Below are 115,343 nucleotides of genomic sequence, written 5' to 3' on the forward strand. Positions count from 1 at the left end.
CGTGCGTCACTTAGAGCCGCTGTCAGAGGCTGATATAGACAAATTAAAAGCATTCTTTGCAGCGCGCAATTGGCAGCTATATCTACAGTCAAAAGGTGCTGATAGTATTGAACGTATCGCTTTGACAGAGGCAGATGATCTAAGCGAGCAGTTTGGTCGCCTATATTATCAACTGCCAGAATATGATTTGACCTTTGAATTTATTCCTACTGACTTTACCCAAGTCAATTTATCTGTCAATCGCCAAATGACCAAGCTGGCTTGCGACTTATTAGATTTAAAAGCAGGTGAGCGAGTACTGGATCTGTTTAGTGGTTTGGGTAATTTTAGCCTGCCGCTAGCACGTCTCGTTGGTGAAACAGGTTCTGTGGTGGGTGTCGAAGGTAGTGAGGCCATGACCAAGCGTGCGGCTGACAATGCTCGTCGTAACGGTATCAGCAATACTGAATTTTATAGTCAAGATTTGACAAAAGATTGCACTGACAAACCTTGGGCCAATCAGGGTTTTGACGCCTTACTCATCGACCCCCCGCGCTCTGGTGCTTGGGAGATTATGCAGTATTTGCCAAAATTCAACGCTGAGCGTATCGTCTACGTTTCTTGTAATCCAGCAACCCTCGCCCGCGATACCAAAGCATTACTAGAGCAAGGGTATCGCTTGACGCATGCGGGTGTCATGGATATGTTCTGCCATACTGGACACGTCGAGTCTATCGCTCGTTTTGAAAAAGTAGACAGCTGATTTTTATACGTATCTTATGATTCGTAATAACCTCTTAAGTAGCCGTATTATGACCGCAACACTGAATCCAAGCTTGGATAATATTTTGCCCATAGCTCACGACTATTTCACATAATTAACCAAAGTCATTACAGAGCCTAGCTTGATTTGTCCTTTCAAAGTGAGATAATAGTAAACAATCTTCTTATACTGTATATCGCCGTATAAGCAGCACTTGTACTCGTAGCTTTATATATTTTACGCGCATTTTATGGCTGCTAAAAATCAGATTTTTAGCAGTTGTATTGGTTTATAGCTGGCACTTTATGAATCGTTCATTCGGAGTGTGTGCATAGTAGATGAGGTTATAATCAATTCAAAATAGCTAAGAGGAGTCGGCTATGGTAAAAATTCGTGAGGGGTTGCCGTTGGTGGATGGACAAACCACGCAGGCCGACAGTGCCACACTGGCGGCGCAATTGGTAGCGAGCCAACGCTCTCACCAATCTGCCAACAGCTACGCCCAGATTCCTCTCGATATCAAATACCAGCTGTCAACTCACAAGCTACATACTACTTTTGATCGATCAGCGGCACATACTTATGATGGCCTCGACCCCGCGCTTGAAAACGAGTATCTGGACAACACCTATACGCTCTCAGATGAAGAGCTCGAATCCATTGATTTAGATCAAGCCAATATCGATGTACCCACTTGGCTCGACAATGTGGCGAAGCGTATCGGACAAGAGTCTGTACCTCATCTGAGTGCTGCTTGTGAGTTTATCCGCAGTCACATGAATACTAGCGAATCTGAGCGCTCAGGTGCTTACGTCACTGGTATTGGCATGACAGACATATTGACCTATCTCTATCAAGATGAAGACGCGCTTGTTGCTGCCATGCTATATCGCAGTGCCCGCAAATCCATCATTAGTCTTGCTGAAGTTGAGAAAAATTTTGGTGCGGATATCCTAGCCCTTGTTAAAGACACTTTAGCAATGGGGAAACTCTCAGAGATTATTGAGAGCAATAAACGCTTAGAAGATCATTTCGTCAATAATCAGCGTGACCAGCTATCAAATATTTATAGCATGCTCATTTCTGTCACCAACGACGTGCGTGTGGTACTCATTAAGTTGGCAGAGCGTACCTTTGCCATGCGTGAGTTGACGTTTTCTAGGCCAGAGCGTCAAACTCGTGTCGCGCGCGAGGTCATGACTATTTATGCGCCATTGGCCCATCGCTTAGGTATTGCACAGCTCAAGTGGGAGCTTGAGGATCTGGCGTTTCGCTACCTTGCGCCCGATAGGTACAAAGAGATTGCCAAGCTACTGTCCGAAAAGCGAAGCGAACGCGAGTCTTATATTCAGCGTGTAGAAGAGAAGCTCAATGAGGCATTAGCGAATGCTGGCATTGAGGGCGAAGTATCCGGACGCGTCAAGCATATCTATTCTATTTACCGCAAAATGAAACTCAAAGGTTTATCCTTTGACCAGCTGTATGACATCCGAGCATTGCGAGTATTGGTCAATAATCCTTCAGACTGTTATCACGTCTTAGGCTTGGTACATGGTTTGTGGCGTTATATTCCTGAGCAATTTGACGATTATATTACCAACCCAAAGTCAAACGGCTACCGCTCACTACATACCGCCGTCATTGCCGAAAACAAATCGCTTGAAGTGCAGATTCGTACTCAGGAGATGCATTTTGAGGCGGAGCTTGGCATGTGCGCACATGTCAATTACAAAGAAGGCCTGAAGAATAAAAAAGACAATTACTTAAATCAAAGAATCAGCTCGCTACGTCAGCTACTGTCTATTAACAACGAGACCCGTAACCAGCCGCGCTCATCTGTCATGACAGGCGAAGAGCTAGATGACATGGAGCTTGACGAAGAAGAACAACTCGTTGATTTTGATGAGCTCGAGCGTATCTATATTTTCAGCCGTGACGGCGACATCACCGAGCTACCAAAAGGTGCAACCGTTCTCGATTTTGCCTATTATGTGCATACCCAAGTTGGTAACCGTGCACAGGCAGCCCGAGTTAATCAGCGCTATGTGCCATTGACTTATCAGCTAAAAACAGGGGAACAAGTTGAGATCATCACTAAGGCATCGCGTGAGCCCAATCGTGATTGGCTAGTCGCCTCACTGGGCTATATTCATACCAATCGCGCACGCTCAAAACTGCGTCAATGGTTCAACAAACAAGACCGTGATAAGAATATTGAAATAGGTCGTCAGATGCTTAGCAAAGAGCTTGAGCGCCTATCTGTGCATCCCAATAGCATTGACTTAAATGACTATATCCAGCATTTCCACGTCAATACGACCGATGATATTATCGTGGGGCTCGTCACAGGTGATATCGGTCTCAATCAGCTAACCAGCCATATTTCTCGGCAGCTGCATTTAGAACCCGAGATACCACCAGAGAACTTTGCACCGCACGTCGATACTAGAGATGCGAGCAAGCTCGATGCCTACAAAATCCGTATCGACGGTCTGGATAATATTGAAATCAATTTAGCAGGCTGCTGCCATCCTGTACATGGTGAGCCAATTGCCGGATACATTACCTTATCGCGAGGTGTCAGCGTTCATAACCGCGGTTGCCCTGAGTATCTGCGTTTGGTCGAGCGTGATCCTGAGCGCAAAATAGAGGCAGCTTGGCAAGTACAATCTGGTCGCTATCAGCCAGTTGATATCCACGTAGAGGCGTATGACAGACGCGGCCTGTTGCGTGATTTGACACAGATTATTGATAAAGAGAACGTCAATATCCGCAAAGTTGAAACGCTTAGTAACGATGACAATATCGCCTTTTTGAAATTTCATATCGAAGTTTCAGGGCTAGCGCATCTATCTAAGTTACTGGCGAAACTAGAGCAACAGCACGGTGTCTTACATGCTCGTCGCGCTGTGGCTTAGTTGACATGCTAAGCTACCAATTATTCACTCAAAAATAGAGTTGTCATAAAACATCATGCCCGAATTGCCAGAAGTAGAAACCACCAAGACTAGCCTTGCACCATTATTAGGACAACAGGTGATTGACATAAAGGTCTTTCAACCCAAACTACGTTGGGCGATGCCAGATGACTTAAGTAGTCTGGCTGACTACACGTTAGATAGCGTTGAACGCCGAGCAAAATATCTTGTTCTTAAATTTTTGCCCACAGTGCTTAATGATAATGATGCCATGGTAGCACCACTTAAGCTTTTGATTCATTTAGGCATGTCAGGTAGTTTACAGCAGCACAGTTATGGCACTGACAAACGTAAACATGATCATCTAATAGTAGTATTTAGGGATTCTGAAAATGCAAAGTCTCAGCTACATTATTACGATCCAAGACGATTTGGCTCAGTATTATGGTATGAAGATTACGGTAGCAAATTACTGGACCACTTGGGCCCTGAGCCACTCTCGGAAGATTTTACCGCAGAATATCTTTATAACGTTATTCAACGTAATAACTTATCCGATAAAGATCATAACAATACAGGCTCTAACAAAAAACCATCGACCAAACGAACACAGTCCATCGCACGAGCTATCAAATCTGTCATTATGGAACAAAAAGTCGTGGTAGGTGTCGGTAATATCTATGCGACGGAAAGCCTCTACCTATCAGGTATTCACCCTGCTACCCCAGCCAATCAACTGTCACTTGAGCAGCTGATAATTTTAGTTGACAATATTAAAGATATATTAAAAAAGGCTATCAAACTTGGCGGCTCAACGCTACGAGATTTTACAGTCGCGAGTGGTCAAACGGGTTATTTTCAGCAGACTTTAAATGTTTATGGTAGGCAAGGAGAGCATTGCCTAAAATGCGATACCATTCTAGAAAATGTTAAGCTCAATGGTAGAGCCAGCGTTTATTGTCCAAATTGTCAGCCGTTAGCTTAAGCTTAATTAGTGCTCATATGATTTCTTACCTTGACTAAAGACAAATCTGCTACTATTTTCAAAATAAATACAATCTAGTTTGATATATTTTTTTACTCACATAAGAATATCCCATGTATTCTTGTTGCTTATTGGCGTACATCTTGCTTTAATAGTGCTAGCGCTTACAAAAATAGTGCGCACTATTTATTCTTCTGTAATACTTACCCTACCTGTCGTTGCCGCGATATTCCTATATGGAGACAGCAGCAGCCATTAATCATACTAATTGTAAATTTTAGGATATCGTTATGACGGTTAAAGCCACAAACAAACGCGCAGTTAAGCAAAAGTTGTTTCCTGTCTTTACTTCCTTAGCGTTAATGGCTGCTAGTATGCAACCTACTCTTGCAGCCATAGAAATAGACGAAACTGACTTTGGCCCTTCGTATGAGACGATGGTAGTAGATACGATTGTTGGTAAACCATTACAACTGGTCAATGCTGTGGCTGGTACCGCCGCCTATATCGTGAGCCTACCCTTCTCTCTTATCGGTGGAAATGCCGATCAAGCGCAGCAAAAATTATTTGTTGAGCCTTGGGATGCTATGGGAAGATGTTTAGGCTGTACAGTTGCTGAAGACAACTATTATAAATCACAAGTTATTGACAATAATACTGTGCGTATTGTCGTTGACCAACCATCAGAGATTTTGATTAATACTAACGATTACGTGGTTGTCACGCCATAAGCTACTGTGTTTGATCGTTTTTAGCATAAATCAAAAAATATGACTTTATGAATAGACAATAGAAAAGGCTAACATAAAGTTAGCCTTTTTTGTTACCACTAAACCGTACGTTATTATTTTACAATATGAGTATTACTTAATTTAGCACTGATTTCACGCAGTAACTGTACTTCTTCTGATGGCTCTACTACAGCTTCCTCTACAGCTTCCGTACGACGCATTTTATTTACTACTCTCACCATCATAAAAATAATAAAAGCTAAAATTAGAAAATTAATGAGTACAGTGATGAAGCTACCATATGCTAATACAGGAACGCCAGCTTCTTTGAGTGCATCGTAGGTCATAGCAACCCCATTAGGCACATCACCCAATACCAAAAGCATATTTTTAAAGTTAATCTCGCCCCCTACAATGAAAGCGACAATTGGCATAATGATATCATCTACCAATGATTTAGTGATGGTAGCAAAAGCCCCACCAATGATAACACCAACTGCTAAGTCCATCACATTGCCTTTTAGAGCAAATTCTTTAAATTCTGAAACCATACTCATTGTATTCTCCTCAAAAATTATCTATAGGCGTATAGATATTTTATATAATCAGTATCATACTTCACTCTAACGTTAATCATTGAACACATCAAAACTAATGTTCATTTTGTATTTATTTCTTCAAAATTACAACAAAAAAAAGCAGTATAAAGTGAACCACTATAGCTCACCCTATACTGCTAATTCTTTAACTACTCCGATGTCTAAAAGACATTAAATTTTGGTGTTGAAAATCAACGCTCTAAAAGATTGAATAGTTTATACTGTCGATATTATGCATTTTTCTTACTACGGCTGTGACGCTTACGCTCACTTTCAGTCAAATAACGTTTACGTAGACGAATCGCTTTTGGCGTGACTTCAACCAACTCATCATCTTGAATGAACTCAAGCGCTTGCTCAAGCGTGAACTTAACTGCTGGCGTCAACGTCAACGCTTCATCAGTACCACTAGCACGTACGTTGGTTAACTGCTTACCGGTTGTTGGGTTAACCGTCATATCATCGTTACGAGAGTTAAGACCAATAATCATACCTTCATAAACTTCAAGCTGTGGCTCAGCAAATAACTTACCACGTTTTTGTAGGTTAAACAGTGCAAAGCCTAGGCAAGTACCGTTTGCCATAGAAACCAATACGCCGTTTGAACGACCACCCACATCACCGATTTTTTGTGGACCGTAATGCGAGAAGCTTGACGTCATGATACCACTACCTGAAGTCAATGTTAAAAACTCAGAACGGAAACCGATCAAACCACGAGCTGGTACTGTCGCTTCAATACGCATACGACCTTTACCATCAAGCTCCATATTGGTCATCTCGCCTTTGCGTAGACCAACCTGCTCCATAATAGAACCCTGATGCTCTTCTTCGATATCGAAGACAACGTTTTCATACGGCTCTTGTAGCTCACCATCAACTTCTTTTACGATAACCTCTGGGCCTGAAACACCCATCTCAAAGCCTTCACGGCGCATGTTCTCGATAAGTACAGATAGATGAAGCTCACCACGACCAGAGACTTTAAATTTATCTGGAGATTCAGTGTCTTCTACACGTAGTGCAACGTTATGAATCAATTCACGCTCAAGACGCTCACGAATATTACGTGAAGTGACAAACTTACCCTCACGACCAGCAAATGGTGAGTTATTTACTTGGAAATTCATTGATACGGTAGGCTGATCAACTGTTAATGCTGGTAATGCTTCAACTTTATTAGGATCACAAATCGTATCTGAGATATTAAGCGCATCGATACCTGTGATACAAACGATATCACCAGCCTGTGCCTCTTCAACATCAATACGATCAAGGCCATGGTAGCCCATAATTTTTAAGATACGGCCGTTACGTGTCTTACCATGTTTATCAATGACAGTAACTGGTGTATTGGTTTTAACCTTACCACGCTGGATACGACCAATACCAATCACACCAACGAAGCTATTGTAATCAAGGCTTGAGATCTGCATACGGAATGGTGCGTCTGCATCAACTTGCGGCGCCTGTACAACATCAACAATAGTTTTAAATAGTGGCGTCATGTCATCAGCTAAATCATCTGCTTCCAAACCTGCAATACCATTTAACGCTGATGCATAAACCACTGGAAAATCAAGCTGCTCATCAGTTGCACCTAGATTATCGAACAAATCAAAAATTTGATCCATTACCCAATCAGGGCGTGAGCCAGGACGGTCAATTTTATTGATAACAACAATCGGCTTTAGACCTTGTTCAAATGCTTTTTGCGTTACAAAACGAGTCTGAGGCATCGGACCATCGACAGCATCAACAACCAAAAGTACGCAATCAACCATTGACATCACACGCTCAACTTCACCACCGAAATCGGCGTGACCTGGGGTATCAACGATATTAATACGGTATTCAGTTCCTGAAGTCTGATCTGTCCAACGAATGGCTGTATTTTTAGCCAAAATAGTAATACCACGTTCTTGCTCAATATCACCTGAATCCATTGCACGTTCAGCAATATTTGCACGATCGCCAAAAGTACCAGATTGATGTAATAATTTATCAACCAAAGTTGTTTTACCGTGGTCAACGTGGGCAATAATTGCAATGTTACGCAGGTGTTTGATATCGTTCGCCATATAAAATGCTCGTGTCGTCTTAAAAAAATGCAGTAGCAATAAGCGCCGCTGGATAAACTTTTATCATCAATAAGATAAATATTGAATTTTAGATGATACACAATAAATGCTATCACTCAGAAAATCTCAATATAATCAAATATCTATGCCGATAAATTCATCGTACAGATAGCTATGCTAATGTACATTCTGTCAATTTACAGAATGTTTGGGTGGCTAGTATAACATTATTGATTCATAAATTTATGAAATAACTTACTTTTCTCAATACATAAATAAAAAAAGCCACCCGATTGGGTGGCTTTTTTTGTAACCATATATCTAACTATACGATTATTTATCTAATACTTACTGAACAACCATATCTTTAGTTTGTTCAACAGTCATAGTTTTGTCACCAGTGATGATGGCATAAACACGACGGTTCATAGCACGACCTTCTTCAGTATCGTTTGATGCGATTGGTTGGTCATAACCATAACCAACAGTTGATAGACGGTTTGGAGCAATACCGAATTCGTTAGTTAGCATAGATTTAACAGCAACGGCACGAGCTTCAGATAGACGTTGGTTATAACGTGCTGAAGGACCAGTTTTAGATGCATGACCTTCTACACGAGCTGTAGAGTTTGGATACTCACGCATTTTTTCTGCTACTTTAGCGATTTCTGGCTTGTATTGGTTTTTGATAGCTGATTTATCGTTATCAAAGAATACACGTAGTTCCATTTTTAGCTCATCAGTAATATCTACTGGTACTGGGCAACCACGCTCATCAACCACCACATTCATTGGAGTGCCTGGGCATGCATCCATGCTATCAGGTACGCCATCACCGTCAGAATCAAGGTCAGCTTCAACAACAACTACTGGAGTGTTGTCAACCATTGGCTCTTCCATTGGTGGTACTGCTACTGTAGGTGCTAGATGGCCACCAAGTACAACTTCTAGACCGGCCAAGGCCATGCCTTCCCACCAGTTGTTATCAAAGTTATGAATCGCACGAGCTTCACCACGTAGGCTTAGTGCATCGTTGATACGATACATAGCACCTAGACCTAGGTTACCGATAGTATCTTTAGTGCCTGAAACTTTGTCACCTGAAGAGTCTTTAATCTCAAGTTTAGATTGGCCAGCACCAACTAACACATATGGCTTAAGAGCGCTATCAGTATAACCAGTGAACTCTTCGGTACCAACTAAGAAGTTACCAGAGATCATTTCTTGCTCTGCATCGAAGTTATCAGAACCGTCTTGGCGGATAGCATCAGTATCTGATACACCATACTCTACTTGGAACTGAGTAGAAGGAGTAAGTTCGATACCTAAAGCGGCACCAGTATATAGACCGTCTTCTTTATAGTAGCTATCACCACTACCACTATAGTCGCCTAGTAATTCAGCTTGATCATCATCAGCGCCTTCGCTGTAGTGATAACCTAATAATAGTGGGCTAATAGTAACACCAGCATTAGCTGCTAGAGGTGCAGCTGTTACAGCGAACAGTGCTAAAGCAATTTTATTCAGTTTCATGGACTTCCTCCAAAGGATAATTTTAGTGATGCATTAAGCAAAACCGATTTTCAAGACGCTCTAAATTAGACATCTTTTACGCATTTTAGGTACAAAGCAAAACCAATTAAGAAGTAGCTTAGCGATTATCCATTCAGTTTACAACTTTTTTCGTTAACGAGCTACACATTATTACACGATAATGTTGTAACTAAAACACAATAGCCATTCTAAGTTACTTAGAACTAACACACCTTACGCTTTTTATCTTTTGTATGTCAGTTCACGATAGATGCTAAATCAACTAGCACCTATCGTTTGAACATATTTTATTACAATTAATAATTTTTCTCTATTCCTAATGCACATTATTCACTAATTGAAACATTTTTTGACAATAGACATATATTCTGTTTATATTAAAATAGTCGACTTTATTTGATATTCGAAGTAACTTATAAAAAAGTAATAATTTTGTATACTGCCAACAAACCAAAATACTAGGGCGTGTTGAACATTTGCAAATAGGCACTGCTGATCGCTAAAATGGTTCCAGACAAGGCACAAAGCGACGATAATGCAGATGCCTTAGCGAGATTTGTAACGCAGTATGGGGTAATTTTAGCATCAGCCCCAACGATAAAAGCAGGGGACAGGACTCTTTTTTGCCGCTTCATCGTTAAAAATAAGCGCTTAGAGTGACTAAACTTATTATTTTTAACATCGAATCGCCTAAAAAATAGTCGCTGTCAGTGCCATGGTCGAATGTTCAACACGCCCTAATCTTCATCAAGTATTTTTTCTACATAATGGATTAGCTAGATGTTGCAAATAGGCGCGATTATTCTATTTGGAAAGTCTGAAGCCATAGGATGTAGCAATCTATGAAATCGCTTTATAAAACATCATCAAATTATCGCAGATTACTGATAGTGGTTTTACCTGTATCTACTTTGATGAAGGGAATGCTTAGTCATGATAGGCTAATATTTCGAATAAATCAGTTGTACGCTCCACTACACCAGTTAACTATATGTAATAAACGTTCTGCAATGCATTTGCAAGCTTTAAGAGCTAAAGGTAGGAATGGCTTCACTCTTGTCGAGCTGATTGTTACTGTAACGGTGCTTGCTATCATAGTAGCGATTGCAACGCCAAGCATATTGACGCAATTAACGCGTATGGAAGCCAAACGCGTCAAAACCCAATTAGAGAACGCCCTCGCTTTGGCAAAAGCTGAAAGCTATATCACTAGACAAGATGTATTGGTTTGTTTATCGAATGACGGTATACAATGCGACCGCAATAGTGACAACATGCTTATATTATTCGTAGACAAAAACGGTAACAAAAACTTCGATACAAATGCTGATACTCTAGTACTCAATCAATATTTTAATTTAAAATATAGTACACTGAAACTCAGAGTCGGAGCGGGTCGCCATTACATCAAATTTTGGGGTGATAGTGGCAAACCTCGGGGGCATTTTGGCCATATCAAGTACTGCCCCACATCTACCTATAATGATGCAATGTACCAAATTTCTTTCAATCAAAACGGTCGAGTCAGTCAGAAGCTTAATCAAGACCACCCTACCGATTGTGATGGGTAATTGAATGCGGACAAAGTAGCAAGTACATTACCTTTAAGCATTTTAATACATCGCATTTTTTACCATAACAACAGCTTGCTATAATCCTAAATCATAGCGTGTTCTATATTTAACTCATCAACACCATCGGCCTAGGCAACAGTATCGATATTCCCACAAGTCAAGCCATGGCCTAAACTCAATAGATTTAAAAATGATAATCTCTTTATTGATAACGTTGTTGCTGTTGCCATAGCAGCCGACTTTGTAATGGTTGATAATCAAGTAGATGATCTATCAGATGCCGATGTAGCTTTGACCAATTATTCAGCGTTGCTTTAGTGATACCTAGGTAGGCCATCTCGATAATATCGATACCCTTAAATATAGTCTGTCCGGTACTACTCTCTAAATGCTCGGACTCTATAGCATTCTGCATGATTGGCAGTAACCCCACATCAGGTAAAAAGCGATATACACAATTAGGTTCGATAGTATGTTCGATGTTATCATGCGTTAGCGTTAAGGTGAAACCTAACTCATTGAATAGGTGCTGCTCAAATTGGCGCAAACATAAACGAAGCTCAGTGTTATCTAAAGGTTGCTTCAGCTGCTGTAAACTGTCCTGATAATGTTGCCACAATACCGGCATTGGATCTTCGGTCGGTAACAATCGCCACAGTATCTCATTAAGGTACAACGCCGCATATTGGTGCTGTCCATTGATATTACTATAAGGTACAGTAGATAGTGTGGCAGAGGTACCTTCTTTTTGCTCGTTACTTGTTTGGAGAGTGGTTTGCGAAGTAATCTGGATTTGAGTGAATGTCTTTAAGTCGCGTTTGCCAGTGGCAAATAGCTGTAAAGGCATAAATAACGGTGCACCTTTTTTCCCAACACCATGTATCACACCATGCTGCTGAGAAAAAAGATAATACAACGCACGCTTTTCTTGATAAGGACGCTGATGTAATAAATAGCCAATTAACGCTTCGTTACGCATCGTTTATTACCTCAGCATTTAACATATGGATAGCAATATTACCGTACTATGCGTGATTGCTATCAATATCCCAAACTGGTTAATGCACGTTCGTCATCAGACCAGCCACGTTTGACTTTGACCCATAGCGTTAGCATAATCTTTTTGTCAAACAGTTGCTCCATGTCTTTACGAGCATCCATACCGACTTGCTTGATGCGCTGGCCTTTATCACCAATAACAATGGCTTTTTGACCACTGCGCTCAACATAGATAGTTGCATCAATAAAGGTACAGGCTTTACGTGGACGCCCTGTCTTTGGATCTGTATGCGCAGGCTCGTCTTTAAACGCGTCGATCTGTACAGTCAAGTCGTATGGCACTTCATCACCAGCACTACGCATGATTTTTTCACGAATGATTTCGCTCGCTAAGAATCGCTCTGAACGGTCAGTGATTTGCTCTGTATCATAAATAGGTGCAGCAACTGGTAAATGTGAGGCAATCACTTCTTGCAAACGATCTAAGTTTTGGTTCTTGAGCGCCGATACTGGCACGATATCAGCAAAGTCAAAACTTTCATTAAAGGTTTCAATAAGCGGCAATACGCTGCCTTTATCTTTTAAAGTATCTGATTTATTAATGACCAGTACGATCGTTAAATCGGTCTCACCAAGCTTTTGCAGCGTCAATAGATCATCATCACGCCATTGATCTGAGTCAACAACGAACAATACCAGATCAACATCTACTAGAGCGGATACTGCCGCTTTATTCATACGCTCATTAATAGCCCGTACTTCATTGCGATGGATGCCTGGCGTATCGACAAACACCGCCTGCATCTCGTGATTGGACAAAATGCCATGAATACGGTGGCGCGTCGTTTGCGGCTTACGTGAGGTAATTGATAATTTTTGACCCAATAAGTGGTTCATCAACGTTGACTTACCGACGTTTGGGCGTCCAACGATAGCCACATAGCCTGATCTAAAATCATCAGCCAACTGGGCACTACCACTTGGTGCAAAAAACTCTTCAATCGCCAGATCGTTTTCTAGTGTGATATCTTCTACGCTATCTGCATTCGTATCGACATCTGTATTTTCAATCATATTTTGAGTACTATCTTCATTATTCGATGGCACATCAGGGTGATTGCTCATAAGTTGATCCTATAGGGTTTATATCCAGCCAAATATGACTTAATAGTTTGTCGGTGTAGTTACTATTGGATATCAGCTGGTAATATTTGAAATAAGTAGTATACAAGGTAAATTAGGTCTATGCCGCTTCAGGTCTTATCACGCAAAAGCGGCATTGTTGACTCAGAAATATGCCTATAATCACCTGCGAATATTCGCTAAGAGCGTTTTTTAGCGGATCCTGGAAGTTTGTGCAGCTGATTAATCATAAGTTCTGCTGCTTTTTGCTCAGCGATGCGGCGACTTTCACCAGATTCAGTAATATCAGAGCAGTTTTGAATATTCACGTGACAGCGTACTACGAAAATTTGATGGGGAGCGTTGCCACGTGTTTCCATAAGCTCGTAGCTTGGCAAATCAAATTGCTTAGACTGTAACCACTCTTGCAAACGGCTCTTCGCATCTTTTAGTGCTTTTTGGTCATTGACGTTGTCAATCAAGTCTCCATACCAAGAGAGTACGCAATGACGAGTAATCTCCATATCTTGACTGTCTAAATAGATGGCTCCAATCAAAGACTCTACCGCATCCGCCAATATAGAAGCACGATTACGGCCGCCACCCTTACGCTCACCCACGCCTAATATCAGATGGTTAGACAGCTCTAGATTTTGCGCGATAATAACCAATGATTCTTGGCGGACCAAAGTTGCACGCATACGGGTTAGACGCCCTTCGTTTTGATTAGGATAACGATGGTATAAAGCCTCACCCACAATCATGCCCAAAAGCGCATCACCCAAAAACTCTAGACGCTCATAGTTTTTTTTGCTGTCAAATGAGCGGTGCGTCAATGCAAGCTTTGGCAGGCTCAAATCATTAAATACATAGCCTAACTTGCGCGTTAAGACTGCTAAGCGCTGAGTAAATTCTGAGCTAACAACAAGCGTGTCGACAGACGTGCTATTTTTTTTGGAAGTAAGAACCGCTTGGGAATGTTGCGAAGTTGGTTTCATGCGTGGCTTGTGGTTATCCCTTCTGTTTTACAGATTCAGTTTAATAAGAGTCTATATTGGATTTTGTTGAGGACACTAAAGCGCTGTCCTATCTTATAATTATTTATTCTGCTGTAGCCATATCGATGTCTCCTTCGAAACGATTCACAATATCGACATTGCTAAAGAACGTATTGGTTACTGCATATTCTTTATGAATGGCCAATTGGCCCGTTTTTTTATTGGTAAAAGTGAATACATCTTCTGCCTTGGTGTCATAGTCAGCATTGATGGATAGCTGTTTATTAACACGCTCAACGAATTGCTTGGCTGTCTCGTTATTGTCATTGGCTACTTTAAGCTCTGCACTCAAAAGTTTCGTGAGCTGATAGTCACCAATTTGAGCAGGCACAATGGCCACTAGGAGTTTAACCGCGATCCCCAACATCATAATAATGAGAACGATGTTTGTCACACTAGCACCGCGCTGCGTGGCAAGACCAGATAACTGCTGCATTATGATATCCCTCTACAGATAGATGACTATTTTTAATAGCGTTCTATACCTATGACTTAGATAGTAAAACGCTATTTATTGAATAGTAACGATATTAGCATAAAACTATTATCGATAACTCAATCAATAGAGTACTCATGGTATTAATCAATGGTACCATTACGCTCGAAAGTTGGTAAGTTTAATCCTGGTGGTTTATGCATCCAAATATAGACCGCTTTACCCGCTAAATTTTCATCAGGAACAAATCCCCAGAACCTGCCATCTGCACTGCGATCACGGTTGTCACCCATCACAAAATAATGACCTTCTGGTACTTTAATGCGCCACTCTGTCCCCTCTGAGCTTACCACTTCTGGCGACTCTTGCTGTAAAAAAGGCGCATATTGGGCACTGTTCATCCCTTTTAGATAGCGAACCAAGTGCTGGTTCTCACCCTGCGTTTCTTGGAAGTACTGCGCGGCGCCTTCTTCTTGCTGACCCATCGCAGCCGCGCTTTCTTCTGTCAGCACCTCGCCTGGACCCATCTGTCCTGGCAGATAAAGCTGTGATGTCAATTCAGCATTGGCTGAAAAATCGATAGGCGTTGTTTTTACGGGTACATCGTTAATAGAGAGCTTGCCTTGACTGTAGCTCACCGTATCGCCTGGCAAGCCAATCAAGCGTTTAATATAGTAAATGCTTGGGTTTTCAGGATAGCGAAATACCACCACATCACCAGGCTCAGGTGATCCTGTATCCAACACCTTATTGTAAGTCAGCGGTAAGCGGACGCCATAAGCATATTTATTGACTGCAATGAAATCGCCCGTATATAGCGTTGGCACCATGGAAGAAGATGGAATATTGAAAGGCTCAATCAAAAACGAGCGTACGATCAATACGACAGCCAACACAGGAAAAAAATCATAGGCCCATCGCACTAGCAGACTTTCTTGACCTCGGCCGCGAGTTTTGCGCTGCTTGAGTGCCAGCTTATCTAGCAGCCAGACAATTCCTAAGCCTATGGTCAACGGCACTAAAATTAAATTGAAATCAAAATCCATACCAAATTGCCTATTAACGTGCTGTTTGTCTAGTTGCTTTAATCAAAAAACTGACGATATTCAACTGTTATGTACCAGAACTTTCTCAGATAAAGCGATGTATTAACTGTCCACTTGTAAAACAGCCAAGAAGGCTTCTTGTGGAATCTCCACACTACCCACTTGTTTCATACGTTTTTTACCTGCTTTTTGCTTAGACAAGAGCTTTTTCTTACGCGATACGTCACCGCCATAGCATTTGGCCAAGACATCTTTACGCATGGCTTTTACCGTACTACGTCCAATGATCTGACTACCAATTGCGGCTTGAATCGCCACATCGAACATTTGACGTGGAATCAGCTCTTTCATCTTGGTCACTAGCTGATTACCGCGGAAACGTGCTTGGTCTTGATGCACAATCATTGCCAAGGCATCCACCTTTTCACCGTTGATTAGCACGTCGACTTTAACCAATTTGTCCACTTGATAACGATCAAAATTATAGTCCAGTGATGCAAAACCACGCGAGACTGATTTTAGACGGTCAAAGAAATCCATGACCACCTCACCCATCGGAATATCAAAGATAACCTGAACTTGCTTACCCATAAAGCGCATATCAACCTGCACACCGCGGCGCTCAATACATAGGGTCATGACGTTACCCAAGTAATCTTGCGGTACTAAAATCTGACAGCGGGCAATTGGCTCACGGAACTCTTCAATATTGTTAGGCTCAGGCAGTCTTGATGGATTATCAACATAGATGACTTCACCGCCTTTCTTTTCAATCTCATAGATAACTGAAGGCGCAGTGGTGATCAAATCCAAGTCATACTCACGCTCTAAGCGCTCTTGGATAATCTCCATGTGTAGCATGCCTAAGAAGCCACAACGAAAGCCAAAGCCTAACGCGTCTGAAGTATCAGGCTCAAAAAATAATGACGCATCGTTGATTTGCAATTTCTGCAGCGCTTCACGGAATTTTTCAAAATCACTCGAATCGACTGGGAACATTCCTGCATATACTTGTGGCGTGATCTGTTTAAAACCTGGAATACGTTCAACATCAGGCGTACTGGCATGCGTAATCGTATCGCCAACTGGCGCGCCTGCAATATCTTTGATACCAGCGATAACAAAGCCTACTTCACCCGCTTCTAAAATACCCGTATCGACAGGTTTTGGCGTGAATACACCGATAGAGCTTACTGGATGAGCATCGCCCGTTGATTTGATATAGATCTTATCGCCTTTTTTTACCGTCCCTTCACGTACGCGAACCAGTGAGACCACACCCAGATAACTGTCAAACCATGAATCAATGATAAGTGCTTGTAAGGGTGCTTCACGGTCGCCAGTCGGTGCTGGAATGAATTCAACCAACGCTTCCAACAATTTATCGACACCCAGACCAGATTTCGCTGAAACACGAGGGGCATCAATGGCTTCTATTCCGATAATATCTTCAATCTCTTGAATGACGCGCTCAGGCTCCACTTGCGGTAGATCAATCTTGTTAAGGACAGCCATGACTTCTAGGCCCTGATCGACTGCGGTATAACAGTTGGCAACCGACTGTGCTTCTACGCCTTGCGCGGCATCGACCACCAATAGCGCGCCTTCGCAAGCGGCCAATGAGCGTGACACCTCATACGAGAAATCAACGTGACCTGGCGTATCAATAAAGTTAAGCTGATAGCGCTCACCATTAGGATGGTCATAATATAGCGTGACCGACTGCGCTTTAATAGTGATACCGCGCTCACGCTCAATATCCATCGAGTCGAGCACCTGCGCCTGCATCTCGCGATCTTGCAAGGCACCGCACATCTGAATAAAACGATCGGCAAGGGTCGACTTACCATGATCAATGTGGGCAATGATTGAAAAGTTACGAATATTGGCTAATGCAGTCACAAAGCGCCTACTAAATTAAAGGTGATAGAATAAAGATAAGAGATAAATATGGTCAAGTACACTTGATAAGATAGGTATGCTTCGTTAAAACGTATGCTACAGGTCAGCTGTTGTGTCGATCGTAATCCTTAGAATGGATAACCTCGCCTAAAGCCCAGTACTTAGTACGGTAACTCTGCTGCGCTTTTGTACGCACATACCAAAGAGTATTCTAGCAGTTTTCTACTGCAAAGTAAGGCGATTTTAGTAGCAGAGAAAGTATTTATCAAGTAAGCGAGACTGACAGACATCTAACAAGGAGTATTTGACTAAGCAATAGCACATACAAACCTTGTAAATGAAAGATTATTTCAGGCAAAAAAAAGCCAATCCCAGAGAGATTGGCTTTTTAATACTGCTATATATGGTGGCGATGGAGAGACTTGAACTCTCGACCTCACGATTATGAGTCGTGCGCTCTAACCAGCTGAGCTACATCGCCGTTTTAGGCTGCACATTATGCCCAAGCTGCTGACCGCCGTCAACCCCTAATGGGCATTTTTTGCAAAAAAATGAATGTCATTCAAATTAACTGCACTTACTTACTACAACAAATGATAAAAAAGGTTTGGTAAACCGATAAGCCGGGTTCTGTCGTGGACGATCATTCCTCTAGGCGTATCATCGCTGATACGCTCAAGCAACCTACCCGCATCGAACGCGGGCCGCGCCATGCCGATGCCTATTTGGTCTTGCTACGCGTGGAGTTTACCATGCCGTGAGATGTTGCCATTCACGCGGTGCGCTCTTACCGCACCCTTTCACCCTTACCGATGACATTGGTGTCTTGCGACAATCAACTAAGTCAAAGGCGGTCTACTCTCTGCTGCACTGGTCGTCAGATTACTCTGCCCAGCCGTTAGCTGGCACGCTGCCCTATGTAGCCCGGACTTTCCTCCCCTGCTCATCTGTTGCCAGTGTACAGCGGCGATCGCCTAGTCTACCAAGCGCGCTAGTATAGCAAAACTAACGCCTGTATGGGAATGTCTTTTCGGCTTATTTTTAGAATGACTATGACTACCTAAAAGACACCTTAAAAACTTAGATAAACGCTGTTGGCAAGGCTATGTCAGCATCATCTGAATGTTCATTTGCTTGTTTGGCTAAGACCAGCCAGTGCGCTTTGGGGTAATGGCAAGCCAAATACGCCTGCAAAAAATCAATGGTACTATTTGCAATCTCAGCATCCGTTTGTTCAGCATCATCATGGATATGGTTGTAAATCACACTATGGATCATTAAGCCGCGCGATTTTATCGCCTCCAAACTAAGCAACGTATGATTGATGCTGCCCAGTCGGCCAGAGGTGACCAAGACGATAGGATAGCCTTGCTTGGCAATATAGTCCAAGGTTAATAGTTGCTCATTTATCGGTACCAGTAGCCCGCCTGCCCCTTCAAGCAACACCAACTCATAATCGGCTTGCAATGCGTTGGTGGCATCGGTAATCACATTGATGTTAAGAGGCTGATTGGCCAATGCTGCGGACAGATGCGGTGACGCAGGCTTCTCATAGCGATAAGGACAGGTGGTAAAGTCCAAATCGCATGGCTGTAGTGGCATCTGCATCAATTGACGGTGACTTAAAATATCATCCGCAATGCCTAGTTCGCCATCTGCTTGTTTACTGATGCCTGTTTGTACCAACTTTTGCGTGATAACGTTGACGCCTTGCTGCATTAATGATTTGGCAAGCAGACCCGTGGCATAGGTTTTGCCAATATCGGTATCAATGCCGGATACAAATAGCACGCTCATGGTTAACCTCGATGTTCTAAATATTTACGTACTACTTTTAGCAGCGCTTGGCATAAGGTGGTCAGCTCATCATCAGTAATAATGTAAGGCGGCATGATATACACCAACTTACCAAAGGGTCTGACCCAGATACCATTATCAATCAATAAGGATTGAAAAATGGGCATATCAACCGCTTCATACAACTCAATCACCGCCACTGCCCCCAAACAACGTACCTCGGCTACACCTGCCAGCTGCGCAGCTGGCGTCAGGGCTTGCTCCATCGTACGTTGCATACTGGCAGTACGCGTTTCGATATCATAAGACAGGATCAAATCAATCGATGCACAGGCGACCGCACAGGCGAGCGGATTACCCATAAAGGTCGGACCATGCATCAGCGCTGGATAGTCGCTATTGTGAATGGTATCGGCAATATGACGAGTACAGAGCGTTGCGGCAAAAGTCATGTAGCCGCCGGTCAGCGCCTTGCCAATGGTCATGATATCAGGGCTGATGCCAGCATGTTCACACGCAAATAGTTTGCCACTACGCCCAAACCCAGTAGCAATCTCATCCGCTATCAAGAGTACATCGTACTTATCACAAAGTGCGCGTAATAGCCGCAAGTATTCAGGGTTATAAAAACGCATACCACCTGCGCCCTGAATAATCGGCTCGATAATAAATCCTGCCAGCTGCGCGCCATACTCTGCAAAAAACTGAGCTAATGTTTCACGATCATCTACTGTCAATACGCGATCAAACCCAAGTGGCGGCGCAGGAACGAAATGTTGCATCGGTAATTGCTTGCCATACAGACTGTGCATGCCATTGATAGGATCACAGACACTCATGGCATGCCAAGTATCTCCGTAATAGCCTGAATGGGTCGAGGCAAACTGTTGCTTGTTTGGGCGCTTGGCAGCCACTTGATATTGCAGCGCCATTTTTAGTGCCACTTCTACGGCGATACTGCCACTGTCCGCATAAAAAATCGCATCGAGACCAAAAGGCACAATATCGAGCAGTTTTTTGCCCAAATCTATCGCTGGCTGGTGGGTCAAGCCACCAAACATCACATGCGCCATTTTACCCAGCTGCTGAGTCAGCGCGTCGTTTAACTTAGGATGATTGTAGCCATGGACGCTCGCCCACCATGACGACATACCATCAATTAAGCGCGTGCCGTCTTCAGTAATGATATAAATCCCTTCAGCGCGATCGATAACGATATTGGAATAGGTGGGCGGCAGGCTGGCATATGGATGCCAAAGATGTTGCTGATCGAACTCACTGGCTACTTGCATGGATTTGGTTGTCATTGTATTGCTGGTCATCGTACTATCCCTAAAACGTTGTAAACCCAAACGTCATCAATCGCTTATCAATATTTTATTGACCCGTAATACGCTTGTATTTGGCTAATAAATCATTTTCTGTCTCGACATGATTGGGGTCATGAGGGATACAGTCGACGGGACAAATCACCACGCATTGTGGCTCGTCAAAATGCCCGACACATTCTGTGCATAGATCTGGATCAATGACATAAATATCATCGCCTTCTGAGATGGCCTCATTGGGGCAAGCAGGCTCACACACATCACAGTTAATGCACTCATCAGTGATTAATAGCGCCATAAACTGCTCCTTATATTTTTGCTCATATTAGCCCTATCTGGCTGCGCTTGACTGTTTTAGCAAGTGCTAGCAGAGTATTTTTGATGCAGCATCTTTTAGTTACTATTTAATTTTTTGTCAAAAGCTTGCAACACACAAGGTGGGACAAATTTACTGACATCGCCACCGAGTTTGGCAATTTCACGAATCATCGTAGATGAGATAAATGAATAGTTCTGAGAGGGGGTCAAAAATACGGCTTCAAAGTTTTCATCCAGCTCGCGGTTCATATTGGCCAGTTGAAACTCGTACTCAAAATCGGACATCGCTCGCAGCCCGCGCAGCACGGCGGTGGCGTGTTTTTCGCGCATAAAATCAACGAGCAACCCTTCAAAGCCAATCACCGAGACTTGCGGCAAATCGGCAAATACGGTCTCGACTAAAGCAACGCGCTCTTCAAAATTAAATAGAGGTTTTTTATGATGCCCCGAGGCAACCGCGATCACAACCTCATCAAAGAGCTTGGTTGCGCGTGTCACCAAATCCACATGACCATTGGTAATGGGATCAAACGTACCAGGATATAGAATTTTGGTGTGTAGCTTTGAGGAATTAGGAGAAATAGAATGGCTCATAGCATGGCTAATATAATCGGTAATATTAGGCCATATGCTAGCAAATTTTGCTCAAACTTAATACTTATCTGCTACATTTGTCCTAACAGCCGATTTACCTTTTCACTAGAGGCTTTGATACAATAGGCGGTTCGACTCATCTGACTTATAATCCAAATAAAATTCAATACCATTGAATGGGTTAAGATGAGGAATTAGTAGGACTGGTCAAATAAGGCGCCTGTGTTTTTAGGCAATCCTTATGGAGAAATTATGTCAAAAAAATCAAAAAAACCTGATAATCAGATTTGCGCCAATAAAAAAGCGCGTCATGAATATTTTATCGAAGAAACCTTTGAAGCGGGATTGGCATTGCAAGGCTGGGAAGTCAAAGCCATTCGTGCAGGAAAAATGACCATCACTGAAGCGTACGTCATATTTCGCAATAACGAAGCTTTCTTATTTGGTGCGCACATTCAGCCATTACTATCGAGCTCTACGCACGTTAGTCCAGACAGTATTCGTACCCGTAAACTGCTGCTCAATCGTCGTGAAATCGAAAAACTGTCTGGAGCAATCAATCAAAAAGGCTACGCTTGCGTACCGCTGTCTTGCTACTGGAAAAACTCGCTGGTGAAATGCCAAATTGGCCTCGCATTAGGTAAAAAGCTGCATGACAAACGTAAGACGTTAAAAGATCGCGATTGGGAACGTGATAAGCAGCGTGGCTTTAAACAACACTTAGATTAAGTGTTATTTAATCTAAATGTCAAAAAAGGACGGCTCAGTAAATATAGAGCCGTCCTTTTTTGTACCTTATTAATGCTTATATAGTCAGTTCAAAACAAAACTGTCATAAGTTCCAAAGCGCTACTGGATGAATTTTTCACAGCCTCTGTATATACAGCACGCAAGGAAAATTTATACCAGTAACGCTATAACATTTTTAAATTGGTTCCACTATACTTATCAACTGTTAATACCCGTGACTGACAATACTCATTAACTACCCTACTAGCCGCTTACGCGACCTGCCCCTTGATTGATGACGGCACACTTTTACGAGTGCGAAGCTGCTTTATCCCATGAGCAATCAAACAAGCAATACCTAACCAGATCAACCCATAACTATAGATCATCGCTGATTCAAACGGATTACCGAGCACCGTCACCGCCAATATAAATAGCAAAGCAGGTTCTATATAACTCATCATGCCATAGACATTGACGGGTAGCATTTGGCTGGCATCAATATTGGTTTTCATTGCTAAGATGCTCAAAACGCCAAGACCAACTAACATCATGATCAAAAATCCAGACCCTGCTACCATCACCAAATTGCTAGATGCAAAAAAGTACAAGTAACCAAGCGCAAATGGGGCAAACAATGTCAGATCGACCAGCATACCAGTGATGGCGTCAATGCCTTGGAGTCTACGCACGATATAATATATCGGATAAGTACCACACACCCACAATGTCGCCCAAGAAACACTCTGCGTACGAATGATTTCACTAAACACCCCTACCGCCGCAAATGCGACCGCAAGCCACTGTAGACGACTGAGCTTTTCGCCAAACAGCAGGCAACCGAACACCACCATCATGAGTGGAAACAAAAAATAGCCCATGGCGGTTTGTACACCTTGCCCATTGACCGGTGCCCACATAAATAGCCAAAGCTGACTCAAAAATATCGGCGTAGGTAGTAGCAGCCAAACCCACTGTTTGATCGAGTGCAAAGCACGCAATTTATCGATGTGCATGCCTAGCCGTCCACTTATCAATAAGTAGCCAACCAACACCGCCCACATTGACAGCATACGCCAGATAAACACTTGTGTGCCTGACAAAGGCGTCAGAAAGCTGCTATACGCATAGAGTACACCAAACAAAATATTGGATAAGATGGCAAATGACACTCCCAACATCAGCGTGCGCTGCTGCGTGTTACCAGTCGTCCAAATCGCAGGCAATGGCAAACGTGAAGTAGTGGTTGCTAGCGCATTAGCGAATACATTGGAGAGCATTGAGATAGACATGATAAGCACCGTAGTTATTAGTAGATGATAAAAAAACAATTACTCGCTCTTTTTTTAAAGCAGCTCTGATTGGTACGGTCTATTTTACTAGAGTGCTTTGATATATTATCTCTATAAAAATGTATTTATGGATAAATTTATCAAAATAATGTCATATAAATAACTATTTTCTTAAATTTAAATTATTAGTGATAATATTTATAATCGAAAACCTAATAATCATAATTAATGAGGGTACATTATCATGAGCCATATCCTAGACAGCACTGATAAAGCTATTTTGAATTTATTGCAAGACGATGCGACATTACCGCTTAAAACTGTCGCAGAACGAGTGCATGTGTCTGTTGCGACGGCTCAGCGTCGCATTCAAGCATTGATAGATAGCGGCGTGATTACCAAGCAAGTCGCCATCGTTAATCCTAATAAAGTGGGTTACGGTCTGACCGCAGTGGTGATGATAGAAATGGAGCGCTCCAACACATCAATGCAGCGCCGGTTTGAGCGTTTGATGGATTCGCAAACACAGGTGATGAGCTGTTATGAAGTCTCGGGCGATTTTGATTTTATGCTGATGGTCAATGCCAAAAACATGAGCGACTACCACCAGTTCACCCGTAGCTTGCTGACTTACGAAAATAATGTACGCAATTTTAAAAGTCAGTTTGTGATGAACTTTACCAAGAGTGGAACCAAGATTACCTTAGACTAAATACATCTACCTGTATTAGTTGAGTTGGTATCAGCTTTTTTATTAATAATTAGTGTTTAAACTGCATTCAAAACTTGTAAAAAACTAACATAAGTTGGATAATATTAGCAATTTTTATTCATCGAAGTAGACAAGGAAGCCTGATCATGACCTATCAACCAGACTACCCTCATAAAATAAACAGCAGGTATAACATACTAAAGCATATAAGCCCAAAAGCTTTGGTAAAAGGGACTTTGCTGACTTCTTCAATGCTTGCAATATCAGGCTGCGCGACCAGCTCATTGCTAGAAAGTAATGACCATATCATCACGACCAAGCAGACATTGTCAGAAGATCAAGTGATCGCTTTTGGCCGTCCGGCGCAGGCATTACCAAAAACGCCAAATGCGACGATGGTTATCGTTGGTGAAAAAAACAGCTACGTACTTACCCAAGGTGGGACTGAGATGATCAGTTTGCTCAGCAATCTGACACAAAAAGACATCCACGTTGACAATGACATGAGTTTTTATGTCCCCAATAACGATGGATATTTCCAAGGGGAGATGAAGCTTTCTTACGCCAAATTAAAAGACGAGTTTGGACGCTCAGATTATCAGTTCTTTTTACAAAATAATGCCCGAGAGTGTACCTCAGCCAGTGATCAACGTATTGGTGCCCAGCGTTTTTGTTTTAATGTCCCCGTGAAAGGTGCCATATATCCGCAAGTGAGTAATTTAAGCTTGATTCAGTCAAATTATCGCGCTCTAACCAAGCCTTATACGGTAAGCTTTTATACTCAAACGCAGCAAAAAAACACAAACCGTCATGGACCAAATAGCGCACAAAAACTGGTGCTGCTGCCCTTTGCCCTTGCATTTGATGTGGTGACTTTCCCGCTTCAATTATTAGATAATTAAAAGCTATCAGACAGCGCACTGACTCACCTGAAACCATAAGGTACGTTACGAGGCGATATCCGTACTTGCTCGTAACGTGCTCACTTGATAGGTTAAAATAACTTTTCAACAATGGCTTTTGGATAACTTTGCTTGGCCGTTTGTGCCGCTTGAAACAGTATCTCATCTGCCTCTACAGGACCAGTAATATCGCACAAGCACACGTAGGCAAGCTGCATCAGATTATTTAACAGGTGCTCATTGTCCGGTACAGGTGGACGATTACCTTCCAAAAATTGATTGATATTGATGTGGTGCCCTTTGAAGGTGCGTTCTTGCGAAACAGTTTGGTGCATACTATGAAAAAAGCTGCGACTGTCTGCTACCGTTAGCTGACTGCGCAGCGCTTCTATCACGGTATAAAATGCGAGAACGGGCTCAGAGATAGGTACGGGTGCATTGATTGTCTCGTTATGGCCATTGTGACTGTCAGACTCCACTGACTGCTGACTATCCACTTGCAACGTAGCCCAAAAGCCTTTACGAATTTTAGATTTGTGATCTTGTAGTTCAGGATAGCGCCTTGTCGCATCCAACACACACTGCTGCATCATTTTGACAGAGACAGTTGAGTACTGTTGCCACTGCCTCTTGAGCAGGCGCACCTCTTCAGGATGTAAATACTCTGACAGCACCTCTGCCATCGCAGACACGGTTTGGTCGACGGATTGAGTATCAATATTCATCAGTTCTCTCCTATAAATGCCGCTCTGTTAGGCTTTTCGCATCGAACATCTGCTTTTGAAATTCAGGATAGCCGAGCTCGGCATGCTCGGTATAATCAAGGCCACGCTGCTCATGTAAGCGGCTGGCCTTTAACCCAAAGCTTAGATCAATCAGCTTATACATCACAAGACCCAACCCCAGTCCCCAAGCTAACGCCACGCCCACGCCTAGCGCTTGTACGCCCAGCCGTGATAAGTTAAATAAGTCCCCTGTATAAAACAATCCAGCCGCGAGTGTACCCCATGCACCGCCGAATCCATGCACTGCCACCGCTGATACCACGTCGTCTATTTTGAGCTTCAATAATGCTTGCGTGGATAAAATATAGACCACAGAGGCGATGGCACCGATGACAACGGCGAAAACAGGCGTTGTTGTGGCACATCCTGCCGTGATAGACACCAGACCAATCAAACTGGCATTGACACTATCACTGAGCAAAATGGCTTTGCTCATTGTCCGAGCAATCAGCATGTAGCTCACCACCGCACTGACCGCAGCGATAAAAGTATTGACGGCAATCAAGCCAATATTTCCAGTGATAGATAATGTCGATCCAGCATTGAAGCCAAACCAACCAAACCATAAGATAAACCCGCCAAGCGCCAATAGCGTCATGTTGTGACCTGCGATGAGTCTTGGCGTACCATCAGGGGCAAAGCGGCCCAGTCTTGGCCCAATGATTAAGATGCCTGCCAGTGCCAACCAGCCCCCGATAGAATGCACCACGGTCGACCCAGCAAAATCGATAAAACCAAGCTCAGCTAGCCAGCCTGACCCGCCGAAATACCCACCCCAGACCCAACTGGCAAACACAGGATAGATAAATAAACAGATCAAGCAAGCGGCGACTGCATAGCCGATAAACGAGACACGCTCTGCCATGGCACCACTCGCGATGGTCACCGCTGTCGCCGCAAACATCATCTGAAAGAACATCAGTGCCCAGTCCATATTGGATAGATTGACTGGCATAAAATGATCGGTACCGACAAACCCCGAATGATTAGTACCCATCATTAGCCCAAAACCCACCAAATAAAACGCCAGACCACCGATACACATATCGGTATAGTTTTTCATCATCACATTGACGGCGTTCTTTGCGCGTACCGATCCGCTCTCAAGTAGCGCAAAACCTGCCTGCATAAAGAACACCAAAACCCCGCCCCAGATAATCCAAGCGATATTTTGATATTCGAGTAGCTGCGCCACCGTCAATGTGTCAGCCGCGGCCGCTTGTGCACTGGCGATCGTGCCAAACAATAGCGTCCCCAGCATAAGTATCTTGTGCAGTAATGTTCTTAGTAGCCCTTTTATCGCATCCAGCCCAACAGATGATGTTCTCATTTTATCTCCAAACACTTATCTATCCGTTCAATTTTTATCGGTGCACCATTTTCACTCATGAATGCACACAAATAAGCCCTAACGGGGTTGGAGCAAAAGCTATGCCAAAAGCTATGGATGAAAATCAGAACGGCTAACAAACATGAGAAAACAAATGATTAGTACTGACCAAACCCATACTTTGATAACTGCACTTTAACAACCATGCTTGCGACAATGTGACGGTTCTGCTGAAACCATTTTTGCCATTGTTTGGCTGGGCTAGTCGCTCACTTTGCATAAGCAGTTTATCTCGCGCTATCAATGACTTATCGGCAATCACCACTCATAGAATAGGTCGCATAGTGAAGGTGATTCATGTTAAAATGAGCGCTTTTAAATCAGCCTTTATCATCAATGATGAATAAGGGGTGTATTTTTAGTGCCATTTTCTAATTAACAGGTCCGCCCATGTCTGCCGATACCATTGCCCGCACTGCCTTTAAACAAGGCACCAAGCCACTTTATGATTATGACAAACACTGGGCGAGCTGCTACGAGCCTGCGCCTTATCTGCCGATGAGCCGCAAAGAAATGGACGATCTGGGCTGGGATGCTTGCGATGTTATCATCGTCTCAGGCGATGCCTATGTCGATCACCCAAGCTTTGGTATGGCGATTATCGGTCGCTTGCTTGAGTCACAAGGCTTTCGCGTCGGTATCATCGCGCAGCCTGATTGGAAGAGCAAAGACGCCTTTATGGAGCTTGGCAAACCTGTCTATGCGTACGGCGTGACCGCTGGCAATATGGATAGTATGATCAACCGCTATACCGCCGATCGTAAAATCCGTAGTGATGATGCCTACTCTCCTGGCAACGTGGCTAATAAGCGCCCTGACCGCGCGGCTATCGTCTATAGCCAGCGCTGCCGTGAAGCCTATCCTGATGTGCCTATTATCTTGGGCGGTATTGAGGGCAGCTTACGCCGTATCGCGCATTATGACTATTGGTCAGACAAAGTGCGCCGTAGTATTTTGCTCGATGCGCGTGCGGATGTCTTACTCTATGGTAATGCTGAGCGCGCCATCGTCGATGTCGTACATGGTCTGTCAAAAGGCTATAGCTTTGAGCAAATGAGTAAGCTACGCGGTACAGCGTATTTATTGACCCCAACGCGTCGTCATTGGCAAGCCGATATGACTGAGGTCGCCAGTAACGATGTCGATACCGTTGGCCGTGTCGATCCGATCATCAACCCGTATGTCATGACCGAAGACGTTGATAGCTGCTCAATTGAGCAGAACAAACCATCGGACTCGCCTGTTGGGCAAGCCATGCCGTCATCTATGTCATCACAGTATCAGGGTTTTGTCGCTGAGCCAGTCACTGACAAAATCATTAATGCCGACCAAGTGGATACTGATACCCAAGTGGTACAGATGCGCGGCTTTGACAATGCGTTTAATAAGCCAAAAACTGCCCGCAAGCACAAAATTAAAATGCCCCCACGTGAGCAAACGGTGATTCGTCTGCCTGACTATGAGCATGTCAAATCTGACCCTGTGCTTTATGCGCATGCCAACCGTATCTTACATTTAGAGACCAATCCGGGTAACGCCCGCGCGCTGGTGCAGCGTCATAGCAGCGGTGCAGGTAACTCGCATACTTCTATCGATGTCTGGCTGAACCCACCACCGATTCCACTCTCGACAGAAGAGATGGACTATGTGTTTGACCTGCCCTATGCACGCCTGCCGCACCCAAGCTATGGCGATGCGCGTATCCCTGCTTATGACATGATTAAGTTTTCGGTCAATATCATGCGTGGCTGTTTTGGCGGTTGTACCTTCTGCTCGATCACCGAGCACGAAGGACGCATTATCCAAAACCGTTCAGAAGACTCAATCTTGCGCGAAGTCGAAGCGATTCGTGATACTGCACCCAACTATACTGGCGTGATCTCTGATCTTGGTGGGCCAACAGCCAATATGTATCGTCTGAGCTGTAAAGACGAGACGATTGAGAAAAACTGCCGTAAACCGTCTTGCGTCTATCCTGATGTCTGCGAAAACCTGCTGACCGATCACAGTAATTTGACCAAACTGTATCGCAAAGCCCGTGATATCAAAGGCGTGAAAAAAATCCTGATTGCTTCAGGTCTGCGCTATGATTTGGCGGTCAAAGACCCTGAATACGTCAAAGAGCTGGTCACGCACCACGTCGGCGGCTATCTAAAAATCGCGCCTGAACACTCAGAAGACAACGTATTGTCAAAAATGATGAAGCCTGGCATGGGCACGTATGATGAGTTCAAAGCCATGTTTGAGCGCTTTAGTGCCGAGGCGGGCAAAGAGCAGTACCTCATCCCTTACTTTATCGCCGCGCACCCTGGCACCACCGATGAAGATATGATGAACCTTGCGCTGTGGCTCAAACGCAATGGCTTTCGCGCTGACCAAGTACAGGCGTTTTATCCAAGCCCGATGGCAACCGCCACGACCATGTATCACACCCACAAAGACCCGCTACACAAGGTCAGCCGTGAGGGTGGTGATATGGACATCGTCAAATCTGGTAAGCAGCGCAAACTGCACAAAGCGTTCCTGCGCTATCATGATCCAAAAAACTGGGCACTACTACGTAAAGCGCTACAAGACATGGGCCGTAGTGATCTGATTGGCAAAAACCGTGGTTGCTTGATTCCGCCATTTAACGCGCACTTAGAGGGGCGTGATGCGGCGCAAGACAGCTATCAGTCAGCACGCAAAAAGAACAGTCGCCTAGGCAATGACTCGGTGAAGCGTAGCAACAACTCGTCAAACAACAACGCTGCAAACCGTGCTGGCACAAGCAAAAATAGGGTCGGCAAAAATACCAAGAAAAAAGTCAGCAAAGGCAACTTCCAAACTCAGCATACGGGTCTGCCACCGCGCAAAACCAAATAGCTTGATAAGAAGTAGTTTTAATAATATGAATAGTATAGAAACATGAACTAAACGTAGGCCGTATTAAACTCATAAAAAAAGCCCCTATCAGCGCTCAGTTGATCGGGGCTTTTTTTGTCTCACTCATTAGTAAATAAATAGTCAAATGACGATCGTTTAGCCTTCAATAGGTTGGCGATGCTAAGTTACATTTGTCAGTGATTGGGTAACGAAGCTAATAGGTAATGAACAATTTCTAACACGGCAATATTTGGTTTTCGCTACTATAAGCCTCATATGCTAAACGCATTATTAAGAACAAGTAAATGACACCAGTAATACTTTGGAGAGAATGATGAATACCATCACTAAAATTGCAACTGCCCTACCTGCGCTTGCCTTACTGAGCGCTTGTGCCACGACTGTCTCTACCACGCCAGAGACGACTGATACCCCTGCGCCAGAAAAAGTCACTGCCGCTTATGACCGCATGGCAGCAGCCCCATATACCTGTACCGATGGCAGCACCATCATGGCAAAGCAGTCTATTAACAAAAAACAAGTCATGCTCAATGCCACCTTACCTAAAGTAAAATGGACAGAGCAAAAGCTCGTCTTAAACGGTGATGTAAAAGGCGACGTCGCAAGCTATGTCAACGACTCAAATCCAAAAGCGGTCTATGCGTGGCACATGAAAGGTGACAAAGGTATCTTTGCCATCAAATGGGCAAGCGGTCAAGAATATAAAGTAAACTGCCAACTCTAATCAATCAAAGATAAGCAGAGATTTATCAAAAATAAAACAGTCGCCCTTGAGCGGCTGTTTTTTATGCGTGTTCTTTTTACACATCTTCTCTCTGATGATTATGAATATCATCAGTGCTGGTTTGTTTTGCTAGAGAACTATCAGGAAAGCTGTCAAAATAGCCTTTAGTACACATTAATGATGATCAATAGTAAAAAGGATAACCCGATGGCGACGCGTCTGATAACGATGATGGTAATGGCAGCTGCGAGTGTATGGACGCTAACAGGCTGCGATAATAACACCGAAACCCCTAACCAAGCATCTAAAACAGCGGCGACCGCATCAGACTCGTCAATACCAGCAGCCGATGAGATAGACTGGTCGCTAGTCGATAGCGGGACAAAGCCTGCCGATCCCACCAACTATAAGTATCCATTTGCAATCGATAGTCAAAACGTCCGTGACTATGCAGAGTACTTCGATGTGGACGCGGCGACAGCGCAGCACAACCTCACTATCAGTATGGCAAGTAACGAAGCGCTATCCAAAGCCTTGGATCAGCTGAGCGAAACCTATGTCTCACATGAACTGACCGATGGTAACGAGATGACACTGGTCATTCATACCACACCCAATGTCGCTGCCAGTCGCTATGACTATGTGTTATCAGACGACTTTGCCAAAGGGTTGATATTACCTATCGTGATCAAACCAGATGGCAAAAAAGGGGATGCTAAGGCGCATGGGGAAATGACGGAGTAGCTCGATGTATTTATTATGCATCATCAAACCATTTGATTATAATAAAGCGCGAATCAGCATATAACCACCCATACCGAACATCATGACGTTTTCGGTTAAAGAGATCGCGCCCAGTGGGACATTACTATCGCCGCCGACGCAGGCGCATTTTAGCTCACGCTTATCGATATAGACGGCTTTAATAACTGATACCCCGCCTATCAAACCAATGATAAAAGCGACCAGACCCGCAATCGGATTGAGCCAAGGCTGATCGGCAAGCATAGCGATACCGGCAAACGCTTCTAAAAACGGATACACGTAGGCGTAGCGTACCACGCGGCGTGCTATCAAATCATAACCCAAAAACCCAGTGGTAAACCCTTCTAAATCCTCAAGCTTTTTAATCGCCAATACACACATGGAGAGCGCGACAAACCACATAAGCGCTTGTATCGAAAAGACACTAACAGCAAAAGCCCAGCATAATGCCAGTGTCATGAGTGCGGTAACAGCAAATATCGCAATAATGGGCGCGTAAGTGGTGTCGTCTGTCTCGGGTTCGTGATTACCCAAAAATACTTGCAGATCATCATTGCCGCCAACACTCTTGCCATCGATAAAGGTCTGCGGCGTGGTCTTGACCCCAAGCGTGTCTTTGACCAATGTATTCTCATCTTGGGTCGTGATATGGCGATCGATGATATCGTAGCCTGCGTGCTTGAGCGCATCGATTGATTTGAGGCCAAACGGACATAGGTGGTCTGGCATCACCATCCGAAAGATGACGGCAGACTGCCCGCCTTCTTTGCCGATATGCTCGCCTTGTAGAGTGTCGATGAGATGCTGTACTTGCGGACTTTGGCTACTATCTATAGTGTCGGTATTAGATTTATTATTAGTATTGTCTGCCATAACGCGCTCCTTACGTTTTGCTTATTCGCTGCTTGATCATAGTTCTTTTATGACTGTGACTATTATCTTATAAGCATCGGTAAGCGCGATCTGAATCAGTCTTGTTAACTTTGTTAGGTTTAATGATAAGTGGTGGGTTTTTCGGAGGTAGGCTGGTGTTCAGACTATAGTTGAATACTGACTTTGCCAAAGGACTGGTATTACCCATTGAGATCAAGCCTGATGGTAAGAAAGGTGAGTCTAAAGTTAATCCGCATGAGGAATTGGTGGAGTAGGTTTTTAAGTATATGAGATTATGGGTGTGGAAAATTAGTAATTTGTAGGGTGCGCCTCGCGCACCAAAGCATAAATAGGAAACAATAGATTAAAAACCTTTATCTATGCAAATGATTTAACGTTCAGCGATTTATTGAATAATACTTTTAATTCCTAAATAAAGTTCTTAAATGGTACGCGGAGTGCACCCTACTCGACTGTTTTGATCTCTTTACCTATGGCTTTTGCCCAGTAAATAATAGCAAGCTGTTCAATATCTGCTGCACTATAGCAAACATCATAAATATCAAATGAATACTCTCCATAGTTTGATTTAATTCCACTACTCTCTTCGTTCACTACTATCTTCAATAGAGCATGTGAAAGTGTCCGTTTTTCATGAATATCTTCAATCGACTGCCATGGTATATCTAACGTTTGATTGGATTTAATAATTTGTAGTTTTTCTGGTAAAAACCTAAGAGTAGATATTGATACTAATGGTATTTTGTTTTTTTCTTCATCTTTGCCTACTAGATAGCTGAGTATTGCTATGCCAATCGGTATCACTGTCCATATAATGTCAGAAGGAGCAAATGGTTGATTTGTGAACAAGGGCATTAGCCATGCGATAATTAGTTTTGTGCTCAACCATATCATCGATGCAAAGATAGCTATCGTCAATAAAAGTCCAGAGTTGTACTTTTTCGCTACAAATTCGAAACTTGGTAATCTCGATTCAGCCTGAGTATTAGCACTTTTTAAGTGTTGCATGCTAGCACTGATGTCTATTTTTTGAGAGTTGACTGACTTAAATATACCTAACCATTTCAAATAACTCATGACTAAGATAAGTAGTAGTAAAAACGATAAGCTAATACTTCCGGTTAAATATTCGACGCCCACACTTATGCAGGCGATGACAGCTATGTGACGCATTAATTGAGTATAAGTGTAGTATGTCATGGCCTTCCGAAATTTTGATAAAGGTGTTAGTAATTTAAGTCGTAGGGTACGCCTTTCGCACCAACGCATAAATAGGAAACAATATATTGAAAAACACTTATCTATGAAAATGATTCAACGTTCAGCTATTTATTGAATAATACTTTTAATTCCTAAATCAAATTTTTAAATGGTGCGCTGGGCGCACCCTACCGCTAACCTCAGCCCTCAACCAACGCCAAAAACTCTTCCTCACCCACTATCTTAATGCCTAGTTTCTCTGCTTTGGTTAGCTTAGAGCCTGCCTTATCACCTGCCAGTAGCGCAGTGGTTTTTGCCGAGATGCTGCCTGAGACTTTTGCGCCTAGTGCTTGCAGTTTGGCTTTGGCTTCATCACGCGCCATGCTATCGAGCGCACCCGTGATGACCCATGTTTGCCCATCGAGTGGTAGCCCTTCTGAGGCGACCTGCTCGACTTTATCCCAATGCACGCCAGCCGCGCGTAATGCGGTGATGACTTCGATATTGTGCGGCGCGCGGAAGAACTCATAGGTCAGCTCAGCGGTGATTTCGCCAACATCGGGCGTTTTTATCAAGGTCTCAATACTGGCGGCCATCAGACTATCTAAATCACCAAATTGCTGCGCAAAGTTCTGTGCTGTGCCTTCACCCACACCGCGAATACCCAGCGCATAGATAAAGCGCGCCAATGTCGTGTGCTTGCTGGCTTCGATAGCATTAATGATATTCTGGACCGATTTTTCACCCAGTTTTTCAAAGGTGACCATCTCATCCGCATGATTGTGCAACTGATAGATATCAGCAACCGTTTTGATAAGGCCATGCTCAAAGAAGCTAATCAGCCAGCGCTCACCAAGCCCATCAATATCCATAGCACGACGTGAGACAAAGTGAATCAGCGCCTCAGTCTGCTGCGCTGGGCAATACAGTCCGCCTGTGCAGCGTGCCAATGCCTCATCTTCTGGTAGGATGACAGGCGAATCACAGACAGGACAAGTCGAAGGTAGGGTCACAGGTTCAGAGTCGGCTGGGCGCTGCTCGTGCCAAACGCGGGTGACCTTGGGGATGACATCACCTGCACGGTGCACGCTAACCATATCGCCTGCGCGCACGTCCAGACGCTGAATCTCACCAAAGTTATGCAAGGTGACATTGCTGACGGTGACGCCGCCGACTTTGACGGGTTCGAGCTTACCGACTGGGGTGATTTGCCCTGTCCGTCCGACTTGCCATTCGATATCGTTGAGACGCGTCATGACGGTTTCAGCAGGAAATTTATAGGCCGTCGCCCAGCGCGGCTCACGGGATAAAAAGCCGAGCTGCTGCTGCAAGGCAAGGCTATTCACCTTAATCACCATACCATCGATTTCAAATGGCAAATCGGCACGACTTTCTATCACTGACTCATAATAAGTCTGCGCGGCGCGTGGATTGGCGACCACTTCTACAGCGCTGACGGTGAAGCCAAGCTCGGTGAGCCATGCCAGCGCCCCTGACTGGGTGTCTATACTTTCAGGCAGTCCTTGATTGACCGAATAGCCATAAAATGCGAGTGGACGACTAGCGGCTATGGCGGGATCAAGCTGACGTAAGCTACCAGCAGCGGCATTGCGTGGATTGGCAAAGGTTTTACCTTCGCTCGCCTCGCTAAGTCGATTGAGACGCTCAAACCCTGCTTTTGGCATCAGCACTTCACCGCGCACTTCTAACAGCTCGATATCAGCCGCATCGGCGATCCATAGTGGTAAATTGCGAATGGTTTTGGCATTTTGGGTAATGTCCTCACCCGTCTGCCCATCACCGCGCGTGACCGCTTGGACAAATTTGCCATGCTCATATTTTAATGAAACGGCCAATCCATCAAGCTTTAGCTCCATCTCGTATTCAGGGTTTTGCTGCGAGTCGCTCAGGCGATCATTGACGCGGCGCATAAAATCGCGCAAATCATCATACTCAAAGACATTACCCAAGGACAACATTGGAATATCATGCGTGACTTGGGTAAAGGCCGATAGCGGCATATCGCCGACTTGATTGATTGGGCTATCTGGCTGCACTAAGTCCGGATATTCTTCTTCAATCTCAAGCAACGAGCGGCGCAATTGATCGTATTCACTGTCTTCTAAGATTGGATTATCTAGCACATAGTAGGCGTAGTTGTGCTGTTTGAGAGACTCGATAAGCGTGCGCATTTGCGAGACAATTTCTGCATTATTATTGGTGCCGTCATTGGCCGAACTGGCTATATTAGATGTTGCACTTTGCACTTGAGCAGATAGGTTTTTAGAATTATTTGATAAGGTAGCGTCAGTCATAGTCGGGGTCTTTTTTGTCATTCAAGATGACGATATGATAACAAGTTTACAGGATACTCGGATATAGCCAATCCTATATAAATCAGCTACTGTGTCAGGCTCGCTCAGTCTACTATGTGTAGTACTTTCCCCCGCCTTCCTTGTATCTAAATTATCTTGAACCGACTCTAAATTTTTTCAGAAACTATAGCCCATTAAAAAAGGCAAATAACATGAATCGCTATTTGCCTTTTTAACACTCTATAATTGTTTTTAGCAGTTGATTTACTTAGCCTTCGAGCTATTCGCCTTTAAGCTTTTAGCCTTCATAATCACGAACTTGATTACGTAGCTGCTGCTTGTATTCAGACGTGATTGGTTGGTTCTCTTCATCGAGCATAATCGCGTCAAGATCGCTTGCCATCATATAAGCAATGCTCATCATGCTATCGAAGCTGCGCACGGCTTGAGGATGTGGCAATGATAAAAACATAACGATGCCGTTATACGTGTTGGTCGCGACACTATGCGGATCAAAGGGCGCGATACCACTGTCGGTGATACCCATCATACTAAACCACAGCATACCCGTGCCGTCTTTTTGCTCGTAGCGATGGAACATATTCATCGCGCCATAGCGTAGACCATATTTATCAATCAATGCTAGCAGATCATGACCACGGATAATCGCGGTTGGACGATCGCGATATTGGTGCGGCAAGATGGTGATATTGATGTTGTCTTTGGCATTGATCAAGGGGCCGTTTTGCGCATCATCGCCTGACTCTGATAAATGCTGATCCAGTATCGGGCTGTTGTTGTCGAAGCTTGGCTCTTCTGCCGTGTCAATCGATGGCATCAAGCTATCTGTTGCCGACATGAGGCTAGAGAATGCATCAGGCTCTTGCTCGATATGCATCTGCTCAGCCGCCTCTAAAAACTCAGCGTTATCAGCGCGACGTTGCTCTTCTTGCCAGCGCGCATAGTCCTCATTGTCGACGACGTCATGATCTTCATCTGCCATAGTGTCACGCTCAGCAGTCAGCTGGGGATCGACGTTAGTATGAGTCTGCGTCAATGGCTCTTCTTCAACGACCGCATTCAGATAAGTGCGGTCAGGGCCAATGCTCGTCTCGCCAGCAACCGTATCATCAAAGTCTGGCTGATCAACGATATTGCGCTCATGACGCGGTATGATGGGAATACCGTTTTTATCATAATTGACCGCAGCAGCTTCAGCACCATTACGGCGCTTAAAACTGCGAATGACCATAAACAGCCCTGCGAGCACGATAAACGCGGCAATGGCAATCAATACAAACTGAATAGCGGTCATGATAAATACATCCTAGTATATATAACAAAAGGGAATACACAAACGAGCATAAATGGCAATATTCTAGCATGGCTGACCCATGTCGTCACCACATTGTGTACTTTATAACCAGTATGCTGGACTGAGGTCAAGCTTATTTGTATTTATGCCGATGGATTGATTATATTTGCATCGCTTTGATTCTCATAGCGCTTTTAATTTTGGCTTTTTTGGTCTTAGCTCTCTACATAACGCGCGGCTTCATCAAGCGACACACTGACTAGGGTAGAAATACCTGCGCTTGGCATGGTGATGCCTTTTAGCTCATCGGCAATCTGCATCGTCAGTTTATTATGACTGATAAAGATAAACTGCAAGTCATCTGCCAACTCATGAATGAGGCTAGTAAAACGCGCAACATTGGCATCATCGAGCGGCGCATCGACCTCATCAAGCACACAAAACGGTGCGGGATGCTGCTTAAATATCGCAAAAATCAAACTCAATGCGGTCAGCGTTTTTTCACCGCCCGAGAGTACGGCTAGGCGGCTATTGCGCTTGCCTTTTGGCTGCGCCATCAAGGTAAGCCCTGCCCGCCATTGCTCCGACTTTGGCGTATTGGCTGGCATCTCGTCTGTGTTCAGTGTCAGACTGGCTTGCCCGCCGCCAAATACTTTAGCAAACAAATTGGCCAGCTCATTATTGACCGCATCGAGCGTCTGCATAAATAGCGTCTTGGTCGTCTCATCGATCGAAGCAATCGCTTCAGTCAATGTCTGCATACTGGCGGCGATATCAGTGGTCTGCTGCGCAAGTGGCTCCAAGCGCTCATTGACCTCGGCCAACTCCGCGACAGCAGCAAGATTGACAGCGCCAATCTTACTTAATTGCTGCGCAAGCTTGGCGCGCTCGGACGCAAGCTCAGCGATTTTGTCTGGGCGCACACGGCGATCATGAGCGATAAAGTCTGCCAGCAAGTTTGAGACACTCATGGTTTGTTGAGGCTGTTCTGCTTTCGTTTTGTACTTCTCACTCACTTGAGTATAAGCATCTAGAGCGCTTTGTGTATGTGAACTGGCATCCTCCAAACGCGCGGCACTTAATGCTAACTCAGTTGCATGCTGTGCAAGTTCGCTTTGCTGCGTCTGCAAGGTATTTTGCAACGTATCAAATGCCGTCTGCTGCTCAGCATACGCTTGTTTTAGTGCCGTGAGCGCGCTATCACGCTCACTCAATAACGCTTGCTGCTCATCGCGCGTTGTCTGTGCGCTATGCAATGCGGCTTGCAACGTTGGTAATGTGCTCTGCTGCTTATCATGGCGCGCCTGTAGACTCTGCTCATTCTCTAATGACTTGTCATATTGCTCGGTTGCACGAGCCAGACTGCTAACGCTATGCTCTAGGCGCATCTCATGCTGCTGAATACGTAGCTGCAGTGCCTGCCAAGCCTCATCATCGGCTTGACGTGCGCGGTGTAGCTCGCTGCGCTCAGATTGTAATTGCTGATTGGTCGCTCGTGCTTCTACTATTTGCGGCGTGAGTGTGGCGATCTCGCGTTCGATATCCTGCTGCTCATGAAGAAGTGTCTGCGCCTCATGCGCAAGCTCTTGCTTTTCTTGCTCAAGCGTCACTTTGTCAGCATTTAGGCGTTGGCTGTCTGCTTGCAAGCGCTCAGCGTTGGCGCGATCGGTCGTCAGTTGCTGCTGGTATTTATGCTTATCACGGGTTAATTGCTCAGCTTGGGCGCGCGTTTCTTCCAAACTGACTATCAACGCATCATAATCGCGCTGGTGTTTTGCGATGGATTTTTGCTGATTGTCGATGCTCAACTCTAGCTCACCGAGCAGGTCCTCTAGCGTTTGCAAACGCGTGCGCTGCGCCAAACGCTGGGTGAGAAACTGACTGCTGCCCTCGCTTTGATCGTCTTGCGCGCCCGCAAGTTTGCTCAAGTTTAATGTGCCTTGACAACTAATGACCCAACCATCAGCAGTCAGTAGAAGCGCTGATGACGGTAATGACTTTAAGACATCGGCAAACACGTTAATATCATGCTCACTAGTAGACTCAAACTGTGCTGTGTATAGATAACACTGCTGCCAAAGCACAAGCGCAGGCTGCGCAATCAGCTGTGATAATGGCAACACTTTATCAGTTAAGCTCTCTGGTAAGTCGCTGATAAAGGCACTGTCTCTGGTTTTATTTTGCTTCGCAGCCAACCATAGGCTATGACCCGTTGCTAGTGTTTTGTCTTTTGTACTGGCTGAGGTGTTTTGTATGGTTTGATAAGTCAGTAAATCAGTAACATCATCTTCAAGTGTTTGCCACAAACTCAAACTATTGGCTTTTTGATCCGCATCATTCACATGATCAGCACGTGCTGAATTGGTGTGGCTTGCAATTAATACATGGCTATCTAGCCATAACGCTAAAACACTATCGAGCAGCTGTGCGTGCGCTTGCCCCTTCGCGCTCAGTTCAATCTGTTCACGCAGCGTCGTAATAGCCAATTGCTGTGTATTTACAGCGCCACTATCGGTGTTATTTGTTGCAGCTGCTTTGTTTTGAGAGTTTGATATAGGTTTTGGATGCAATATCTGATGCAAAGTGTCGTATTCACCTGCGAGTAGTGCATGACGTTTTTCATCATCGCTCAGCTCGCGTTGCTGCGTGTTCAGTCGCTGCTGCAAATGATGCGCTTGCGGCTGTATCTCAGACAGACGTTCATCCACCCCTTCTTGCTGACGCTCAATCTGCTGTAGCTGTTTGCTCAGCTTAGCGACTTGCTCTTCTAGCACCTGATGCAAGTCTTGCTCGTCTGCTGCCTGACTTGCATCAGCACTGGCACTAACAGCATTAGTATTATCAGATGGCGCTATAGACTGCTGCAATTGCTGCCAGAGGTTTTGCCAATTTTGCTCGCGGCGTTGCCACTTATCATCGCTTTGCTGGTGACGCTTTTGTGCTTGAGTATTAATCGCCTGCTGCTGCTCAAGCGTACGTGCCTTGTCTTGCAGACGCGACAGCTGGTTTTGTGCGTCATGCCATGCGCGCTGCAATGGCTGCTCATGACGCTTGTGGTTATCACGCTTGTCGCTCAGCTCAGCGAGCTGTGGGCGTAACCTCTCTAATGCTTGCTGCTGCTCAGCTTGTTCAGTGTTAAGCCGCTCAATATCAGCGAGTGATTGCTGGCGCTGCTGCGCCAAGTGAGACAGTTGCTGCTCAATGGCTGCCAGCTGTGCAGTGGCATCACTCAGTTGATGCTCAGCGTTTTGGTAGCCCAGCTGCTGCTCGTAATGCGCGCTTTGGGCATCATCTTTGAGCCATTGCTCTTGGTTAATACGAGCGGTGAGCTTGTCTTGTTGTGCCTTTAGCGTGTCATAATCCGCTTGCAATGTTGACACTTCAGCCGTACTGCGCTCATGTATGATTTTTTGCTGCTGATGCTGCTGCTTGGCCTGATAGAGCTGCTGAATAGCAAGCTGCTGCTCAATATCAGCCAAGCTGAGAGAGATCTCCTCGTAACGCTGCGCGCTCGCTGCCTGTTTAGACAGTGCCTTTTGTTGGCGCAGCAGCTCGCTTTGCATATCGTGCAGACGCGCCAAATTATCTCTTGTCTTTTCAAGCTTTTTTTGTGTCTCTTCGCGGCGAGCCTGATAGCGCGAAACCCCAGCCGCCTCTTCGATAAACTCACGCAGCTGCAAAGGACTTGACTCAACAATCCGCCCAATCATGCCTTGCTCAATGACCGCATAACTACGCGCACCCAGCCCTGTTCCCAAGAACACATCGACCACATCGCGGCGACGACAGCGCGTACCATTGATAAAGTAATCCGAGCGCCCGTCTTTATTGACCTGACGGCGAACGGACAGTTCTTGGTACAAGTTAAGCTCATGGCGAATGCCCGTTTGCTCATCTTGGGTATGCTCAAAGGTCAGCTCGACACTCGCCACACTCTTGGCCGCTTTGTCTTGAGTACCAGCAAAGATGACATCGCTCATCGCCCCGCCACGCAGCTGCTTGGCAGAGGTCTCACCCAGCACCCAGCGTATGGCATCAATCACATTGGATTTGCCGCAGCCGTTTGGCCCGACGATGGCAGTGATGCCATGACGAAAGGTAAAGGTCGTTGGGTTGGCAAAGGACTTAAAACCTGCCAGCTTTAGAGATTTTAAACGCATGAATAGTCAATAGATGTGGCGAAAACAGGCGGCTATTCTACCTGAAATTGTCGTGAGTTTTTAGGATTAAACGTCTAAGTGCATAAACGATTTTGCCTTCAGGCTTTGATGAAACCCTCGTAATAGTTTTTGCTCCACTTGGCTGACATTGTTTTCTGTTAGATAGCGATCATTGAACGCAATCAATGCTGACCACGTGATACTGGCCACTTGTAGATGATCAACAATATCTAACAGCTCTGGTCTTAAGAGATGCTGATATTTCTTGGGTCTTTTGTGACACAGTGCCAGCTCTCGGTCGGCTAAGCGCTGTTTATTGTGCTCTAGCTCACTGCCACCGATGAACAGCAGTAAAAACTTGGCACCTTTATTGATAAAGCCTTTTTCGAGTAAATGCTCATACATCACACAGTACTTGAGCAGCTGATCTGGGTTTTTTCGACCATTAAATTTCAATTCGTTTGCTACCAGCACATTCGCCTGATGGTTGTAGGCCAAGTTGTCCATATACATCGCTTTTAGCTCGGTGCTTGCCTCAAACAATCCACTATTGCCATGTGTCGACCACGACCCATTTGGCTCAAAGGTGATGAATTGCTGATAAAATAAATCTAAATAGGCGTCGCTACATAAACTTAAAAAGATATCGAACTCTTTATTTAGATACTCTTCAGAAAAGAATTTTACGCGGCGCACAGCTTCTCTAGGATGACAGATGCCAACTCTTTGGGATGAATAGGTTTCTAATTGCTCCGTGTCATGCATTTTTGCGTTGAGCTTTTTGATAATGGCGTGTTCAATCTCTTCTACACTTTTGCCTGCTAGCTCAGGCTGGGTAGCCCACTCAATGATTTGGCGTACATATTGCTTTTTGGTGATTCCAAGAATTTGCTTGGGCTCCCACGCCAAAAATTCTACCATATTGGTAAGACCAGTTGTCCATGATATCTGGTCTTTTAAATGACTCACCGAGCCAAAGACACGGCGATATTTTTCTGCTGCTTTCATACTAATAATGTCTCATGGTTTACATACTAGGTTTATTCTATTTAACCTTTCTTCTGCTTTGATTAAAAATACAATCGTAGACGCTGTCATGTGTAGCACATACTGAATAAGGTGTTCAGGAACTTCTATCTCATCATTACCTTTGCCATGACCACTAAGTTTATTTCGAGGTGTACCTATGCTTGAGATAAGCATATTACCTAATGAATTAAAATGATCAGTCCAAAATTTTGGTATCAGTTCATTAGCTAGACAACAATCAATAAGCCTCTTTGAAGTATCTTTTTTGCCATATTCCCAATCATGTTTATCTAGTATGATTTTCATGGTACTTTCAAATGCTTTAAGACAATCTGTTAGAGCGGCATCGTAACGACCATGACGATAATGTTCGTGGGCGTTTAAAAACTCTTCTTGAGCACCTCTGTATGTAGGGTTACTTAATAACTGTAAAGCGGGTTTGACCGCTTCAGCATGAATAAACTCAGAGTCCACTCTAACGATTTGACCGTTTTCATATTGATAACCTACACCGTTTTCAAGAAATCTATGATTTAATTCATTTATAGTGTCATCTAAATTTATGTTGACTTCACGTCTATTTTCTTTAGAGAATTTTGATATTGTTTTCATCATCAGTTCTACTACACTTAATGCCTTTTCCGCACACTCTTCCTCCAAAAAATATTTATAAATACTTTCAAAATAAATAATCAGCCCTTCTACGTTGCTATCATCTTCATTCAACTTAAAAACACCAGTTTCCTTGCATAATATTTTGTAGCAATTTTTTAAGTATTCACGATTTAGGGTTAATTGACTCCAATTAATACCAGATTGATCTTGACCTATTGTTTCGTTCCAAATATGAACAATTTGTATAGTCAATTCCACCTAAAAGTGTTATAAACTAATTATCAAATTCAATTGTTATTATAAAGACCATGACTTACTCACTAGATTTTCGTATGCAAGTACTAAAAAGCTTAGACGAGGGTATGACCTTTGCCGAGGCGGCTGAGTTTTATAATCTGAGCCCAACCACCATACAGAACTGGAAGCGGCGTATTCATAGCAAAACAACCAGGCAAACCAAACCCTATAAAATACCAGATGACGTGCTACTTAATGATGTCAAAGAACATCCCGACGATTACCAGTATGAGCGAGCACGTCGTTTGAACTGTAGTAAAACAGGCATTCATCATGCCCTAAAACGGCTTGGTATCAGTCAAAAAAAAGACCTTAGAACATCCAAAAGCCTGTCCGATTAAAAGAGCGATATATCACAGTAAGCTTGATATCTTTAAACAACAAGGCTATCCCATTGTTTACATGGATGAAAGCGGCTTTGAGTACGAGACTATTCGCTCTCATGGGTACACATTAATTGGTACACCTTGTATTGATAGCTACAATTGGCAAGGTAAAAAGCGAACCAACGTTATCGGTGCTCTCTATGAAAAGATGCTGTTTGCACTAGATTACTTTAAGCACAACATTAACAGCAGCATATTCTACAACTGGTGCAAACAAACCCTAATCCCAAGTCTTAAAACCAAATGCGTGATTGTGATGGATAACGCTCGATTTCATAAGAAGAAGCGCATTCAAAAGCTACTGAATAGGCATGGTCATCGTATTCTATGGCTGCCACCGTACAGCCCTGATTTGAACCCTATTGAAAAGAAATGGGCACAAGTAAAGTTTCTACGCCAAGGCTGGTTGGAAAACGACTTATCCAAGTTGTTTTATGATGTTTGTCCTAACCATAACAATTTTATTTTGAACTGACTATACTTTTAATTTGTTAGGCAATTCTTCGTACTGGTAAACGTCAGGATATTCGCCTCGAATTCTTTTCTGTCTTTTATGGAATAATTCGGTAATAGCCATATTGAACCCTCAATTTATTATTAGTAACTAATTCACTACACCAAAACTAAATCACACCCAATCCACTTAATAACAACTGCCCTCCTGCAAATATCAATAATACGCCAAACGCGCGCTTGAGCATCAAGGCAGGCAATACATGAGCAAGTTTGGCACCCACTTTTGCCATTGCAAAGCTCGCCACCGAAATACACAAAAATCCTATGACATGGACAAATCCGATGGTGCCCTCAGGCAGATTGACCACATCTTGACCAAACCAGGCAAATCCAGCCGCGCCAGCCAGAGCAATAGGCAGACCACACGCCGCCGACGTACCGACCGATTGCTTCATCGGCAGCCCCGCCCAGTTCAAAAACGGTACGGTCAAACTACCACCGCCAATCCCAAAGATAGAGGACGCCATGCCAATGCCCGTACCAGCGCCAAACTGTACCCCAGCAGGTGGCAGCGGTTTGCCCACTTGCTCTTTGTTAGAAAAGAACAGCATTTTTAGCGCAACCAATAGCGCGCCAACACCGATGATGGCTTGTAGCGCCTGACCATCAATCATATCTGCGATACCAGCGCCGACCAAACTCCCCGCCACCAAGCCGAGCGCCATCTTGCGCCACACTTCCCAGCGGACACCGCCGCGTTTATTGTGAGCCGTCAGTGAGCTGATCGAGGTCACAACAATGGTCGCAAGAGACGTACCAATAGCTAGGTGTGTCACCACCTCTGGCGAAAAGTCATAGGCGGTAAAAATCCAGACCAGGGCGGGGACGATAATCATGCCGCCGCCCACGCCAAACAAGCCTGCACTGACACCTGCAAACGCCCCTGCAATCACAAACCACACATATAACATCATAGAACAAACCTTTTATAATACTGGCCTAGGGCGTGTTGAACATTCGACCATGGCACTGACAGCGACTATTTTTTAGGCGATTCGATGTTAAAAATAATAAGTTTAGTCACTCTAAGCGCTTATTTTTAACAATGAAGCGGCAAAAAAGAGTCCTGTCCCCTGCTTTTTATCGTTGGGGCTGATGCTAAAATTGCCCCATACTGCGTTACAAATCTCGCTTAGGCATCTGCATTATCGTCGCTTTGTGCCTTGTCTGGAACAATTTTAGCAATCAGCAGTGCCTATTTGCGAATGTTCAACACGCCCTAGTATTAATTTTATTGCCTACTTACTGGTTTCTTAGCGCACTTAACTGTATTTGCCAAATCTCAACGTGACCTTTATTCTGTCTTTGGTATGCTGTCTTTGGTAACCGCTTAGTATATCAAAGTTTCCTTTAACCACATCGATTAAACTTATGTCACCACTCACCAATTTTTCTCCCGCTTTATCCGAGCTTAACCACCGTCACGTTGCCAGTAGCACCTCGACCAATAGCGAGCTGATCGCAGCACTGCAAGATGGCACGCTAGATGCTGCTACCGTACACGTCTTGACCGCAGAGACGCAGAGCGCGGGACGTGGACAACATGGGCGCTCGTGGCAGTCACCACGCGGCAATGTCTACCTGTCGTTGTACCATCCGGTGCATATGCCAGTTAGTGGGCTACTGTCTTTGATTATTGGTCTTGAGCTGGCAAAAATGCCTGTTATCCAAACCGTAAATGAACAACTACAAGCGCAAGGTCTGACGCCAATTGGGGTGAAATGGGCAAATGATTTGGGGTTTTATCAGAGTCAAGCCAGTCATCATTCTGAATTGGCGCACTCTGCACCCGACGGTTCAGCTTTAGACAGCGCCATCTCACTTCAGCGCACATTGCCCTTTCAAAAACTCGCTGGCATCTTGATAGAACCCGTGACCAAATCTGGCAAGCTGGTTGGTGTGGTACTAGGCATTGGGTTGAATGTAAAAGCTGCGCCAACGCTCACCGCGCAAACCTCTGAGGGGATGAGTTATCAAGCGATCAGCTTACAGGACATCCATGAGTTGCTACATCCAGAAGTGGCAGCTGCCACGAGCCTGCCAGACTTACAAACATTGTATCAGCAGATGAGCAAAGCACTGATGGCAGCGATGATTCGCTTTGAGCATTTGGCCATCGAAAAACCAACGGGGCATACCTATTATTTAGATGGATTTTTGCAGCAGTTTGCAGCGATGGATGCGCTAGCCGGTCTGCGTTTACGTGTTACCCAAGACTATAATAATGAGAAAAAAGTCATGACGGGAGTCGCTTGCGGTGTCGACACTCATGGGTGTTTGCAATTACAGCAAGATAACGGTAAGATTTCTACGCTTTTTACTGGGCGTATTGACGTTATTTATTAGGGACACGCCCTAGGCTTAATCATAACACTGACGAGCACCATCATTAACGAGCGCTATATAAAGGGATTTTTATGCTCTGGCTTGATCTTGGCAATACCCGCCTAAAATACTGGCTGACCGACGATATCGGGCAGATAGTCTCACATGATGCCAAGCAGCATCTGCAAGCACCCGCTGAATTACTCATGGGTCTGACTGACCGCTTTGAGCGTTATGCGCCCGATTTTATTGGTATCTCATCCGTACTGGGCGATGCGCTCAATGCCCAAGTATCAGAGACGCTCAGTCGTTTGAACATTCCATTTGAGTTTGTCCATGTTGATGCCGCGCATGCGCTTATGAAAAGTGCTTATAATGACCAGCAGCTCGGCTGTGATCGCTGGCTACAGATGCTAGGAGCCGTCGATAAGAAAAAACGCCAATGCGTGATCGGCTGCGGTACGGCAGTGACCATTGACTTGATTGATCACGCTGAGCATTTGGGTGGTTATATCTTCCCCAGTATTTACCTACAACGCGAGTCTCTGTTTTCTGGAACCAAGCAAATCACCATCTCTAACGGCACGTTTGATAGTGTTAGCCAAGGCATGACCACCCAAGACGCGGTGCACCGTGGCATCTTGCTCTCTATCGTTGGTGCAATCAATGAGATTAGTCGTCGTCACCCAAACTTTGAAGTGATCATGACAGGCGGCGATGCGGCCACTATCTCGCAGCATGTCAATCGCCCCGTACGCTTGCGCGATGATTTATTATTAAATGGTCTGGCACGGTATTTTGATTATCGTAATAAGTCATAATCCGTCATAGATAAGCCAATATCATACTGTCACACTGACAAAAAAAGCAGCACGTTTAAAGCGTGCTGCTTTTTTATTAGATACTTTTCTCTTTTATAAGGTCAAAGCTTTGCTAGCTACTGTTCTAACCCTTTTTTATTTGGTCTCGTTAAACAGCTCACGACCGACCAGCATACGACGAATCTCGCTAGTACCTGCGCCAATCTCATACAGCTTAGCATCGCGCCAGTAGCGACCGAGTGGATACTCGTTGGTATACCCATTACCGCCAAATATCTGAATGCCCTCACCTGCCATCCATGTGGCTTTTTCGGCACACCATAAAATCACACTAGCACAGTCTTTTCGCACTTCTCGGCTGTGTCCTGCGCCGTGCGCGTCTAGCATATCGAGGTTTTTACCAACGGTGTATAAGAAGCTACGACCTGCCTGCAAAATAGTATACATATCAGCCGCTTTGCCTTGGATTAATTGAAACTCACCAATTGCTTGACCAAACTGCTTGCGCTCATGGATATAAGGGACGACATTGTCCATCACCGCCTGCATGATGCCAATAGGACCTGCGGCTAATACGGCACGCTCATAATCTAGGCCACTCATGAGTACCTTAACGCCTTCATTGAGACCGCCCAAGATATTGTCGCTTGGTACGATGACATTGTTAAAAGTCATCTCACCCGTATGGCTACCACGCATGCCAAGCTTATCGAGCTTTTGCGCGGTACCAAACCCTTCCATACCTTTTTCTACGATAAAGGCGGTCATACCTTTGGCACCCATTTCAGGATTGGTCTTGGCATAGACCACCATCACATCCGCATCAGGGCCATTGGTGATCCACATTTTGCTACCGTTCAAGATGTAATTACCGTCTTTTTCTTCGGCTTTGAGCTTCATGCTGACGACATCTGAACCAGCACCGGTCTCACTCATTGCTAATGCACCGATGAACTCGCCGCTGATGAGTTTTGGCAAATATTTTTGTTTCTGTGCTTCAGAGCCGTTGCGTTTGATTTGGTTAATGCACAAGTTAGAATGCGCACCATAGCTAAGCGCCACCGATGCCGACGCTCGGCTAATCTCTTCCATCGCCACCATATGAGCGACATAGCCCATGTTGGAGCCGCCATACTCTTCAGGGACGGTAATGCCATGTAGACCCAGATCGCCCATCTTTTGCCACAGATCCATAGGGAACTCATCACTGCTGTCGATCTCGCTTGCACGCGGGGCAATCTCATTGGCCGCAAACTGCTGTACGACAGCACGTAGCGCGTCAATATCTTCGCCAAGCTGAAAATTCAATCCAGGTAAACTCATGACCATTCCTTGTTTTTTAGTATAGTCAATCAATATTAAAAGTGGTACAAGGCAGACGAGTGTAAGTACTACAGTAGTAGGCTAAACGAGTCTAACGCTGTAACACTTTAATAGTGGTTCGACTATATTTCATTTTTACGATAATTTTTTAAGACTGACATTTATTAATCAAAGCCCGTGCCACGTTTGAGCCATTTGGACGCTTTAAAAACCCACTAATACGCTCGCCTGCCACGACCAATTTTTCCAAATCGATACCCGTGCTGATACCCATGCCATGCAGCATATATACCACATCTTCGGTCGCGACATTGCCCGTTGCGCCTTTGGCATACGGACAGCCACCGAGGCCTGCGACTGAGGTATCAAATTCGCTGACACCCATTTGTAATGCCGCTAGGGTATTGCTGAGTGCTTGACCGTAAGTATCATGAAAGTGACCTGATAACATGGCAATATCAGCATACTCAAGCGCTGCTTGTAGGGCACGCTGTACTTTGAGCGGCGTACCCACACCGATCGTATCGGCAATGCCAATCTGCTCTGAACCAATCTCAATCAACCGCTTGGTCACGTAAGCGACTTGGCTAGGGTCAATCTCGCCTTCATAAGGACAACCAACGGTACAAGAGATAACGCCGCGTACTTTGATACCTTGCGCTTTTGCCGCAGCGGCAACGGGCGTGAAACGCTCAATACTCTCATCGATACTGCAATTGATATTTTTTTGGCTAAAGGTTTCGCTGGCTGAACCAAAAATAACAATTTCATCAGGACGGTAGGCAATCGCATTGTCAAAGCCGCGCATATTGGGCACGAGTACTGAGTAACAAACGTCCTTCTGCCGCGTTGGCGCAAGCGCATCAAGCAATGCGCTGTTATCGCCCATTTGTGGCACCCACTTTGGCGAGACAAAACTGGTCACCTCCAGTTTTTTAATCCCTGCGTCAATTAAATCATTGATTAAGGCTTGTTTAACCTCGGTCGGTACCGTCATGGATTCGTTTTGCAATCCATCACGCGGACTGACATCGACGATGGTGACATGGCTTGGATACGAGTGGCTCATGCTTATTGTCCTTTTCTATTCGCTTTCACTATCGATACGCAGTAGCTCATCACCATCAGCGACCAAATCACCTGCTGCAAATAATAGTTCTGCTACCACACCATCATTTGGTGCGGTAATGGTATGTTCGATCTTCATGGCTTCGATGACCGCAAGTGGTTCGCCTTTTTTCACAGTATCGCCAACAGCTACTTTGAATGCAACGACTTGCCCTGGCATCGGTGATTTTAGGCTGCCGACTGCTGCTGTGTCTTCACCCACATGCGCCATCACATCAATTAAGGTAATCTCATCGCATCCGCTATCTGTGAACACATAAACTGTCTCATTACTAACCCAGCTCTGCGCACTGATACGTGCACCCTCTAACCATAAGGTATGATTGTGCGCATCACTGCTATCATAGCTGACTTGGCCTTCATAAACCGTTTCAGTCTGAGCGGCGACATTGATATTGCTATCATCCTGCGTGTTCGCGACTTCTTTACCAATGACAAGCGCAAAGCTACTGAGATTGTCACCGCCCTTTTTGCGTTCAGCGCCACTCACATTGTGCCAGTTACTGATACGAGCATAATAGGACTGCTCATTATAAATGAGGCTAAATGAGCGAGTGTAATCGCTATAAGCACGGAATCCTGTCGGTTTGCTAAAGGGGTCGTTGTCGATCTTTTGTAATACGGCTTCACTCGCAAGCTGCTGCGTAATAGCCGTCACCACAAGCGTCGATAATCCAAGCGGATGCTGATCAAATAGCTTGTCCTGCTCGCGCTCTATCAGCGCCGTATCAAGATTGGCGTTGTTAAATGAGTCGGTATTTAAGATATAACGCAAAAATGCCACATTATTTGGTAGACCGACGATACGCGTCTGCGCCAATGCACGATCGAGTCTCGCCAACGCTTGCTCGCGTGTGGGTGCGTGGACGATAAGCTTGGCAATCATAGAATCGTAGAAGGGACTGATGACATCACCCTCGCGTACGCCATCATCGATACGCACATCAGCGCCGTTTTTATCAATGACAAAGGTGCTGTGCTCAGGCTTCTGATAGGTAAACAACGTTCCCGTCGCTGGTAAAAAATTATTGTCAGGGTTTTCAGCACAGATACGCGCTTCGATCGCATGACCATTGATCGTCAAATCGTCTTGCGATTTTGGCAATGGCTGACCCGCAGCGACCAACAGTTGCCACTCGACCAAATCCACACCAGTAATGGCTTCGCTGACCGGATGTTCAACTTGCAAGCGCGTGTTCATCTCCATGAAATAAAAATTCATCGTGCCTTCGCGCTGCTCCACAATAAACTCAACCGTGCCAGCGCCGACATAATTAACCGCACGCGCCGCCTCAATTGCAGCCGTACCCATCGCTTCACGCATGGCCCTATCGACACCCGGTGCTGGCGCTTCTTCCAATACTTTTTGATGGCGACGCTGCACGGAGCAATCCCGCTCAAACAGATGCACATAATTGCCATGCGTATCGCCAAATACTTGGATTTCGATATGGCGTGGTTTGAGCGCATATTTTTCGATCAACACTTGATCATTGCCAAAACTGGTAATTGCTTCACGGCGGCACGAGTCAAGCAAGTCAATAAAATCACTGCTTTGCTCAACGATACGCATGCCTTTGCCGCCGCCGCCTGCACTCGCTTTGATTAAGACAGGATAGCCAATATCATCTGCTTGCTGCTGCAAAAACTGGGCGTCTTGATTGTCACCATGATAGCCGGGTATCAGCGGCACGCCAGCGGCCTCCATCAAGCGCTTGGACTCAGATTTGCCGCCCATGGCGCGAATCGCCTCAGCAGAGGGTCCGATAAACACCAAACCAGCCTCTTGGCAGGCCTGTGCAAAATCGGCGTTTTCACTCAAAAACCCATAGCCTGGGTGGATGGCCTCAGCACCTGTTTGCTTGGCGATGGCAATAATGGCATCACCTTTGAGATAGCTGTCTTTCGGTGCCGAACCGCCTAGATAGATCGCTTCATCACAAACCGCCACGTGCTTGGCTTCGCGATCAGCATCAGAATACACCGCGACGGTACTGACGCCAAGACGCTTGGCAGTTGCGGCCACTCGGCAAGCAATTTCACCACGGTTGGCAATTAGAATTTTAGAAAACATAACTATCCCTGTATCTTGTCATTATTATTTGACGTCTTGTCTATTTGTCCGTTTATCTATTCGTTTATCGTTAGTTTGCTGTCAACCAATCAGGCTTGCGCTTTTGCAAAAATGCTTGCACGCCCTCCTTTCCTTGTGTTGATGCGCGAATATCCGCAATACCTTTTACCGTATCAGCAATCAGCTCATCAGTGATGGGCGCGCCAGCAACATCGTGTAATAGCTGCTTGCAGGTTTTGACCGCATCGGGGCTGTTTTTAACCATTTTGGCACAAAGTGTCGTGACCTCATCATCTAACCATTCTTCGCTCACGCGCTCATGGATAAAGCCAAGCTGACGTGCTTTTTTGGCATCAAACACCTCAGCACTTAAGAAGTAACGCTGCGCAGCTCTAGCGCCCATCGCTCGGATGACATAAGGACTGATGGTCGCAGGTGCCAAGCCCAAGCGCACTTCGCTCAGGCAAAAGTTGGCAATCTTCACAGCGATGGCCACATCACAGACGGCAACGAGACCCATACCACCTGCATAGACATCGCCTTGTATTGCCGCAATCGTCGGCTTAGGACACTCATAAATTGTCTTAAGCATTTGCGCCAATTTATCCGCATCCGCTAGATTCTCTTCATAGCTATAATCCGCCATGGCGCGCATCCAATTAAGATCAGCGCCTGCACAGAACGCTTTGCCAGCAGCGGCTAACACAATGACACGTACGTCATCGTCAGCACCAAGCACAGTGAAAGCCTCTGTCAGCTCGGCGATCATCTCGTCATTAAAGGCATTGCGTATCTCGGGACGATTTAACGTCACGGTAGCGACGTGTTGTTTTATATCGACTAATAGACTTTTATAATGATTACTATTTTTTGATTTTGCTTCTTTCATAACTTTCTCTATGTTCCTATTTATATGTCTATGTAAATACTTAGCCCAACGTTTGGGTCATCCATCATAATGCTCATATAAGAAAGTAAGATGTCAAAACCCGATGTTGCGGTAGAATCGTATTTAAAAAGATTGTCGCACCACTCTCTCATCACGAGCAGACCTTAGCGCTTACATTCTAAAGACACCAAAAGTCGTCTCTTCAATCGGTGCGTTATAGGCAGCGCTCAGTCCCAATGCCAATACATGACGGGTATCAGCAGGATCAATCACGCCATCGTCCCACAGGCGCGCGGTGGCATAATAGGGATGACCTTGCGCTTCATACATTTCACGAATTGGTGCTTTAAATGCCGCTTCATCTTCCTCACTCCACGCCTCACCCTTGCGATCAAAGTTATCACGTTTGACCGTTGCCAGTACTGACGCTGCTTGCTCACCGCCCATGACAGAGATACGGGCATTTGGCCACATCCACAAAAAGCGCGGACTGTAAGCACGGCCACACATACCGTAGTTACCCGCGCCAAACGAGCCACCAACGATGACGGTGAATTTCGGTACTTTGGCATTGGCAACTGCCATCACCATCTTGGCACCGTGACGAGCAATGCCTTCGTTTTCGTATTTGCGCCCAACCATAAAGCCTGTGATATTCTGCAAAAATACCAATGGAATTTTGCGCTTACAGCACAGCTCGATGAAATGCGTGCCTTTTTGCGCCGACTCACTAAATAGAATGCCGTTATTAGCAATGATACCCACAGGCATCCCTTCGATATGAGCAAATCCACAAACCAATGTCGTGCCAAAGCGCGCTTTGAATTCATCAAAGGCACTGTCATCAACGATACGGGCGATGATTTCTTTGATATCAAATGGCTTGCGCTTGTCCGTTGGAATAACGCCGTACAGCTCTTTGGCGTCATAACGTGGTGGTCGCGGTGTGATTTGATTAGGAATGTGTTTGGCAGGGCGATTCAAATGACTGACGATGTTACGGGCGATTGATAACGCATGCGTGTCGTTTTGCGCTAAGTGATCGACCACGCCTGATAGCCGCGTATGCACATCACCGCCGCCCAAATCCTCTGCACTCACCTCTTCACCCGTTGCAGCTTTTACCAGTGGCGGACCACCCAAAAATATCGTGCCTTGCTCTTTGACAATGATAGATTCATCGCTCATGGCAGGCACGTACGCACCACCAGCCGTACAGCTACCCATGACCACCGCGATTTGCGGAATACCTGCCGCACTGAGGTTTGCTTGGTTAAAAAAGATACGGCCAAAGTGCTCTTTATCAGGGAATACGTCATCTTGGTTGGGTAAATTAGCACCACCTGAATCAACCAAATAAACACACGGCAAATGATTTTCTTGCGCAATCTCTTGAGCGCGCAAATGCTTTTTGACTGTCATTGGGTAGTAGGTGCCGCCTTTTACCGTGGCATCATTACAGACAATCATACACTCAATACCATTGATACGACCAATACCGGCAATCACGCCAGCCGCTGGAATCTCTTCGCCATACATGTCATGCGCTGCCATCGGTGCTACTTCCAAAAACGGCGTACCCACATCAAGCAAACGCTCAACTCGCTCGCGTGGTAGTAGCTTGCCACGTGCTAGATGCTTGGCACGGGCGCGCTCTGAGCCACCTTGGGCGACTTTACGCAAGTGTACATACAAATCATCGACGATCGCTTGCATCGCCGCACTGTTTTGCTGAAAGTCGCTTGAGTTTGGACTCAGTTTACTGGTTATGATAGCGCTCATGATGTCCCTTTTCTTTGATACATAGATACGTAAATGCGAGTAGCTTTTATATGAATGATCCAACTGCTATTTTTTAAGTATGACCCACATAGTTCATCTTTAGTGTTTTAGAGCTGATAAATAAGCTTACGACAAACCCAACTCTTCTTTCATTTGCTCAATAATTTTATACTTTTGAATCTTGCCCGTGATGGTCATTGGATACTCAGTGACAAAGCGATAGTAAGCAGGCACTTTATAATGAGCGATGTGCTCGCTGCAGAATTCACGGACTTCCTCTTCCGTCAAGCAGCCCGGCTCTTTAGGAATAATCCATGCTGCGAGCACTTCACCATAACGCTCGTCGGGTATGCCAACGATTTGCACATCGCGAATCTTGGGATGACGATAAAGGTAGTTTTCGATCTCAACCGGATAGATGTTTTCACCACCGCGAATCACCATGTCTTTACTCCGGCCGACGATTTTCACATAGCCGTCTTCATCCATCGTTGCCAAATCACCCGTGTGCATCCAACCATCTTGAATGGCTTCTCGCGTTTTAAAACGGCTACCCCAATAGCCCTTCATCACGGAATAACCACGCGTGAGTAGCTCGCCAGTCTCTCCGATAGGCACAATCTCGCCCGTCTCGGTGTCGATCACTTTTACCTCAAGTGCAGGCTGTACCAATCCTACGGTCGAGACTTGCTTCTCAAGAGGGGTGTACTCATTGGTCTGGCAAGAGACTGGACTGGTCTCTGTCATACCATAGGCAATGGTGACTTCACTCATGTGCATCTTGTCGATGACGCGGCGCATGACCTCAATCGGACAACTAGAGCCTGCCATGATACCTGTACGCAAAGTGGATAAATCAAAGTTTTCAAACTCAGGATGATCAAGCTCCGCGATAAACATCGTCGGTACGCCATGTAGACCCGTACATTTCTCTTCTTCAACCGCTTTTAATACCGTCAACGGCTCAAAGCCATCGTTTGGATAGACAATACAACCACCGTGCGTGAGAATCGCGAGGTTACCAAGCACCATGCCAAAGCAATGATACAACGGTACTGGAATGCACAGTCTGTCGGCTTCCGTGAGATTCATGGCCTCACCAATGAAGTAGCCGTTATTAAGAATATTGCGATGGCTTAAGGTTGCGCCTTTTGGTGTGCCTGTCGTGCCACTGGTGAACTGCACGTTGATGGCATCAGTATTTTTGAGCTGGGCTTGACGCTCGGCCACGCGTGGATCGTTGGCGTCGCCTTCCGCCATCCATGCAGAGAACTTTTGCATAAAACCAAAGACCTCATCAGAGTCTGGCTCATCAATCCAAATGATACGTTCAATCGTTGGAATCTCAACCAAATCAAGCTGGGTATAATCTTTATGGTAAATCTCAGGACAGAGCTCACGAATCAAGCTGGCATAGTCACTGGTTTTAAAATGGCGCATAAGCACCAGTGCTGAGCAGCCGAGTTTGTTCAGGGCATATTGCAGCTCAAAGGTACGGTAGGCAGGATTGATATTGACAAGAATAACGCCGACTTTTGCGGTGGCGAGTTGCATCAGCAACCATTCAGCATTGTTGTGTGACCAAATCCCGATGCGATCACCAATCTCAAGCCCCATCTCAATCATGCTACTGGATAGCTGATTGACCTGCTGCTGTAGCTCACGATATGTCCAGCGAATATTTTGATGACAGACGACCAGCGCTTCGCGCTCAGGATATTTGGACACAATAGCATCAAAAAAGTCACCGATGGTCGCTTCAATCAGCGGTACATCAGGACCTTTATCATAGCTTTGGGTGAGCGGCGCATTTGCTGAGCGTGCGCCCATATTGATACTAGGGATATTATCCAAAATAGCGTCAAAATCAACGTGAGTCTCATCGAAATTAGAGTTTTGAGTCATAACGAGTCCTTTCGTTTTACTTTTTATAGTATTTATAGATAGTGCTGATTAATCGCTGGCGAGCAAACCTTCTTCCTTGATTCGGTTTGATATAGCATTCAACTACTATAACGCTATAAATGAAAGCATGTCAACAATATCAATACGGTATGTATCATTTAATTGGATATTCGATATTCATGCTTAGTAAAAAGTAACATAAAATCATGGCAGGTTTTTGACATAAAAAAGCCAGCCCCATCATAAGGAATGGGCTGGCTCAACCAGTAACGTGATCTTTTAAACTTGCTTTTTAAACAAGTCTATCAGGAGGCTTTGGGAGTGGCAGGCGCTTTGATTGTCACGGTCGCGCTCACTGCATCAGTGTCATCTAGCAAGTCCATGATGAGTTCATCATCGCTTTCCGTCTTCACTTGCCAATTACCAGCCGCGTTTGGCACACCCGTTACCATCACCGAAATCGCTTTGTTCTTTAGACGAATCATCGGTGGTTTATGATCATAACCGCTGTGCTCGTGCCCTAAGATATCATCAGCGATGGTCGCAGCCTGTGCGCGTAATGGCGCCACATAACGACAAGCAACCCCATTGATAGACATACAATCACCAATGGCATAGATGTGTGCAGTGTCGGTGCGCAATGTCGATTCATCAACCACAATACCCGTACGACGGTCAAACGTAACGCCCGCCGCTGCTGGCAGCTGCCCATCGACGGTCAGACCTGTACTGGCAATCACATGGTCTACGATCAACGGCTCAGGTTGCTCTACATCTGCATTATCTTCAGTTGAGGCGAGCGCTGCGTAGTCTACTCTTAGCTTTTCGCTATCGCTGCCGTCTTCATTGCCACTCACGCGGGTAACAGCAGAGACTTGAGAGCCGCCCAAAAACTGAATACCTTGTGACTCAATTGCTTTGGCAATACGTGCCGTCGCTTTGGCTGGTAGCATTTGTGATAATGGCGCATCGTTCAAATCAATCAAGGTCACTTGATGACCTGCTTTTAGCAAGTCTTCCGCGATTTCTGTCCCGACCATACCAGCGCCAACGATGGCGACATGCTGGCTACCAGTTGCCAGCTTTTCTTGTAGCTGACCGAACTGCTTGATATGATTGACATGCCAGACCAAATCCTCTGGCAAGCTTTTGGGGAAAATAGGATGCGCACCCATCGCCAGCACCAACTTACCATAGCTGATCGTCGCATAATCCGTGTGGGCGGGATTTGGCCTATTAGCAGAGATAAGCTGTAACTGCTGGGTGGCTGTATCGATATCTGTGACTTGTGTATTGGCAAGCAAGGTCACGCCTGCGGCTTTTGCCGCGTCGCTACCTGTTGCTCGTACCAAGTCTGATGCGCGCTTGTTTTGGCTGATCGCCATGGTCAGCATCGGCTTGTGATAACGATCGCCACTATCGGAGGTGATCAAGGTAATCGGAATATCTGCATCTTTTGCACGAATCGCATCAATCACATGCCAGCCTGCCAAGCCTGCGCCAATGATGACAACGCCGTTTTTTGATGAGGTTGCCGATGCTACAGATAGATTGTCTACGCTCATAAAAACTCCAATATGGTTTATGAATTATTCTAATTATCAACAAGTATGAGCGCCATTGTATCAGTAAACAGACATGCACTCACCTATCTAACCGTATAACCAATCACATATTCATCTATAGTCGAACCACTATTAAAGCGTTACAGCGTTAGACTCGTTTAGCCTACTACTGTAGTGCTTGCACTCGTCTGCCTTGTACCACTTTTAATATTGATTGACTATAAACCAAATTGCTAGATTAACGCCCATAAAAAAGCGCCTATTAATAGACGCTCTTTATTGATGATTTCATTTATATTTTAAGCACTAGCGTAAATACAGCCAAGATGGTTAATGATTCAAAATCTTCGATAAGAACATCTGCGCACGATCGCTTTTTGCCCCTTCAAAGAATTCGTCTTTACTACAGTTCTCAACGATATGCCCTTCATCCATAAAGATAATGCGATTGGCAACCTGACTGGCAAAACCCATCTCATGGGTCACGCACATCATGGTCATGCCCTCACGCGCCAGCTCGACCATGACGTCAAGCACCTCTTGAATCATCTCAGGATCGAGCGCTGAGGTTGGCTCATCAAACAGCATCGCCACAGGATCCATGGCAAGCGCGCGTGCAATCGCCACACGCTGCTGCTGACCGCCAGAGAGCTCGGCTGGGTATTTTGCCGCTTGTACCGTCAGACCAACGCGGTCTAGATACGCCATGGCCTTTTGCTTCGCCTCACTTTCTTTACGCCCCAATACTTTGATTTGGGCAACCGTTAAATTATCAATAATGGTCAAATGCGGAAATAATTCAAAATGCTGAAACACCATTCCAACACGGCTACGTAGTTTAGGCAGATTTGTCTTTGAATCACCGACAGAGATGCCGTTGACCATGATCTCACCTTTTTGAAAAGGCTCAAGCCCATTAACGGTCTTAATCAGCGTCGATTTACCACTACCTGAAGGGCCACAAACGACGACCACATCCCCTTTATGCACGTGGGCAGTACAATCAGTTAGTACTTGAAAGTCGCCGTACCATTTGCTGACATTGGACATTTGAATGACCATTTCATCCGTCGCATGGCCATTGTTAGTCACCAGTCCACCAAAGGAATTTATGTATGTATCAGCATTGCTCATCACTGGCTCCTAACCACATTATTATCGATAACCGTCGTTTAAAAATTAAATCAAAATACCAAACCACAATCTTAACGCTCAAAATCCTAAGCGAGACATCTATTAAAACCGCAAGCGTTTTTGTAGCTGCTGCACGCCCATAGACGCACTTAAGCTAATCACAAAGTAGATAGCACCCGCCCCTAAGATATAAGGGGTAAGTAAGCCCATGAGCTCACCGCGGACGTAGGCGGCGCGGAAAAAATCCGTCAAACCAATAGCAAACACCAACGTCGTATCTTGGAATAAAATAATACACTGCTGCAAAATTAGCGGTAGCATTTTGCGAAAGGCTTGCGGCAAGATGACCAGACGCATGGTCTGCCCGTAAGTCATGCCAAGCGCTTTGGCAGCATTGACCTGACCGCTACCGATCGATTGAATACCTGCACGCACCACTTCTGAGAAGTAAGCGGCCTCAAACATCATGAAGGCCACCACACAAGAGGCAAAAGCGGCATTGATTTGTAGATACTTACCTGCTATCCAAAAATAAATCATCGGTACAGCAAAATAAAACCACAGTAGTACCAAGAGCAGCGGCACTGAGCGGAAATAGTTGACGTATAGCCTAGAAGGTACCTCAAGCGCTTTGATACCAGACAAGCGCATCAATGCTAGTATCGTGCCTAGGCTGATACCACCAATAATTGCCAAGAACAGCACTTTTAAGGTGGTGATCATACCGCCCATCAAACCAGGATAGGCTGTTGCCAATTCGGTCATCATACTCATTTCTGACCTCCCGCAATAAGCCCAGGCACACGCAATTTACGCTCGATAAGCCCCATCAGAGCAATCAATGATAAATTGAAAACGAGGTAAATAATCGTCGCGTAGGTATAAATCTCAATACTGTTCTGCGTGTATTCACTGATAGTTTTGGTTTGACTGATCAGTTCCATCACCCCGACCAAGGAAGCCACAGAGGCGTTTTTAAAACAGTTGGTCAGCTCCGAGCTAAGCGGCGGCAAGATAATACGAAAGGCTTGTGGTAGCAGCACTTCTTTGTAGACTTGCGGAATACTAAAACCCAGTGCATATGCGGCATTGGTCTGCCCATCAGGTAGGGATTCAATCCCTGTACGAACTTGCTCAACGATACGAGCAGCAGTAAATAAGCCAAGACCGATACTTGCCGATAGCATTGCTGAGGTATTCGGCGACAAGTCCTTATACCACCACTCCTGTATTGCTGGCGTCAGCCAGCCGGGTGCGATGTAAAACCAAAAAAACAATTGTACTAGCAGTGGAATATTGCGAAAGAATGTCACATAAGCCGTACCAATCGCTCGCGCCGTCTTGCTCGGCAGCGTGCGCATGATGCCTAAGATGGTACCGACGACCATGGCGATGGCCCATGCGATACTGCCGATCAATAGCAGCCAGCCAAGACCTGTAATCATCCAATGGATATAAAGCTCGTTACCGATACCAGTTTGCTCAAAGAGCACACCCCAGTTCCAGCTATAATTCATGGTTGTCTCTCCGAGCAGCGATTCATAAGCCTATAGGTCAGAAACATAATATCTGACCTATAGACAAGCCATATTGAGGGACAAAGAGCTTATTGAGCGGTCGCCGCTTTTGGCTGAGCACCGTCATGCGGATCGGCAATCAACGCTTTTAAGTTGTCAGACATCTCAAAGTTTAGATTGACGTTTTTCGGTGGGACTGGGTTCAAGAACCATTTGTCATAAATGCTATTGATTTCGCCTGAGCTAAAGACATTATTTAACGCTTCATTGACCACAGCTTTGAATTCAGGATCGTCTTTACGCATCATACAGCCATAAATCTCAAACGATTGTGGCTCACCAACGATAACCCATTCATCAGGATTTTTTGCTTTGGCTTTTTCGCCCGCGAGCAACACATCATCCATCATAAAGGCATCAGCACGACCATTTTCTAACATCAAAAAGGCTTCGCCGTGGTCTTTTGCTGAGATGATGTTCATATCCATTTTGTTGTCATCATTGTACTGACGGATATAACGCTCTGAGGTCGTACCTGCCGTGGTGACAAGGGTTTTACCTTTTAGGTCTTCAAAATTCTGAATACCAGAGTCTTTGTTGGTCAATAGACGCGTACCAATCTCAAAGAAACCATTAGAGAATGCCACCTGTTTTTGGCGCTCTTCGTTGTTGGTGGTTGAGCCACACTCAAAATCCACCGTGCCGTTTTGTACCAATGGGATACGCGTTTGTGAGGTGATTAAGTTATAACGGACGTTGAGATCTGGCATGTTTAGCTTTTGCTTAACGGCTTCAACGACTTTCATTTCTAAATCGTGGGCATAGCCGATAGGCTGATTAGGATCATCAGCGATATAAGAAAATGGAATAGAGGAGTCACGGTGACCGACGACGATGGTGCCAGAGTCTTTGATTTTTTGTAGCGTGCCGTTGGTATCCGTGGCAGCAGCTTCTGTCGTGGTGGCATCATCTGCAGCTGGCGCTTCGGCTGTGGTCTGGCTACTGTTGTTACAACCAACTAAGCCCAACGCCATAAAGGCCGCCAAAGTCAACGGTTTAGAAAATAAGTGGGTCATGGAATACATCCTTTTATCACAAGCTTTTAACACAAGATTGAATGAGTGCTTTGAAGACACGAGTCTGATTGACCGATCTCATTGCCCCGCATCCGTACAGTTGTTGCTGTTGTTTGTCACAATGCAACTCAATGTTACTGTACAACAAATTTGTGTTAGATGGTAAGTTTTTTTTGAAGGAGGTGATATTTTGGAATATATTTATTTTTTACCTAAAAGCCGCTGGTTCCCAATTACTGCATCACTATAGAAATAGACAGATAGCTGACTCATTCATACCTAGATTTGTCCCTCATTGGTACATATAATCAAGAAAACATTGTGACCATAATATTGTGGTTGCTACGATTGATAAATTGGCCATAGTCCCCATAAAGCTAACAACTTCTTAATACTACAAATGACTTATGACACAAGATACTCAAGTCCCTAACACGGACAGCCAAACTGCTGGCACTCATAGCGACAACGACATACGCCAACGTTTTTTTATTGAAGACTCGCCCGTGCGCGGCGATGTGGTGCGCCTATCACGCAGTTACGCCAGTACGATTGCGCAAAAGCCCTACCCTGAAGCCATCAAACGCTTATTGGGCGAGATGCTGACGGCAGCGAGTTTACTTATCAGTACCGTCAAAATTAACGGTCGTCTCTCTATCCAATTGCAGTCATCAGACAGCGATAGCTTGCTGAATTGGGCGATGGCAGAATGCGATCAAGACGGTATCATCCGTGCGCTTGCCAGCTGGAAAGGCGAGACGGACGAGCAAGTGCAGGCTTGGGACAATATGATCCATGCCAAAGATGCCTTTGCTGAGCTGGGTGCTATGGGACAAGGGGTATTGTTCATTAATATTCACCCTGAAGGTGGCGAAGCGTACCAAGGTATCGTTGAGCGTAGCCATGACAATCTGGCAGATTGCTTGGCGCATTATCAAAAGCAATCAGCACAGATTCCAACGCTCATTAACCTAGCATCTGATGGCTTGCAAGCGGGTGGTATCTTGGTACAGATGTTACCGCGTACTGCAGAAGAAACGTCTGAAGTTGAGCAAAACCAAGATGCAGGTATCGACGATGATCTATGGACACGTCTAAGCGTGTTGACGCGCACGGTCAAGGCAGAAGAGCTGACGACATTGGATGCCAATGAGATTCTGTATCGCTTGTATCACGAAGAAAACGTTGTCGCCCCTGAGCCTGTTCCCCTAACGTTTGGTTGCACGTGCTCACGCGAGAAATGTGAGATGGCCATCGAACAAATCGGCGAAGCAGAAGCGTTAGATATCGTCGAAGAGCAAGGCGGTACGTTTGAGATGGACTGCGGATTCTGCGGTGAAGTCTATAAATTCAACAAAGACGACGTAGCAGCGGTATTTGCTGAGTAGTTTTGCTTTGTCACCGTAAGCCATTGTTCATAAAAAAACCCTCAAGTGTGATGCTTGGGGGGTTTTTTGTTCTATACTAAGTCTTTAAAGTATGGGTAGTTGCTATGAGTAGTTTTTGGCAAGAATTGATTATCAATTTGGGTGGCAATGCTGTTTTAGGTGGGCTTATAATCTACCTCGGTAAAATTTACCTTGAAAGAATTGGACGAAAAGAGCAAGCAGCTATTGATGAGCGTTTAAAACGACTTGAACAAGATCATGAAAAACTACTCACTAAAAATGAGCATTTTCATCAAATATCACAGCAAACATATAGTCAATCCTAAATAAAACAGATACATTATATATCAAGGTGGAACTGGTCTAAATCTTCCTTGCGTGCTGTGCCTACGCTGCTCGATGCTGCGAAAAATTTATCCCAGTCCCACTGTATCGTTTTTATACTGAATTCACTATATTAAAAGTTATTTGATCGAAAAATAGCAGTTTATGATGAACTATTAAGCTTAACTATTACATTTGAAAAGCTAACTCACCCAAAATTTCCTAACTGGAATGAAATGACTACAGAAAGTAAGATAGGTCATTGGTTTTTAATGTCAGGGCTTTATACTGAGTTATCTACAACATATTTGGCTATAGATAAAAGCATTTCAAAAAATATTACGGTCATAAGCCCAGACCTTTCCAAAAAATTTCTAATTTGGCTTGTACATTACAGAACAGAATTTGATTTATATAATAAAGAAAATTTAGACAAAACTCTCAATATTATGGGAGAAGCCTTTTTATCGCAAGCTACCAACAATAATGGGCAAATCAAAAATCTTCTTGCAGAAAGTGAGAAAAATTCATATAAAGAAAAGACAGGGCTGCAAAATATTCAAGGTAACTTGCTTCTAAAGAATATAGACCAGTTAAATGAGGTTTTAGAGCAAATAAAAAGTGACTCCTTAAAGCTTAATAAGAAAATCAACCATACTTACCTTTAAAACTACTAATACATTTAATGCTAAATAACACCAGCTTACACCGCCACAGACAAACTTCTAGGGTAAGAATGTATGCGCGGACGTCCAGCATAGTCGCTTAGACCATTATCGAGCAGCCATTCAACGACTTGCTCACGCACTCGTCTGCTATAGATTAAGTTAAGATGATTGACGCCATAAAACACCGCTTTATGACCATCTGGTACAAACAACGCATGCTCGGCATCATCTTCACCTAACGCGGATGCGACCGATACCAAGCTGTCTCCTAGCAAATCCGTCATCTTAGATTCGTAATGTGTCTCAATCAATGCACTGGCGACAAAGTAAGTTTTGATACCACTTGGCAGGCGCGCAGGATGACGAAAGTCTTGTGGTAATACGCTGCGTCCCTCTAAGGCTTTCCAGTCAGCGTCACGAATACTGCCATGACGCAGATCAATGATACCCGCACTCCTCATATCACCGAGCTTTGCAAGTGAGCCTGCAAATGGCAACTTGGCGATGATGTCTTGCACATAATTACCGATACGCTCAAGCACTGCCCCATGATGCGGTGAACCTAAGGTGATGAGATTGCCCACGCGCTTTATCCAATCTAGGCGCTCTTGCTCACCATAAAACAGCGCACTGCGCGCCACCAAGCCGCCCATGCTATGACCCACCAAATCTATCTGAGTAATATTTGGGTTATTATCGACCACGTCCTGTAGTAATTGAGAGAATTTACGACCACTGCGTGAGATACGTCGACCTGTATTGTAATCTAAGTACAGAACGGTGGTATCAGGCTGGCTGATATGAATCGCCTCGCCCAGATTATTGCCTTCTTGCGACTGCCAGCTTAAGTGACTCATGCACAAGCCATGGCACAAAATGACAATCCGCCCTGATAGCCGCTCATTTTGGGGCTTGCCTTCTTTGGTGTATAACATCATCGGAATTGCGAGCGCATTTTGATTGTTGACCAGATGATCACCCATGACACCATTGATGACGTTGACCAGCTTTTTTAGTGAGTCAGGTAGTGGCTGAGCTGTTTTTTGCACGATGAAGTTTTTGTATATTCGTAGTACCGAGGCCAGATTGTTACCGACCATGAGCATGATATGACGTATCGTACCATAGGTGCGCCCAGTGAAACCGCGCTGCCATTTATTTAGGTGCTTATCATTGAACCGGCCTAAGGGACGCAAGATGACTTCACGATGAATGGACTCGACGATTTCAGTCATCTCAACCACTCCCATGGTCGCAAGCTGCGCCAACCCTTCAAAAAAATCCGCCAAAGAGACAGGGGTTTTGGTCGCTTCCTCATTGTCTTCTGCGTCTGCCAATAATTTGACCAGCTCATCCATATCGATGGCTTCGAGTTGATCTATCTGCTCATACAAATCACCATGCCGTGGCACGCTATCAGCTGAGAAAAAATGGGCATCAAGCTCATGGCGATTACGCGTATAACTGCTATCATTCTGAGCGCTACTGTCACTAATACGGTTGTTATAAAACAAATTTTGACTGCTCATAGTATTGGCACGTTTAGCGAAAAAGGGTGTTTTTCTATACTATCCTTTAACAGTCGCAAATAGAAGCGAATAATTTAGTTTTAGCGTTCGTTTGTGACCAAAAGAGATGTATGGATGATAAACGGTATCTTTATTATTGTTAAAGCATTAACTACTACATGCATCAAAAGAAAAAATCCCAAGCCGAAACTTGGGATTTTTATTTAGTGAATACGCCTTTCTGCCATTTCTACTATTTTGTCATCTAGCGCTTACCGAGCTATGCCGGACTGGCTGCCGACTCAAATGATTCCGCCAATATGACATCGCCGTCTTCTTTGGTAATCATGACTGTTGCTGAGCGCGGAGTACTACCGCCAGCGACCGCACCCCATGTATTACCTGGATGCTGAATGTTGATAAACAGTGTTTTGAAATCTGGTGTCATGGTAATACCGGTGACTTCGCAGCCTTCAGGGCCGACAAAGAAGCGTTTGATATTGTCGTTACTAGCCGGCATGCCAATGCGTGTTTGCTGTCCTGCTGACGTCGTGATGGTAGTACCATCGCTGACTTTGCCCGGTAATGCCGCAAGCAGCATACAGCTGGTAGTGTCGGTATACGCACCATCATCCGTTTGAATCCATAACACACCACGTGGATCAAAATACAAACCATCAGGAGAAGACAGATCATTGCTAGCACTTAACTGCGATAAATTCTCTGCGGACAAGTTACTTGGTGCACCAAACAGATAGATATCCCACTCAAAACTGGTTGCGGCATGATCGCCGCCCGTCTCTGCCCAGCGAATGATATGACCGTTGTCATTACCACTTGGTTTGCCATTGACTTGATAGCTACGCGGGTTAGCAGCTGATAAAGGTTGGTCCTCACGCACACCGCGATATTTATTGTTGGTCAATGTCACATAGACATCGCCCGTCATAGGACTGACCGATACCCATTCTGGTCGATCCATCTTGGTGGCGCCAGCGGCATCGCCAGCAGCGCGAGCATAGACCAGCACTTCATCTTGGCTATTAAATGGTAACGCACTATTGAAGGCATCTAGTCCATTTTGACCTTGAACAAGTGCTTTCCACTCACCGCTGCCATCTTCATTAAATATGGCAACATATAGCGTACCATCATTCAGGTATTTGTCACCAGCTTTGAGCCCGCCACCGATATCCGCATTTGACCACATCGCTTTGGAGACGAACTTATAAATATACTCGCCTCGAGCGTCATCACCCATATAAAATACCACAGGTTTGCCTTGCTTAACGGGTGCATAGGCACAGTTTTCATGGGCAAATCGACCCATGGCGGTACGTTTTTGCGGTGTAGAGTTTTGGTCAAACGGATCAATCTCAGTGATATAGCCAAAGGTATTGAAACCATTACGATAATCATCAGCAGCACTAGCACCAACAGCGGTCATATCCCAACGTGAAAACTCGTCTGTGATGATGGCGTCTTTGGCGTCAGGCGTGTGCCATAGATATCGAGAGCCTGGAGAGTTTTCTGGTGCACCGTAACGCTCGCGACCATAGTTATCACTGGCGCTTAACTGACTGGCATCTTGTCCGCGCGCAAACACACCCAAGAAGTTCTCTTCTGTGGTCAGGTAAGTGCCCCAAGGTGACAAGCCTGCACCGCAGTTATTATTAATGCCGCGCGTCTGAAAACCTGTTGGGTCAAACTTGGTTTTGACCAAATCAGAACCTGCCACAGGGCCTGCCAACTGTGCGGTCGTACTACTGGTGATGCGTCGATTGTATTTGGAGTTTGGCACCATCTCATAGCCCATGCCATTTGCGCGGCGCTTCATCTCAACCACGGCCACACCATGGCAGTTGACTTCACGGCGCACATCGCTGGCAAGGCGGCGGCGTTGGAATAAAGGCGCAGCATCTTTATCTTCGATGACATAATAGCCAAACGGGCTTAGCTCCTCACTATTGACGTATTCGTGATTCATAACCAGTAGGCCATTCTCTGAGGCTTTGGCATCGTAGGCATTACCGTTTTTGCCAAAAAACCACATGCCATCATGGTTATCGCCCATGCGCCATTCAAATGATTCTGCCGACTGCTCACGATTGTCTTTCCAGTCGTCAAGGCCAGGCATCAGCGGTGTGCCAAGCGGCAGTATCATCTCTGCCTTGTAACCTTCTGCCACCGTCATCGTCTCAGCAGTTGAGTGCGCTACGGCCTTAAACTTTAAGGTTTCAGGACGCTTCAAATCACCCTGCGCAGGAATAGCAGCATCATTGCCATCTTCGATAATAGGACTGCTGATATTGTCATCGTCATCACTACAACCAACCAAAGGTAGCGCGCCAAAAAACGCTGCTGCCGTCAACCCTGTACCACCTTTTAGAATACTACGGCGATTCAGACGGCGGTTGATAACTGTCTGAAAATCAGTATTATTAGTAGGGTTTGAATCTTCAACGATTTCGTGAGCGAGCTCTAGTTCTTTATTCAATAATGTCATTATCAGTCACCTTGCTATTGGGCTAGATTGGCGGAGAGTGGGTCGCGGAGTCACATTACAACCACAAAAATACGAATTCCGCTTAAGTCTACTGACTCTTTATGACAGCACGCTGAACGATAGATGACAAACTGATGACAAATAACTGTACAAACAATTATTGAGAGATATAAGTATTAAAAAATTTTGAAAAAATATATAAAGTCTAAAAAATAAAAGCCCCAAGCAATGGCTCAAGGCTTTTTAATATTTATGACGACTAGTACTGGTTCATTTAGCAAGCTTACTGCACTTGTGTTACCCATTCATGAGCACCCAATGTTAGTTTGAGCTTATCGCCTGCTTGTAGTACACCCACGCCGCTTGGTGTGCCAGTCATAATCACATCACCTGCCTGTAAGCTAAAAGCATGGCTGATGTTGACCAGCAGCTCATAGACAGGGAACAGCATCAAAGCACTATCACCGTCTTGCGCCAGCTTATCATTGATGATGAGCTGATAATGTACATTCTGAAGATTGCCAAAGGCTTGTGGGTCGATCCAGTCAGCAAGCACACAGGCCCCATCAAAACACTTGGCACGCTCCCATGGATGACCTTTTTCTTTAAGGGTGCTCTGCAAATCACGCAAGGTCAAATCCAGCCCCAAGGTCATCCCGCCAATCGCCTGCTGTGCCTCTTCAATCGTTGCCATCGACAGGTCAGATGACAGCTGAATACATAGCTCAGCCTCGTAATGCGTCCCGCCAAATATCTCTGGATTGGGACGGATCACATCATGGCGAGTAGATACCACAGAAGAGGCGGGCTTCATAAACAATATGGGTGATGATGGCACCTCATTGCCAAGCTCTTCTGCATGCGCCGCATAGTTACGCCCCACGCAGACGACTTTGCCAATAGAGCTACGCAGACGCTCATTGTGGTTATCAATGCTTTGTTCTTCACTGACCCCAGCGGTGATGGCATTTGCTAATGACATATGTGGCGATTGGCTCATACTAGACTCTCCCTATAAATGATAAATATTTTTCAGCAATCCCTACTATATTGTCTACCGTCACCTTTATTGTCATCTTGGCGACCATTCATGACCAGTGACTCTCTATGGAATCGTGTTGGTCACCACATCTGGTGGCACATAGCTGGCGTGTCGGTTCATACGTTTTTCAAACAGTCTAAAGCTAAACAAGATAACCCATGACAGCACAAGATAAACGATACCCGCGGCAAAGAACAGCTCCATCAGCGTATAGGTACGCGCACTGATCGTACGAGCCACCCCCGTAATATCCATCAACGCGATGGTCGATGCGAGCGCACTGCCCTTTAGCATAAAGATAACTTCATTACTGTAGGCTGGGATCACAATACCAAACGCACGCGGCAACGTTACACGTGTCAGCTTCTGCCATTTTGACATACCAAGCGCATCGGCCGCCTCAAGCTCACCGACAGGTATCGTCTGAATCGCACCGCGTATAATCTCTGCCAGATATGCACTGGTATTTAGGGTAAAGGCGATGATCGCACACCAGTATGCTTGACTGAGCACCGGCTCCCATAAAAACGACTCACGCACCGCCCCGAACTGACCAAGACCATAGTAAATCAGGAATATCTGCACCAGCAGCGGCGTACCGCGGAAAAAGAAAATATAAAGAAATGGCAATATCTGTACTAACCAGCTCTTCGACAAGCGCAGCAGCGCTAGAATCAAACCAAAAAACAATCCGACAATACCTGAGATCACGACCAGCTGTATAGTCAGTACCGCACCGCCCAGTAAATCAGGTATATGATCAAAAATGACCTGCCAATTCCAATCCATAGTATCTCTCCTCTATCCTATGGTCGATTGACTGTGAGTGGATTGACGGCTTATCTTTTTGGCATAGCGTGCCGCTGGATTGGCGCGCCACTCAAGCCACATCATAAAGCCAGTAATCAACATGGTCAGACCCAAATAAATAATCGCTGCTGCCATATAAAAGGTAAACGGCTGCTGTGTTGACTGGGCAGCACGCGACGACTGATACATGATGTCTTTGAGACCCACCACAGACACCAGCGCCGTGTCTTTGAGCAGTACTAAAAATAAATTGCCCAAACCTGGCAATGCAATCTGCCATACTTGCGGCAACGTAATGCGATAAAAGGTCTGAAAAGGACGCATACCAATCGCTTGCGACGCTTCTCGTTGCCCTATCGGAATCTCTTGAATCGACATGCGAAAAATCTCAGTCGCATACGCCCCAAACGCGATCGACAGCGCCATAACACCGCCCCAAAAAGCGCTAATCTCGACATAGTCGTTGTAGCCGAACTTTTTGAGGATGCTCATCAATAAGATTGAGCCGCCATAATAAATAAAGAGCACCAATAGCAACTCAGGAATACCGCGCATCGTCGCAGTATAGACAGTCGCAAGCTTACGCAGCAACCAGATATTGGACATCTTTGCGGTTGCGCCGAGCAAGCCTAAGGCCAGACCAATGATTAAACTGGTCACGGCAAGCTGTATGGTGACGGTAGCGCCGCTTAATAAAAGCGCGCCAAATCCTTGTAAGTCAAACACGATTATCCACTCAGTCTCTTTATATTAGCAATTTGCAAAATATGAGTTAAAAGAATCAGCATCAATAGCTGAACGCAGTCCATCACCGTATTTTATACCACCTTAATACAGATGGTCGTCGTCAAAAAAAATGAAGTCAGAGCAATACGGTTGGCGCTGCGATAATTGACACAGTAGAAATGAGCGCTGATTTTATCATATTCGCTCGCCGTGATGTTAATCCTGACGCGTAAAAGCTGTGCCTAAACCGTACTTAAACAGATACTTGGGCAAATACGCTTGAAACGAACTGACTAAATTTGAGTAAAGCGAATAGTGAATAACGATGACTATGCCACGACCATACGATACGTTTATGGAATAATAAAAAAGGACATCACCATCATGGTAATATCCTTTTATTAAGAAACAATCAACTGTTATTGGCTATAAACCTTTCTTATGAAAGCCGTAGCGTGCAGCTGGTAAAATTACTGACCGGCGGTCTCTGCGACTGGCTGCTCAGGCGTGTCTGCATCTGAGGTCTGCATCGCAGATTCTGGTATAGCAAAATACTGTTGATTGATTTTGTCATACGTACCATTGGCCTTTATATTGGCTAAAGATTGATTGATCTTTGCTTGTAGCGGATCGCCTGGGCGTACTGCTATCGCAAAGTTATCATTGATATCAATCTCGTCACCTTTTAGTGCATATTTACTACCAGCAGGAGAGCTCAGCCACTCTATCGCAGGCAACTTATCAGAGATCATCGCATCGACGCGGTTTGATCCTAGATCCAAAAACGCATTGCTCAGCGTATCATAAAGCTTCATGTCAGCGTTTGGATACTTGTCTTCGAACCACTGTGATGAGATGGTCGAGCGCTGCGCGGCAATCGAGTGAGCGTCGATGTCGCTTTGGTTACTAGGGTCAAAACTGCTGTCTTTTTTGGCCAAAAAAACCAAGGTATTGCTAAAGTATGGATCAGTGAAGCTAACCTGCTCTGCACGCTCTGGCGTAACGGACATCGCCGCGACAATCGCATCATACTTACCGGCTTTTAGACCAGGAATAATACCGTCCCAATCTTGCGCCATAATCTCACAAGTTACCTGCATATCGGCACAGATGGCATTGGCTATCTCAACGTCAAAACCACCCAGTGTCCCATCGGCGTTGGTATAGTTAAAAGGTGCATACGCCCCTTCCGTACCAATACGAAGTACGTCATCCTTAGTTGCCTTTGTTTCGGTCGTATCAGAACTGGTATCGGCCGCATTCTCTTGGCTATTGCTACAGCCAGAGATGGTAAAAATAGTCGCCAGTGCGAGCAATGACACAGATAGACGACTGCTCGTCATAGCGCTAATAATAGATTTGCCAGTCGTAGCACGGACTGGAACACAGTGATTGCTCATGATCATCCTTGGGTTTTCTTGGGTAAACAACACTTTTCAAAATAACGGTCTATGCAGAAGACGTCGTCTTAGTTCGTTGCCGCTTCAGCTGGTGCGTCTTCTTCAACGACTATGACTTCATCAACGCCATCAGTCACGACTGCTTTTTGTGCCGCAGCGGTCGAGCTGGTACCAAAGTAACTGCCTGTGATTTGATCATAAGTGCCGTTGTCTTTTAGCTCAGCCAATGCCGCATTGAATTTAGCAACCAATGGATCGCCTTTACGGAATGCAATACCCATTGCATCGTCGTCGCTGCTGATTTCTTGACCTTTAATCTCGTAGCCGCTACCCGCTTCTGTTTTTAGCCAATCAGTGCCAGTGACTTTATCAGACATCATACCGCGCACACGACCTGAGGTTAGATCTAGGTAGGCATTGTCTTGAGTATCATATAGCTTGATATCAGCATCCGCGTGCTCGTCCTGTAGATACTGTGAGGCCACGGTAGAGCGCTGTGAAGCGATTGGCTGACCTTTGAGCGAATCGATGCTGATATCGTCGCCTTTTTTACCAATCAAGATGATACCACTATGGAAGTAAGGGTCACTAAAATCCACTACTTCTTTACGTTCAGGGGTGATTGACATACCAGCGATGGCGGCATCAAATTTCTGTGCGTTAAGCCCTGGAATCAAACCATCCCAATCTTGAGATATGACTTCACATTCTGCTTTCATTTGTGCACATAATGCGTCAACCAACTCAATCTCGTAGCCGATCAGTTTGCCATCAGCATCTGTATAGCTAAATGGCTTATAGCTTGATTCTGTTGCGATTTTGATATTCATAGGTGCTTCAGACGCGGTATCAGCTTCAGCATTTTCTGCTGGTGCTGAGCTGTTGTTACAACCTGTTAGCATTAGCATCGCGGCGCTAAGCGGTGCTAGCAACAAGGCTTTTTTGCTCATTGATGAGGTCATTAGTGATGTCATTGAAAGTGTCATACTTATTATTCCTTAATATAGTTACCAGCCATATCGTCACTTATTACGTGCTGCTTGATGCCTTATTGAGCGCCACTTACTCAGTACTGGTCAGTGGCGCGCGCGTATTCGCAGCCGTCTTTAGTGAGTCATTATTGACCAAAGTTTTGCTGCTCAAGACGGGCAAGCTCACCGTTGCTACGGATCTCGCTCAATGCTTTATCAAACTCCGCTTTGAGTCCATCACCTTTACGCACGGCAATGGCAATATTGTCATTATTGTCTATCTCATCACCAACGATACCGAAGCCTTCTTTATTGTCAGCGAGCCATGATTTGGCAGAGACTTTTTCGGCCAATACTGCATCGCTACGACCAGACTTTAGATCCAAGTAAGCATTGTCATAGTTGTCATATAGCTGCACGGTATTGCCATCTTTGCCTTCGTAGTTATCTTGTAGATAAGCGCCTGGCGTGGTAGAACGCTGTCCACCAAGCGTGACATTTTGGATCGCCATTGGATCAAAGCTGCCATCAGTGTTGGTGAGCCATACCATCGTATTGGCAAAATACGGTTCGCTGAAATCGACTTTTTCTTGGCGCTCAGCAGTGATTGACATACCTGCGATAACGGCATCATATTTTTGTGCCAATAGACCCGGGATAATACCGTCCCAATCCTGCGCTACGATTTCACAGTTGGCTTGCATCTGCTCACACAAGGCATTGGCAACATCGACATCAAAACCGCTCAAGCTACCATCAGCATTGGTATAGTTAAACGGAGGATAAGCGCCTTCGGTTGCAATGCGGATGGTTTTGCCAGTCGTTTCTGCGGCAGGTGCATCGGCATTGGCTTCGGTAGTTTCATCGGCAGGTTGGCTACAAGCGCTTAGCATGAGCGCAGCAGAGACGGTCATCGATGACCAAAATAGACGAGCGTTCGACATCATATGTTCCTTAAATTCTGATGGGTATGGATATGGGGTTCTGATACTTTGTTCTCTGACGTCCCTGACAGACAAGCAATATAGATAGCAGAATAATGGACAGCCGTTAAAATTGACCGACTATAAACCTTTTGATAATACCTGAGTAAAAAATCAAAAACAAACGTTTTGCATACTCACCGTGACTATTGGGCAATAAAGGATAAACAATAGTTACGGTATAGTGATTTTTATATTTAATAGGATTCGATGGCGGTAAAGTCGGTAGGGCGCTACCACCATCTGATTTATAGCTTGGACAGGATTAGTGCGGACGATGCGAGGCCATAAAATCTTTGACGCGCTCGGAGGTAGGATTGTCAAAGACTTGCTCAGGTGTGCCGATCTCCTCAACCACCCCTTGGTGCAGGAAGACCACTTTGCTTGATACTTCACGGGCAAAGCGCATTTCATGAGTGACGATCAGCATAGTGCGACCCTCTTCTGCCAGCTCTCGCATCACAGCCAGTACTTCATTGACCAACTCAGGGTCTAGCGCCGAGGTTGGCTCATCAAATAATAGCACTTGCGGCTGCATGGCAAGCGCGCGCGCAATGGCAACCCGCTGACGCTGACCACCAGATAAGTTCGCTGGATAAGCGTCTTTTTTATCGAGCAAACCGACTTTGTCGAGCAGTTTTTCGGCATCACTGATCGCTTGGGCTTTTTTGATCTTGAGAACCTGCGTTGGCCCCTCAATAATGTTTTGTAGGATCGTCTTATGTGGCCACAAATTAAAGTTTTGGAAGACGAACCCAACGCGAGCACGCAAGCTCTCTAACTGCTTCACATCCGCCGCTTGCAGCTCACCTGATCTGGCAGGTTTTAGCATCAGCTCTTCGTTACCGATCAGGATACGACCTTGATTGGGATTTTCGAGCAAGTTAATACAGCGCAGCAATGTCGATTTACCTGAGCCAGATGAGCCCAAAATAGAGATGACATCACCATCATAGGCCGTCAGAGACACTCCCTTGAGCACCTCTAATGAGCCATAACTTTTATGGATGTCTTGTAAGTCTAGGGCGATAGGCCGAGTTGGTTTTTTTGCAGTATCAAGCATGGTTCAGCAGACTTCCAATAAATATGAGTGAAAACACGAATAAAAATAAATAAGAGCCGTATATATAGTATAAGTATCTATAGCATTATTATGCTAATGCTACGCCTGAGCAGGCCAAGAGAAAAATGCCATATTGTCTCTTATTACACAGTAAAAAGGCAAATCTTGTGTTTAACCAGTCAGTTAATCAGTACTGGATAACTGACTGGCACAAAAAAGCCCAGACCATATTTATCGCTCTGGGCTTTATTTTATCACTTTCGCGTGCCAGGCGTTGTTTTATCTGATAATGCTATATTGACCAACACACTATCATAGCGTTTGGCGCGCCATAAAACTTAGTACGTCGATACATGCTCTGAATCTTCGGTGCCATCCAGTACTTCTGCATCATCTGCGGTTGCCACAGCCACATCATCCCCTGTACTGACAGCCATACCGTCATCGGCGCTAGCAACGGCGATGTCATCAGAGCTACTCGCAGTTGCGGTTGCATTCTCTTCAACGCTGGTTTGAGCGTCAACGCTTGTATCCGCTTGCGTCTCCATTGGTGTCTCGTCTTTGCTACAAGCACTGAGCGCAAGCACCCCTGCAACCAAGCCAACCGTCATCCAGTTTTTGTATGTCGTGTTTTTAATCGTCATCGTTATTCTCCATTACTTGTCATATGATTCAGCGTCATTTATTGATAGTGCCGTTTTCTTAGTGCCTACTATACTGATGATACATCGCAGCTACCTTAGTATTTACAGCGCAGTTCTGTTAAAGGCACGTAAACACAGCTCACAAAATATTTGAAGCAACCCTTTGTAAAGTCACTTTGATGCTTTGTAAAGCGGGTTCTGTTCACAAAATCATCTTTACTATCGCCGCAATCTCCTCTATGTTAAATAGCATAATGACCTATGGACCGCTAAATAGGCATTCAAAACTGATTTTTTGCTAAATTTTCGCCTTTTTAGGCGCTTTTATTTATATAAAACTGATATCACATAAGGAGAATAATTGATGAGTCAAGCAAATACGACGGATATTACCACCTACATGCAGTCTGTTGGCAAGCAAGCCAGAGCCGCTTCTCGTGCGCTCGCGGCAGCCAACACAGGCGACAAAAACTCAGCACTCATGGCCATTCATGATGAGCTAGTCAATGCCAAGCCAGATATTTTGGCAGCCAATAAAATCGATATGGACAACGGTCACAAAAACGAGCTTGATAGCGCTCTGCTCGATCGCTTGGAATTAAACGAAGCACGATTCAACGCTATGCTCCAAGGCCTAAAAGACGTGGCGAGCCTGCCTGATCCAATCGGCGAAGTGACGGATATGACTTATCAGCCATCAGGGATTCATTTGGGCAAAATGCGTGTGCCACTGGGCGTCGTTGGCATGATTTATGAATCGCGTCCTAACGTAACCTTAGAAGCTGCTTCACTGGCACTAAAATCAGGCAACGCCATCATCTTACGCGGTGGCTCTGAAGCGTTTGAATCCAATCAAGCGATTGCCAAATGCATCATAAAAGGTCTCAGTCAGACGGATCTCTCTGAGCACAGCGTTCAAGTATTGCAAACGACCGATCGAGCTGCCGTTGGTGAGCTGATCACCATGACTGAATATGTGGACGTCATCGTACCGCGTGGCGGCAAAGGTCTGATTGAGCGTATTAGCAACGACGCCCGCGTCCCTGTGATCAAACATCTAGATGGTAACTGCCATACCTTTATCGATAGCGATGCGGATCCTGAGATTGCGATCAAGGTCAGTGTCAATGCCAAAACCCATCGTTATGGTACGTGCAACACGATGGAGACGCTGCTGATTGATTCCTCTATCGCCAAAGATTTACTGCCCAAGATTGCCACCGCCATTATCGAGGCCGATGATGCCATGCAACTGCGTGTTGACGAAAGTGCTGAGAGTATCTTGGCCGATGTGATCACCTTAAACGGTCACTTGTCTGCTGCTACCTCTGAGGACTGGGATACAGAATATCTTGCCCCTATTCTTGCGGTCAAAGTCGTCGACGGTATCGATGAGGCGATTGAACATATCAATACACATGGCAGCCATCATACCGATGTCATCATCACGGACAACTATACCAAATCGCAACGCTTCATCCGCGAAGTGGACTCAGCGAGCGTCATGATTAACGCCTCTAGCCGTTTTGCTGATGGTTTTGAATATGGTCTTGGTGCTGAGATTGGTATTTCAACGGACAAAATCCATGCGCGTGGCCCAGTCGGTCTTGAGGGACTGACCTCGCAAAAATGGATCGTCTATGGTCATGGTGAAGTACGTGCATAACTAAATCTGTATTCATGATTGAATCGAGCGTTTGAGAACGTCGGCCATTGTGCTGGCGTTTTTTTATGATAATCGTAGTCATTTATATTACGGACATCTAAACAATAAGGAGCGGTGCCACCATGCAAAGCGGCAAGATTAAACATTGGAATCACGAAAAAGGCTATGGCTTTATCGATGTCGATAATCAAGATGAAGACGTGTTTTTTCATATTAGCAAAGTAAGTTTGGCGGAGCAGATAGCGGTTGGTCGACGTGTCTATTTCACGAGTAGTCGTAATGATAAAAACCAATTGCGTGCCACCAAAGTGACGTCAGCCGTACTCAGCATTGAACCAGATACTGAACCAAATACACCAAGGCAGATGCCCAATAATAGCAAACGAGATAATCACAGCCGCCTCTCAAATCGCAACCATCAAAACACTCGTCAAAATAGCTCTCGCAACAAGAGAAGCCTAGGCAGTACCCTATTTAGCCTCATTGCCATTATCGCTGTCGCTGTCTACTTCTTTGCTGATTTAGGCTCGACGTTATCTCAGTATACGTCTGACAATACCAGTCAAGTCGCCACAACTGGCACCACGACCACTAGCATCACAGGTGATGCACAAGTCGATAAGACAATTGCGCTGATTCAACAAGGCGGGCCATATCCTTATCCCAATAAAGATGGCACGACGTTTTATAACCGTGAAGGCAGGCTACCCGCCCAGTCGCAAGGCTACTACCGCGAATACACCGTACCCACCCCTGGCGTCTCCCATCGCGGTGCAAGGCGTATCGTCACAGGTGGTCGCCCGCCCACTGTTTATTACTTAACCGTCGATCATTATGACAGTTTTCAAAAGCTTGAGGTGCACTAACATGAAACAAGCGAATATGAATCAAGAAGCCATGAATCAGAAAGATACGAGCCAAGCCATCCACTATGTCAGTCAAGACCCCATTAACCAAAACGGTACAGCGCTACCTGCCGTCATTCCTACTCAGGCTGTTACCATACCTGCGTGTGACACACTGGACAAAACCACGCTATTGACGAGTCTGGCGCGTGCCTGCCACTTCCCCAGCTATTTTTCACACAATTGGGACAGTGCATGGGATTGTCTGACAGACAGCGATGTGCAGCACTTAGTGCTTGATTTGACGGTAATAAAAAAGATAAACACCGAAGACTTCAATATTTTTAAAAGCATTATCGAAGATGCTTATAGCGACTTTGGTAAGCCGCAACTATGGATTATTGTGCCCTTTGAGAATGACACTTAGCGGTGAAAAAATGACGAGGAGACTGCAGGGAGTAATAAGGACATCTTTGAGAGACCCGATAGCATGCGCTTTATCACGGCATCCTCTACTATCGAGACATTAGCGCTATTTGCAGGGGCATTGGCTTTTGCCGATGGGATGACGCTCGTGGCTGAGGGCACATGGTTTGAGCTACCGACGTTCGTCTGGGCACTGGCAGGCGGCGTTATCATTCGCAATGTGTTAACGATGGTCTTCAGTTTTGAGATGTTTGATCGCTCGATTGATGTATTTGGTAATGCGTCTTTGATTCTGTTTTTGGCAATGGCGTTACTGTCATTGAAGCTTTGGCAGTTGACGGATTTGGCAGGGCCTGTATTGGTCATATTGATCGTACAGACCATCATCATGATTATCTACGTCTACCTCATTACCTTTAAAGTCATGGGCAAAGACTATGACGCGGCAGTACTCTCAGCAGGACATTGCGGTTTTGGTATGGGAGCTACCCCGACAGCGATTGCCAATATGCAAGCAGTCACGGATCGCTATCTCCCCTCGCCGAAAGCCTTCTTAATCGTGCCAATGGTAGGTGCGTTCTTTGTCGATATCGTCAATGCCACGATATTGCAAATATTCACCAAGTTGCCGTTTATGTAATACTGCTTATGTAATACTACGTCTGAGCGTATTTAAACCGTGATTAATCTTGAGGAGATTGCATGAGTCACATCACGTGATAGCATTATTATCAAATACGATGTGATCTCACCGCCATTCGTCGTATCAATAGACATTACTCAGAATTATTAAAACTTATTAAAAGTATCGAGGCATTTTATGTTGGTATTTGCCATTATTCTTGTGGTTTCAGGCGCACTCATTATTGGTGCATTATGGGGTCTATACGGCTATATGCCTGACTGGATACAAGGCAATCTGCTTGCGCTGGCAGGTGGTGCACTCGTGATCTCAGTGGTACTTGAGATGATTCAACCTGCGATTGGCGAGAGTGGTTTGTGGACGACTGTCGCCTTTACCGTGTTAGGCGCAGTGGTCTTTACGGGTATTGACTATCTGATTGATGAAAAAATGCAAAACAAAGGCGGGGCAGGTTTGCTTGCTGCTATTACGCTTGATGGTATCCCAGAAAACTTAGCGCTTGGCGTCGCGCTGATTGGTGGTAACGCTTTACAAGTCGCGGCACTAGCAGGGTCTATTTTATTATCAAACCTCCCAGAAGCCGCAGGCGGTGCCAAACAAATGCGCGATGGTGGTAGCAGTCACAAAAAAATACTCATGCTATGGATTGGTGCAGCTATTTTATTATCATTAGCAGCTATTATTGGCAAAATGCTTCTCAAAGATGTCGATGATGCAGTAATTAGTGCAATTGACTGTTTTGCCGCAGGGGCGGTGATTGCTTCATTAGCGACAGAAGTTTTTCCTTCTGCATTTAAAGATGGCAACCATTGGGCGGGTATCAGCACTGCTATTGGTTTGGTGCTGGCATTAGGACTCAATCAACTCGGTGGCTGAGATTATAAATATTCGTAGGGTTTAAATTTGCCCCTTATTGCATGAGCATGCTCTTATCGCACAATTATTTGAATGAATAAAACCGCCCAGCAATAATGTTGGGCGGTTTTTATTTATCTGACATTCGGTTCAAATATGTCTAGGTGCGGCGTCATGCAGCAACATGATCGACTCACTAAAGCGTAAACCCAATCACATTGAGCTTGTTCTCTTCTGCAAACTTAAATAACTCGTGAACGTGATTTAAATTCTCACGAAATGTATTCAAACCTTCTTGACTCTCTGCTTCGTGGTAGCCGATATCGTGTACCAATTTTTTTAAGTCTGTCGCGGCAAACGCTTTGACGATCTCAGGTACGACGGCCACATTGTATAATAAACCGTCATGCTGCTCATGCAGCGGGGTGCTATTGTTTGCCAAAAACAACAAATCGCACAAGGCATAATGCCCCTCTCCCAATAACTCAACCAGTTCTTCCGTATAATGTTCAAGAGACGCTTGTCTCACATCTAAGTATTGGTTGTCGCGATTTTCTCTTAGCTCATCCAGTGTCATATCACCAACAAGTATGCTGGTTAAATTTTCCTCGCGAACACTACAAAAGCAAAATGACATAGTTGTTGAAATAGACATCGTATCTTCCTTAACTGTGATTAAAAATAAAACCGCCTAGCAAACGCTAAGCGGTTTTTTGTTATACAACTCTCAAATAGAGTCAGTTAATACTTACTGGTTTTTTTCGTACACTGGTAGCTCTTTGCAGATGGCTTCTACTTTACCGCGTACTTCAGCTGCAACCGCTTCATCACCGCGGCTGTCTAGCACGTCACAGATCCAGCCTGCCAAATCACCCGCTTGCGCTTCGTTGAAGCCGCGAGTAGTAATGGCTGGGGTACCGATACGGATACCAGAGGTGACAAATGGTGATTTTGGATCATTTGGTACGGCGTTTTTGTTGACCGTGATATGTGCATCACCAAGCCATTTGTCGGCTTCTTTACCGGTCATTTCTTGCTTCACTAGGCTAATCAGCATGAGATGGTTTTCAGTACCACCAGAGATGATCTCATAGCCACGCTCTTGAATGACTTTTGCCATGGCTTGTGCGTTTTTCACAACTTGCTGCTGATAGGTTTTGAAGTTGTCTTCCAGCGCTTCTTTAAAGCAAACCGCTTTTGCCGCGATGACGTGCATGAGCGGGCCACCTTGGTTGCCTGGGAATACGGCAGAGTTTAGCTTTTTAGCAAGTTTCTCATCACGCGACAAGATCATACCTGAACGCGGGCCACGTAGGGTTTTGTGTGTGGTGGTAGTGGCCACATCAGCAAAAGGTATTGGGCTTGGATAGACGCCGCCCGCAACAAGACCAGCAACGTGTGCCATGTCTACCAATAGATACGCGCCTACCTCGTCAGCGATGTCACGGAAACGCTGCCAATCAACGACTTGTGAATACGCTGAGAAGCCTGCGATGATCATCTTTGGCTTGTGCTCACGCGCTAATGCTTCTACTTGATCATAGTCAATAAGGCCAGTGCCATCGACCAATCCATACTGTACGGCGTTGTAGTTCAGGCCTGAGAAGTTGATGTGCGCGCCATGCGTTAAGTGACCACCAGCGTCTAGACTCATGCCAAGTACCGTGTCATTGGCTTCTAGCAATGCTAAAAATACGGCAGCGTTTGCTTGGCTGCCTGAATGTGGCTGGACGTTGACGTATTCAGCACCGAACAGCTCTTTTGCACGGTCAATGGCCAATTGTTCAATGACATCGACATGCTCACAGCCACCATAATAACGCTTACCAGGATAGCCTTCAGCGTATTTATTGGTCAAATCAGTGCCTTGTGCTTCCATCACTGCTTGTGAGCAGTAGTTTTCAGAGGCAATCAACTCGATGTGATTTTCTTGACGAACGCTTTCTGCGGCCATCGCTTCAGCAAGGGTCGGATCAAACTCTTTGATAGAAATGTCTTTAAACATAATAATGTCCTAAGTAGTGACTGTCATTGAAAAAGTATCATTGAAAAGAAGCTGATAGCTTGCCCACAATCAAACGAACACTGCATCGACGTTGCTCAAAGTATGCTAGGTACTTGTGCACGCTGCTCTTTTGCCAGCTGTTTTATGGTACGACCATGATTGTAAATGGCGACTATCAGTAAAAATTAACATAAGAATAAACACAGGCAGTTGGCCTGCATTAACTTGACCGATCCGTCAATAAAATCGATATACAGCGGCATCGATAGCATTGCGAAAGCGTAAGTGTAACATGAAAAATTGTGCGATGAGCGCAAAAAAGCCTGCCTGAAGATGAGCAAATTAAATGGCGATATAACACAGATAAATAGCCAATTAAATAGGGCGTGTTGAACATTCGACCATGGCACTGACAGCGACTATTTTTTAGGCGATTCGATGTTAAAAATAATAAGTTTAGTCATTCTAAGTGCTTATTTTTAACGATGAAGCGGCAAAAAAGAGTCCTGTCCCCTGCTTTTTATCGTTGGGGCTGATGCTAAAATTGCCCCATACTGCGTTACAAATCTCGCTAAGGCATCTGCATTATCGTCGCTTTGTGCCTTGTCTGGAACCATTTTAGCGATCAGCAGTGCCTATTTGCGAATGTTCAACACGCCCTAAAGGTTTTACTCAATGCAAATTTTTGACCCTAGTTTTTTCTTTGTGTATATAAGAATAAAACGTTTTTAAGTATCACTGGACAAAAATGCCGGCAAAAAGGTTTCGCTGATAAGTAGTAAGCGACCATACCAGTCATAGCGCGTTTGCCGCTGCCAGCCCTCGCTCGTCTGTCGCACAAATCGCTGGTTTGGCACTGTGCGCCGACGTTTAAATAACACATAACCGATGGGCGTACCTTTTAGCTGCTGCAAGCGTCGCGCCTTACCTTTTAGGCTTGATAGCGGAAAGATGCTTTGCGCACCGACCCATGGCTGCTCGTCATTGCCGTATAGCAGTACTTCACGTATCCACGCCAGCAGTGGACGATTCAGCGCTGAGCCTTGCAGACCCAATTGTCGCTTTTGTTGCAGCGTCAATAGCCGATAGCCTTCAAAGGTGCGCTCCACTCGTAACGGCTGCCCTGCCTTCTCTTCTAGCATGGCTGTGAGCGAACCTTCGGCATTGAGCCACGATACGAGTTCAATAGGAGGCAGAGAGGTAGCAATACTAGCAATAGAGTTTGTGGGCATAGTTAACGGCTAATCATGAAATGTGTAAAGTAAAGGCCTGCAGGCTATTATTAATAGTGGATATTAGTGGTGTATATCAATGAAGCGTATCAAAGGCTGGCATATTGTCCGCGTTAAATGGTAGTGCCTCATGGGCTTGCTTGCGATATTGTGCCATATGCATCCGATCTCTGGCACAAAAATCGCCAATCGCAGGGACAAAACGCGGATCATAAATACGGTGAAGCGAGTGCGTGGTCGTTGGGATAAATCCACGAACCAGCTTATGCTCCCCTTGCGTACCCGGATCAAAGGACGCTAGCCCTTGCTCGATGGCAAACTCAATGCCTTGGTAATAGCACAGCTCAAAATGCAAGCTGTCATACTCACCAAGCGCACCCCAGTATCGACCGTACAAGGTTGCATTATTATCAACATCATTATTAACATCGCCATCAACACTGTCGTCGTTGTTGCTATTACTATCAGGTGTGTCATATAAGAATAGGCTACTGGCGATAATCTCACCACTGGCATCGAGTGCTTGCGCGAGCATAATATGTTCAGACATACTCGCTGCCAATGCCATAAAAAAGTCTATCGTCAGATAAGGCTGCTGTCCGCGTACCGCATAAGTCATCACGTAACAGTGATAAAAAGCCTTCCAATCTGCATCGCTGATAGCATCGCCGATTTTTCGCTGGCAGATGATACCTTGCTCAGCCACTTTACGACGCTCCGCACGGATGGTTTTGCGCTTTTTAGCTTTTAGCGTCATCAAAAACGCATCAAAGTCTGCAAAGGGCTGACTGTCATTGAGCAAATCTTTGTTTTGCCATAAGAACTGACAACCTTGGCGCTCGAATATCGGCATCGCAATCGGCGCGGACTCTACGCCGCGCTCTTGTGCTGCTAGCGCACGCTCTATATCAATTTCGGTCGGCATAGACGTGGTCGCAATAGAGGCTAGATTAGGCGTCACAAATAGCCCATGCCAGCTTGAGGCGCCGACTTGCTGAGCGATATCATCGACACCTGCGATGGCTGTTTTGATTATCTCTTCATTGAGCCTTTCCCCTTTTGCCAGCCAAAGCCGCTGACCCGTAATCGGCGTATACGGCACACTAGTGACCAATCTTGGATAATAGTCGAGACCATAGCGCGCATACGCCTCTGCCCATGAATGATCGAACACGAACTCACCGCGATGATGGCTTTTTATAAAGACTGGCAGCACCGCGACTGGTTGCAGAGCGGCATCCTTAGTATCATCATTGACACGATGCACCAAAATAAATATCGGTAGCCACCCTGCCCGCTCGCCAATCGCGCCTGTCTCAGCAAGCGCCTGCCAAAAAGCAAATGACATAAAAGGCGTGTCTGGCGTTTGCCAATCGGTCTGGCTCTGCCAGCTAGTATCATTCATCAGCGCATACTCTAAACTCATACTCACCGTCACTCTTATAATCGCTATATATTTATAGATAACCAATCTATTGATGACCTAGCCTAGCAAATTTTTGCGGTTTTGCTGTCACAATTTGCAAAGTTTTTTTGAGACGCAATAAAAAACCACCAATCGTGACATTGGTGGTTTTTAGGATTATCCTTATGTCCTCTCAAGAATAATATAAAGGTCAATAAAACACCGTCCATATTATTGAAAAGATGATATCGCAACAAATGACTGTTAGAATAAGGTTACTACCAGCTTAGTATAATTTGAAACCCTAAGATATGAGCGAAAACAGTATACTTAGTTCATGGTATGTGATTGACATCCTCTCGAATTTATAGTGGGTTTATTATAATATACCGTCAGCGACTTGCTGTCTGGCAGTTTTACGGGGCAGTCAACGTGCCATCTGAGAACGCCCTTGTAGTGAACATCAGTAAAAGAAAATGTTTTATCAAACTTGAATATCTCTAACTTAAATATTGCTAAGCAGCTACATACGACGTACTTGTTCGAACTATATTATTGAGCATTGCATAGTATCATTGACCCATATTCAACATTATATTCGAGCTTTATTATTAACGACAACTAAAGGAAGATTCAAATAAAATGTCAAAAATTATTTATACAAAAACTGACGAAGCCCCAGCGCTTGCGACACTATCTTTTTTACCTATTGTAGAAGCGTTCACTAAGACCGCAGGTGTCGAAGTTGAAACTAGTGACATCTCTGTTGCGGCACGTATATTGGCTGAATTCCCTGAATACTTGACCGAAGAGCAACGTGTTCCTGACAACCTAGCTGAGCTTGGTCGCCTGACTCAAGACCCCAACACCAACATCATCAAACTGCCAAATATCAGTGCCTCTGTACAGCAGCTCAAAGCAGCCATCAAAGAGCTGCAAGGTAAAGGCTATGCCATCCCTGACTTTCCAGATGATCCACAAACGGATGAAGAAAAAGAGCTACGTAAGCGCTATGGTAAGAGCTTAGGCAGTGCCGTAAACCCTGTACTACGTGAAGGTAACTCAGACCGCCGCGCACCAAAAGCCGTCAAAAACTATGCACGCAAGCATCCACATTCAATGGGTGAATGGAAACAATGGTCAAGCACACATGTATCGCACATGCATGGCGGCGACTTCTATGATGGCGAGCAATCTATGACCCTAGATAAGGCGCGCACGGTTCGCATGGAGCTATTGCTAGACGACGGCACCAAAAAAGTATTGAAACCTAAAATCGACCTACTAGACAAAGAAGTTATCGATTTGATGGTCATGAGCAAAAAAGCCTTGCTTGAATTCTATGAGCGTGAAATGGAAGATTGCCGCGAAGCGGGTATCTTGTTCTCACTACACGTCAAAGCCACCATGATGAAAGTCTCACACCCCATCGTGTTTGGTCATGCGGTCCGCATTTACTACAAAGATGCGTTTGAAAAACACGGCGAACTCTTTGATGAGCTTGGCATCAACGTCAACAACGGTATGGCAGATTTATACGATAAGATTGCTACTTTGCCAACCTCAACGCGTGAAGAAATTGAGCGCGACCTACATGCTTGTCAGGAGCATCGTCCACGTCTGGCCATGGTTGATTCGGCCAAAGGTATCACCAACTTCCATTCACCAAGTGATGTGATCGTGGATGCCTCAATGCCTGCGATGATTCGTTCAGGCGGTAAAATGTGGGGCGCTGATGGCAAAATGTATGACTGTAAAGCCGTCATGCCAGAGTCTACCTTTGCTCGTATTTATCAAGAAATGATTAACTTCTGCAAATGGCATGGCAACTTTGATCCAACGACCATGGGTACCGTACCAAATGTTGGCCTAATGGCACAAAAAGCAGAAGAATACGGCTCTCATGACAAGACCTTTGAATCTAGCGATGCTGGTATTGCGCGTATCGTCGACGTGGAAACCGATGAAGTCTTGCTCGAAAAACGCGTTGAAAAAGGCGATATCTGGCGCATGTGTCAGACCAAAGATGCCCCGATCCAAGATTGGGTCAAGCTTGCTGTACGCCGTGCCCGTGAATCAAATACGCCTGTTATCTTCTGGCTCGACCCATACCGTCCACATGAGAACGAGCTCATCAAAAAAGTTAAAATGTATCTAAAAGATCATGATACTGACGGTTTACACATCGAAATCATGTCTCAGGTTCGCGCCATGCGTTATACCCTAGAGCGTGTCGCTCGTGGCCTCGATACGATCTCTGCGACTGGTAACATCTTACGTGATTACTTAACTGACTTATTCCCAATCCTAGAGCTTGGTACCAGTGCTAAGATGCTATCGGTTGTGCCACTCATGAAAGGCGGCGGCTTGTTCGAGACAGGTGCTGGCGGTTCTGCACCAAAGCATGTCGAGCAGCTCACCGAAGAAAACCATCTACGTTGGGATTCACTTGGTGAGTTCTTGGCCTTGAATGTCTCTTTGGAGCATTTGGCAAGCAACGACAACAATGCTAAAGCTCAAGTCTTGGCGGACACGCTCGATACCGCGACCGAAAAACTGCTGCTGAATGACAAATCACCATCACGTAAAACTGGTGAGCTTGATAACCGTGGTAGTCACTTCTATCTAGCGCTATATTGGGCTGAAGAGCTGGCGGCGCAGGATCAAGATAGCGAGTTAAAAGCACAGTTCACGCCATTGGCGCAAAAGCTGGCAGAAAACGAAGACGCGATTGTCAAAGAACTTAACGACGTTCAAGGTAAGCCAGTCGATATCAAAGGCTACTACTATGCTGATGAGGAGCTTGCGAAAAAAGCCATGCGTCCAAGCGCTTTGTTTAACGAAGCCTTGGCATCGCTATAAGTAATAAGCAATTGATCTTGAAACATTAATCCTAATCGCTCTGGTTTTTATACACAGATCGATTAGGTAAGTTTAAGTATTAGCAAACAAAACACCTCAGCCGTCTTAGAACGTTGAGGTGTTTTTTTGTGCCTATCTCAAAATGATAATAAACAACTTGCCTATGTCTATCCATTTCAAACACATAAAAAAACCACCTACATCAGTAAGTGGCCTTGAATAAATATAATAGAGTTTAACGCTCTAGGCATTAATGCGATTACGCATCCATGTGCTTGATAATGGCTTTGCCAAACTCAGAAGTACTGAGCAAGATAGCATCTGGCATCAAACGCTCAAAGTCATAAGTAACCGTCTTATTGGCGATCGCGCCTTGGATACCACTGATGATGAGATCCGCCGCCTCACACCAACCCATATCACGCAGCATCATTTCCGCAGACAATATCAATGAGCCTGGGTTTACTTTATTCTGACCAGCATACTTAGGCGCAGTACCGTGCGTCGCTTCATAGACAGCGATTGCGCCGCCTTTGTTGGCACCTGGGGCAATACCGATACCGCCTACTTCCGCCGCTAGCGCGTCAGAGATATAGTCACCGTTCAGGTTGAGTGTTGCCACTACGGAGTAATCTGCCGGACGCATCAAAATCTGCTGCAAGAATGCATCAGCGATCACATCTTTGATGATGATGTCATTACCCGTTTTGGGATTTTTCATCGTCATCCATGGACCACCATCTAATGGCTTAGCATCAAAACGCTCTGCTGCCAGCTCATACCCCCAATCTTTAAACGCGCCTTCCGTAAATTTCATGATATTGCCTTTATGCACGAGGGTCACGTTTGGCAAGTCATTATCGATAGCATGCTGAATGGCTTTACGTACTAGGCGCTGCGAGCCTTCTTTTGAGACAGGCTTGATACCGATGCCGCAGTCTTCAGGGAAGCGAATGCTGGTCACACCCATCTCTTCTCTTAAGAAATTGATGACTTTTTTGGCATCATCACTGCCTGCCTTCCACTCGATACCTGTATAGATATCTTCTGTATTTTCACGAAAGATCACCATATTGGTCAGCTCAGGATGCTGTACTGGGCTTGGCACGCCTTTAAACCAGCGTACTGGTCGCTGACAGACATACAGATCAAGATTTTGACGTACAGCCACATTCAACGAACTAAAGCCACCACCCACCGGCGTGGTCAACGGTCCCTTGATACTGATGACGTAGTCTTTTAAAATCTCTAATGTCTCACTGGGTAAATATTCACCGTCATATATTTTGGCCGCTTTTTCGCCCAAGTAAGCTTCCATCCAGATAATTGATTTTTTACCGTGGTAGGCTTTATCGACCGCTGCATTGACCACCTTTATCATGACAGGTGTGATATCCACCCCAATACCGTCACCTTCAATGAACGGAATAATCGGATGATTGGGCACATTTAGCGACAAATCAGCATTCACGGTTACTTTTTCGCCGTCTCTTGGTACGATGACCTTATCATATGACATGGATAAAACTCCTTAGTGGTAAGTTATACATCGCAAGCGAACTGAACACGTTGTTATGCTGGCTTTTCTATTATAATGGTTGCGCTCTAGACGCTTATTAGCTAAACAAAGTCTGATGTATGAGATACTTGCGGCATTGGATTGAACGATACTAAAAAATAGCTTCAAATTAAACATATATGCATTGATGTAAATACAAACTAAAACTGTGCATAGAAACTGCTTATCATTAAATTCAGTGTTATTGGCTAATTAATAAGAAATATCACATATACAATTTATAAATTATTAATAAAATGCAGCATCTATAAATTTATAATCTTTAAAGGGTTATAATACATTATCTTGTTGATAGTAATAGAACAAAGAGCTGGACAATCATTTTATCTTGTAGGTGATAGGTTTATTACTATCAAAAATATAAATACCCCTATAAAAATATGGATTTAGAATAGCAGTAAATTTGCGTGGTTGCTGTCCTACTTTTGTAGCAAAATACATCGCACAGCGTATATCAAACACAATACCTCTGTTCTTATTTTTTAGTACTGACTTTGCTTGATTAAACATAAGCCAAGACTGCTAATCACTCATTTACCTTCAGGAAATATCACTTTATGCCGACTTCTAGTCTCATCTTGTTCAATAAGCCTTATGGGGTGCAAAGTCAGTTCAGAGACGATAGTAACAATGACCATGTCACCCTATCGCAGTACTTTACTGATAAGTCTTTGCGAGTTGCTGGTAGGCTTGATGCAACGTCCGAAGGGTTACTTATTCTGACCGATGATGGCCGAGTCAATAAAGCAATTACCCATCCGCCAAAAGCCAATGCTGGACGTAAGCAAGGTAAGACTTATTTGGTACAGGTTGAGGGCATTCCTACTGCTGAGCAACTCAATCAGCTCAAACGTGGCGTGACGCTCAAAGATGGCAAAACTCTGCCTGCTGAGGTTAAACACGTCAGTGAAGATGAGCTACCGATGGCGCTCTGGCAACGTCATCCGCCGATACGTGAGCGTAAAAGCGTACCGGACTCATGGTTGATGCTGACAATTTATGAAGGTAAAAACCGTCAAGTCAGACGAATGACCGCGCATGTTGGTCTGCCCTGCCTACGTTTGATACGTTGGTCGGTGGCAGGGTTTGAATTAGGTGACATAGCAGTTGGCGAGTTTGTGCGCATTCACTTAACTAGTCAGCACTATCAGCAATTGGGTATCAGCTATTAATTTGTCCCGTCTAAACGCTTAGCTATAGTCAATCAATATTAAAAGTGGTACAAGGCAGACGATTGCAAGTACTACAGTAGTAGGCTAAACGAGTCTAACGCTGTAACACTTTAATAGTGGTTCGACTATACCGACATATATTTTCATTTAAAGTAAATATATTACTTCTTGTTAAACATAGCGTCTCGAATGGGTAAGGTTTATCTGTTAAGATTCAGCACGTCATTATTTATGTAAAATAGACCTCATTTATTTATCATTTGGTCTTCTTATAGTAGGGATATATCATGATTGCTTCTCATCGTTTTGTTCTGTTGGCCACCAGCATTTCTACTGCACTGCTATTAGGTGCGTGTCAGCCAGCAGCAGATAGTCAATCAGCGCCTGTAGAAGAAGCCACCCCGCCAATGACTGACATGACTCATGCTGAGCATGAGAATATGAGCCACGATACATCGGTAGATAGCGAAAACGCCACAGATGACACTCAGATGACGGATATGCTCAAAGACTACACAAAGTCCATGACCAGTATGCATGATGAGATGATGATCGGTATGGGTTATAACGATCCTGATACCGCGTTTGCCAAAGGCATGCTTGGGCATCATCGCGGCGCGATAGATATGGCAAAAATTCAGCTAAAGTACGGTACAGATGATGCCATGCGCCAGCTTGCTCAAGATATCATCACGGCGCAGCAAGCTGAGATTGATATCCTAAACAAATGGCTTGCCAGCCATCCTGACGCAGCCAAACCTAAGCCCAATACCGCTGCTATGCAACAGGCCTACGCTAAGGGCATGGAAAGCATGCATGGTGAGATGACATTGGGTATTGCTGATCCTATGCCGGATATGGCATTTGCACGTGGCATGCTACCACACCATATTGGCGCCGTAGATATGGCAAAAATCGAGCTCGAATACGGTACTGATGAAGAAATGCGTCAATTGGCACAGCATATCATCGATACTCAGCAAGTAGATATTGAGCTCATGCAAAACTGGATTGTCGCGCTTAAAGCGACGAGCGATGTTGAAAACGATAATGCTGAGGTTGGCGAGCCTAACGGCGACACTACTGCAAACGAGAAGTCTGCCAGTGAGGACCCTGATACTAAAACCAAGGAAGAGTAGCTAGCCATTCAGCATACCAAAAAACCTTTCAGCTATTACTTGAACCCCCTAATAACCATATTTGCTTATTAGGGGGTTTTGCTTTGCTTACTTATATCTCTCGATGTCACTACTATCTCTCGATGTCACTATGCTGACTGACGCTTCATCACATCCAGCCATGGCTCCCAAGCGGATTCTGCTTGCTTAGGATCGCTATGATCTGCTAACGTTGGAGCACCTTTTACTAAGCGCAGACTGACCTTATGAGGAAATGCTTTTTCAGGCATATCACTGTCATCCCCGTCAGCTTGTGGCAGTGCCTCAGGTTGCACTTGCACACACATCAGCTCATCGCGGCGAAACAGATGACACTCAACAGTGCGCGCTGCATTACTCAGCGATGCTAGCTGCTTACTATCCGCCTTGATGCCATCAATCGCGATAATGATGTCATGGGCTGAGATACCTGCTTTGGCAGCCACACTACCGCGGTTCACCCGATTGATTTTGAGTCCAGCGGGTGTCTCATTGCAGCGCATACCCCATGGGACATGCTTATCCGCAGTCTCTTTGGTATTGACCTGCATTTTGATACCGTTTGCGAGCAGCAGCGCCTCAATTGGCAGTTCCTCTACGCCGTTGACGTAACGGCGTTCAAAATCCTCCCATTCCGCTATCGGCATAAACTGCCCAATCACGTCGCCCATATCCGCGCTATTGATGCCGATACGCTTGCTGTCATTTTGCTTTGCTTGGGTATAGAACGCTTTGACCACATCGAATAGACGATAGCGATTATTGGTATTTTTTAGCAATATCAAATCCAGACACAAGGCCACCAATGCGCCTTTATTGTAGTAACTGATACCAGCATTGCCCGTATTTTCATCGCTACGGTACAGCTTAATCCACGCATCAAAGCTTGACTCTGCGACACTTTGGTTATCGCGTCCAGGCGTTTGATAGTAGCGATTGATTTGTTCCGCTAGTAACCTGAGATAGTCTGACTTATCGATCACGCCAGATGCTTGCAGCATAAAATCATCGATATAAGACGTAAATCCTTCAAATACCCAAAGCATCGGCGTGAACGCTTCACGGCGTAGATCAACATCAACCATGACATCAGGGCGCACGGTTTTGACCCACCACGAGTGAAAGTACTCATGACTGCACAAGCCCAAAAACCGCTGATAATCCGTGCTCGGTATTTTTGGCTCATCAGCATTTGGTAAGTCACGGCGCGGGGTAATCAGACTAGTAGAATTGATATGCTCAAGTCCGCCGTAATCCTGACCACTGGCAAACGTCATAAAGGTGTAATCATGAAAGGGTGCATCCCCCAGCCAGTCTAGATAAGTCTGACAAATCTGAGTGACGTCTTGCTGTAGCCTGCCCATATTGGCACTATGCTTGCCTGAGAGATAAAAACTGTGATGAAGCGTCTGATGCTGACTGTCATGAATAATAAAATCAAATTTATTCTGTGCTGCAATCTCAAAAGGGTAATCAATCAGCTCATGATAATTATCTGCCCGTAATTGATAACAGTGCCGTTTATCTTCGCTCTGACCATCAACGCGCAGATGCGTAGATGCCAAACCACATGCCAAGATTACATGACTTTCTTCTTTATCTAACAAAAACGACTCCGGAACAATCAAGCTGACTTGTACAGGAATCTGCTCTTGCCCGTCGACCGCGAGTGCAAGTGAGGTAAAATTACCATACAGACGCTGCTGATCGACATAGGCAGTACGTACCGATAGGTCGTAGCAGTAGACTTCGTATTCGACGACTACCCTTTGTCCTGCTGTGATAGTGGGGAGTTGCCACGTATGTTTATCTACCTTTTGTGCACGATAAGTTTCAGAAAAATCGTCACCTTCTTTTATTTGGCTGTCTGTTACTCGATAATGTACAGCGGTGATATTGCGAGCAAACTCGCGCATCAGATAACTGCCTGGTATCCATGCTGGTAGCCAGAGCTGAGGGGTATTAGCTGTTGCCGTAAAGGACAGTGACACATCCACCAAATGCTCAGAAAAACGGGCAAAATCGAATTGGTAGCTGATATCAGCCGTATTATTGATATCATCATGGCTGATTGAAACGTCGCTCGTTAGCTGGTTATTAGTATTATCGGCAAATGCAGTCATAGTATCTCTCATCCTTATTTTATTGTTATGTTAGGAGTCCTTCCCAAAAAACGCAACTCCCAAACCCTGAGTGGCCAGTAGTTATCGATTAACTATAGAAAATAGCAGTTATTATGATAAATTGTGGCATTAATTGGCATTTTTTATGTTTTTTGCCTTGAAACTTATATACGCCATCTCAATTAAAGATGCTAACTGCTAAAGTTACTTTAATAAACTGATGATAATTGACTAATACTGTGGCTATTTGGCTTGCTGATTGGCTTTTTTAGGTTTATTGCAACCGTATTTAATTTTTTACATAGATATACTTAGGATATTTTATGACTACTATCGCAAAAGACACTGCCGTCAAATTCAATTACACATTAAAAGACGACGAAGGCAATATCCTTGACCAGTCTCCAGAAGGTCAGCCACTTGCTTATCTACACGGTCACAGCAACATCATCCCAGGCCTAGAATCACAATTAGAAGGCAAATCTGCTGGCGAAAAAGTCAACGCAGTGGTTGAGCCTGCTGATGGCTATGGCGAGTATCAAAAGCAAGCGGTACAGCGCGTACCACGCGAAAACTTCCAAGGCGTTGATGATATCCAGCCTGGTATGCAGTTCCAGTCAGAAGCTGGTGGCCAAGTGATGCTAGTGACAGTCACTGACGTAAACGACCAAGAAGTAACTGTTGATGCCAACCATCCGTTGGCTGGGAAGCGTTTGACGTTTGATGTTGAAATTCAAGAAGTACGTGCAGCAACTGAAGACGAACTAAACCACGGCCATATACATGGCGCAGGTGGCGTTGAGCACTAATCTCTCCTAGAGTATCGTGAGACGGTTAGAGAATAGGTTATATTTGAGCTTATCTTCTCATCAAAAAGGCCAGTAGCACTGTCTACTGGCCTTTTTTTATGTCTGTCATAAGTGCTGATTGATTAGATGTAGATAAAAGAGCGTTCTAACAATGAAGCATTCATTGCGCTTCTGTGAGCATCCTTAAGCTCAATAGCCATTCTCACAAATCTATCAAAGAAGCGTAAGCTAGCGCCAGAAATAATTCTTAGATCCAGACATAACAAAGCCGCATAACGACAAGCGTCATGCGGCTTTTATTACCAACCATCCATGTTAGCGTTATGTGATACCTAATCCCGGGGTATCTCATAACTGACAGGCATCCAGCCTTATCATCCCTAATCAGCAAACCACTTATCCCTGATGCGACCTTAAGATACCAATCCCTAGTATCAATGAATCGTGCCGTACAGTTATAATCGCAGATTGTCCTATCACTAGTAAGTGGTCTAAACGTCAATCCATGTAAGCATATGCTTACATGGTAATACTAGCTATCGTATAACCCCTAACCCCTTATAGTTTCTCTTCAGGACTGAGTAAGGTCTTGGGTTCAGCACTTAGCATTAGGTAGGCCGCTTCATTAATAAAGGCTTCATCTTCTGGCAGCTCTGGACGCTCAGCAGCTTTCATACGGCTACGCTCTTCAAACTTTGCATCCATCGCGGCCTGATACGTATTCCAATTAGAATAGGGGCGTTCACCAGTAGCGATCAGACGTCTGTTTTCGGCTTCTAGCGAACGCTTTTCAATCAGCTGCATTTTGGCTCGGCGGCTGTTAATATCTAAACGAACTGGTTTTTTCTCATCATCCATATTACGAATATCATTCAGCGTTGATAGATACACAAACTGCGGATTTTTCTCTTGGCGAATTTTAGACTGCTGATTGAGCGTCGCTAAAGTGTCATTGGTAAACTTCCCTTCAGGCTTATAAGGCGCCGTTCTGATGGTATCCCAAGGCAAGGCTTTTTTCTGGGCGCGTTCGCCAAAGGTCGCATCATCATAGATATTGACCAATTCAACATCAGGTACCACGCCTTTATTCTGCGTACTACCACCTGTGATACGGTAGAACTTACGCTGAGTTAAAGTTGCAGAGCCTAACGCCAAGCTATCCAGTTGAATCTGCGCAGAGCCTTTACCTGTCGTTGTGCTACCAACCACCAATCCACGACCATAATCCTGAATAGCAGCGGCAAAAATTTCACTGGCTGAGGCCGATGCTAGGTTGGTTAGGACGACCATTTTGCCGTCATAGAGCTGCTCGCCGCCATCATTATCGCGGTACACTTGGACATTGCCGCGGTTATCACGAATCTGTACCAATGGACCGCTTTTAATAAAGAATCCTAGCATTTTGGCAACTTCATCTAACGAGCCACCAGGGTTGTTGCGCAAATCCACCACGAGCCCATCGATATTTTCTTCGTTCAATTTTTTTAACGCTTTTTCAGTATCGATACTGACACTACGGTAGTCCTCGCCATTACGGCGGGCACGATAGTTCAGATAAAAGCTCGGTATCTCAAGAACGCCAATGCGTTTTGGTGTTTTGTCGATATTAGGACGCTGCACCTCGACCACTCGCTGAGTCACGCCTGACTCTTCTTGCTGGATAATATCACGCACAACGGTGACTGTACGGGCACTGGCATCTGGCGTATTAGGCTGACGCAGCTTGAGCGTGACAGACGTACCGCGCTTACCGCGAATCAAGCTGACGATCTCACGCGTTGACCAGCCAACCACGTCCGTCATGGTTTCGCCATCTTTTGCGATACCCACGATCAAGTCATTGGGCTTGATTTGGCCAGATTTGGCCGCTGGACCACCATCGACTAAGGTCACGATACGGGTGTAATCTGGATTTTTACGATCAGGACGGATAGAAACACCGATACCCTCTAGCTGCAAACTCGACTGAATCTGCAGCTCAGTTGCCTGAATCGGCGCATAGTAGTTACTGTGCGGATCATAGGTCAGCATGGCGGTGTTTAGAATCGTCTCCATGATTTCATCATCTTTGAGACGCTTAAACTGCTCTTGCTGACGCGACAAACGATTTTGCAAAATCTCATTTGGCGTACGTTCATCGTTGCGTACCAAGTCCTGTCCACGAGTGATATCTGGATTGCTCAAAAACACTTTTTCTTTGGCTTTTTCGTCTTCTTGTCCCAGCGTAATACTCATCAGCTGAAACTTTAGCTGACGTTCCCAATAGTCACGCTGCTCTTTTTTGGTTTTGAAATGTCCGAGATTTTCACGATCAAGAATGATAGTGTCATCACCGGTCAAATCAATATCTTTCTTGAGCATCTTGGTTGCCATGGCAAAGTATTCGTTTGAGCGTTTGCGATAACGATCAAAGACTTCTACCCCTGCAGATAGGTCGCCTTGCTTGAGGCGCGTGCCAAAATCATCGGCGTGCTTTTTCTTCAGCTCATCGACATCAGATTGCAAAAATAAGGTATGGTTTGGATCGAGACTATCAATATACATTGATAAGATTTCGCGACCTTTTTTACTATCTAATGGCTGATTAAGGTAATGACTGCGATCCAGCAAAGCGGCAACTTGGCGAGTAGTGACCTTTTGCTCAGGTGTCTGAACAAAACTTCCCGTATTGGTTTCTGCTACGGCAGTACCGTAGCTTTGTGTCAGGATAATACCGGCGATGCCCACTGACGCTGCACTGAGTAACCACTGTGCTGGTTGTTTTTTCATCATATGTACCTAGTTATTTGAAGTTAGTGATATTATTTGTGTTATAAAAATTAAAAACTGCTGAATGTATTATTGCCCATGACTGTCGTCTGTTTTTGCTCAATGTCTGTCTTACTTTGCCTTAGCTTACTTATTACTATGAGCTTACAACGCTATAGCTTTATTATTCCGTCGCCTTTATATATAGATTCTGACGCTTATTATCGAATCCTGATATATAGTCAAAAATCAATATTATCATGTGCATAAATACTGAACTGTCTCAAACTGTATAAGCAATCTTACACGCAACGCCTGCACATACCAAACTTTCTCTCACTTTTATCACACATAGCGACTTAAGGCTATTAGCATTAATTCGCCGACTACCCACAAATTGATTTGATGCCAATAATCTGCCACATTAGGCTCAATTGATAATAACTGTCATAATAAAGTGCATGAGTAATGACTGCTAAGCGATTGGACATCGATGATCGGTCAACCCCATAATATAACAATACACAAAAAAATAAGGATGACGCAATGTACGGCGTTTTAATGATTGATATCGATAATACCGCACTGACCGCAGAAGACGTCAGCTTGATCAAACAAGCACAGATTGGCGGGGTCATATTGTTTGGACGCAACGTCGCTGATGCGGCCCAAGTACGCGCATTATGTGACGATATCCGGTACCACAACCCAGATATATTAATCGGTGTCGATCAAGAAGGCGGACGAGTCGCACGGCTGCGTGAAGGGTTCACACCGCTACCTGCTATGGGTAGGCTTGGTGAGTTATTCAATCACGATCCAAGCCGTGCGCTCAGCTGCGCATACGACTGTGGCTATCTGATGGCAGCCGAAGTGATGGCAGTAGGTATTGATTTGAGCTTTGCGCCCGTGCTGGATAGAGATGGTATCAGCCAAGTTATCGGTGACCGTAGCTTTCATCAGGAGCCACAAGCAATCGTTGCCCTAGCCACGCAGTTTATGCGCGGCATGAAAGCGGCTGGCATGGCCACCACTGGCAAGCATTTCCCTGGTCATGGCGCTATCGCTCCTGACTCTCATGTATCAGAGGCCATCGATACACGTAGCTTGGACGAGATCATCAATAGTGACATGCAACCTTTTGCGCAAACGTTGTCACTGCTTGATGCTTTGATGCCAGCCCATGTGATTTTTTCGCAAGTAGATAACAAACCCGCAGGATTTTCTAAAATTTGGCTAAAAGATATCATTCGTGATCAGCTCGCGTTCGATGGTGTGCTTTTCTCTGATGATTTATCAATGGCAGGGGCAAAGGCCGCTGGCGATGTCAGCGCGCGCGTAAAAGCTGCCATTGAAGCTGGTTGCGATATTGCACTGGTGTGTAACGATCGTGTTGCCGCGCATGAAGCGGCGGCGGCGGCGCAAGAACTACCCTATCCTAACCAGAGGCGTATCAAAACCATGTGCGGCAATATACCAAAGTGGCAAGGTGATCTTGAGTCTACTTGCCAGCAGTTTGATTATTGGCAACAAGCAAAGAACAATGTTACTCAGAGCTTTTTTAACGTTGAGTCTGATACACAAGCTGATAAACCTGCCAATGAATCAAAAGACCCTACTGATTATAAGTAGCCTTGTATTCATACGAAACCGTTGAAAAATTTGGCTGAACCGTCCCCGTAAGTTGGACACAACTTACGGGGGTCGGTTCACGTTAAGGTGCGGTTTTTTAGACTTAACTACTACCAAATTAGATGATTTTTGCTTAATTCGTTGGATCTACCGCAGTACCTTGCGTCGCATCATCACCATCAGATAGCAGATCATCATTATTACTGTCTAGCGGATTCAAATCTGGGTCAAGCGAGTCGCTGTTGATGATCATGCCATCATTTAAATCGACCATCTCATCATTAACCACAAACTCAATTCGGCGATTGCGGAAACGACCTTGCTCGGTTGAGTTATCCGCGATAGGGTCTGACTCGCCCATGCCTTTGGTGCTGAGCTTGCTCGCGTCAACACCTTGACCTACTAGGTACTCTTTGACCGCGTTTGCACGCTCTTGAGACAATTCCATGTTGTAAGAATCAGACGCTTGACTATCAGTATGACCGATGATCATTAGGTTCAAGTCAGGCACATCATCGATAATTTTTGCCGCGCGATCTAAAATGGCTTTATTGACCTCAGGGATGACGGCTTCATCTACTTGGAAATTGATCACCTGAATACTCAAAGCACGTGCAACATCACGTGGGTCTGGATTTTCTCCAAGATTGGTCATTGCAGCATCTGCAGCAGCCACACTCTCGTCAATCTCACCTTGCAGATCGAGCGGCCCTTCAGCTTCTACCATCATCGCTGGTGCAGCGGCTTGTAGATCAGACACCAATTGGGCTAATACCGCATCATCAGGTGCATTGACCGTGATGGTATCTCCTTTAATCACCATGCTAGCATTCGGTACATTTTTAACGATCGGCAATATCGTAGTAAGCTGTGCAGCAGCTGCCATATCTATGGCAAAATTATCATCGACATCAGCGCGGCACTTATTGGCTTCATCGCCGAATGCACCAGTTAGTGCATTCATTACATTGGTCTGTAGCGTCTCGTTGCCTACGCTCATGCGGCAAGCGTATAGCTCACCATTTTCGCCAGTGGCGATACGGAGTGAGGCAGGCTCGATGTCAGTTGCTACTACTGCTTGCTCATTACCTTGCTCGTCTTGCTGCGCGGTAGCTATCGGCGTAGCAACAGGCTCAGGGTTCTCCTGACAGCCTCTTAATAAAGCCCAAGCCAATGCACCCAAAATAATCAAACCGATAATCGGTAATAGGGCTTTCATAAAGCTGCCTTGTGGCTCTTTTTCTTTCTGTAGTGGCGCGGTACTGACCGTATCGGATATAGGCGCCGCAGCAGGCTTCGCTGCTATCGCGCTCGCAGGTAAGACAGCCCCTGCCCATGTAGGGATATGATGCTGATAACTGTTGAGATTGTCATTGAGAAATTGCGGTACAGGGGTAGTACCAGCCAAGCTTTCGATTTCGTGAAAAGCAAGCGGCGCTGCCATAGCAATCAGACCACGAGAAGCTGTCTCATCGACACCATGTGCATTAGCGAGCTCACGAGAGATTTGGTCACGGTGAGCCCCTTCTGTCCATACACGATCATAAAAAGCACTATCATCACGAGCGATATTCTCATTAGCAAAACGGCTATAGGTATCATTATTCGCGAGGCGAGCAGCAAAAATTGCATAAAATTGCTCAAGTAGATTTTGCTTAGCAGGACTATGATCATCTGCTAATACGGCTGGGCTGACTGTGCGTGTCAAATGACTGATAATATCCATAATACAACTCTCCCCTTAATTTTTATTTATATTGTTCGATTCTCTAAAGCATAAAATCATCTAATAACGTGGCGGCTGTTTACTCTGTCAAGTCAGATTTATCAGGCCACTATGATTGATTTTGGATATTATAGAATTGTTAAAGGTGTTTTCACAGTCGATACGTTGTTGTGCAAATGATACGTTAAGTAATGTTTTAATTGGTGCGCGTAACTATACATTCATAACCCAACAGGCATTTGAGTACAAATTAAGAGAATGCGATACTCAGTTCCGCGAATCTGCTTTTTTGGTGAAGTAGCACCATTTTTGATGCCCAGATCTTAAATACGTACGCTAAGCAACAGTTAAAATCAAAAAAGCGGTATGACAAATTCATACCGCTCCCTTGCTTAACTTTTGAACTATTTCTAAAAGTTCTGAAAGTACATTCGAACTGAGTCGATTTAAATGTACTTTATACGACTCACTACCTGACTTGTGCTGGTTCAGCAACGATGACACTGCTCGCCATGTCATCTACTTCTGACTCAGAAATAGGGCCTGACGGTCTGCTCGGTCTATTACCAGAAGGGACGCTGCTAGGAATATTACTTGGAACATTGGCAGGTACGTTGTTGGAATTATTATTAAATCCATCATTATTGTTAGGTAGTGGCGCAGGTATCACGCGATCACCTGTGTCATCATCAGCGGCTTGATATTCTCCAGTACCATTGCTCATGCCGTCATTACTGTATTGGTTATTAGCGCCTATTCCATCGCCGAGTTGATTGTTTACGCCATTAGTGCCAGCCATACCATATGTCGTATCACCATTACTGTTGTTAGGCAGTGGCAATGGCGCAGTACTATCGACTGCCATGGTTGGTGCTAAACTACGTACGTTTGTGACCAATTGTTGTAGTAGCATGTCATCCGGCGCCTCTACTGTCAGACGATCGTTTTGTAAGTGTAGACGGGCGAACGGTGTCGATCTGAGCATGGTCAGAACATTGGGCAATATCTCCGCAGGCATGTTTGCGATAGTAGTTGCTATTCCATTCTGTACGGTAAATTCACATATACTCGCCTGCTCGCCAAAGCTCGTATTGAGTGCCTGTTGTAAAGAGCTTTGTAGCGCTGCATCACCGACCGTCGCGCTACAAGTATAGAGGTTGCCACTATCATCTACGCCAACGATGAAATCGATGGGAGTCATCGTTGGTGCTGGTGGCGGTGCTGGAGTAACCACAGGCGCGACAGCAACCGGTTCTACTGGTAGGTCGCTTTTGGGTTTTATTAATAATGCCCAAGCAGCCAGTGCCATCGCAGCCAGTGCTACTATCAATAAAAATACTCGCATCAGTAGGTCGTTTCGCTGATTGCGAGTGCGCACGCGCTCTCGCTTGACGTTGCTATTTTCTGCCAAGTGATGAGCTGCTGGACTGGCATGGATAGCGTCATTACTGTCACCAAAATGCTCATCGTCATTTAATGCGTCAGTAGCGCTTATATTAGCGTTTTCCACATAAGCGGCTGTAGTAGCTGTCGTTGCAGCGACTGCGTCAGTACTTAGATCAGGCTCACTAAATTTATTCGGTAAGGTATCACTTGATGGCGCGATACCATTATCTGCGACATCTGCGACAAAGTTTGACATTGATTCGTGTCCAGCGCCTTGAGTAGCAGTGATAACGGACGCTGACCATATAGGTAAATATGGGCGCAGCGTCGACTGCTCTCCTTGCAAGAATGCTGGCAAAAACTGTCCATTGGCCAAAACCTTTAGCTCACGATAGGCTAAGGATGCTGCATTAATTAGCAATTGAGCAGTGATCGACTCATCAATATGATGCGCGGCTGACAGCTCTTGGATAACCGTTTTTTGTAGTACTTGGTCTTGCCATAGCTGCTCAAATAAAGGCCGCTCGGCAATACTGTCATTAGCCATCACCTGATCGTTACGAAGTAGTTGTGAGTAGACCTGTGGCACCGCTAAGCGCGTGGCTAAAATGGCATAAAACTGCTCAAGCAAGCTGATATAAGCCACGCTATCACTGCGATTATGCTCGCCCAATATAGCGGGGGTGACGGTCTGTTCTAATTGATCGATAATACTCATGGATCACTGCCTCTCTCGACTTTTTGAATCCGCAAAAATTAAGCACTTATTGTTCGTTGTATATACGGCTACTTACCCTGAAACTGTCAAGCGTTCTTTAGCGGCATCGACGTCTATATAGCGGTTTCACTTATCTCACATGATACACTGCTACATTACTCACTATAAAAGCATAAAAATGCATCGTTTTGTCACATAATAGATATTTGTATCAGCATAACTGCTGTTAGTATTAACTAATTACGTTACGAGCAACTTGAACTTAGTATCAATATCTTAACTTAGTATGAATATATTAATTAATGGTCATATTTGTTTTTACTCAGCCCTAACGCTTAGGCTTTGAACATTGTCATTTATCGCATTGCCATTTATTGCATTGTCACCTATCAGGCGCGGCCTAAGGATTTTCCTTTGTTAAACCATACGACCCTTATTATCATCATTACTGTTATTGTCAGCTTATTAGCATGGCAAAACAAGAAATTACTCAACCGTCTTATCTTTTATCCACCCGCTGTAAATAACGGACAATGGGATCGTTTTGTCACGCATGGCTTTATTCATGCCGACAGTATGCATCTGCTATTCAACATGTTTACGTTATACTTTTTTGGCCGAGCTATTGAAGGGCTATATCGTTCATTTTTGTTCGGCTATGGTTTTGTGGTTTTTTATGTGTTGGCTATTGTTGTTGCCATGATTCCAAGCTACCTTAAAAATAAAGACAATGCCAGTTACTTAAGTCTTGGGGCATCAGGCGGTGTGTCGGCAGTCTTATTTGCCTTTATTTTGCTAGCACCGTGGGAGCGAATTTACTTATTTGCCATTGTTCCTATTCCTGCGATACTGTTTGCCGTCGCTTATGTATTTTATAGTATTTACGCGGACAAACGCGGTGGCTCAAAAATCAATCATATGGCACATATGTGGGGCGGCGCATTTGGCGTCATTGCTACGATTATTTTAGAGCCTAAAGTACTACCCCATTTTATAAATGCTTTATTGTCGCCTGGTTTTTAAACTGTTTTCTCAAATAGAAATTCTTTGAATCAGGACAATTAAGCAAGTTGCTTACTTTTACGTTTGAGATTTAATATTTCATTATGATTATAGATATTATCGGTGATATTCATGGTTATGCAGACAAGCTCGTTGGTTTGTTAAACCAATTAGGATACGAGCATAACGGTCAGCATTTTGTGCCACCGGCAGGTCACAGGGCATTATTCATTGGCGATTTGATTGACCGTGGGTCGCAGCAACTGGCCACATTAGAGATTGTCTTTGCGATGTTAGACGCGGACGTGGCCGATGCGGTGATGGGCAATCATGAATATAATGCCTTGGCTTATGCTACGCTCGATCCTGAGGATTCTAGCCAGTATCTGCGCTCACATAATGCGGTACATAAACGCCAACATGAAGCATTCTTGGCAGAGATACCTTTCGGCTCAGAGCAGCACGAATACTGGTTGCAGCGCTTGTACGAGATACCTCTGTGGATTGAGACAGATTATGCCTGTTTCGTCCATGCTTGCTGGGATGTAGATAGCATGGCGGTTCTAGAGCCCCTGCTGACGGATAATAACTGCCTAACCTCTGAAGGTCTAATCGCAACCGCTAAAGAAGATACTATCGCTTTTGATGCCTTAGAGCGTGTACTAAAAGGGGTCGAGACGGGCTTGCCTGATGGTATTGTGATGGTAGATAAAGAAGGCACTGAACGCAGACGAGTACGGGTGCGTTGGTGGCTTGATGCGTTGAATCAGCGCACGCTTCGTGAGGTCGCTCGTGCACCGTCCTCCGCATTGGCACAAATACCGCCTGATGCACTGGCTGAAAATATTGACTTTGCGATTCAAACACATAAACCTGTTTTTGTCGGTCACTATTGGCTCACTGGTACACCTGAGCCACTCAGTCCACAAGTCGCCTGTACTGATTATTCGGCAGCGGTAGATAGTGGCTACTTGACTTGCTATCAGCTGGATACCGAACAGCCATTACCACTGACAGCTTCTCGCTTTGTGCAGCATTATCACGACAAAAGAATAGAGATAAACCAGTGATATAAATGCTATTAACACCATATCATTATTAAAAGTCAAACTTGGCTTTACGAGTGTAGCAAAATTTTTGTATGATGGTCTTTTTGAGGATATCCAATCATGAGCACCACCAATACTGCGGCTAACCAGAACGGTCCAATCACCTCCCCTGCTGGTCAACCAAAAGTCGGCATTATTATGGGTTCGCAATCTGATTGGGCGACCATGAGTGCCGCAGCACAATTGCTAGCAGACTTTGATGTTGCCTTTGAGTGTGAAGTGGTTTCTGCTCACCGTACACCTGACAGGCTATTTGATTACGCCAAAAGCGCAAAAGACAATGGTCTACAAGTGATTATCGCGGGTGCAGGCGGTGCCGCTCATCTGCCTGGTATGTGTGCGAGCCAAACACCACTACCTGTATTTGGCGTCCCTGTAAAATCCTCTATGCTAAGTGGTTGGGACAGTCTGTTGTCTATCGTGCAAATGCCCAAAGGCGTTGCTGTTGGGACATTGGCGATTGGTACCGCTGGCGCTTATAACGCTGCCCTACTTGCGATTCAAGTCTTAGCCTTGCATGATGAAACGATTGCTACTAAGCTGGATGAGATGCGTCAGACGCAAACCGAGACCATTCTCGCTAGCCCAACACCCGGTATTATTAATTCTTAAATAAATATAGAGTGACTAGCTTTTTTAGCATAGTATTTTGTATTGATCGCCTAAAAACAAGAGCTACCACATTTTATTTTTCAGTACGTCATACTAGATATAAGGTGCCTATAGTGCACCTTTTCCTATTTTCACCCATTGCGTTTTAAATTTTAATACAACACAGACCTCATTCACTTTTATTCAAAGAGCCTTTCATGACTACAGCAAACGCTTATCCTGTTACCCAAACCATTCGTACCATCGGTATTTTAGGCGGTGGTCAGCTTGGTATGATGCTTGCCGAAGCCGCGATGCCACTCGGTTACCAATGCGTGTTTTTAGAAGACAATCCAGAATGCCCTGCCAGCCTATACGGTCACGTGTTTCATAGCGATCAATTAGTCGACTTTATGGCAGCCGCTGATGTCTTTACCTTAGAGTTCGAGAACACACCAACGTCTACGGTCGAGCAATTAACGAGCGTGTCAAAATCTGGCAGCAAGCAAGGTATGTTCCCACCACTGATTGCGCTTGATATCGCCCAAGACCGTCTAAAAGAAAAGCAGATGTTCAATACGCTCGATATTGCCACCGTGCCATTTATGGCTGTTCATTCTGAAGCTGAGTTAAAACAAGCTTGTGAAGCGTTAGGCCTGCCTATCGTTTTGAAAACCAGCCGCGGTGGCTACGATGGCAAAGGTCAGTTTGTTATCAAACAAGAGAGTGACATTAAAACTGCTTGGCTTGCGCTAAAAGACGCTGTTAGTGGCAAAGGGTCACTCACGCCAACACCTGCGCCACTGATTGCTGAAGGTTTCATTAACTTTAATCGTGAAGTCTCTATCATTGCCGCAAGAGCGCAAAATGGTCAGATACGCTGTTATGATTTGGTCGAAAACCATCATCATCACGGTATTTTGGCAAAAACTCAAGCACCTGCGGTCGGTACCAGCCACCTGCTCCAGCAGGCAACAGACGCCATCACAAAGATCATGAACCATCTAGACTATGTGGGCGTCATGGCACTTGAATTGTTTGTCACCAAAGATGCTCGCGGTCATACCACGATACTGGCCAATGAGATTGCCCCGCGTGTACACAACTCTGGCCACTGGAGCATCGAAGGCGCGGTTACTAGCCAGTTTGAAAACCATATCCGTGCTGTGGTCAACTTACCACTCGGTGATACGGACAACGTCCATCCAGCGATTATGGTCAACGTACTCGGCCAATATCCTGATATCAGTGCCGTGCTAAATATCGATGGCGCTCACTATCATAGCTATCATAAAGCTGAGCGTGATGATCGCAAGATTGCTCATATTACCTTGATGCCCAATGACGTGACTGACTTAGAATCCGCTATGGCAAAGCTGGTTGCCGTATTGCCAAATAAAGTAGGTTTGGACAAAGAATACGCGAATATCGATACTCACTCTAATACCGCAGATGCCAAAACTAAAAACGACGTCTTAGAAGATAACAGTGGTGAAGCAGACAGTCTGGCAGAATTGTCGCCAAAGACAGAAAAGGCGAAGAAATAATGCAAATTTGGGTGGATGCCGACTCCGTACCATTGATTGCCAAAGATTTGATTATCAAAACGGCTGAACGTACCAAAACGATGGCGATATTCGTCGCCAACCAGCCAATCAAACTACGCAAATCTCCTCTGCTCGTCATGACGGTTGTGTCATCAGGGTTTGACAAGGCTGATGATTATATCGTCGAGCAAATACAGGCAGGCGACTTGGCGATTACAAGCGACATACCTTTAGCCAATGATATTTTGGACAAAGGCGGCTTGGTGCTAACCACACGCGGCGTGGTCTATGACAAAAATAACATCAAGCAAAAGCTTAATATGCGCGATTTTATGGACACCATGCGCGGTACTGGTGTCCTAGAGCTGCAAGAGATGAGCGGTCAAAAACCCTACGGCGACCGCGATAAAAAAGCTTTTGCCGACGGTCTGAATCGCTTAGTACGTTAGCGCTGTTACCCTTCTAATCTCATTAAAGTACTATCCTCTAGATAGCGAATCTTGCTTGGCAAATATTGCTTTCTTGCAAACCGTATACACTCTATAACCAACTCCTATCCAATCCGCACGCTTTATAACGAAGCGTGCGGATTATTTTTGTTACGATACAGTCAGTTTTTGAGATAAACACATTCACTAAATGCCTCAAATAACAGAACTCAAATAAAAATAGGAATGATTATGAAGATTTTAGTCATTGGTGCCAGTGGCCGTGTCGGTGGTGAATTGGTTAAGCAATTATTAGCTGACGAACACCAAGTAATTGGTACGACTCGCCAAGAAAAAAAGCTGTTTGACAATGACAACTATACTCAGCTAGATTTGGATATTACCGCCAGCAAAGAGTCTATCAAGAAACAACTGGATCAAGATATTGATGCTGTCTATTTTGTCGCAGGATCTGGTGGTAAAAATGTACTAGAAGTCGACTTACACGGTGCAGTAAAGACCATGCAAGCCGCGCAAGACAAAGGTATCAAACGCTATATTATGCTTAGCTCTGTCTTTTCGCTAGAGACTGAGAAATGGGATAACAACCCTAACATTGCAGATCTAAAAGACTACTATATCTCTAAGCATTACGCTGATCATTGGCTCGTGAATAATAGCTCACTCGACTATACAATCGTACAGCCGGGTGCACTGAAAGAACGTGACGGTACAGGCAAAATCACTATCAATGATACCAGCTCTGGTGAAAATGCTATTGAAGATGTCGCAACGACGCTGGCGGCTGTCCTAACCGCCGATAATACTATTGGAAAAGTATTCAACTTGCACAATGGTGATATCGACATCAATGAAGCCATTGCTACAGTATAAACTGTCACTATTTAGATAGATCTGACTGCCAAGCTATAACTACGTAATTCAAATCACTGAATCAGATTATAAAAAAGGTCGTTATCGATTCGCCAATATTTAATTGGTAAATCGGTAACGACCTTTTTTCTTGCTGCTATGAATAAAAACTACCTGTTGGTTATGCTTGACCACTCGGAAAAGCAATCACTTCCTCTAAAGTTTTTGCGCCCGTTATCACCATGAGCAATCGATCAACACCGACCGCAATACCACTACAAGGAATCAAATCATCAGATGCAGCAACTAAATGCTCATCAATGGGCATTTTCGGCAACCCATGACGATGACGTAATTGATTGTCTTGCTCAAAACGTGCTCGCAATGCTGGACCATCTGCCAGCTCATCATAAGCGTTGGCAATCTCAATGCCATTGATATAAAGCTCAAAGCGTTTCGCTATTTTATTGCCTTCTTTATCTAGCGCTGTCTTTGCCAATGCAGCTGTCGCAGGTGGATATTCTATGATCAGTGTCGGCAAATCATGTCCCAAATTTGGCTCTACTGCATGACTAAATAGTAAATCTAACCAGTTCTGGCGACGATTTGCTTCGCTATCATCAGCATCATTAAAATCAAATCCTATCAACCCTCTATCTTCTGCTACCGCTTGGAGCGCAGATAGGCTCGCTGTCAGTGGATGTATACCGACAAAATCCATAAAAGCATCGACATAGCGATAATGGCTCATCACCATTGGATGACCATAAAGCGCCGTAAGCAACTCATTAAGCTCACCTGCCATATCATCGAGGCTGTAATTGGGCTGATACCACTCTAGCATCGTAAATTCGATATTATGACGCACGCCTATCTCATTATCCCTAAACACAGGACAAATCTGATAAATAGGCACTTGCCAGCTAGCCAATAAACGCTTCATCGCAAACTCAGGAGACGTATGCAAATAATAGGTACGAGGACGATCTTGATAGGTTACGTGCGCTGCCACTGATTGCAAAAAAGTGTCGGTGTTACCTGCTTGCGATAAAAGCGGCGTCTGTACTTCCAGTACCTGACGACTGATAAAAAACTGGCGAATATCACCGATAAACTTGGCGCGTTGTTGTGCCATTGCCAGTGTTATGGTGGGTGCGTAGTTAGGTTGATGACTAGAGGTACTGCTTGATTGGCTCATGACTGTCTACCGTGATTCATAAATAATAATGCTTCAATGACGTAGATTATTTATGTTTTTAAGAATAGTATTTTTAAGTTGCTAGATTAGGATTGCCACTCACGGCGCAAGTGGTAATCACGCCTCAGACCGTCAAAATCTGCGCCATTCACTTGTTTATCAGAGTTTCCACCAGATATTTTGCTTCGCAATGAGGCATCATCTTGCATAATGTCATAAAATTTTGGCAATCTGTCTGGGTGTGCTTTTAGCTCAGACCACAAAAACAAGTTAAGTGGTAGCAGGTTAGACATCGACTGGGCAGGTATGATCGCTAGCTTCTCACACAAGGCATCATAGATGATTTGCGTACCACGTAGCTTGCCCTCTAATGTATAGCCAGCGATATGCGGTGTGGCGATTGTGAGCTTAGCTAGTAGGCTATCAGCAACCGTTGGCTCATGCTCAAACACATCCAAAACCACTTGCCGCCCAGTATGAGCAATATCGTTCTTGAGATCATTTTCATGAATCACAGGGCCGCGCGCGCTATTAATCAATATGGTATCAGCAGGCATCATGGCCAATGTCTCTGCATTGATGAGATGACGCGTTGGATAGTCACTGCCTTTAGCATCACTATCAACTTTCTCACTTGTCAAAGGCACATGCAAACTCACCGCGTTACTTTGAGAAAGCACCTGCTCAAGGCTGGCATTATTAATAGTAGAGCTTGGTAATAATGGATCGTATCCAAGCACCTGCCAGCCCAAGTCATTGGCATACTGAGCAAGCGTACTGCCAATATTGCCAAGGCCGATGATACCGAGTGTCACAGGCTGCTGCCAGTAGTTTGGACGTATGGTCAAGATAGCCGTCAGTACATACTGAGCCACCGAGTGCTTGCTACAACCAGCGGCATTGGCAAAAGTAATATCGCGCATCGCTAAATAGTCTTGGTCGACATGATCTGTACCGATAGTCGCTGAGCCAACAAATTGCACACTGTGATTTTCAGCCAACAGCGCCTCATTGACTTGCGTGACCGAGCGTATTAACAAAATATCTGGCTGTACTTCAGACAGCAGCTTTGCGTCAATATCACGACCAGCGACCGGTATAATTTTGACTGTTTGCCCAGACATCTGACCTAATGTAGCGTCATTAAAAAAATCATTCAGGCTAGCGATATTGCTATCAGCAACGATCGTGATACCTTTGGCCATCTGGTTTATCTTATTGTCCTTAGTATCTGCAATATCATTGTTTGTCATTGGCAATTTTCTCTATCGATAAGGGTTTTCTATGTAGACTCATTTCCACTGACTGTGTCTTGTGCTGGATTATGTACTGGCGCTATGGCATTTGAGTCAGAGAGCGTGACGTCTTGCGACGCAAATATCTCATTCTTATGCTGCGATATCCACTCGCGCCATACGGCAAGACCGATGGCCAGTACCACAGGGCCGATGAACAATCCAACAAACCCAAATGCGGTTAGACCACCCAACACACCGATAAAAATAATAATAAATGGGATTTTGGTCGCACCACTGATAACAATAGGTCGAATGAGATTATCCACCCAGCTAATAACAAACACGCCCCATAGTGCCAAACCAATCCCTTCTGCAGTATGTCCTTGGCTCAAGAGCCAGACAGACACACCGCCCCAAACAAATGGCGTACCAAAGGGAATCAACGCAATAATAAACGTGACAATGGTCAATAAGATAGGGCTTGGCGCACCAGCGAAGTAATAGCCGATACCAGCCAATAGCGCCTGAGCCAATGCCGTCAGCCCGATGCCGTATACCACCGCACGCGTGGTTGTACCTACAGAGTCAATATAACCGTCGATGCGATTGCCGATGATGTTACGCAGCGCTTGGCGAATCTGACGAACCAGACTGGTGCCATCACGATAAAAAAAGAATAGCGTCATCAGCGCCATACCCAGCTTGGCCAGACCACTGAACACCACGTCAAATGCGACCTTGCCATAATACAAGTGCGACTGAACCCAAAGACGAAACGCTTCTAGCGTGCCTTCTGGGTTTTTATTGATTCGCCACAGTACGTCTTTGATTTGCTGACCGATAATCGGTAAGTCTTTAAATGAGTCAGGCACATCCAAATAGCCCACTTTAATACGATAGACCAAATTACTGATTAAGCTCAACGCTTCTTGCTGCAAAATAAACACACCAATAACCAATGGCACACCTATTATCAAGGAGATGCTCACGGTCATAATGGCAGCGCTAAAATCTGGACTCAGTTTAACTTTTTCGTGAAAAAACTCATAAATAGGGAACGTCACATACGCCAAAATTGCCGCCCACAATGCCGGTACAATAAAAAACTGCACCACTTTAAAGCATAATACGAACAGCGCAACCAGCAAAGTAATCGCAAGCAAGCGCTGGATAATAAATTCTTTTGTCCAATTTTCAATCATAGCGTATAAACCAAGAGCGGACAGCAAACGATAACTTTGCTGGCAAGTTTATAAATGTGTGATGAACATCAGCTTATAGACGCTGTCCATAAACTGTATCCATTAGCGAGGATGGTAGATTATAAGTATATAAAGAAAAAACGGTGTCAAACCCATTAAATCACATGGCAATACTGCGTATTTACAAACTATCACTCTGATAAATAACATCGCGAAAAACGCAGCTATTACGCTCCATTATGCAATAGATTATGATAATTATATAACGCTATGTTGTAATCTTTACTTACAACTTTGTCTATGCAAGCTTACTAGATGATGAGCGGAATGACTAGCGCATAATGCATGGATTTACTGTGAAAAACAGTGCCATCGCAGCTGCTTTTATATTCAGCTATTAAACTGCAATCTTATCAGGGAATTCACTGGTGCGTTCTATTTGTCACGACAATTGATGTTATACTAAAGCAATTATTTTAAGCTTTTCAATATAGTTAAGTGCATTTGTACGCTTTTATTTTTGTCGTTGCATAAACATCGCATCTATCAAAGCAGATTCCAGACCCTCTTGTATCGTCTTCTTCTAGACTATCATAAGATCTCATTTTAGGATGGCACGATCATTTGGGATAGGAGGCATAAGCAATTATGCTTTTAAGCATTGTCTAAGCAATTATGTAGGATTTAGGCTTGTCATATCAACTCAACATTCGAGCTTGATAAGCAAGCACGCAGTTTTGAATGAATTTCGGACTTACTTTGATTTTATTTTAAATCAATACAGACTCACCAAATTTTAATAATATATCGATAGGAACAATAACAATGTCAAAAGACACTGATAATCCCAATCTTAACCCCTCACATGAAGCCAGCAAGACCAACAAACCACAAGATACGGTCACTTTTGCTTTAGCGCAGTCACATTTTTTGGTAGGCGATATCGCAACCAACGTTGAAAAAATGCGCACGCTTGCATTACAAGCACGCGAACAAGGTGCTGACGTTATCGTATTTCCAGAGTTGGCACTACTAGGCTATCCTCCGCAAGATTTATTGCTACGCCCAAGCCTATCAGGCCGTGTCAAAAGCGCCTTATCTACCTTGAGTGATATCGACGATATCGTCATGATTGTCGGCTATCCGCATGTCGATCATCACGGTACTTTTAACTCCGCTGCTATCTTACATAATGGTCATCAAAAGGGCTTCTATCACAAGCAGATGTTGCCAAACTATGGCGTCTTTGATGAGCGCCGTTATTTTGATAAAGGTCGCAATCAAGTCTTATTTGACTATAAAGGCATTACGATTGGTCTGCTCATTTGTGAAGATTTGTGGGACAAAAACCCGATTGCCGAACTCAAAAAACAAGGTGCTGACCTCATTGTTAGCTTAAACGCCTCACCTTTTGAGATTGAAAAACAAAATAACCGCAAAGCCATGCTTGCTAAGCGCAGCCGTGAAAACAACTTGCCTATCGTCTATGTCAATGCAGTTGGCGGTCAAGACGATCTTGTATTTGATGGCGGCTCTATGGCTGTGCAAGCCGATGGCAGCGTGGCTCATGAAGCACCGCGCTTTATGAATCAGTTATTGTTGGCCACTTTAGATGTCAACACAGCCAAATTCAACAATCAAGCCAAAGCGCCGTTGTCTCTAAGCCGTGAGTCTGAGATGTATCAGGCATTGGTCGTCGGTCTACGCGACTATGTCAATCACTCAGGATTCTCTGGCATTATTGTTGGACTATCAGGTGGTATTGATTCAGCACTGACGCTCTGTATCGCGGTCGATGCGTTGGGCGCTGACAAGGTCTATGCCGTCATGATGCCTTATGAATATACCTCTCAAATCAGTCTAGAAGATGCACAGGCTCAGGCACGTCGCTTAAATGTCTCTTATACCGTGTGTCCTATTTTCGACGCCGTCGAAGGTATCCGTCATACGTTAGCGCCTCTATTTAATAAGTCACCAGCGGATACAACCGAAGAGAACATCCAAGCCCGTGCTCGCGGTGTTGTCTTGATGGCACTGTCCAACAAGTTTGGTCATTTGGTCATCACGACAGGTAACAAATCAGAATTAGCGGTTGGTTACTCAACATTGTATGGCGATATGGCTGGCGGCTTTGACGTACTAAAAGATGTGTATAAATCACAAGTGTATAAGTTAGCAAGCTACCGCAATCGCCTAGAAGACACACCTGTCATCCCTGAGCGCGTTATTACTCGTCCGCCATCTGCTGAGCTACGTCCAGATCAAAAAGATCAGGATAGCTTGCCTGATTATGATGTATTGGACGGTATCTTGATGTCTTATATCGATGAAGATATGGGCTATCAGGAAATTATCGATAAAGGCTTTGATGCTGAGATGGTCGCAAAAGTCATCAAGATGGTAGACAATAGCGAGTATAAACGCTTGCAATCGCCCATCGGTACAAAGATCAGCCACAAAGCTTTTGGACGTGAACGCCGCTATCCGTTGGTCAATAAGTGGTCAATTAAAGGCTAAATCGCACTTGCCTTTCAGCTTAGGGCGTGTTGAACATTCGACCATGGCACTGACAGCGACTATTTTTTAGGCGATTCGATGTTAAAAATAATAAGTTTAGTCACTCTAAGCGCTTATTTTTAACGATGAAGCGGCAAAAAAGAGTCCTGTCCCCTGCTTTTATCGTTGGGGCTGATGCTAAAATTGCCCCATACTGCGTTACAAATCTCGCTAAGGCATCTGCATTATCGTCGCTTTGTGCCTTGTCTGGAACCATTTTAGCGATCAGCAGTGCCTATTTGCGAATGTTCAACACGCCCTATATGATTTACGAATTTATGAGTTGAAAGGTGCAAGTCAGATCGTTTGACAAAACGTCGAATTTTTCCTATTAGCTGGGTG

91 protein-coding genes, 1 tRNA gene, 1 other RNA gene and 1 pseudogene (1 of these 94 only partly in view) are annotated in these 115,343 nt (G+C 44.9%); 35 read left to right on the forward strand and 59 right to left on the reverse strand.

Annotated elements, in window-relative coordinates; all coding sequences use genetic code 11:
• The 4 genes from rlmD to HL061_RS06320 form a co-directional block, all read left to right on the forward strand.
• A protein-coding gene (gene rlmD / locus HL061_RS06305) for a 23S rRNA (uracil(1939)-C(5))-methyltransferase RlmD (protein WP_083328877.1) crosses the window boundary here: on the forward strand, positions 1–742 show its final stretch. 812 nt of this gene lie to the left of the window's left edge; the window shows 742 of its 1,554 coding nt (coding positions 813–1,554); its start codon lies off the left edge, out of view; its stop codon occupies positions 740–742.
• A 380-nt stretch (positions 743–1,122) separates the two neighbouring features.
• Positions 1,123–3,660: a bifunctional (p)ppGpp synthetase/guanosine-3',5'-bis(diphosphate) 3'-pyrophosphohydrolase gene (locus HL061_RS06310; protein ID WP_186475113.1), complete on the forward strand. Its 2,538-nt coding sequence runs from the start codon at positions 1,123–1,125 to the stop codon at positions 3,658–3,660.
• A 55-nt stretch (positions 3,661–3,715) separates the two neighbouring features.
• The gene (gene mutM / locus HL061_RS06315) at positions 3,716–4,645 is read left to right on the forward strand and encodes a bifunctional DNA-formamidopyrimidine glycosylase/DNA-(apurinic or apyrimidinic site) lyase (RefSeq protein WP_071002293.1); all 930 of its coding nucleotides are present in this window, start codon (positions 3,716–3,718) and stop codon (positions 4,643–4,645) included.
• A gap of 290 nt (positions 4,646–4,935) precedes the next feature.
• On the forward strand, positions 4,936–5,376 hold the full coding sequence (locus HL061_RS06320) for a hypothetical protein (protein ID WP_071002294.1): 441 nt from the start codon (positions 4,936–4,938) through the stop codon (positions 5,374–5,376).
• 113 nt (positions 5,377–5,489) lie between these two features.
• On the opposite strand, the gene mscL is transcribed toward HL061_RS06320, so the two are convergent.
• The 3 genes from mscL to HL061_RS06335 form a co-directional block, all read right to left on the reverse strand.
• On the reverse strand, positions 5,490–5,933 hold the full coding sequence (mscL, locus tag HL061_RS06325; protein WP_058025799.1) for a large conductance mechanosensitive channel protein MscL: 444 nt from the start codon (positions 5,931–5,933) through the stop codon (positions 5,490–5,492).
• Positions 5,934–6,205: 272 nt separating this feature from the next.
• Positions 6,206–8,056 (reverse strand): translational GTPase TypA, encoded by a 1,851-nt coding sequence (gene typA / locus HL061_RS06330; RefSeq protein ID WP_071002295.1) that lies wholly within the window; start codon positions 8,054–8,056, stop codon positions 6,206–6,208.
• Between the two features lie 348 nt (positions 8,057–8,404).
• The gene (locus HL061_RS06335; RefSeq protein WP_186475117.1) at positions 8,405–9,589 is read right to left on the reverse strand and encodes an OmpA family protein; all 1,185 of its coding nucleotides are present in this window, start codon (positions 9,587–9,589) and stop codon (positions 8,405–8,407) included.
• Between the two features lie 863 nt (positions 9,590–10,452).
• On the opposite strand from HL061_RS06335, the gene HL061_RS06340 reads away from it, so the two are divergent.
• Complete coding sequence (locus HL061_RS06340; protein ID WP_227517195.1) at positions 10,453–11,181, forward strand: GspH/FimT family pseudopilin; 729 nt, start codon at positions 10,453–10,455, stop codon at positions 11,179–11,181.
• Positions 11,182–11,386: 205 nt separating this feature from the next.
• Here the strand turns inward: HL061_RS06340 and HL061_RS06345 are convergent, their stop codons facing one another.
• From HL061_RS06345 to coaD, 12 genes are all read right to left on the reverse strand, one after another.
• A complete protein-coding gene (locus tag HL061_RS06345) occupies positions 11,387–12,163 on the reverse strand; it encodes a DNA repair protein RecO C-terminal domain-containing protein (protein WP_071002297.1) in 777 nt (258 codons plus the stop codon).
• Positions 12,164–12,225: 62 nt separating this feature from the next.
• Positions 12,226–13,257: a GTPase Era gene (gene era, locus HL061_RS06350; protein ID WP_252962686.1), complete on the reverse strand. Its 1,032-nt coding sequence runs from the start codon at positions 13,255–13,257 to the stop codon at positions 12,226–12,228.
• 248 nt (positions 13,258–13,505) lie between these two features.
• On the reverse strand, positions 13,506–14,303 hold the full coding sequence (gene rnc, locus HL061_RS06355; RefSeq protein WP_071002298.1) for a ribonuclease III: 798 nt from the start codon (positions 14,301–14,303) through the stop codon (positions 13,506–13,508).
• Between the two features lie 103 nt (positions 14,304–14,406).
• The gene (locus tag HL061_RS06360; protein ID WP_223334848.1) at positions 14,407–14,799 is read right to left on the reverse strand and encodes a DUF4845 domain-containing protein; all 393 of its coding nucleotides are present in this window, start codon (positions 14,797–14,799) and stop codon (positions 14,407–14,409) included.
• Between the two features lie 143 nt (positions 14,800–14,942).
• A complete protein-coding gene (gene lepB / locus HL061_RS06365) occupies positions 14,943–15,845 on the reverse strand; it encodes a signal peptidase I (RefSeq protein ID WP_071002300.1) in 903 nt (300 codons plus the stop codon).
• Positions 15,846–15,947: 102 nt separating this feature from the next.
• The gene (gene lepA / locus HL061_RS06370) at positions 15,948–17,747 is read right to left on the reverse strand and encodes a translation elongation factor 4 (protein WP_071002301.1); all 1,800 of its coding nucleotides are present in this window, start codon (positions 17,745–17,747) and stop codon (positions 15,948–15,950) included.
• 404 nt (positions 17,748–18,151) lie between these two features.
• Positions 18,152–18,228: transfer RNA gene (locus tag HL061_RS06375), tRNA-Met, on the reverse strand.
• Between the two features lie 122 nt (positions 18,229–18,350).
• Positions 18,351–18,733, reverse strand: an RNA gene (gene rnpB / locus HL061_RS06380) — RNase P RNA component class A.
• 94 nt (positions 18,734–18,827) lie between these two features.
• Complete coding sequence (gene bioD / locus HL061_RS06385; RefSeq protein WP_071002302.1) at positions 18,828–19,544, reverse strand: dethiobiotin synthase; 717 nt, start codon at positions 19,542–19,544, stop codon at positions 18,828–18,830.
• Between the two features lie 2 nt (positions 19,545–19,546).
• Complete coding sequence (gene bioA / locus HL061_RS06390; RefSeq protein WP_252962687.1) at positions 19,547–20,851, reverse strand: adenosylmethionine--8-amino-7-oxononanoate transaminase; 1,305 nt, start codon at positions 20,849–20,851, stop codon at positions 19,547–19,549.
• A gap of 70 nt (positions 20,852–20,921) precedes the next feature.
• A complete protein-coding gene (locus tag HL061_RS06395) occupies positions 20,922–21,170 on the reverse strand; it encodes a YfhL family 4Fe-4S dicluster ferredoxin (protein WP_058024492.1) in 249 nt (82 codons plus the stop codon).
• 95 nt (positions 21,171–21,265) lie between these two features.
• On the reverse strand, positions 21,266–21,784 hold the full coding sequence (gene coaD / locus HL061_RS06400; protein WP_058024491.1) for a pantetheine-phosphate adenylyltransferase: 519 nt from the start codon (positions 21,782–21,784) through the stop codon (positions 21,266–21,268).
• 252 nt (positions 21,785–22,036) lie between these two features.
• Between coaD and smpB the strand changes: the two genes are divergently transcribed.
• Positions 22,037–22,513, forward strand: coding sequence for an SsrA-binding protein SmpB (gene smpB / locus HL061_RS06405; RefSeq protein ID WP_071002304.1), 477 nt, complete (start codon positions 22,037–22,039; stop codon positions 22,511–22,513).
• Between the two features lie 272 nt (positions 22,514–22,785).
• Here the strand turns inward: smpB and rarD are convergent, their stop codons facing one another.
• Positions 22,786–23,805 (reverse strand): EamA family transporter RarD, encoded by a 1,020-nt coding sequence (gene rarD / locus HL061_RS06410; protein WP_237182795.1) that lies wholly within the window; start codon positions 23,803–23,805, stop codon positions 22,786–22,788.
• A 244-nt stretch (positions 23,806–24,049) separates the two neighbouring features.
• Between rarD and HL061_RS06415 the strand changes: the two genes are divergently transcribed.
• Together HL061_RS06415 and HL061_RS06420 are read left to right on the forward strand one after the other, a co-directional pair.
• Positions 24,050–24,517 (forward strand): Lrp/AsnC family transcriptional regulator, encoded by a 468-nt coding sequence (locus tag HL061_RS06415; RefSeq protein ID WP_071002305.1) that lies wholly within the window; start codon positions 24,050–24,052, stop codon positions 24,515–24,517.
• A gap of 236 nt (positions 24,518–24,753) precedes the next feature.
• On the forward strand, positions 24,754–25,419 hold the full coding sequence (locus HL061_RS06420; RefSeq protein WP_252962634.1) for a hypothetical protein: 666 nt from the start codon (positions 24,754–24,756) through the stop codon (positions 25,417–25,419).
• Positions 25,420–25,511: 92 nt separating this feature from the next.
• Here HL061_RS06420 and HL061_RS06425 read toward each other — a convergent pair whose 3' ends face one another.
• Both HL061_RS06425 and HL061_RS06430 read right to left on the reverse strand, forming a co-directional pair.
• Positions 25,512–26,144: a hypothetical protein gene (locus HL061_RS06425; RefSeq protein WP_071002306.1), complete on the reverse strand. Its 633-nt coding sequence runs from the start codon at positions 26,142–26,144 to the stop codon at positions 25,512–25,514.
• Between the two features lie 10 nt (positions 26,145–26,154).
• Positions 26,155–27,480, reverse strand: a complete 1,326-nt coding sequence (locus HL061_RS06430; protein WP_252962688.1) for an ammonium transporter — start codon at positions 27,478–27,480, stop codon at positions 26,155–26,157.
• Positions 27,481–27,984: 504 nt separating this feature from the next.
• Here HL061_RS06430 and HL061_RS06435 point away from each other — a divergent pair.
• The 3 genes from HL061_RS06435 to HL061_RS06445 all read left to right on the forward strand — a co-directional run bounded on the left by HL061_RS06435 (position 27,985) and on the right by HL061_RS06445 (position 31,948).
• Positions 27,985–30,459: a YgiQ family radical SAM protein gene (locus tag HL061_RS06435; RefSeq protein ID WP_093067713.1), complete on the forward strand. Its 2,475-nt coding sequence runs from the start codon at positions 27,985–27,987 to the stop codon at positions 30,457–30,459.
• Positions 30,460–30,793: 334 nt separating this feature from the next.
• Positions 30,794–31,204, forward strand: a complete 411-nt coding sequence (locus HL061_RS06440) for a hypothetical protein (protein ID WP_093067709.1) — start codon at positions 30,794–30,796, stop codon at positions 31,202–31,204.
• A gap of 207 nt (positions 31,205–31,411) precedes the next feature.
• Positions 31,412–31,948 carry a hypothetical protein gene (locus HL061_RS06445; RefSeq protein WP_071002310.1) on the forward strand — a complete coding sequence of 179 codons (537 nt, stop codon included), beginning with the start codon at positions 31,412–31,414 and terminating at the stop codon, positions 31,946–31,948.
• Between the two features lie 36 nt (positions 31,949–31,984).
• On the opposite strand, the gene HL061_RS06450 is transcribed toward HL061_RS06445, so the two are convergent.
• The 7 genes from HL061_RS06450 to HL061_RS06480 all read right to left on the reverse strand — a co-directional run bounded on the left by HL061_RS06450 (position 31,985) and on the right by HL061_RS06480 (position 43,749).
• Positions 31,985–32,842, reverse strand: coding sequence for a MauE/DoxX family redox-associated membrane protein (locus HL061_RS06450; RefSeq protein ID WP_156770978.1), 858 nt, complete (start codon positions 32,840–32,842; stop codon positions 31,985–31,987).
• A 465-nt stretch (positions 32,843–33,307) separates the two neighbouring features.
• Entirely contained in the window at positions 33,308–34,063 is a 756-nt protein-coding gene (locus HL061_RS06455) for a hypothetical protein (protein ID WP_143007400.1), read from the reverse strand.
• Between the two features lie 200 nt (positions 34,064–34,263).
• The gene (gene ligA, locus HL061_RS06460; protein WP_227517201.1) at positions 34,264–36,255 is read right to left on the reverse strand and encodes an NAD-dependent DNA ligase LigA; all 1,992 of its coding nucleotides are present in this window, start codon (positions 36,253–36,255) and stop codon (positions 34,264–34,266) included.
• A 421-nt stretch (positions 36,256–36,676) separates the two neighbouring features.
• The gene (locus tag HL061_RS06465; RefSeq protein ID WP_071002312.1) at positions 36,677–37,693 is read right to left on the reverse strand and encodes a cell division protein ZipA C-terminal FtsZ-binding domain-containing protein; all 1,017 of its coding nucleotides are present in this window, start codon (positions 37,691–37,693) and stop codon (positions 36,677–36,679) included.
• A gap of 215 nt (positions 37,694–37,908) precedes the next feature.
• On the reverse strand, positions 37,909–41,853 hold the full coding sequence (locus HL061_RS06470; RefSeq protein WP_252962635.1) for an AAA family ATPase: 3,945 nt from the start codon (positions 41,851–41,853) through the stop codon (positions 37,909–37,911).
• Positions 41,854–41,919: 66 nt separating this feature from the next.
• Positions 41,920–42,861, reverse strand: coding sequence for a hypothetical protein (locus HL061_RS06475; protein ID WP_240365892.1), 942 nt, complete (start codon positions 42,859–42,861; stop codon positions 41,920–41,922).
• Between the two features lie 12 nt (positions 42,862–42,873).
• Positions 42,874–43,749, reverse strand: coding sequence for an STM4504/CBY_0614 family protein (locus tag HL061_RS06480; RefSeq protein WP_071002315.1), 876 nt, complete (start codon positions 43,747–43,749; stop codon positions 42,874–42,876).
• 56 nt (positions 43,750–43,805) lie between these two features.
• Here HL061_RS06480 and HL061_RS06485 point away from each other — a divergent pair, with 56 nt between their 5' ends.
• Together HL061_RS06485 and HL061_RS06490 are read left to right on the forward strand one after the other, a co-directional pair.
• The gene (locus tag HL061_RS06485; protein WP_071002316.1) at positions 43,806–44,135 is read left to right on the forward strand and encodes an IS630 transposase-related protein; all 330 of its coding nucleotides are present in this window, start codon (positions 43,806–43,808) and stop codon (positions 44,133–44,135) included.
• Complete coding sequence (locus tag HL061_RS06490) at positions 44,083–44,655, forward strand: IS630 family transposase (RefSeq protein ID WP_156770979.1); 573 nt, start codon at positions 44,083–44,085, stop codon at positions 44,653–44,655. Before HL061_RS06485 ends, HL061_RS06490 begins: the two co-directional genes overlap by 53 nt.
• Positions 44,656–44,803: 148 nt before the next feature.
• On the opposite strand, the gene HL061_RS06495 is transcribed toward HL061_RS06490, so the two are convergent.
• A complete protein-coding gene (locus HL061_RS06495; protein WP_240366480.1) occupies positions 44,804–45,607 on the reverse strand; it encodes a sulfite exporter TauE/SafE family protein in 804 nt (267 codons plus the stop codon).
• Positions 45,608–46,067: 460 nt separating this feature from the next.
• Here HL061_RS06495 and HL061_RS06500 point away from each other — a divergent pair, with 460 nt between their 5' ends.
• Positions 46,068–47,042 carry a biotin--[acetyl-CoA-carboxylase] ligase gene (locus HL061_RS06500; RefSeq protein WP_252962636.1) on the forward strand — a complete coding sequence of 325 codons (975 nt, stop codon included), beginning with the start codon at positions 46,068–46,070 and terminating at the stop codon, positions 47,040–47,042.
• A 71-nt stretch (positions 47,043–47,113) separates the two neighbouring features.
• Complete coding sequence (locus tag HL061_RS06505) at positions 47,114–47,842, forward strand: pantothenate kinase (RefSeq protein ID WP_071002319.1); 729 nt, start codon at positions 47,114–47,116, stop codon at positions 47,840–47,842.
• A 135-nt stretch (positions 47,843–47,977) separates the two neighbouring features.
• Here the strand turns inward: HL061_RS06505 and HL061_RS06510 are convergent, their stop codons facing one another.
• The 11 genes from HL061_RS06510 to HL061_RS06560 form a co-directional block, all read right to left on the reverse strand.
• The gene (locus tag HL061_RS06510) at positions 47,978–49,165 is read right to left on the reverse strand and encodes an isovaleryl-CoA dehydrogenase (RefSeq protein WP_071002320.1); all 1,188 of its coding nucleotides are present in this window, start codon (positions 49,163–49,165) and stop codon (positions 47,978–47,980) included.
• A 148-nt stretch (positions 49,166–49,313) separates the two neighbouring features.
• The gene (locus HL061_RS06515; RefSeq protein ID WP_071002321.1) at positions 49,314–50,234 is read right to left on the reverse strand and encodes a hydroxymethylglutaryl-CoA lyase; all 921 of its coding nucleotides are present in this window, start codon (positions 50,232–50,234) and stop codon (positions 49,314–49,316) included.
• Between the two features lie 15 nt (positions 50,235–50,249).
• On the reverse strand, positions 50,250–52,367 hold the full coding sequence (locus HL061_RS06520) for an acetyl/propionyl/methylcrotonyl-CoA carboxylase subunit alpha (RefSeq protein ID WP_252962637.1): 2,118 nt from the start codon (positions 52,365–52,367) through the stop codon (positions 50,250–50,252).
• A 70-nt stretch (positions 52,368–52,437) separates the two neighbouring features.
• Positions 52,438–53,256 (reverse strand): enoyl-CoA hydratase/isomerase family protein, encoded by an 819-nt coding sequence (locus HL061_RS06525; RefSeq protein WP_240365886.1) that lies wholly within the window; start codon positions 53,254–53,256, stop codon positions 52,438–52,440.
• Positions 53,257–53,427: 171 nt separating this feature from the next.
• Complete coding sequence (locus HL061_RS06530) at positions 53,428–55,038, reverse strand: carboxyl transferase domain-containing protein (RefSeq protein WP_071002324.1); 1,611 nt, start codon at positions 55,036–55,038, stop codon at positions 53,428–53,430.
• A 126-nt stretch (positions 55,039–55,164) separates the two neighbouring features.
• Entirely contained in the window at positions 55,165–56,943 is a 1,779-nt protein-coding gene (locus HL061_RS06535; RefSeq protein ID WP_071002325.1) for an AMP-binding protein, read from the reverse strand.
• A 305-nt stretch (positions 56,944–57,248) separates the two neighbouring features.
• Positions 57,249–58,508 carry an FAD-dependent oxidoreductase gene (locus tag HL061_RS06540; RefSeq protein ID WP_071002326.1) on the reverse strand — a complete coding sequence of 420 codons (1,260 nt, stop codon included), beginning with the start codon at positions 58,506–58,508 and terminating at the stop codon, positions 57,249–57,251.
• Positions 58,509–58,838: 330 nt separating this feature from the next.
• The gene (locus tag HL061_RS06545; RefSeq protein WP_071003697.1) at positions 58,839–59,570 is read right to left on the reverse strand and encodes an amino acid ABC transporter ATP-binding protein; all 732 of its coding nucleotides are present in this window, start codon (positions 59,568–59,570) and stop codon (positions 58,839–58,841) included.
• A 174-nt stretch (positions 59,571–59,744) separates the two neighbouring features.
• Entirely contained in the window at positions 59,745–60,416 is a 672-nt protein-coding gene (locus tag HL061_RS06550) for an ABC transporter permease subunit (protein ID WP_071002327.1), read from the reverse strand.
• Positions 60,413–61,159 carry an amino acid ABC transporter permease gene (locus HL061_RS06555; RefSeq protein WP_071002328.1) on the reverse strand — a complete coding sequence of 249 codons (747 nt, stop codon included), beginning with the start codon at positions 61,157–61,159 and terminating at the stop codon, positions 60,413–60,415. Before HL061_RS06555 ends, HL061_RS06550 begins: the two co-directional genes overlap by 4 nt.
• Before the next feature lie 89 nt (positions 61,160–61,248).
• Positions 61,249–62,235 carry a glutamate/aspartate ABC transporter substrate-binding protein gene (locus HL061_RS06560; RefSeq protein WP_156770980.1) on the reverse strand — a complete coding sequence of 329 codons (987 nt, stop codon included), beginning with the start codon at positions 62,233–62,235 and terminating at the stop codon, positions 61,249–61,251.
• A 407-nt stretch (positions 62,236–62,642) separates the two neighbouring features.
• On the opposite strand from HL061_RS06560, the gene HL061_RS06565 reads away from it, so the two are divergent.
• The 3 genes from HL061_RS06565 (at position 62,643) to HL061_RS06575 (ending at position 64,615) form a co-directional block, all read left to right on the forward strand.
• On the forward strand, positions 62,643–63,623 hold the full coding sequence (locus HL061_RS06565) for an Hsp33 family molecular chaperone HslO (RefSeq protein WP_071002330.1): 981 nt from the start codon (positions 62,643–62,645) through the stop codon (positions 63,621–63,623).
• Between the two features lie 104 nt (positions 63,624–63,727).
• Complete coding sequence (locus HL061_RS06570; protein WP_071002331.1) at positions 63,728–63,949, forward strand: hypothetical protein; 222 nt, start codon at positions 63,728–63,730, stop codon at positions 63,947–63,949.
• A gap of 234 nt (positions 63,950–64,183) precedes the next feature.
• The gene (locus HL061_RS06575) at positions 64,184–64,615 is read left to right on the forward strand and encodes a hypothetical protein (protein ID WP_071002332.1); all 432 of its coding nucleotides are present in this window, start codon (positions 64,184–64,186) and stop codon (positions 64,613–64,615) included.
• A gap of 35 nt (positions 64,616–64,650) precedes the next feature.
• Here HL061_RS06575 and HL061_RS06580 read toward each other — a convergent pair whose 3' ends face one another.
• From HL061_RS06580 to HL061_RS06625, 10 genes are all read right to left on the reverse strand, one after another.
• Positions 64,651–66,144 (reverse strand): alpha/beta fold hydrolase, encoded by a 1,494-nt coding sequence (locus HL061_RS06580; protein ID WP_083328882.1) that lies wholly within the window; start codon positions 66,142–66,144, stop codon positions 64,651–64,653.
• 259 nt (positions 66,145–66,403) lie between these two features.
• Positions 66,404–68,629: a PhoX family phosphatase gene (locus tag HL061_RS06585; protein WP_252962638.1), complete on the reverse strand. Its 2,226-nt coding sequence runs from the start codon at positions 68,627–68,629 to the stop codon at positions 66,404–66,406.
• 283 nt (positions 68,630–68,912) lie between these two features.
• Positions 68,913–69,629 carry a fumarylacetoacetate hydrolase family protein gene (locus HL061_RS06590; protein ID WP_240365881.1) on the reverse strand — a complete coding sequence of 239 codons (717 nt, stop codon included), beginning with the start codon at positions 69,627–69,629 and terminating at the stop codon, positions 68,913–68,915.
• 105 nt (positions 69,630–69,734) lie between these two features.
• Positions 69,735–70,460: an ABC transporter permease gene (locus tag HL061_RS06595; RefSeq protein WP_071002334.1), complete on the reverse strand. Its 726-nt coding sequence runs from the start codon at positions 70,458–70,460 to the stop codon at positions 69,735–69,737.
• 12 nt (positions 70,461–70,472) lie between these two features.
• Positions 70,473–71,207, reverse strand: a complete 735-nt coding sequence (locus HL061_RS06600; protein WP_071002335.1) for an ABC transporter permease subunit — start codon at positions 71,205–71,207, stop codon at positions 70,473–70,475.
• Between the two features lie 470 nt (positions 71,208–71,677).
• On the reverse strand, positions 71,678–72,607 hold the full coding sequence (locus tag HL061_RS06605; RefSeq protein WP_252962639.1) for an ABC transporter substrate-binding protein: 930 nt from the start codon (positions 72,605–72,607) through the stop codon (positions 71,678–71,680).
• Positions 72,608–72,675: 68 nt separating this feature from the next.
• Positions 72,676–73,581: a transporter substrate-binding domain-containing protein gene (locus HL061_RS06610; protein WP_223335337.1), complete on the reverse strand. Its 906-nt coding sequence runs from the start codon at positions 73,579–73,581 to the stop codon at positions 72,676–72,678.
• A gap of 143 nt (positions 73,582–73,724) precedes the next feature.
• On the reverse strand, positions 73,725–74,525 hold the full coding sequence (locus HL061_RS06615) for a transporter substrate-binding domain-containing protein (RefSeq protein WP_240365880.1): 801 nt from the start codon (positions 74,523–74,525) through the stop codon (positions 73,725–73,727).
• A gap of 301 nt (positions 74,526–74,826) precedes the next feature.
• Entirely contained in the window at positions 74,827–75,624 is a 798-nt protein-coding gene (locus tag HL061_RS06620) for an ATP-binding cassette domain-containing protein (protein ID WP_071002339.1), read from the reverse strand.
• A gap of 338 nt (positions 75,625–75,962) precedes the next feature.
• Entirely contained in the window at positions 75,963–76,268 is a 306-nt protein-coding gene (locus HL061_RS06625) for a hypothetical protein (RefSeq protein WP_071002340.1), read from the reverse strand.
• A 364-nt stretch (positions 76,269–76,632) separates the two neighbouring features.
• Here HL061_RS06625 and HL061_RS06630 point away from each other — a divergent pair, with 364 nt between their 5' ends.
• The 5 genes and pseudogenes from HL061_RS06630 (at position 76,633) to HL061_RS06650 (ending at position 80,724) form a co-directional block, all read left to right on the forward strand.
• Positions 76,633–77,934 carry a glutamate-5-semialdehyde dehydrogenase gene (locus tag HL061_RS06630; protein WP_252962640.1) on the forward strand — a complete coding sequence of 434 codons (1,302 nt, stop codon included), beginning with the start codon at positions 76,633–76,635 and terminating at the stop codon, positions 77,932–77,934.
• A 122-nt stretch (positions 77,935–78,056) separates the two neighbouring features.
• On the forward strand, positions 78,057–78,800 hold the full coding sequence (locus tag HL061_RS06635) for a ribonuclease domain-containing protein (protein ID WP_252962641.1): 744 nt from the start codon (positions 78,057–78,059) through the stop codon (positions 78,798–78,800).
• Position 78,801: 1 nt separating this feature from the next.
• Positions 78,802–79,206, forward strand: a complete 405-nt coding sequence (locus HL061_RS06640; protein ID WP_252962642.1) for a barstar family protein — start codon at positions 78,802–78,804, stop codon at positions 79,204–79,206.
• A gap of 33 nt (positions 79,207–79,239) precedes the next feature.
• Positions 79,240–79,845: pseudogene (locus HL061_RS06645) on the forward strand (sodium/glutamate symporter); the annotation flags it as partial.
• A gap of 180 nt (positions 79,846–80,025) precedes the next feature.
• Complete coding sequence (locus tag HL061_RS06650) at positions 80,026–80,724, forward strand: zinc transporter (RefSeq protein WP_071002343.1); 699 nt, start codon at positions 80,026–80,028, stop codon at positions 80,722–80,724.
• 175 nt (positions 80,725–80,899) lie between these two features.
• On the opposite strand, the gene HL061_RS06655 is transcribed toward HL061_RS06650, so the two are convergent.
• From HL061_RS06655 to HL061_RS06670, 4 genes are all read right to left on the reverse strand, one after another.
• Positions 80,900–81,358: a hypothetical protein gene (locus HL061_RS06655; protein WP_071002344.1), complete on the reverse strand. Its 459-nt coding sequence runs from the start codon at positions 81,356–81,358 to the stop codon at positions 80,900–80,902.
• Positions 81,359–81,451: 93 nt separating this feature from the next.
• A complete protein-coding gene (gene glyA, locus HL061_RS06660; RefSeq protein ID WP_071002345.1) occupies positions 81,452–82,708 on the reverse strand; it encodes a serine hydroxymethyltransferase in 1,257 nt (418 codons plus the stop codon).
• A gap of 728 nt (positions 82,709–83,436) precedes the next feature.
• Positions 83,437–83,940: a chorismate lyase gene (locus HL061_RS06665; RefSeq protein WP_071002346.1), complete on the reverse strand. Its 504-nt coding sequence runs from the start codon at positions 83,938–83,940 to the stop codon at positions 83,437–83,439.
• 76 nt (positions 83,941–84,016) lie between these two features.
• The gene (locus HL061_RS06670; RefSeq protein WP_071002347.1) at positions 84,017–85,366 is read right to left on the reverse strand and encodes a GNAT family N-acetyltransferase; all 1,350 of its coding nucleotides are present in this window, start codon (positions 85,364–85,366) and stop codon (positions 84,017–84,019) included.
• 621 nt (positions 85,367–85,987) lie between these two features.
• Between HL061_RS06670 and HL061_RS06675 the strand changes: the two genes are divergently transcribed.
• Entirely contained in the window at positions 85,988–88,207 is a 2,220-nt protein-coding gene (locus tag HL061_RS06675; protein ID WP_071002348.1) for an NADP-dependent isocitrate dehydrogenase, read from the forward strand.
• Positions 88,208–88,466: 259 nt separating this feature from the next.
• Here HL061_RS06675 and icd read toward each other — a convergent pair whose 3' ends face one another.
• Positions 88,467–89,726 carry an NADP-dependent isocitrate dehydrogenase gene (gene icd / locus HL061_RS06680; RefSeq protein WP_071002349.1) on the reverse strand — a complete coding sequence of 420 codons (1,260 nt, stop codon included), beginning with the start codon at positions 89,724–89,726 and terminating at the stop codon, positions 88,467–88,469.
• Between the two features lie 617 nt (positions 89,727–90,343).
• Here icd and HL061_RS06685 point away from each other — a divergent pair.
• Together HL061_RS06685 and HL061_RS06690 are read left to right on the forward strand one after the other, a co-directional pair.
• Positions 90,344–90,958: a pseudouridine synthase gene (locus tag HL061_RS06685; RefSeq protein ID WP_071002351.1), complete on the forward strand. Its 615-nt coding sequence runs from the start codon at positions 90,344–90,346 to the stop codon at positions 90,956–90,958.
• Positions 90,959–91,245: 287 nt separating this feature from the next.
• Complete coding sequence (locus tag HL061_RS06690) at positions 91,246–92,097, forward strand: DUF305 domain-containing protein (RefSeq protein ID WP_071002352.1); 852 nt, start codon at positions 91,246–91,248, stop codon at positions 92,095–92,097.
• A 128-nt stretch (positions 92,098–92,225) separates the two neighbouring features.
• On the opposite strand, the gene HL061_RS06695 is transcribed toward HL061_RS06690, so the two are convergent.
• Positions 92,226–94,238, reverse strand: coding sequence for a PDZ domain-containing protein (locus HL061_RS06695; protein ID WP_071002353.1), 2,013 nt, complete (start codon positions 94,236–94,238; stop codon positions 92,226–92,228).
• Between the two features lie 323 nt (positions 94,239–94,561).
• On the opposite strand from HL061_RS06695, the gene HL061_RS06700 reads away from it, so the two are divergent.
• A complete protein-coding gene (locus HL061_RS06700; RefSeq protein ID WP_071002354.1) occupies positions 94,562–95,047 on the forward strand; it encodes a peptidylprolyl isomerase in 486 nt (161 codons plus the stop codon).
• Positions 95,048–95,605: 558 nt separating this feature from the next.
• Here HL061_RS06700 and HL061_RS06705 read toward each other — a convergent pair.
• The gene (locus HL061_RS06705) at positions 95,606–97,816 is read right to left on the reverse strand and encodes a carboxy terminal-processing peptidase (RefSeq protein WP_071002355.1); all 2,211 of its coding nucleotides are present in this window, start codon (positions 97,814–97,816) and stop codon (positions 95,606–95,608) included.
• Between the two features lie 525 nt (positions 97,817–98,341).
• Here HL061_RS06705 and nagZ point away from each other — a divergent pair.
• A complete protein-coding gene (gene nagZ, locus HL061_RS06710) occupies positions 98,342–99,427 on the forward strand; it encodes a beta-N-acetylhexosaminidase (RefSeq protein WP_071002356.1) in 1,086 nt (361 codons plus the stop codon).
• Between the two features lie 133 nt (positions 99,428–99,560).
• Here nagZ and HL061_RS06715 read toward each other — a convergent pair whose 3' ends face one another.
• Positions 99,561–101,153 carry an OmpA family protein gene (locus HL061_RS06715; protein ID WP_252962643.1) on the reverse strand — a complete coding sequence of 531 codons (1,593 nt, stop codon included), beginning with the start codon at positions 101,151–101,153 and terminating at the stop codon, positions 99,561–99,563.
• Between the two features lie 469 nt (positions 101,154–101,622).
• Positions 101,623–103,257, reverse strand: coding sequence for a hypothetical protein (locus HL061_RS06720; RefSeq protein ID WP_071002358.1), 1,635 nt, complete (start codon positions 103,255–103,257; stop codon positions 101,623–101,625).
• A 414-nt stretch (positions 103,258–103,671) separates the two neighbouring features.
• Here HL061_RS06720 and HL061_RS06725 point away from each other — a divergent pair, with 414 nt between their 5' ends.
• The 6 genes from HL061_RS06725 to HL061_RS06750 all read left to right on the forward strand — a co-directional run bounded on the left by HL061_RS06725 (position 103,672) and on the right by HL061_RS06750 (position 108,828).
• Entirely contained in the window at positions 103,672–104,280 is a 609-nt protein-coding gene (locus HL061_RS06725) for a rhomboid family intramembrane serine protease (protein ID WP_071002359.1), read from the forward strand.
• Between the two features lie 83 nt (positions 104,281–104,363).
• Positions 104,364–105,329, forward strand: coding sequence for a metallophosphoesterase (locus tag HL061_RS06730; protein ID WP_071002360.1), 966 nt, complete (start codon positions 104,364–104,366; stop codon positions 105,327–105,329).
• 99 nt (positions 105,330–105,428) lie between these two features.
• The gene (gene purE, locus HL061_RS06735) at positions 105,429–105,980 is read left to right on the forward strand and encodes a 5-(carboxyamino)imidazole ribonucleotide mutase (RefSeq protein ID WP_058024241.1); all 552 of its coding nucleotides are present in this window, start codon (positions 105,429–105,431) and stop codon (positions 105,978–105,980) included.
• Positions 105,981–106,177: 197 nt separating this feature from the next.
• Positions 106,178–107,506, forward strand: coding sequence for a 5-(carboxyamino)imidazole ribonucleotide synthase (locus HL061_RS06740; RefSeq protein ID WP_071002361.1), 1,329 nt, complete (start codon positions 106,178–106,180; stop codon positions 107,504–107,506).
• Positions 107,506–107,955 carry a YaiI/YqxD family protein gene (locus HL061_RS06745; protein WP_071002362.1) on the forward strand — a complete coding sequence of 150 codons (450 nt, stop codon included), beginning with the start codon at positions 107,506–107,508 and terminating at the stop codon, positions 107,953–107,955. Before HL061_RS06740 ends, HL061_RS06745 begins: the two co-directional genes overlap by 1 nt.
• Before the next feature lie 231 nt (positions 107,956–108,186).
• The gene (locus tag HL061_RS06750; RefSeq protein ID WP_071002363.1) at positions 108,187–108,828 is read left to right on the forward strand and encodes an NAD(P)H-binding protein; all 642 of its coding nucleotides are present in this window, start codon (positions 108,187–108,189) and stop codon (positions 108,826–108,828) included.
• Positions 108,829–108,988: 160 nt separating this feature from the next.
• On the opposite strand, the gene epmA is transcribed toward HL061_RS06750, so the two are convergent.
• From epmA to HL061_RS06765, 3 genes are all read right to left on the reverse strand, one after another.
• The gene (gene epmA / locus HL061_RS06755; RefSeq protein WP_071002364.1) at positions 108,989–110,005 is read right to left on the reverse strand and encodes an EF-P lysine aminoacylase EpmA; all 1,017 of its coding nucleotides are present in this window, start codon (positions 110,003–110,005) and stop codon (positions 108,989–108,991) included.
• A gap of 86 nt (positions 110,006–110,091) precedes the next feature.
• Positions 110,092–111,210 (reverse strand): 4-phosphoerythronate dehydrogenase, encoded by a 1,119-nt coding sequence (locus HL061_RS06760; RefSeq protein WP_240366479.1) that lies wholly within the window; start codon positions 111,208–111,210, stop codon positions 110,092–110,094.
• 77 nt (positions 111,211–111,287) lie between these two features.
• Positions 111,288–112,445: an AI-2E family transporter gene (locus HL061_RS06765; RefSeq protein ID WP_186475164.1), complete on the reverse strand. Its 1,158-nt coding sequence runs from the start codon at positions 112,443–112,445 to the stop codon at positions 111,288–111,290.
• Positions 112,446–113,270: 825 nt separating this feature from the next.
• Here HL061_RS06765 and HL061_RS06770 point away from each other — a divergent pair.
• Positions 113,271–114,962 carry an NAD+ synthase gene (locus tag HL061_RS06770; RefSeq protein ID WP_223334572.1) on the forward strand — a complete coding sequence of 564 codons (1,692 nt, stop codon included), beginning with the start codon at positions 113,271–113,273 and terminating at the stop codon, positions 114,960–114,962.
• Positions 114,963–115,343 lie beyond the last annotated feature (381 nt).

Source organism: Psychrobacter sp. PSP, assembly GCF_024085615.1.
GTDB lineage: Bacteria > Pseudomonadota > Gammaproteobacteria > Pseudomonadales > Moraxellaceae > Psychrobacter > Psychrobacter pacificensis.

Excerpts from the sequence above, each read along its gene's own strand:
- HL061_RS06750 (WP_071002363.1), top strand. The coding sequence starts at position 108,187 with ATGAAGATTTTAGTCATTGGTGCCAGTGGCCGTGTCGGTGGTGAATTG.
- mscL (WP_058025799.1), bottom strand. The coding sequence starts at position 5,933 with ATGAGTATGGTTTCAGAATTTAAAGAATTTGCTCTAAAAGGCAATGTG.
- HL061_RS06530 (WP_071002324.1), bottom strand. The coding sequence starts at position 55,038 with ATGAGCGCTATCATAACCAGTAAACTGAGTCCAAACTCAAGCGACTTT.
- HL061_RS06425 (WP_071002306.1), bottom strand. The coding sequence starts at position 26,144 with ATGAATATTGATACTCAATCCGTCGACCAAACCGTGTCTGCGATGGCA.
- HL061_RS06650 (WP_071002343.1), top strand. The coding sequence starts at position 80,026 with ATGTTGGTATTTGCCATTATTCTTGTGGTTTCAGGCGCACTCATTATT.
- lepB (WP_071002300.1), bottom strand. The coding sequence starts at position 15,845 with ATGGATTTTGATTTCAATTTAATTTTAGTGCCGTTGACCATAGGCTTA.
- HL061_RS06555 (WP_071002328.1), bottom strand. The coding sequence starts at position 61,159 with ATGAATTATAGCTGGAACTGGGGTGTGCTCTTTGAGCAAACTGGTATC.
- HL061_RS06765 (WP_186475164.1), bottom strand. The coding sequence starts at position 112,445 with ATGATTGAAAATTGGACAAAAGAATTTATTATCCAGCGCTTGCTTGCG.
- HL061_RS06415 (WP_071002305.1), top strand. The coding sequence starts at position 24,050 with ATGAGCCATATCCTAGACAGCACTGATAAAGCTATTTTGAATTTATTG.
- HL061_RS06585 (WP_252962638.1), bottom strand. The coding sequence starts at position 68,629 with ATGACATTATTGAATAAAGAACTAGAGCTCGCTCACGAAATCGTTGAA.
- HL061_RS06615 (WP_240365880.1), bottom strand. The coding sequence starts at position 74,525 with ATGATGTCGAACGCTCGTCTATTTTGGTCATCGATGACCGTCTCTGCT.
- purE (WP_058024241.1), top strand. The coding sequence starts at position 105,429 with ATGAGCACCACCAATACTGCGGCTAACCAGAACGGTCCAATCACCTCC.
- HL061_RS06565 (WP_071002330.1), top strand. The coding sequence starts at position 62,643 with ATGACACAAGATACTCAAGTCCCTAACACGGACAGCCAAACTGCTGGC.
- HL061_RS06705 (WP_071002355.1), bottom strand. The coding sequence starts at position 97,816 with ATGAAAAAACAACCAGCACAGTGGTTACTCAGTGCAGCGTCAGTGGGC.
- HL061_RS06475 (WP_240365892.1), bottom strand. The coding sequence starts at position 42,861 with ATGAAAGCAGCAGAAAAATATCGCCGTGTCTTTGGCTCGGTGAGTCAT.
- icd (WP_071002349.1), bottom strand. The coding sequence starts at position 89,726 with ATGTCATATGATAAGGTCATCGTACCAAGAGACGGCGAAAAAGTAACC.
- HL061_RS06510 (WP_071002320.1), bottom strand. The coding sequence starts at position 49,165 with ATGAGTTTACCTGGATTGAATTTTCAGCTTGGCGAAGATATTGACGCG.
- HL061_RS06570 (WP_071002331.1), top strand. The coding sequence starts at position 63,728 with ATGAGTAGTTTTTGGCAAGAATTGATTATCAATTTGGGTGGCAATGCT.
- HL061_RS06495 (WP_240366480.1), bottom strand. The coding sequence starts at position 45,607 with ATGTTATATGTGTGGTTTGTGATTGCAGGGGCGTTTGCAGGTGTCAGT.
- HL061_RS06320 (WP_071002294.1), top strand. The coding sequence starts at position 4,936 with ATGACGGTTAAAGCCACAAACAAACGCGCAGTTAAGCAAAAGTTGTTT.
- HL061_RS06675 (WP_071002348.1), top strand. The coding sequence starts at position 85,988 with ATGTCAAAAATTATTTATACAAAAACTGACGAAGCCCCAGCGCTTGCG.
- HL061_RS06345 (WP_071002297.1), bottom strand. The coding sequence starts at position 12,163 with ATGCGTAACGAAGCGTTAATTGGCTATTTATTACATCAGCGTCCTTAT.
- HL061_RS06435 (WP_093067713.1), top strand. The coding sequence starts at position 27,985 with ATGTCTGCCGATACCATTGCCCGCACTGCCTTTAAACAAGGCACCAAG.
- HL061_RS06335 (WP_186475117.1), bottom strand. The coding sequence starts at position 9,589 with ATGAAACTGAATAAAATTGCTTTAGCACTGTTCGCTGTAACAGCTGCA.
- HL061_RS06715 (WP_252962643.1), bottom strand. The coding sequence starts at position 101,153 with ATGGATATTATCAGTCATTTGACACGCACAGTCAGCCCAGCCGTATTA.
- HL061_RS06540 (WP_071002326.1), bottom strand. The coding sequence starts at position 58,508 with ATGAGCGTAGACAATCTATCTGTAGCATCGGCAACCTCATCAAAAAAC.
- typA (WP_071002295.1), bottom strand. The coding sequence starts at position 8,056 with ATGGCGAACGATATCAAACACCTGCGTAACATTGCAATTATTGCCCAC.
- HL061_RS06445 (WP_071002310.1), top strand. The coding sequence starts at position 31,412 with ATGGCGACGCGTCTGATAACGATGATGGTAATGGCAGCTGCGAGTGTA.
- HL061_RS06620 (WP_071002339.1), bottom strand. The coding sequence starts at position 75,624 with ATGCTTGATACTGCAAAAAAACCAACTCGGCCTATCGCCCTAGACTTA.
- HL061_RS06360 (WP_223334848.1), bottom strand. The coding sequence starts at position 14,799 with ATGCAGCAGTTATCTGGTCTTGCCACGCAGCGCGGTGCTAGTGTGACA.
- HL061_RS06340 (WP_227517195.1), top strand. The coding sequence starts at position 10,453 with ATGAAATCGCTTTATAAAACATCATCAAATTATCGCAGATTACTGATA.
- HL061_RS06685 (WP_071002351.1), top strand. The coding sequence starts at position 90,344 with ATGCCGACTTCTAGTCTCATCTTGTTCAATAAGCCTTATGGGGTGCAA.
- HL061_RS06670 (WP_071002347.1), bottom strand. The coding sequence starts at position 85,366 with ATGAGTTTAGAGTATGCGCTGATGAATGATACTAGCTGGCAGAGCCAG.
- HL061_RS06310 (WP_186475113.1), top strand. The coding sequence starts at position 1,123 with ATGGTAAAAATTCGTGAGGGGTTGCCGTTGGTGGATGGACAAACCACG.
- HL061_RS06760 (WP_240366479.1), bottom strand. The coding sequence starts at position 111,210 with ATGGCCAAAGGTATCACGATCGTTGCTGATAGCAATATCGCTAGCCTG.
- HL061_RS06625 (WP_071002340.1), bottom strand. The coding sequence starts at position 76,268 with ATGACGATTAAAAACACGACATACAAAAACTGGATGACGGTTGGCTTG.
- rnc (WP_071002298.1), bottom strand. The coding sequence starts at position 14,303 with ATGAAACCAACTTCGCAACATTCCCAAGCGGTTCTTACTTCCAAAAAA.
- HL061_RS06465 (WP_071002312.1), bottom strand. The coding sequence starts at position 37,693 with ATGACCGCTATTCAGTTTGTATTGATTGCCATTGCCGCGTTTATCGTG.
- HL061_RS06770 (WP_223334572.1), top strand. The coding sequence starts at position 113,271 with ATGTCAAAAGACACTGATAATCCCAATCTTAACCCCTCACATGAAGCC.
- HL061_RS06590 (WP_240365881.1), bottom strand. The coding sequence starts at position 69,629 with ATGAGCCAATCGCCACATATGTCATTAGCAAATGCCATCACCGCTGGG.
- bioA (WP_252962687.1), bottom strand. The coding sequence starts at position 20,851 with ATGACAACCAAATCCATGCAAGTAGCCAGTGAGTTCGATCAGCAACAT.
- HL061_RS06630 (WP_252962640.1), top strand. The coding sequence starts at position 76,633 with ATGAGTCAAGCAAATACGACGGATATTACCACCTACATGCAGTCTGTT.
- ligA (WP_227517201.1), bottom strand. The coding sequence starts at position 36,255 with ATGCGCACGCTTATCGAGTCTCTCAAACAGCACAACTACGCCTACTAT.
- mutM (WP_071002293.1), top strand. The coding sequence starts at position 3,716 with ATGCCCGAATTGCCAGAAGTAGAAACCACCAAGACTAGCCTTGCACCA.
- HL061_RS06640 (WP_252962642.1), top strand. The coding sequence starts at position 78,802 with ATGAAACAAGCGAATATGAATCAAGAAGCCATGAATCAGAAAGATACG.
- HL061_RS06535 (WP_071002325.1), bottom strand. The coding sequence starts at position 56,943 with ATGACTCAAAACTCTAATTTCGATGAGACTCACGTTGATTTTGACGCT.
- era (WP_252962686.1), bottom strand. The coding sequence starts at position 13,257 with ATGATTGAAAATACAGATGTCGATACGAATGCAGATAGCGTAGAAGAT.
- HL061_RS06610 (WP_223335337.1), bottom strand. The coding sequence starts at position 73,581 with ATGACATCACTAATGACCTCATCAATGAGCAAAAAAGCCTTGTTGCTA.
- coaD (WP_058024491.1), bottom strand. The coding sequence starts at position 21,784 with ATGAGCCATTCTATTTCTCCTAATTCCTCAAAGCTACACACCAAAATT.
- HL061_RS06470 (WP_252962635.1), bottom strand. The coding sequence starts at position 41,853 with ATGCGTTTAAAATCTCTAAAGCTGGCAGGTTTTAAGTCCTTTGCCAAC.
- epmA (WP_071002364.1), bottom strand. The coding sequence starts at position 110,005 with ATGAGCCAATCAAGCAGTACCTCTAGTCATCAACCTAACTACGCACCC.
- HL061_RS06455 (WP_143007400.1), bottom strand. The coding sequence starts at position 34,063 with ATGACATACTACACTTATACTCAATTAATGCGTCACATAGCTGTCATC.
- HL061_RS06745 (WP_071002362.1), top strand. The coding sequence starts at position 107,506 with ATGCAAATTTGGGTGGATGCCGACTCCGTACCATTGATTGCCAAAGAT.
- HL061_RS06580 (WP_083328882.1), bottom strand. The coding sequence starts at position 66,144 with ATGAGCAGTCAAAATTTGTTTTATAACAACCGTATTAGTGACAGTAGC.
- HL061_RS06575 (WP_071002332.1), top strand. The coding sequence starts at position 64,184 with ATGACTACAGAAAGTAAGATAGGTCATTGGTTTTTAATGTCAGGGCTT.
- HL061_RS06695 (WP_071002353.1), bottom strand. The coding sequence starts at position 94,238 with ATGACTGCATTTGCCGATAATACTAATAACCAGCTAACGAGCGACGTT.
- smpB (WP_071002304.1), top strand. The coding sequence starts at position 22,037 with ATGTCAAAAAAATCAAAAAAACCTGATAATCAGATTTGCGCCAATAAA.
- bioD (WP_071002302.1), bottom strand. The coding sequence starts at position 19,544 with ATGAGCGTGCTATTTGTATCCGGCATTGATACCGATATTGGCAAAACC.
- HL061_RS06500 (WP_252962636.1), top strand. The coding sequence starts at position 46,068 with ATGTCACCACTCACCAATTTTTCTCCCGCTTTATCCGAGCTTAACCAC.
- HL061_RS06560 (WP_156770980.1), bottom strand. The coding sequence starts at position 62,235 with ATGACCCACTTATTTTCTAAACCGTTGACTTTGGCGGCCTTTATGGCG.
- HL061_RS06605 (WP_252962639.1), bottom strand. The coding sequence starts at position 72,607 with ATGAGCAATCACTGTGTTCCAGTCCGTGCTACGACTGGCAAATCTATT.
- nagZ (WP_071002356.1), top strand. The coding sequence starts at position 98,342 with ATGTACGGCGTTTTAATGATTGATATCGATAATACCGCACTGACCGCA.
- HL061_RS06395 (WP_058024492.1), bottom strand. The coding sequence starts at position 21,170 with ATGGCGCTATTAATCACTGATGAGTGCATTAACTGTGATGTGTGTGAG.
- glyA (WP_071002345.1), bottom strand. The coding sequence starts at position 82,708 with ATGTTTAAAGACATTTCTATCAAAGAGTTTGATCCGACCCTTGCTGAA.
- HL061_RS06440 (WP_093067709.1), top strand. The coding sequence starts at position 30,794 with ATGAATACCATCACTAAAATTGCAACTGCCCTACCTGCGCTTGCCTTA.
- HL061_RS06595 (WP_071002334.1), bottom strand. The coding sequence starts at position 70,460 with ATGGATTGGAATTGGCAGGTCATTTTTGATCATATACCTGATTTACTG.
- HL061_RS06720 (WP_071002358.1), bottom strand. The coding sequence starts at position 103,257 with ATGAGTATTATCGATCAATTAGAACAGACCGTCACCCCCGCTATATTG.
- HL061_RS06545 (WP_071003697.1), bottom strand. The coding sequence starts at position 59,570 with ATGGTCATTCAAATGTCCAATGTCAGCAAATGGTACGGCGACTTTCAA.
- HL061_RS06740 (WP_071002361.1), top strand. The coding sequence starts at position 106,178 with ATGACTACAGCAAACGCTTATCCTGTTACCCAAACCATTCGTACCATC.
- HL061_RS06730 (WP_071002360.1), top strand. The coding sequence starts at position 104,364 with ATGATTATAGATATTATCGGTGATATTCATGGTTATGCAGACAAGCTC.
- HL061_RS06525 (WP_240365886.1), bottom strand. The coding sequence starts at position 53,256 with ATGAAAGAAGCAAAATCAAAAAATAGTAATCATTATAAAAGTCTATTA.
- HL061_RS06450 (WP_156770978.1), bottom strand. The coding sequence starts at position 32,842 with ATGGCAGACAATACTAATAATAAATCTAATACCGACACTATAGATAGT.
- HL061_RS06655 (WP_071002344.1), bottom strand. The coding sequence starts at position 81,358 with ATGTCTATTTCAACAACTATGTCATTTTGCTTTTGTAGTGTTCGCGAG.
- HL061_RS06635 (WP_252962641.1), top strand. The coding sequence starts at position 78,057 with ATGCAAAGCGGCAAGATTAAACATTGGAATCACGAAAAAGGCTATGGC.
- HL061_RS06550 (WP_071002327.1), bottom strand. The coding sequence starts at position 60,416 with ATGAGTATGATGACCGAATTGGCAACAGCCTATCCTGGTTTGATGGGC.
- rarD (WP_237182795.1), bottom strand. The coding sequence starts at position 23,805 with ATGTCTATCTCAATGCTCTCCAATGTATTCGCTAATGCGCTAGCAACC.
- HL061_RS06665 (WP_071002346.1), bottom strand. The coding sequence starts at position 83,940 with ATGCCCACAAACTCTATTGCTAGTATTGCTACCTCTCTGCCTCCTATT.
- HL061_RS06520 (WP_252962637.1), bottom strand. The coding sequence starts at position 52,367 with ATGTTTTCTAAAATTCTAATTGCCAACCGTGGTGAAATTGCTTGCCGA.
- HL061_RS06485 (WP_071002316.1), top strand. The coding sequence starts at position 43,806 with ATGACTTACTCACTAGATTTTCGTATGCAAGTACTAAAAAGCTTAGAC.
- HL061_RS06515 (WP_071002321.1), bottom strand. The coding sequence starts at position 50,234 with ATGAGCCACTCGTATCCAAGCCATGTCACCATCGTCGATGTCAGTCCG.
- HL061_RS06700 (WP_071002354.1), top strand. The coding sequence starts at position 94,562 with ATGACTACTATCGCAAAAGACACTGCCGTCAAATTCAATTACACATTA.
- HL061_RS06690 (WP_071002352.1), top strand. The coding sequence starts at position 91,246 with ATGATTGCTTCTCATCGTTTTGTTCTGTTGGCCACCAGCATTTCTACT.
- HL061_RS06505 (WP_071002319.1), top strand. The coding sequence starts at position 47,114 with ATGCTCTGGCTTGATCTTGGCAATACCCGCCTAAAATACTGGCTGACC.